At 69.9% G+C, this 115,343-nt stretch carries 80 protein-coding genes (1 of these 80 running past the window's edge); 43 read left to right on the forward strand and 37 right to left on the reverse strand.

The features are described from left to right. From ACZ6DL_RS11980 to ACZ6DL_RS12005, 6 genes are all read right to left on the reverse strand, one after another. A partial coding sequence (locus tag ACZ6DL_RS11980; protein ID WP_466050537.1) for an MspA family porin occupies positions 1–356 on the reverse strand: 356 nt, incomplete at its 3' end. 65 nt (positions 357–421) lie between these two features. Beyond that, positions 422–1,096, reverse strand: a complete 675-nt coding sequence (locus ACZ6DL_RS11985) for an MspA family porin (protein WP_062975832.1) — start codon at positions 1,094–1,096, stop codon at positions 422–424. A 693-nt stretch (positions 1,097–1,789) separates the two neighbouring features. Beyond that, entirely contained in the window at positions 1,790–2,284 is a 495-nt protein-coding gene (locus ACZ6DL_RS11990; protein WP_181719529.1) for a MogA/MoaB family molybdenum cofactor biosynthesis protein, read from the reverse strand. A 101-nt stretch (positions 2,285–2,385) separates the two neighbouring features. Continuing rightward, complete coding sequence (locus ACZ6DL_RS11995) at positions 2,386–3,759, reverse strand: S1C family serine protease (protein ID WP_466050539.1); 1,374 nt, start codon at positions 3,757–3,759, stop codon at positions 2,386–2,388. Between the two features lie 245 nt (positions 3,760–4,004). Continuing rightward, positions 4,005–5,459 (reverse strand): sensor histidine kinase, encoded by a 1,455-nt coding sequence (locus ACZ6DL_RS12000; RefSeq protein ID WP_466050541.1) that lies wholly within the window; start codon positions 5,457–5,459, stop codon positions 4,005–4,007. A 10-nt stretch (positions 5,460–5,469) separates the two neighbouring features. Next, positions 5,470–6,156 carry a response regulator transcription factor gene (locus tag ACZ6DL_RS12005; RefSeq protein ID WP_062977293.1) on the reverse strand — a complete coding sequence of 229 codons (687 nt, stop codon included), beginning with the start codon at positions 6,154–6,156 and terminating at the stop codon, positions 5,470–5,472. A 357-nt stretch (positions 6,157–6,513) separates the two neighbouring features. Here ACZ6DL_RS12005 and ACZ6DL_RS12010 point away from each other — a divergent pair, with 357 nt between their 5' ends. The 6 genes from ACZ6DL_RS12010 to ACZ6DL_RS12035 all read left to right on the forward strand — a co-directional run bounded on the left by ACZ6DL_RS12010 (position 6,514) and on the right by ACZ6DL_RS12035 (position 12,724). Next, positions 6,514–9,279 (forward strand): sensor histidine kinase, encoded by a 2,766-nt coding sequence (locus ACZ6DL_RS12010; protein WP_466050543.1) that lies wholly within the window; start codon positions 6,514–6,516, stop codon positions 9,277–9,279. After that, on the forward strand, positions 9,276–9,686 hold the full coding sequence (locus ACZ6DL_RS12015) for a roadblock/LC7 domain-containing protein (protein WP_039801134.1): 411 nt from the start codon (positions 9,276–9,278) through the stop codon (positions 9,684–9,686). Before ACZ6DL_RS12010 ends, ACZ6DL_RS12015 begins: the two co-directional genes overlap by 4 nt. A gap of 7 nt (positions 9,687–9,693) precedes the next feature. Next, complete coding sequence (locus tag ACZ6DL_RS12020; RefSeq protein ID WP_040782732.1) at positions 9,694–10,065, forward strand: DUF742 domain-containing protein; 372 nt, start codon at positions 9,694–9,696, stop codon at positions 10,063–10,065. 100 nt (positions 10,066–10,165) lie between these two features. Beyond that, the gene (locus ACZ6DL_RS12025) at positions 10,166–10,723 is read left to right on the forward strand and encodes a GTP-binding protein (protein WP_040870011.1); all 558 of its coding nucleotides are present in this window, start codon (positions 10,166–10,168) and stop codon (positions 10,721–10,723) included. Continuing rightward, the gene (locus tag ACZ6DL_RS12030) at positions 10,716–11,516 is read left to right on the forward strand and encodes an MHYT domain-containing protein (protein ID WP_466050546.1); all 801 of its coding nucleotides are present in this window, start codon (positions 10,716–10,718) and stop codon (positions 11,514–11,516) included. Before ACZ6DL_RS12025 ends, ACZ6DL_RS12030 begins: the two co-directional genes overlap by 8 nt. Positions 11,517–11,674: 158 nt before the next feature. Next, entirely contained in the window at positions 11,675–12,724 is a 1,050-nt protein-coding gene (locus ACZ6DL_RS12035; protein ID WP_466050547.1) for a DUF1906 domain-containing protein, read from the forward strand. A gap of 478 nt (positions 12,725–13,202) precedes the next feature. Here ACZ6DL_RS12035 and rpmF read toward each other — a convergent pair whose 3' ends face one another. Genes rpmF through mrf form a run of 3 tightly spaced genes read right to left on the reverse strand, consistent with a single transcriptional unit; the run spans position 13,203 to position 14,975 of the window. Beyond that, complete coding sequence (rpmF, locus tag ACZ6DL_RS12040; RefSeq protein ID WP_040869869.1) at positions 13,203–13,376, reverse strand: 50S ribosomal protein L32; 174 nt, start codon at positions 13,374–13,376, stop codon at positions 13,203–13,205. Between the two features lies 1 nt (position 13,377). Then, positions 13,378–13,638 carry a type B 50S ribosomal protein L31 gene (locus ACZ6DL_RS12045; protein ID WP_040869871.1) on the reverse strand — a complete coding sequence of 87 codons (261 nt, stop codon included), beginning with the start codon at positions 13,636–13,638 and terminating at the stop codon, positions 13,378–13,380. Further along, positions 13,635–14,975: a ribosome hibernation factor-recruiting GTPase MRF gene (mrf, locus tag ACZ6DL_RS12050; protein WP_466050550.1), complete on the reverse strand. Its 1,341-nt coding sequence runs from the start codon at positions 14,973–14,975 to the stop codon at positions 13,635–13,637. Before mrf ends, ACZ6DL_RS12045 begins: the two co-directional genes overlap by 4 nt. A 101-nt stretch (positions 14,976–15,076) precedes the next feature. Between mrf and rpmB the strand changes: the two genes are divergently transcribed. From rpmB to rpsR, 4 genes are read left to right on the forward strand one after another with little or no spacing between them, the layout of a single operon-like run. Next, complete coding sequence (rpmB, locus tag ACZ6DL_RS12055) at positions 15,077–15,313, forward strand: 50S ribosomal protein L28 (RefSeq protein WP_063052922.1); 237 nt, start codon at positions 15,077–15,079, stop codon at positions 15,311–15,313. A 10-nt stretch (positions 15,314–15,323) separates the two neighbouring features. Further along, positions 15,324–15,494 (forward strand): 50S ribosomal protein L33, encoded by a 171-nt coding sequence (rpmG, locus tag ACZ6DL_RS12060; protein WP_019049259.1) that lies wholly within the window; start codon positions 15,324–15,326, stop codon positions 15,492–15,494. Position 15,495: 1 nt separating this feature from the next. Beyond that, positions 15,496–15,801, forward strand: coding sequence for a 30S ribosomal protein S14 (rpsN, locus tag ACZ6DL_RS12065; RefSeq protein ID WP_040869875.1), 306 nt, complete (start codon positions 15,496–15,498; stop codon positions 15,799–15,801). A 32-nt stretch (positions 15,802–15,833) separates the two neighbouring features. Further along, positions 15,834–16,088 carry a 30S ribosomal protein S18 gene (gene rpsR / locus ACZ6DL_RS12070; protein WP_011211513.1) on the forward strand — a complete coding sequence of 85 codons (255 nt, stop codon included), beginning with the start codon at positions 15,834–15,836 and terminating at the stop codon, positions 16,086–16,088. An 88-nt stretch (positions 16,089–16,176) separates the two neighbouring features. Here the strand turns inward: rpsR and ACZ6DL_RS12075 are convergent, their stop codons facing one another. Beyond that, positions 16,177–16,761: a LysM peptidoglycan-binding domain-containing protein gene (locus ACZ6DL_RS12075; protein ID WP_466050553.1), complete on the reverse strand. Its 585-nt coding sequence runs from the start codon at positions 16,759–16,761 to the stop codon at positions 16,177–16,179. A 211-nt stretch (positions 16,762–16,972) separates the two neighbouring features. On the opposite strand from ACZ6DL_RS12075, the gene ACZ6DL_RS12080 reads away from it, so the two are divergent. Then, positions 16,973–17,434 carry a hypothetical protein gene (locus ACZ6DL_RS12080; protein WP_466050555.1) on the forward strand — a complete coding sequence of 154 codons (462 nt, stop codon included), beginning with the start codon at positions 16,973–16,975 and terminating at the stop codon, positions 17,432–17,434. Positions 17,435–17,610: 176 nt separating this feature from the next. On the opposite strand, the gene purH is transcribed toward ACZ6DL_RS12080, so the two are convergent. The 6 genes from purH to sucC form a co-directional block, all read right to left on the reverse strand. Next, positions 17,611–19,182, reverse strand: a complete 1,572-nt coding sequence (purH, locus tag ACZ6DL_RS12085) for a bifunctional phosphoribosylaminoimidazolecarboxamide formyltransferase/IMP cyclohydrolase (protein ID WP_466050557.1) — start codon at positions 19,180–19,182, stop codon at positions 17,611–17,613. After that, the gene (gene purN, locus ACZ6DL_RS12090; RefSeq protein WP_393233993.1) at positions 19,179–19,835 is read right to left on the reverse strand and encodes a phosphoribosylglycinamide formyltransferase; all 657 of its coding nucleotides are present in this window, start codon (positions 19,833–19,835) and stop codon (positions 19,179–19,181) included. Before purN ends, purH begins: the two co-directional genes overlap by 4 nt. Before the next feature lie 57 nt (positions 19,836–19,892). After that, complete coding sequence (locus ACZ6DL_RS12095; protein WP_466050559.1) at positions 19,893–21,389, reverse strand: cell division protein PerM; 1,497 nt, start codon at positions 21,387–21,389, stop codon at positions 19,893–19,895. An 88-nt stretch (positions 21,390–21,477) separates the two neighbouring features. Then, positions 21,478–22,554, reverse strand: a complete 1,077-nt coding sequence (locus ACZ6DL_RS12100) for a DUF5336 domain-containing protein (protein WP_466050561.1) — start codon at positions 22,552–22,554, stop codon at positions 21,478–21,480. Between the two features lie 436 nt (positions 22,555–22,990). Next, positions 22,991–23,905: a succinate--CoA ligase subunit alpha gene (gene sucD / locus ACZ6DL_RS12105; protein ID WP_357130856.1), complete on the reverse strand. Its 915-nt coding sequence runs from the start codon at positions 23,903–23,905 to the stop codon at positions 22,991–22,993. 25 nt (positions 23,906–23,930) lie between these two features. Further along, the gene (sucC, locus tag ACZ6DL_RS12110) at positions 23,931–25,097 is read right to left on the reverse strand and encodes an ADP-forming succinate--CoA ligase subunit beta (RefSeq protein WP_466050563.1); all 1,167 of its coding nucleotides are present in this window, start codon (positions 25,095–25,097) and stop codon (positions 23,931–23,933) included. A 537-nt stretch (positions 25,098–25,634) separates the two neighbouring features. Between sucC and ACZ6DL_RS12115 the strand changes: the two genes are divergently transcribed. Continuing rightward, positions 25,635–26,885, forward strand: a complete 1,251-nt coding sequence (locus tag ACZ6DL_RS12115; protein WP_466050565.1) for a M23 family metallopeptidase — start codon at positions 25,635–25,637, stop codon at positions 26,883–26,885. Between the two features lie 380 nt (positions 26,886–27,265). On the opposite strand, the gene ACZ6DL_RS12120 is transcribed toward ACZ6DL_RS12115, so the two are convergent. Then, positions 27,266–28,495 (reverse strand): helix-turn-helix domain-containing protein, encoded by a 1,230-nt coding sequence (locus ACZ6DL_RS12120; protein WP_466050566.1) that lies wholly within the window; start codon positions 28,493–28,495, stop codon positions 27,266–27,268. 212 nt (positions 28,496–28,707) lie between these two features. On the opposite strand from ACZ6DL_RS12120, the gene ACZ6DL_RS12125 reads away from it, so the two are divergent. Then, the gene (locus ACZ6DL_RS12125; RefSeq protein WP_466050568.1) at positions 28,708–29,022 is read left to right on the forward strand and encodes a hypothetical protein; all 315 of its coding nucleotides are present in this window, start codon (positions 28,708–28,710) and stop codon (positions 29,020–29,022) included. 475 nt (positions 29,023–29,497) lie between these two features. Here the strand turns inward: ACZ6DL_RS12125 and ACZ6DL_RS12130 are convergent, their stop codons facing one another. Continuing rightward, on the reverse strand, positions 29,498–31,117 hold the full coding sequence (locus tag ACZ6DL_RS12130) for an MFS transporter (RefSeq protein ID WP_466050570.1): 1,620 nt from the start codon (positions 31,115–31,117) through the stop codon (positions 29,498–29,500). 374 nt (positions 31,118–31,491) lie between these two features. Here ACZ6DL_RS12130 and ACZ6DL_RS12135 point away from each other — a divergent pair, with 374 nt between their 5' ends. After that, positions 31,492–32,064 carry a TetR/AcrR family transcriptional regulator gene (locus tag ACZ6DL_RS12135; RefSeq protein ID WP_466050571.1) on the forward strand — a complete coding sequence of 191 codons (573 nt, stop codon included), beginning with the start codon at positions 31,492–31,494 and terminating at the stop codon, positions 32,062–32,064. Between the two features lie 63 nt (positions 32,065–32,127). Here the strand turns inward: ACZ6DL_RS12135 and ACZ6DL_RS12140 are convergent, their stop codons facing one another. Next, positions 32,128–32,553, reverse strand: coding sequence for a hypothetical protein (locus tag ACZ6DL_RS12140; protein ID WP_466050573.1), 426 nt, complete (start codon positions 32,551–32,553; stop codon positions 32,128–32,130). Between the two features lie 63 nt (positions 32,554–32,616). After that, complete coding sequence (gene pcrA, locus ACZ6DL_RS12145) at positions 32,617–35,202, reverse strand: DNA helicase PcrA (protein WP_393233549.1); 2,586 nt, start codon at positions 35,200–35,202, stop codon at positions 32,617–32,619. 385 nt (positions 35,203–35,587) lie between these two features. On the opposite strand from pcrA, the gene ACZ6DL_RS12150 reads away from it, so the two are divergent. Then, positions 35,588–35,881 (forward strand): chorismate mutase, encoded by a 294-nt coding sequence (locus ACZ6DL_RS12150; RefSeq protein ID WP_062977356.1) that lies wholly within the window; start codon positions 35,588–35,590, stop codon positions 35,879–35,881. Between the two features lie 113 nt (positions 35,882–35,994). Here ACZ6DL_RS12150 and ACZ6DL_RS12155 read toward each other — a convergent pair whose 3' ends face one another. After that, positions 35,995–37,176, reverse strand: a complete 1,182-nt coding sequence (locus tag ACZ6DL_RS12155) for a hypothetical protein (RefSeq protein ID WP_466050575.1) — start codon at positions 37,174–37,176, stop codon at positions 35,995–35,997. Positions 37,177–37,432: 256 nt separating this feature from the next. Next, positions 37,433–38,890: an NAD-dependent succinate-semialdehyde dehydrogenase gene (locus tag ACZ6DL_RS12160; protein WP_466050577.1), complete on the reverse strand. Its 1,458-nt coding sequence runs from the start codon at positions 38,888–38,890 to the stop codon at positions 37,433–37,435. Between the two features lie 115 nt (positions 38,891–39,005). Here ACZ6DL_RS12160 and pgi point away from each other — a divergent pair, with 115 nt between their 5' ends. Next, a complete protein-coding gene (gene pgi, locus ACZ6DL_RS12165) occupies positions 39,006–40,643 on the forward strand; it encodes a glucose-6-phosphate isomerase (protein WP_466050579.1) in 1,638 nt (545 codons plus the stop codon). Between the two features lie 13 nt (positions 40,644–40,656). On the opposite strand, the gene ACZ6DL_RS12170 is transcribed toward pgi, so the two are convergent. The 4 genes from ACZ6DL_RS12170 to ACZ6DL_RS12185 all read right to left on the reverse strand — a co-directional run bounded on the left by ACZ6DL_RS12170 (position 40,657) and on the right by ACZ6DL_RS12185 (position 43,353). Next, the gene (locus tag ACZ6DL_RS12170) at positions 40,657–41,205 is read right to left on the reverse strand and encodes a potassium channel family protein (protein WP_466050581.1); all 549 of its coding nucleotides are present in this window, start codon (positions 41,203–41,205) and stop codon (positions 40,657–40,659) included. Next, entirely contained in the window at positions 41,202–41,546 is a 345-nt protein-coding gene (locus ACZ6DL_RS12175; RefSeq protein WP_466050583.1) for a hypothetical protein, read from the reverse strand. Before ACZ6DL_RS12175 ends, ACZ6DL_RS12170 begins: the two co-directional genes overlap by 4 nt. A gap of 50 nt (positions 41,547–41,596) precedes the next feature. Continuing rightward, on the reverse strand, positions 41,597–42,364 hold the full coding sequence (locus ACZ6DL_RS12180; RefSeq protein WP_466050585.1) for a nucleoside/nucleotide kinase family protein: 768 nt from the start codon (positions 42,362–42,364) through the stop codon (positions 41,597–41,599). A 62-nt stretch (positions 42,365–42,426) separates the two neighbouring features. Further along, positions 42,427–43,353, reverse strand: coding sequence for a LysR family transcriptional regulator (locus ACZ6DL_RS12185; RefSeq protein ID WP_466050587.1), 927 nt, complete (start codon positions 43,351–43,353; stop codon positions 42,427–42,429). A gap of 71 nt (positions 43,354–43,424) precedes the next feature. Between ACZ6DL_RS12185 and ACZ6DL_RS12190 the strand changes: the two genes are divergently transcribed. Further along, on the forward strand, positions 43,425–43,826 hold the full coding sequence (locus ACZ6DL_RS12190; RefSeq protein ID WP_466050589.1) for a nuclear transport factor 2 family protein: 402 nt from the start codon (positions 43,425–43,427) through the stop codon (positions 43,824–43,826). Positions 43,827–44,067: 241 nt separating this feature from the next. Here the strand turns inward: ACZ6DL_RS12190 and ACZ6DL_RS12195 are convergent, their stop codons facing one another. Beyond that, a complete protein-coding gene (locus ACZ6DL_RS12195) occupies positions 44,068–45,687 on the reverse strand; it encodes an acyl-CoA dehydrogenase family protein (protein ID WP_466050591.1) in 1,620 nt (539 codons plus the stop codon). Continuing rightward, positions 45,674–46,324, reverse strand: a complete 651-nt coding sequence (locus ACZ6DL_RS12200) for a TetR/AcrR family transcriptional regulator (RefSeq protein ID WP_466050593.1) — start codon at positions 46,322–46,324, stop codon at positions 45,674–45,676. The genes ACZ6DL_RS12195 and ACZ6DL_RS12200 overlap by 14 nt, the downstream gene beginning before the upstream one ends. Positions 46,325–46,377: 53 nt before the next feature. On the opposite strand from ACZ6DL_RS12200, the gene ACZ6DL_RS12205 reads away from it, so the two are divergent. From ACZ6DL_RS12205 to ACZ6DL_RS12215, 3 genes are all read left to right on the forward strand, one after another. Then, positions 46,378–47,151: a crotonase/enoyl-CoA hydratase family protein gene (locus tag ACZ6DL_RS12205; protein WP_466050595.1), complete on the forward strand. Its 774-nt coding sequence runs from the start codon at positions 46,378–46,380 to the stop codon at positions 47,149–47,151. A gap of 5 nt (positions 47,152–47,156) precedes the next feature. Beyond that, positions 47,157–48,398: a hypothetical protein gene (locus ACZ6DL_RS12210; RefSeq protein ID WP_466051289.1), complete on the forward strand. Its 1,242-nt coding sequence runs from the start codon at positions 47,157–47,159 to the stop codon at positions 48,396–48,398. A 387-nt stretch (positions 48,399–48,785) separates the two neighbouring features. Beyond that, the gene (locus tag ACZ6DL_RS12215; protein WP_466050597.1) at positions 48,786–49,577 is read left to right on the forward strand and encodes an MspA family porin; all 792 of its coding nucleotides are present in this window, start codon (positions 48,786–48,788) and stop codon (positions 49,575–49,577) included. Between the two features lie 87 nt (positions 49,578–49,664). Here ACZ6DL_RS12215 and ACZ6DL_RS12220 read toward each other — a convergent pair whose 3' ends face one another. Next, positions 49,665–50,339: a pyridoxamine 5'-phosphate oxidase family protein gene (locus ACZ6DL_RS12220; protein ID WP_466050599.1), complete on the reverse strand. Its 675-nt coding sequence runs from the start codon at positions 50,337–50,339 to the stop codon at positions 49,665–49,667. Positions 50,340–50,421: 82 nt separating this feature from the next. Between ACZ6DL_RS12220 and pdxR the strand changes: the two genes are divergently transcribed. The 4 genes from pdxR to ACZ6DL_RS12240 are packed head-to-tail and all read left to right on the forward strand — an operon-like array spanning position 50,422 to position 55,015. Further along, complete coding sequence (gene pdxR / locus ACZ6DL_RS12225; protein WP_466050601.1) at positions 50,422–51,792, forward strand: MocR-like pyridoxine biosynthesis transcription factor PdxR; 1,371 nt, start codon at positions 50,422–50,424, stop codon at positions 51,790–51,792. 10 nt (positions 51,793–51,802) lie between these two features. Further along, positions 51,803–52,048 (forward strand): DUF2630 family protein, encoded by a 246-nt coding sequence (locus tag ACZ6DL_RS12230; RefSeq protein WP_040870021.1) that lies wholly within the window; start codon positions 51,803–51,805, stop codon positions 52,046–52,048. Between the two features lie 8 nt (positions 52,049–52,056). Continuing rightward, positions 52,057–53,493, forward strand: coding sequence for a dihydrolipoyl dehydrogenase family protein (locus ACZ6DL_RS12235; RefSeq protein WP_466050604.1), 1,437 nt, complete (start codon positions 52,057–52,059; stop codon positions 53,491–53,493). Between the two features lie 13 nt (positions 53,494–53,506). Continuing rightward, positions 53,507–55,015 carry a carboxylesterase/lipase family protein gene (locus ACZ6DL_RS12240; RefSeq protein WP_466050606.1) on the forward strand — a complete coding sequence of 503 codons (1,509 nt, stop codon included), beginning with the start codon at positions 53,507–53,509 and terminating at the stop codon, positions 55,013–55,015. A gap of 9 nt (positions 55,016–55,024) precedes the next feature. Here the strand turns inward: ACZ6DL_RS12240 and ACZ6DL_RS12245 are convergent, their stop codons facing one another. Both ACZ6DL_RS12245 and cobF read right to left on the reverse strand, forming a co-directional pair. Beyond that, a complete protein-coding gene (locus tag ACZ6DL_RS12245) occupies positions 55,025–55,894 on the reverse strand; it encodes an Fpg/Nei family DNA glycosylase (protein ID WP_466050607.1) in 870 nt (289 codons plus the stop codon). Between the two features lie 54 nt (positions 55,895–55,948). After that, entirely contained in the window at positions 55,949–56,692 is a 744-nt protein-coding gene (gene cobF, locus ACZ6DL_RS12250; RefSeq protein WP_062976713.1) for a precorrin-6A synthase (deacetylating), read from the reverse strand. Between the two features lie 108 nt (positions 56,693–56,800). Here cobF and ACZ6DL_RS12255 point away from each other — a divergent pair, with 108 nt between their 5' ends. The 7 genes from ACZ6DL_RS12255 to ACZ6DL_RS12285 all read left to right on the forward strand — a co-directional run bounded on the left by ACZ6DL_RS12255 (position 56,801) and on the right by ACZ6DL_RS12285 (position 62,588). Then, entirely contained in the window at positions 56,801–57,628 is an 828-nt protein-coding gene (locus ACZ6DL_RS12255) for a thymidylate synthase (RefSeq protein WP_466050610.1), read from the forward strand. Continuing rightward, entirely contained in the window at positions 57,625–58,131 is a 507-nt protein-coding gene (locus ACZ6DL_RS12260) for a dihydrofolate reductase (RefSeq protein ID WP_466050612.1), read from the forward strand. Before ACZ6DL_RS12255 ends, ACZ6DL_RS12260 begins: the two co-directional genes overlap by 4 nt. A gap of 198 nt (positions 58,132–58,329) precedes the next feature. After that, positions 58,330–58,656 carry a cupin domain-containing protein gene (locus ACZ6DL_RS12265; RefSeq protein WP_040869925.1) on the forward strand — a complete coding sequence of 109 codons (327 nt, stop codon included), beginning with the start codon at positions 58,330–58,332 and terminating at the stop codon, positions 58,654–58,656. A gap of 55 nt (positions 58,657–58,711) precedes the next feature. Then, positions 58,712–59,764, forward strand: a complete 1,053-nt coding sequence (locus tag ACZ6DL_RS12270; RefSeq protein WP_466050614.1) for a Dyp-type peroxidase — start codon at positions 58,712–58,714, stop codon at positions 59,762–59,764. Continuing rightward, positions 59,761–60,561: a family 1 encapsulin nanocompartment shell protein gene (locus ACZ6DL_RS12275; RefSeq protein WP_466050616.1), complete on the forward strand. Its 801-nt coding sequence runs from the start codon at positions 59,761–59,763 to the stop codon at positions 60,559–60,561. Before ACZ6DL_RS12270 ends, ACZ6DL_RS12275 begins: the two co-directional genes overlap by 4 nt. Before the next feature lie 101 nt (positions 60,562–60,662). Continuing rightward, a complete protein-coding gene (locus ACZ6DL_RS12280; RefSeq protein WP_040869942.1) occupies positions 60,663–61,193 on the forward strand; it encodes a hypothetical protein in 531 nt (176 codons plus the stop codon). Positions 61,194–61,262: 69 nt separating this feature from the next. After that, on the forward strand, positions 61,263–62,588 hold the full coding sequence (locus ACZ6DL_RS12285; RefSeq protein ID WP_466051291.1) for a TerD family protein: 1,326 nt from the start codon (positions 61,263–61,265) through the stop codon (positions 62,586–62,588). Positions 62,589–62,591: 3 nt separating this feature from the next. Here the strand turns inward: ACZ6DL_RS12285 and ACZ6DL_RS12290 are convergent, their stop codons facing one another. After that, positions 62,592–63,266, reverse strand: a complete 675-nt coding sequence (locus ACZ6DL_RS12290) for a TetR/AcrR family transcriptional regulator (RefSeq protein ID WP_466050618.1) — start codon at positions 63,264–63,266, stop codon at positions 62,592–62,594. Between the two features lie 194 nt (positions 63,267–63,460). Between ACZ6DL_RS12290 and ACZ6DL_RS12295 the strand changes: the two genes are divergently transcribed. From ACZ6DL_RS12295 to ACZ6DL_RS12325, 7 genes are all read left to right on the forward strand, one after another. Beyond that, on the forward strand, positions 63,461–64,996 hold the full coding sequence (locus ACZ6DL_RS12295; protein ID WP_466050620.1) for an amino acid permease: 1,536 nt from the start codon (positions 63,461–63,463) through the stop codon (positions 64,994–64,996). Positions 64,997–65,080: 84 nt separating this feature from the next. Then, positions 65,081–65,833, forward strand: coding sequence for a DUF1989 domain-containing protein (locus ACZ6DL_RS12300; RefSeq protein WP_466050622.1), 753 nt, complete (start codon positions 65,081–65,083; stop codon positions 65,831–65,833). Further along, the gene (locus ACZ6DL_RS12305; protein ID WP_466050624.1) at positions 65,830–66,444 is read left to right on the forward strand and encodes an urea amidolyase associated protein UAAP2; all 615 of its coding nucleotides are present in this window, start codon (positions 65,830–65,832) and stop codon (positions 66,442–66,444) included. The genes ACZ6DL_RS12300 and ACZ6DL_RS12305 overlap by 4 nt, the downstream gene beginning before the upstream one ends. Next, positions 66,441–68,513 (forward strand): 5-oxoprolinase/urea amidolyase family protein, encoded by a 2,073-nt coding sequence (locus ACZ6DL_RS12310; protein ID WP_466050626.1) that lies wholly within the window; start codon positions 66,441–66,443, stop codon positions 68,511–68,513. The genes ACZ6DL_RS12305 and ACZ6DL_RS12310 overlap by 4 nt, the downstream gene beginning before the upstream one ends. Positions 68,514–68,534: 21 nt before the next feature. After that, a complete protein-coding gene (locus ACZ6DL_RS12315) occupies positions 68,535–69,485 on the forward strand; it encodes a helix-turn-helix transcriptional regulator (RefSeq protein ID WP_466050628.1) in 951 nt (316 codons plus the stop codon). 87 nt (positions 69,486–69,572) lie between these two features. After that, on the forward strand, positions 69,573–69,650 hold the full coding sequence (locus ACZ6DL_RS12320) for a CGNR zinc finger domain-containing protein (RefSeq protein WP_466051293.1): 78 nt from the start codon (positions 69,573–69,575) through the stop codon (positions 69,648–69,650). Between the two features lie 109 nt (positions 69,651–69,759). Further along, positions 69,760–70,536, forward strand: coding sequence for an SDR family oxidoreductase (locus ACZ6DL_RS12325; RefSeq protein WP_466050630.1), 777 nt, complete (start codon positions 69,760–69,762; stop codon positions 70,534–70,536). 13 nt (positions 70,537–70,549) lie between these two features. On the opposite strand, the gene ACZ6DL_RS12330 is transcribed toward ACZ6DL_RS12325, so the two are convergent. Further along, positions 70,550–71,560 carry an NAD(P)-dependent alcohol dehydrogenase gene (locus tag ACZ6DL_RS12330; protein WP_466050632.1) on the reverse strand — a complete coding sequence of 337 codons (1,011 nt, stop codon included), beginning with the start codon at positions 71,558–71,560 and terminating at the stop codon, positions 70,550–70,552. 90 nt (positions 71,561–71,650) lie between these two features. Between ACZ6DL_RS12330 and ACZ6DL_RS12335 the strand changes: the two genes are divergently transcribed. Next, positions 71,651–72,304 (forward strand): TetR/AcrR family transcriptional regulator C-terminal domain-containing protein, encoded by a 654-nt coding sequence (locus tag ACZ6DL_RS12335; RefSeq protein WP_466050634.1) that lies wholly within the window; start codon positions 71,651–71,653, stop codon positions 72,302–72,304. A 3-nt stretch (positions 72,305–72,307) separates the two neighbouring features. Here the strand turns inward: ACZ6DL_RS12335 and ACZ6DL_RS12340 are convergent, their stop codons facing one another. After that, the gene (locus tag ACZ6DL_RS12340; protein WP_466050636.1) at positions 72,308–72,781 is read right to left on the reverse strand and encodes a MarR family winged helix-turn-helix transcriptional regulator; all 474 of its coding nucleotides are present in this window, start codon (positions 72,779–72,781) and stop codon (positions 72,308–72,310) included. A gap of 107 nt (positions 72,782–72,888) precedes the next feature. On the opposite strand from ACZ6DL_RS12340, the gene ACZ6DL_RS12345 reads away from it, so the two are divergent. Continuing rightward, positions 72,889–74,025 carry a GDSL-type esterase/lipase family protein gene (locus tag ACZ6DL_RS12345; protein ID WP_466050638.1) on the forward strand — a complete coding sequence of 379 codons (1,137 nt, stop codon included), beginning with the start codon at positions 72,889–72,891 and terminating at the stop codon, positions 74,023–74,025. 16 nt (positions 74,026–74,041) lie between these two features. Here ACZ6DL_RS12345 and ACZ6DL_RS12350 read toward each other — a convergent pair whose 3' ends face one another. Next, a complete protein-coding gene (locus tag ACZ6DL_RS12350) occupies positions 74,042–74,653 on the reverse strand; it encodes a TetR/AcrR family transcriptional regulator (RefSeq protein ID WP_466050640.1) in 612 nt (203 codons plus the stop codon). A gap of 71 nt (positions 74,654–74,724) precedes the next feature. Here ACZ6DL_RS12350 and ACZ6DL_RS12355 point away from each other — a divergent pair, with 71 nt between their 5' ends. The 3 genes from ACZ6DL_RS12355 to ACZ6DL_RS12365 are packed head-to-tail and all read left to right on the forward strand — an operon-like array spanning position 74,725 to position 76,067. Continuing rightward, positions 74,725–75,282: a peroxiredoxin-like family protein gene (locus tag ACZ6DL_RS12355; RefSeq protein WP_466050642.1), complete on the forward strand. Its 558-nt coding sequence runs from the start codon at positions 74,725–74,727 to the stop codon at positions 75,280–75,282. After that, a complete protein-coding gene (locus ACZ6DL_RS12360; protein WP_466050644.1) occupies positions 75,279–75,800 on the forward strand; it encodes an anthrone oxygenase family protein in 522 nt (173 codons plus the stop codon). The genes ACZ6DL_RS12355 and ACZ6DL_RS12360 overlap by 4 nt, the downstream gene beginning before the upstream one ends. 54 nt (positions 75,801–75,854) lie before the next feature. Beyond that, positions 75,855–76,067: a helix-turn-helix domain-containing protein gene (locus ACZ6DL_RS12365; protein WP_466051295.1), complete on the forward strand. Its 213-nt coding sequence runs from the start codon at positions 75,855–75,857 to the stop codon at positions 76,065–76,067. Between the two features lie 4 nt (positions 76,068–76,071). Here the strand turns inward: ACZ6DL_RS12365 and ACZ6DL_RS12370 are convergent, their stop codons facing one another. Together ACZ6DL_RS12370 and ACZ6DL_RS12375 are read right to left on the reverse strand one after the other, a co-directional pair. Next, positions 76,072–77,682, reverse strand: coding sequence for an MFS transporter (locus ACZ6DL_RS12370; RefSeq protein ID WP_466050646.1), 1,611 nt, complete (start codon positions 77,680–77,682; stop codon positions 76,072–76,074). 202 nt (positions 77,683–77,884) lie between these two features. Beyond that, positions 77,885–115,343 carry the 3' portion of a non-ribosomal peptide synthase/polyketide synthase gene (locus ACZ6DL_RS12375; RefSeq protein ID WP_466050648.1) on the reverse strand. 6,260 nt of this gene lie beyond the right edge of the window, so 37,459 of the gene's 43,719 nt are visible here — the last part of the coding sequence; the start codon falls outside the window, past its right edge; the stop codon is at positions 77,885–77,887.

The following is a 115,343-nucleotide window of genomic DNA, read 5'->3' on the forward strand; positions in this document are numbered from 1 at the left end:
ACATTGCCGTCCACACCACCGGTGGCACCGCCACCAGCGATGTTGACCTGGCAACCGACGGTGTAGCCCGGGAAGATCTTGCCGCCTGCCGAGCCGGAGAGCTCGACCTGCGCGCTACCGGAGACCCACGCGTTGCGGTGCAGCGGCGTCGCGCCCATGGACGGGCTGATGTTCGCCGACTCGCCGACCAGGCGAATGGTCACGACGGTGCCGTCCGACAGCGTCTTGGTCAACTCCCCGCCCGGCAGCGGGACGAAGGTGTCGGCGTTCGCCGCACCCGTGGAGAACAGGCCCATGGCGATGGTGGCAGCGGCGCCGACGCCGGCCATCCGCGCCAGGTTCTTACGGTTGATCATGGTTGGTATCCCTCGAGGGTTGAGTCCGCTTCAGCGGGAGGATGGTTCGTTGGAGTCGACAGACGTCAGCCGATGCTGAACGGCATCCCGTAGAGGGTGGTCTTCGAGTAGTGATCGCCGATGATCTCGACGACCGTGTACGAACGCGCCTGCGCGTAACCCGCGCAGCCCTGGATCTGGATCTCGGCATCCTGGTACTCGACGGAGTACACCCCGGGCTTGAGGATGTCCTTGTAATCGATCTGAACGAACTTGACCTCACCGGGTCCGAGGTTGACACCGATCGAACCGCCCGCGCTCGCGCCGCTGAGGTTCACACTGCCCGACACGCCCGCGGAGATGGCGTCGTCGGCGATGCTGACCTGGCAGCCGACGATGTAACCGGTGCTCAGCTGCGACGCACCGTGCGTCGAGGAGTTGTTGGTTCCGGGGTTTCCGGTCGGACCGTTGTTGGGGCCGATCTCACCCTCCGGCGTCACGGTGACGTCGGCGACCGCGTTGCCCGATACCCAGACCACGCGACCGGCGCCGTTGGCAGCCAGCGACGGCGAAATCAAGGCCCGCTCTCCGTTCCGGGTGATCGTCACGCCCGGCCCCACCTTCTGGCCGTCCGGCAACGGCACGAAGGTATCGGCATCGGCGGCACCGGTCGAAAGCAGGCCCAGGGCAACAGCCGCGGCAGCGCCCACGCCCGCGACGCGGGCACCGCGGCGCAGACCTTTGGTGCGGTTCTCGCTCATACTTCCCCTCATCAGGTTCAAACAGTCAACCTCGACCATCGAGGCTGGACAGTGGTCCTCTCAGGCCCAGCTCAGTGTGTCGCTCCTTTGTTGCCGGTGTGTAACCGGTTGTTATTTCGGCGCAACGGACTTGCTGGTAACGGAACCGAGCCAGGGTTCCGCCGAACGGCTCCATGCGTGCCGGTACCCGCGCCAGCGGGGCCCGATTGCGAGTGGCTCGATGGGGAGATTAAACGTTTTATAACGGCGCTCGCAACGTAACGTTTCGTAAAGTTCAAGGTGACCTGCATCACACTTGCGCACATTTGAATATGGCTTGACGTGCATAAATACCGGATCGCTACAGCCGGGGCGGGATGAGTGGAGCAGATCGCGGCACAGGAGCGCCAGTGTCCGGATACGGGACAGGGCCGTAATGATCGCGCCGGTATTACTTCCGCGCAGAAATGATCACTGGCCGGTTACAGACCAAGGGGGATTGATTACGTAGCTACTACGTAGATAACGGTCAGCCGTGATGCGGGGGGATCTGGGCGCGCAGCCAGTCGTCGGCGGACCGGACGTCGTCGCGCTCGTCGCGCTCGTCCGCGGTGGTCTCGGGCAGAGTGTCGCCGAAGATCTTCGCCAAGCGCGCGGCATCCCTCGCCCGGCGCGCCGCCGGGCGAGGGGTCTCAGGGGGTGTGGGGGCGGTGATTACTCGACCAATCCGGACAGCTCACCGATCACCCGGCTCGCGAGCGGGCCGAGCGTCGCCATGCCGTCCCGGATGGCGGAACGGGTGCCGGGCAGGTTGACCACCAGGGTGCTTCCGGACACGCCTGCCACACCACGGGAAAGCCCGGCGTCCAGCGAACCGGCCACCCGACCGGAGGACCGCAGGGCTTCGCTGATTCCCGGCAACTCGCGGTCGAGCACCTGCGAGGTGGCCTCCGGCGTCACGTCGCGCGGGGACATGCCCGTGCCGCCGACGGAGATCACCAGATCGACGCCGCCGATCACCGCGGTATTGAGTGCGTTGCGGATTTCCACCTCGTCGGCCTGCACCGACACTGACGCGTCCACGAGGAAACCCGCCTCGGTGAGCAGCTCGGTGACCAGCGGACCGAGCGAGTCAATACCTCCATGCGCCGTTCGATCGTCGACGACCACCACCAGAGCACGCCCCGCCACAGGAGCATCGATTTCCATGGTGCTCACCGTAGCGCCTGCGTCCAGCAACTCGGCGGCCGCGCCGAGAACGTCGGCGTCCACATCGATCTCCGGGCCCCGCCCGCCGGGCACCAAGCGCATCACCGGCCGCCGTCCGCGGGCGCGCCGGAGAGGGTCACCTCGACGGTCTTGGGGTTGTTGCCTTGTGCGTCGGTGTAAGTGACCTTCACCTTGTCTCCTGGCTGATGCGAGCGAACCGCGGCGACGAGCGCGTTCCCGGAATCGATCGGGCGGTCGTCGAGCTTCGTCACCACAGCCCCCGGCGGAATGCCCGCGCGTGCCGCGGGACCGTCCGGCGTGACGTCGCGAACCTGCGCGCCGGAAACCTGTTGGGCAGGGTCCTGCTGGCGCGACACCGTGATGCCGACCTGGGCGTAGGTAGCCTTGCCGGTCTTGATCAGTTCGTCGGCGACGCGGCGTGCCTGATCGACGGGGATCGCGAAGCCGAGTCCGATCGACCCGGTCTGGCCGCCCGCCGTCTCGGTGGGCCCGAGCGTCGCGATGGCCGTGTTGATGCCGATGAGCTTGCCGCCGCCGTCCACCAGCGCGCCGCCCGAGTTGCCCGGGTTGATCGCGGCATCCGTCTGGATCGCGTCGATCACGGGGCTGACCGCCGCGGCGGGGTCGCTACCGTCGCCGCTGGTCACCACGGGCCGGTTCAGCGACGACACGATGCCGGTGGTGACCGTGCCCGCCAGCCCCAGCGGCGAGCCGATCGCGACGACTGGCTGGCCGACCTGCAGATTCGCCGAGGTACCAAGCTCGATGGGGGTCAGGCCGCTCTTCCCGGACGCCTTGATGACGGCCAGGTCGGAGACCGGATCGGCGCCGACCAGCGTCGCGGGCGCGCTGCTGCCGTCGGAGAACACCACTTCCATCTTGGCGCTCGGTCCACCGCCCGCGGCCACGTGATTGTTGGTCAGGATCAGGCCGTCGGACGACAGGACGACCCCCGAGCCCTCACCCTCGGCCTTACTGCTGGCCACCTTGATCATCACCACGCTGGGCAGCACCTTCTGAGCGACCGCCTGGGTGGAGCCGGCCGGAGCGTTGACGGCATTGCTCACGTTCGGCCTGGGAGCGTCCAGGGCGTTGGTGGCCGGGGCTCGACCATCGTCGCCGTGTGTGACCAACGCGCCGACCGCACCGCCGACTCCTCCGCTGACCAGCGCGAGCGCGACGGCGCCGACGGCCAGGCCCGCGCGGAACGGACGCCGCGGCGGGGCGGGCGGGGCGCCATAGGCCGGGCCGTGCGGTCGAGTGGGGTCATTCGGCGGACCGAAGGACGCCGGATATCCCGGGAACGGCGCGGCCGGATGTTGCTGCGGCGGGTACTGCGCGGTGGGATGCGGCGCTTCCTGCGGACCGTAACCGGCGGCATGCGCGTCCCCCGGCCCGGACGGGCCCGCGGCCTGCGGACCCGGCTCCCGGCGATCCTTCGAATCCTCGGTCATGGACTCCTCGTTTCTCCTCGCGTCCCGACCAGGGTGGCCACGGCGACTGAGAGCGGACTGAGACCGTGCTTTCAGTTTTCCGAGAGCTGTGCAGTCGGTACTGCGATAGAACCACTGACTACTTCATGTCTCAAATCCTGCGGCAAACCAATCGGAGCAATGTTCGAAATACCCGGCCGACGATGAATATTCCGCACAGCACTCGACATTCTGTCGGAAATGGACTTCCGTCGCCCGGTATTGCGTCAATCGGACACCGGCGCGCCCGGCTCGCCGGGCAACACGATGCGGACAACGGCGCCGCCGCGTTGCGAGGTATCGATCGCGATGGTGCCGCCGTGTTTTGTCACCACCTGCTTGACGATCGCCAGACCGAGCCCGGAACCCGGCATCGATCGCGACGACATGACGCGATAGAAACGCTCGAACACCAGCTCGCGCTCCGCCGCCGGAATACCGGGACCGGCGTCATCGATGGACAGCTCGAGCAGGCCCGGGCCGCTCTCCCGCATGAGGATGCGGACCTGCGCGCCGGCCGGGCTCCACTTGGCCGCGTTGTCCAGCACGTTCAGCACCGCGCGCTCCAAGCCCGCCTCGTGCCCGTAGACGAACCACGGGCGCAGATCGGCGACGAACTCGATTCCGGTGCGTCGGCGGCGGGCGCGTTCGAGTGCGCGTTCCACCACCTCGCCCAGATCCACGCGCTCGTAGACGGTTTCCGGCGCGTCCTCGCGCGCGAGATCCACCAGATCGCCCACCAGGGTGGACAACTCCTCGATCTGGGCCATCACGTCGGCGCGCAGTCCGGCCATGTCCTCGTCCGGGATGCGGGGAGCGCCGGGGCGGCTCGAAGCGATGAGCAACTCCATGTTGGTCCGCAGCGACGTCAGCGGCGTACGCAGCTCGTGTCCGGCGTCGGCGACCAGCCTGCGCTGCCGATCGCGCGACTCGGTCAGCGCGCGCAGCATGGTGTTGAAACTTTCTGTGAGCCTTGCCAGTTCGTCGTCACCGGTGACCGGGATCGGAGTCAGGTCGTCGGTGCGGGCGACTCGCTCGGTGGCCGCCGTCAGCCGCGCGATGGGCCGCAGACCCGTCCGCCCGACCGCCGTGCCCGCCGCGGCGGCCAGCACGACGCCGCAGCCGCCGACCACGAACAGCAGCCAGGCGAGCCGGTCGAGCACCTCCCTGGTTCGGTCCAGCCGCTGGGAGATGACCAGCGTCGCACCCGAGTTGGTGTAGACCGCCAGCACGCGCTGGTTGCCGTCGGTGCGCAACGACGAACTCCGCTCGCCGCGCGCCACGGCCAGCTCCTGGTTCCCGACCGGCGGATCGGTGGATTGCGGGGGAAGCCAGCGCCGGAGGTCGGGATAGATCAGCGCGATGCCGGTGTCGTCGTAGAAGGCCGCGGCGACCATCAGATTCAGGTTGTTGAAGCCGTACGGATTGCTGGCGATCACGGCCGTGGAACGGCTGCGCAGCTGGGCGTCGACGTCGGCGTACAACGCGCGCGCCACCAGCGCGTAGGCCGCGATCGAGGTGACCGCCACCGCGATCGCCACGACGGAGGCGGCCAGCAGCGTCACCCGCCAGCGCAGCGAGACCGACCGAGTCAGCGGCATGGGTGGCCGCATGTCCGCGGGCTCGGGCGGCCGCTGGCCGAGTGCGGCGACGGCGGGACGTCTGGGTGTGTTGCGTGCCATATCCCGCGACCTACGGTGGCGTTTCACGCAGCACATAGCCCACGCCGCGCACCGTGTGAATCAGCCGCGGCTCGCCTTCGGCCTCGGTTTTGCGGCGCAGATAACCGATGTAGACCTCGAGCGCGTTTCCCGAGGTTGGGAAATCATAGCCCCAGACTTCCTCGAGAATGCGGCTACGGGTCAGCACCCGGCGCGGGTTCGCCATCAGCATTTCCAGCAGTGAGAACTCGGTGCGGGTGAGACTGATCGGCCGGGCGCCTCGGGACACCTCGCGGGTCACCGGATCCAGCGACAGATCAGCGAACTTCATTTCCTCCGATGCCTCACCCGGACCCGCTGTCGTCCGCCGCAGCAGCGCGCGCAGCCTGGCCAGCAGCTCTTCCAGTGCGAAAGGCTTCGGCAAATAGTCGTCCGCCCCGGCATCCAGCCCTGCGACCCGCTCCGATACCGAATCTCGCGCGGTGAGAACCAGAATCGGCAAATCATCGCCCGTACTGCGAAGACGGCGGCAGACCTCGAGCCCGTCGAGCCGGGGCATCATGACGTCCAGGACGAGCGCGTCGGGTCGCTGGACGGTTGCCTTCTCCAGCGCGTCCACGCCATCCACCGCGAGATCGACGGAGTAGCCGTTGAACGTCAGCGACCGGCGCAGCGATTCCCGGACCGCCCGATCGTCGTCGACCACTAGAATGCGCATGCCCCCAGTTTGACCGCACCGACTGAGAGGTAACTGAGAGCGCGCTCTCGACACGCCGTGGCGAACACCCGCCAGAACCCCCGGCGCGTCGCCCACGTCAACCCCGGGTGACCAGGCTCTTCCAGGGCCCCGCCGAGAAGTTGACGCGTCCCTTACGCATTCCACCGCGAAACACGTTCTCTATAGCCATATTCGGTAAATTGAAGACCGACTCCCCCGGATTGCCGATGACCCCTCTGCACGGTATGTTCCGTGCGGTAAAAAAGAAGACCTCTAGTTGGTTCTTTGCGGGTTGAATCAATACCGAACAGCCACGCGCGCCCGAGGTCACTGGTGAAGCGGAGGCGACGGAAGCGGATGGAAGCTGCACCGCGGTCCTGGCAATTCAGCCTGTCGAACTGGTCGGTCACCCGCAAGGTTGGCGTGGTGCTGGTGCTTCCGGTGCTGCTGGCCACCGTCTTCGCCGTGCTCCGAATCAACAACGAACTGCGTACCATGGCGCAGTTGGACGCGGCGACCGAACAGGCGATCATCATCCGCCCGATCGTCAAATTCGGTTCGGCCACCGAGCAACTCGGCGTCACCGCGACCGCTACCTGGGGCAATACCGCGGACCCGCAGACCGACGCGGCGCTGACGAAGTTCGACCAGGCCTTGGCCGAGCTGGAAGGCGCCTTGCAGACCACGAAGGTCAGCGGCCGGGTCACCTCCGAACTCGCCTCGGCAATCGCCACCGGCACCACGATGCGCAACAGCCTGCGCAACGGTTCGCCCGCCATGGTCGGCGAGCAGTCCGACGAGATCATGGTCCGCATCGGCAACGCGCTCGCGCTGTCGCCGTCGGTGGACGACCTGGTCATCCAGCGGTACTTCCTCCAGCTGGCGTCGGTGCAGACCGCCCGGCGGGTGCTCACCCAGCAGCGCATGCTGATCGGCTCGCCGGACGCGGGCCGCAACCCGAGCGTGCGGCCGCGCGTGCTGGTCGCGGCGGGCGCCGAGATCACGATGATCTACCAGTACGCGCAGATCCTGCCGGACTACGCGGGCAATATGCGCCCGCTGCTGGACGCGGTGCAGACCCGTCTGGGCACGTTCAGCCAGAACGTCGCCGATCCGGCGTCCAACCCGGCCGTCATCGACTCGCTGCTGGTCAGCTCGGACACCTACGAGAAGACCACCGCGCAGCTGATCGACACCATCGACGCCGCGCTGGCCGCCCGCACCATCGAAGCGCAGGCCGGTGCGCTGCGCGAGACGACGATCGTCATCGGCATGCTGCTCGCGGGCCTGGCGCTGGCCCTCTCGGTGGCGCGCACCCTGGTCGTCCCGGTCCGCCGCCTGCGGCGGGACGCGCTCGAGGTGGCGCACATCAAGCTGCCCGACGAGCTGGCCGTGGTGCGCGCGGGCGGCACCACTCCCGAGATCACCCCGGTCGCGGTGCACACCACCGACGAGATCGGCCAGCTGGCCCGCGCCGTGGACGAGATCCACGAACAGGCGCTCAACCTCGCCGCCGACCAGGCCCGCTTGCGCCTGCAGATCGGGAACATGTTCGAAACCCTGTCCCGCCGCAGCCAATCGCTGGTCGAGCAGCAGCTGGCGCTGATCGAGGACCTCGAGCACGACGAGGACGACACCGACCGGCTGCAGAGCCTCTTCCGCCTCGACCACCTGGCCACCCGCATGCGCCGCAACGGCGACAACCTGCTGGTGCTCGCCGGTACCGCGCTGCGCCGCGGCCAGCTGCACCCGGTGCCGCTGTCGGACATGCTGTGGAGCGCGGTCTCCCAGGTCGAGGACTACCAGCGCGTCGAGATCGGCGCGGTGCCCGACGGCATCGTGGCGGGCGAGCCCGCCGTCGACATCGAGCACCTGCTCGCCGAGTTGATCGACAACGCGCTGCGCTACTCGCCGCCGACCACGCCGGTCACGGTGATGGTTTCGCGCGCGGTGGACGGCGGCTACCTGATCGAGATCACCGACCGCGGCCTCGGCATGTCGCTGGAGGACCTGCAGACGACCAACGACCGGCTCGCCTCCGGTGGTGAGGTGACGGTCGAGACCGCGCGCCGCATGGGTCTGTTCGTCGTCGGACGGCTGGCCAAGCGCCACACCATCACGGTCAGCCTGCGGCGCACGTCCACGATGGCGCAGCAGCCGGGCATCACCGCCAGCGTGCACCTGCCCGGCGCGCTGGTCGCGCCGCCGATGGACGTCACCGACCCGGCGGGCAAGCCGCTCGACCTGACCGCCGAGCATCACCTGCCCCCGCACGTCACGCAGCCCACCGGTGCGCACCCGCGCAACCTGGTTCCGGTGCCGAGCCTGCCGCAGCGCGACACCGCGCGTTTCGGCGTGACGAGTTCCGGCTTGCCGCAGCGTCGTCCGGCCATCCGCGTGGCCGACGCCCCCGACCAGCCCACGGTCTCCACGCCGGTCGGCCGGGCGGTCAACCCGGCGGATCAGCCGCCGACCCAGCCGTGGCCGGTGCTCACGCCGCGCGCGGACGACCGCACCCCGACCGGTCCGTTCGCCCCGGTGACGCCCACCACCGGTGAACACGCCGTCGAACGGGAGCAGAAGCCGGCGCGCACCGATCTGTGGGCCGAGGTGAAGGACGACGAGCCGGCGACCGGCCCCACGCCGACCGTGCCGAGCCAAGCGCCCGCGCCGCAGACCACCGCGCGATCCGGTCTTCCGATCCGGAAGCCTGCCGCACCCGTCGACCCGCCGCAGGAGGTGGCACCGGAACCCGCGACGGTGACCTCCTCCCGGCTACAGCCGGTCGCCGGAGCGTCCCCGACCCCGATCTATCAGCGCATGGTCTCGGAATGGCTGGTCGAGCCCTCGACTTCGCAATCGCCGGAAAGCTCGTGGTCCTCGCCTGGTGACGCGGGCTGGCTGGCCGCCGAGGATGCGAGTCATCCGACCACCACCGCGCGCACCGTCGGCGGACTGCCGATCCGCAGGCCGGGCGCCCAGCTGGTGCCGGGCGGCCTGGCGCCGGTGGAGGACGCGGGCCCGCGTGATCCGGAAGAAATTCGCAACAACCTGACCAGGCATCTCAGTGGGGTCCGCAGCGGGCGGGCCAATGCGCAGTACAACGACGGAGGGCTTGCATGACCAACGCGAACAACAGCACCACAGACGAGAATCTGAACTGGCTGGTCGCCCGCTTCACCCGCGATGTGCCCGGCGTGTCCCATGCGGTGCTGGTATCGGCCGACGGCTTGTTGCAGGCCACCAGTCCGCATCTGCCCAGCGATCGCGCCGAACAGCTCTCCGCCGTCACCGCCGGGCTCGCCAGCCTCTCCATGGGCGCGGCCTCGCTGTTCGACGGCGGCAAGGTGATGCAGTCGATCGTGGAGATGCAGCGCGGCTACCTGCTGGTGATGAGCGTCGGCAACGGCTCGCATCTGGCCGTGCTGGCGAACAAGTCGCATGACATCGGCCGCATCGGCTACGAGATGGCATTGCTCGTCGATCGGGTGGGTTCGGTGGTCACCGCGACCGCGCGCACCGCTGTCTGAGCGTGAGATGTCCAACCCATACGGCCCCGGACCACGCCCGACAACGCGCGTCCGGCCTTACGCCCTGACCTCGGGGCGTACCGAACCCGCGATCGACCTGCCATTGGAGGCGGTCATCGAAACCTTGTCGTACACTGCACATCTCGACTGGCCGACCGGCGATATCCGCACCGAGATACTCCGGCTCGGCACGCACCGCCTGTCGGTCGCGGAGATCGCGGCACATCTGGACCGGCCGCTCGGCATGGTCCGGGTGGTGATCGGCGACCTCGTCGTCGATGGCACCATGCGCGTGCATTCGACCCTGACCGAAGAGGCGAGCTATGACGAGCGCCGTTCCCTGATGGAGAGGACATTGCGTGGACTCCGCGCCCTATAGGAATCTGGGGCCCAGTGGACATCCCGGGCCAAATGCGAATCTCGGACCGGGAAACGCCCCCGGGCCGGACAGCTTCGAGAATCGGGTCGCTTCGACGAAGATCGTCGTCGCGGGCGGCTTCGGCGCGGGCAAGACCACCTTCGTCGGCGCGGTGTCGGAGATCGTTCCGCTGCGCACCGAGGCGATGGTGACCCGATATTCCGACGGCATCGACGATCTCGCCGAGACGCCGGAGAAGGAGACGACCACCGTCGCCATGGACTTCGGCCGGATCATCCTGCCGGGCAACCTGGTGCTCTACCTGTTCGGGACGCCGGGTCAGCGGCGGTTCTGGTTCATGTGGGACGACCTGATCCGTGGCGCGATCGGTGCGGTGGTGCTGATCGACACCCGACGGCTGGAGGACAGCTTCGCCGCGGTCGACTTCTTCGAGGCACGCAAGCTGCCGTTCCTGATCGCGGTCAACCGCTTCCCGGACGCGCCGCGCTTCCCCATCGCGGAGCTGCGCGAGGCGCTGTCGGTGCGCGAGGGCGTGCCGATCGTGGACATCGACGCGCGCAACGCGATGGAGGTGCGTCAAGCGCTCGCCGCGGTCACCGAGTACGCGATCGCTCAGCTGAAAGCCAGCGAGCTGGAAGGGACCGCCCGCCATGCGTGAGGTCGCGGTGCTGGCCGCAGGCGGGGCGTCAGTCGACCAGTTCGCCCTCGGCTACTGGATGATCGCGCTCTCGCTGGGCATCTCGGTGCTCGGTGCGGTGGTCGGTCTCGCCTGCATCGTGCACGGGGCGCGCTCGGTGCAGTTCCGGCTCGTGTGGCTGGTCTCGGCGGCGATCTCGCTCGGCGGCGTCGGGGCGTGGCTGGCCACCTCGGTGGCCATGCTCGGCCTCAAAGTGCCCGGGAGCGCGATGCGGTACGACCCGGGCAGGCTGATCGCCGCCCTGGTGGTGTCCATCGCGGCCGTCTTCGCGGCGCTGCTGATCATCGGGCGCACGCCTCGGCTGACGCTGCTGCTGCCCGGCGGCTTGGTGCTCGGCCTCGGCATCGGTGTCACGCACTACCTCGGCATCGGCTCACTCGAGATCCAGGGATCGGTCGGCGTGACGACCTGGCTGGCCGCCGTCTCCGCCGGGATCGGGGTGATCACCGCGACCGCGACGCTGTGGCTGTTCCAGACGATGCGCTTCCCGCTGGCCCGCGCCGCGACCGTGCTGCTGTTCGGCGTCGGCGTGTCCGCCACGTACTACACGGCGCTGGCGGCGCTGCATTTCGACGTGGACCGGACGGCGAAGGTGCCCGGCGGCGTCGAGCTGTTCGACTTCGTGTTCCCCATGTTCGTCATCGGCTTGCTGGCGTTGACCGTGCCGATCTCCGCGGTGCTGATCGCGCCGGATCGCCGTGAGCTGGCCGGCCCGCCGAAGGTGCGGCGGCCGAAGCTGCAACCCGTCCGCTGACCCGCGGTCGCCGGCAACGGCGAATCACACGGCCCGCGGTTCGGATTCACGGCGCGGAACGGGGCTGTTCGACCGTTTCGCGCTGACCGATCCCCGCGGGCGGTGCGGATTCGGCGATGCCCCGGATTCACCCGCCCGGCCCACTTACAGTGGAGGCCATGCGTTTCGGTCTCGACTACGCCGCGGGACGTCCGGGGGGCGCGGCGATTCGGGCGGCGGGGTACGACTTCGTGGTGCGGTATCTGTCCGAGGGTGGCCCGAGCCTGCCCGGAAAGCTGCTCACCCCGGCCGAGGCGAACGAGCTGCGGACGCACGGCATCTCGATCGTCTCGAATTGGGAGACCACGGCCGCGCGGATGCTGGACGGCTACGGTGCGGGCATCGTGGACGCGCGCGCGGCCCTCGCCCAGGTGCTGCGTTGCGGCGGCCGGGTGGACCGGCCGATCTATTTCTCGGCGGATTTCGACGCTTCGCAGCAGGATCAGTTACGCGTCAACGCCTATCTGGACGGTGTGGCGACCGTGCTCGGCCGTGTGAACGTCGGTATCTACGGCGGGTACTGGGCGGTCAGCCGCGCGCTGGACGCGGGGTACGCGACGTGGGCATGGCAGACCGACGCGTGGTCCGGCACGAACGTGGAGGCCAGACGCGCGATTCATCAGACGCTGCGCCAGGTGACGGTCGGCGGCGTGCGCTGTGACGTGAACGAGGCCGAGACGACCGATTTCGGCCAGTGGGATTTCGTGGGACGGGAGGATCCGGACGTGACGCCGGAGCAAGAGGAAGTGCTGCGCGACATCCAGATTCAGCTGCGCGGGCCCGGCTTGTCGGGCTGGCCGCAACTGGGCGCCGACGCGGACGGCCGGAATCGGACGCTGGTGGACGGATTGGCCGCGGCATTGGCGCGAATCGCCGCATTGGAGCGCGAATCCGCCGCATTGCGAACGCAAGTCGGCGAATTGCGCACCGAGATCAGCGAACTGGAGGCGACGACCGCCGAACTGACCGACCAGGTGGAACGCTGGAGCGGGCGGCACTGGCCGTGGCCACTATCGCTGATCGAGGGCCCCGCGGCGCTGGTCGGTGAGCAGCTCGCGCGCTTGGAGGCCCTGTTACCGGACCTGCCCGGGCTGCCTGGACACGACGGTGGCGTTCGCCGCGCGCCGGGCGGTGACGCCGGACCGGCGGCGTTGACCTCGAAAAACTGAGTCGCACACCGGCGCGACGATCGGAGCCGCGCCGCCCGGTGGGCGAGAGCGATTCGGGAGAGCGGAAACCGGCGAACAGCCCCGGAATTGGCGATGGACGGGTTCTCTTGGAAACCAAGAGAACCCGCCCTCGACGACGAGGGTACCGGTATCGGACTGTCAGCGCACCATTTTCGATGAACTTTTCCCCTGCCGAAAACCAACCGTTGGTCCGGGATTCGTCGCCTGGCTATCTGATCGCAATCGCTTCACGCGCAATAGTGCGACGTGATGCGGGACACATAGTTTGCTAAATATTAGCCAATTCGTCCGGGAGCGGGCGCAGAATTCTCCTCGGGAGGCCTCGACGTGGCCGTTTCCGGACGGTTGACCAGCATCCCGTTCATCCGGAGCCGCGTCGGCATCGGCCGAGCAATCGCCCGTCGACACCAGGCGCTAGGCGGCGAAGGGCTGCACGACAGTATCCGGCGCGTACCGCTCAGAGCTTCTCGACGTCGATCAACCCGCGCCGTACGGCCGCGACCAACCGGCGCGGCACCTTGTGCACGACGCCCGCGACGGTCACCGGCACCAGATCCACGGGCGCGGCCTTCCAATTCGACCGGCGGCTGCGAGTGTTCGACCGCGACATCCTCCGCTTCGGTACCGCCATCTCAGGATTCCTTCCGTGCGCGCTTGCCGTATTTGCGTTCGAACTTCTCCACCCGGCCCTGGGTGTCCAGCACGCGGTGCGCACCGGTCCAGAACGGGTGCGAGTCGGCGGTGACGTCCACCGTCAGCAGCGGATAGGTGTTGCCGTCCGCCCACTCCACGGTGCGCGTGCCGGTGGCCGTGGACCGGGTGAGAAATCGCTTGCCGGTGTTCACGTCCTCGAAGACCACCAAGTGGTAGTCCGGGTGGATCCCTTTCTTCATTTCGCCTCTCCTCTCGGGCTTTTCGCGTCCTCTACGGGTTGTCCCGGTTGGTCGCCGCTCGCGCACGGGTCGGCGTGCCATTCCCCGAACGGGTCCTGCCACTGGGCGACTCGCTCCGGCGCGCGCTCGACCAGCCGCAGTTCGTCGTCCTCCACCAGCGCCCAGTGCAGCGCTTCGCGGATCTCCGCCGGATCGGCGTCGTGCACGAGGATCGACAGCGAGACGTCCCGGTCCCCGAACCGCTCGTCCCAGCGCAGGGCGGCCATCGCGCGGCGCTCCGGATCGGCTTCGGCCAGTTCCTCTTCCGGCAGCGCGGCCAGCCAGCGCCCGGCACCGCCCACCCGCAGGCCGCCACCGGCTGATTCGAGCCACACCACCTCGTCGGGCTGGGTGGCCAGCCAGACGCGCCCGCGGGCGGTGACCACGCCCTCGAGCAACACGTCGAGAGCCTGGTGCAAGCGGGCGGGATGGAAGGGCCGCGCAGCGGCGAACTCCACGAGTTCGACGCCGTAGTCACCGGTCAAGGGCGGTCGGCCACGCAGCAGCGGCGCGTGCGCGTCGAAGATCCTGCCGCGGCGCGAATCGGCGGGGACGCGCGTGAGCAGCGTTTCGGCCAGCGCGGGGGTGATGGACTCCGGCTCGTCCACCCAGGCGATCGGCGCGCCGGGTACCAACCGGGCCAGGACGGCGGCGAACTTGCCGCGGTCGACCGCCATGTCCGCGAGCGGCGCTTCGGGTGTGACGGCGCCCAAGGCGATGACGGCATCGGCGAAATCGACCTGCCCGACCGCGACCTGCGCCACCGTGCGGTCGTCGTCGGCGGCGGCGAGGCCCCGTTCGGCGAGCGTCTCGTCCCCGGTCGCGTCGGCGAGCCAGGCGCCCACGTCCAAGCAGGTGACAACCGCGTCCACCCGCACGTCGCGCCCGGCCGGCCCGTCGACGCGGCCGTGCACGCCGGCGACCACGACATGCTCGATGGCCTGGCACACCGCTTCGGCCTCGAACGCCGGGTCCAGCGCCAGCACGATGCGATCCACCGATTCACGCTGGGAGAGAGTGCGCAACAGCGGAAGCAGATCCATCCGCAGCGTGCACGAGACGCAGCCGTGCGCGAGTTCGAGCACCGCCGAGGTCTCCCGCGTCGCGGTGCGCACCGTGCGGTGCACGATGCCTTCCCGCAGCTGCGTCAGATCGTGGCGGACCACGATGGTGCCCGGAGCCATGCCAAGCACCGCGGCCGCGCGATCGACGCCCGTCGCGGCGAGTCCCGCGAAACCGGCGAGCACCACCACGGGCGTTCTGCGGTCGAACTCGGGTGGGGAATCTGCCGCCGCCACCGGAACTCCTTTCAGTAACGATTTTCATTTGCTGTAAGGCAACGGTACATTGCTGGACAGCCGTTGTCGAAAATGATTGTCATCTACTGGAGGGAGTCCGGATGTCGGCCCACTGCCAGGTCACCGGGCGCAAGCCCGGCTTCGGTAAGTCCGTGTCGCACTCGCACAAGCGGACCAGCCGCCGCTGGAACCCGAACGTCCAGCGCAAGACCTACTACCTGCCCAGCGAAGGCCGGCGCATCACGCTGACCGTCTCCGCCAAGGGCATCAAGACCATCGACCGGGACGGGATCGAGGCCGTGGTGGCCCGGCTCCGGGCCCGCGGCGACAAGATCTGAGGAGCGACCCATGGCGTCGAAATCGACCGACATCCGCCCGATCGTCAAGCTGAAGTCCACGGCGGGCACCGGGTACACCTACGTGACCCGCAAGAATCGCCGCAACGACCCGGACCGTCTGGTACTGCGCAAGTACGACCCGGTGGTGCGCAAGCACGTCGACTTCCGCGAGGAGCGCTGAGATGGCCAAGAAGTCGAAGATCGCGCGCGATCAGCAGCGCAGGACGATCGTGGCGCGCTACGCGGCACGCCGCGCCGAGCTGAAGAATCTCATCCGGAAGCCGGATACGCCGGAGTCCGAACGCGCGGCAGCCCAGGCAGAACTGCGGAGACAGCCGCGCGATGCCAGTCCGGTACGATTGCGCAATCGGGACGCCGCAGACGGACGACCGCGCGGTCATCTCCGGAAGTTCGGACTCTCCCGTGTGCGTGTGCGCGAGATGGCCCACCGGGGCGAATTGCCCGGTGTGCACAAATCGAGCTGGTAGACAACCACTGATCTCGAGAAGGAACTCGTCATATGGCAGTCAAGCGAGCACCGTCGAAGAAGGTCCGCGCCGAGCAGGCCCGCCGTCCGAAGAAGAACCCGCTCATCGCCGCCGGCATCGAGACGGTCGACTACAAAGACGTGAACCTGCTGCGTACGTTCATCTCCGATCGCGGCAAGATCCGAAGCCGCCGGGTCACCGGGCTCACCCCGCAGCAGCAGCGCCAGGTCGCTGTCGCGGTGAAGAACGCCCGTGAGATGGCCCTGCTGCCGTTCACCAGCCGGTAAGCGGACCGCGCGAGACGAGCGAAGCGGAAAGACCCCCGATGCGTGCGCACCGGGGGTCTTTGTCATCGCGGTTACCGGACCGGTGGGATCACGGGATGGTCAGCACCTGGCCGGGGTTGATCGCGTCCGGGTTCGGGATGCCGCTGGCGTCCGCGATCTCCCGGTAGCGGTTTCCGTCGCCGTAGAAACGCTCGGCGATCGCCCACAGGGTGTCGCCCGGCTCGACGGTGTAGGTGCGCGGCTCGGGAGCCGGAGGCGGAGGCGGCACCTCCTCGACGGCCGGAGCCGCGACCTGTTCGGGCTCCGGCGCCTGCTCCGGTTCCGGGGCGGGCAGCGGAGTGTCGGTGTGGGTGCCGGAAGCCCACAGCGCGCCGCCGTCGGCGCCGTACAGCACAACGTTGCGATCGGCCTGTACGACGAGCCGATCGGCCGCCTGGCCGTTGGTCTCGGTCGCCCACGCGGCGCCGTCGCTCTTGTAGAGCACGAAGTTGCCGTCCTCCTGCAGCACGGCCCGCTCGACGCCCTGATCATGAGTTTGGGTGGCCCACACCACATTTCCGCCCGGCTCGGACAGCACTAGATTGCCGTCGTCCTGCAAAGTGAGGGTGTAGGCCCCGCCCTGGAGCGATTGCCCCCGCCCGAGTTCTTCGCCTACGCGCAGCGTGTCGACCACGATACTTCCTTTCCAGAAAAAGCTGGTAGAGCATCCGACATGGACGCGCGCCACCACGTCCCGGCGCGCATCCCCGCAGAACTTACTGCCCCCGAACGGTTTTCGGAGCTGTTACGCGCAGGGTTCGCGGAACGTTCACTGTGGGGTTCGTCCCAGTGCGAACGCACCCGCGGTGCGCTACGCGGCGCAACGCCGGGACTAGGGTGGCGGTATGGATCGGATCCAGGCCGGACGCGCCGCCACCGCTGTCGCCGTAGTACTCGCCTGCCTCGCCGCCGGGGGCTGCGGCGGCTCCGACGACGAGGGGGCATCGCAGAGCACGAGCGCCACGTCGAGCGCCGCGCCGCAGACTCCGATCGAGGATCCTCGCGGGAACCAGGGCAACGAGTTCACCGCCGATCCGGCCATCGTCGGCGCGCACCCGATCCCCTTCCGATCGTGGACTCGCTTGGCGGACAACAAGATAGCGGTGAACTTCGAAACCGGATCGCCGGAGTGCTACGGCGTGGACGCCACGGTCACCGAGACCGCGTCGACGGTCACCGTCGAACTGCGCTCGGGCAGCCGCGCCGAGGCGGTCGGCCGGATGTGCACGATGATCGCGGTATTCGGCACCCTGGAGGTGCCGTTGAAAGAACCGCTCGGCAACCGCACCGTGCTCAGCGCGGCCTAGGACGACGTGCGGCACGGCCGGGGATTCCGCGCCGCACGGATTCGCCTCCGTCTTCCCACACGGGAGGCCAGGTAGCTACCGGCTTGCGCCGATGTTCCACGGCCGCGTCATCTCCGGTGGAACGGAAACGCCGCGCCGGACCTTCGATCCGACGCGGCGTTCCAGGACTACCGACCTCAGTGAGCGAAGTGGCGGGCCCCGGTGAGATAGAGGGTGACGCCGGCCTCGCGCGCGAGGTCGATGGTCTCCTGGTCGCGCACCGAACCACCGGGCTGCACGATTGCGCGGACACCGGCCTGGATGAGGGTCTGCGGACCGTCCGGGAACGGGAAGTACGCGTCGGACGCCGCCACCGAGCCCTTGGCGCGGTCCCCGGCCCGCTGGACCGCGAGGCCGACCGCGTCCACGCGGTTGACCTGGCCCATCCCGACACCGACCGAAGCACCCTCGTGCGCGAGCAGGATCGCGTTGGACTTCACGGCCCGGCAAGCGCGCCAGGCGAACGCCAGATCGGCGAGCGTTTCGGCGTCGGCGGGCTCGCCCGCGGCCAGGGTCCAGTTGGCCGGGTCGTCGCCCGGCGCGTCCAGCACGTCGCGCTGTTGCAGCAGGACGCCGCCACTGATCGGGCGCAGCTCGGCGCCCGCGCGTCGCGGCGGCTCGGCGACGAGGATGCGCACGTTCTTCTTGCGCTGCAACACTTCCACCGCGCCGTCTGCGTAGGACGGCGCGACGATGACCTCGGTGAAGATCTCGGCGACCTGCTCGGCCATCTCCACGGTGACCTCACGGTTGGTGGCGATCACGCCGCCGAACGCGCTGACCGGGTCGCAGGCGTGCGCCTTGCGATGCGCCTCGGCGATGTCGGCGCCGAGGGCGATGCCGCACGGGTTGGCGTGCTTGATGATCGCGACGGCCGGGGCCTCGTGGTCATGGGCGGCGCGCCAGGCCGCGTCGGCGTCGACGTAGTTGTTGTACGACATCTCCTTGCCGTGCAGCTGCCGCGCCTGCGCCAGTCCGAGGCTGCCGTCGCCGTTGGTGTACAGGGCGGCGGACTGATGCGGGTTCTCGCCGTAGCGCAGCACCGCCGACCGCGCCCAGGTGCCGCCGAGCCATTCGGGGAACCGGATCGCCGTGTCTTCGGCCGCGTCGCCCGTGGCCAGCACGTTGGTCATCCAGCTCGCGACGGCCACGTCATAACTCGCGGTGTGCTGGAACGCCTTGGCCGCCAAAGCCGTGCGCTCGGCCAGCGTGAAACCGCCGGACTTCACCGCGGCCAGCACGTCGTCGTAGTCGCCGCTGTCGACGACCACCGCCACCGAGGGGTGGTTCTTGGCCGCGGCGCGCACCATGGACGGCCCGCCGATATCGATCTGCTCCACGCACTCGTCCGGGGTCGCCCCGCTCGCCACGGTCTGGGTGAACGGGTAGAGGTTGACCACCACCAGCTGGAACGCCTCGACGCCGAGCTCGACGAGCTGGTCGACGTGCTCCTGCTTGCGCGAGTCCGCCAGGATGCCCGCGTGCACCCGCGGGTGCAGGGTCTTGACCCGGCCGTCCAGGGTCTCCGGGAACCCGGTCAGGTCCTCGACCTTGGTCACCGGGATGCCCGCGTCCGCGATCTTGCCCGCGGTGGAACCGGTCGAGACCAGCTCGATGCCCGCGGCGTGCAGACCGGTCGCGAGCTCGACGAGACCCGTCTTGTCGTAGACGCTCACCAGCGCCCTGCTGATCGGCTTGCGTTCACTCACCGGAGAACTCGCTCATCTGGGATAACTGCCTTTCGTCCGTCGGAGACAATGCCTCGCGTCGCGACGGCGGCGACGACCTCCGCCAGCAACCGTCGCTCGACAACCTTGATGCGCTCGTGCAGGGCGGCCTCGTCGTCACCCGGCAGCACCGGCACCGCCTCCTGCGCGAGAATCGGCCCGGTGTCCACGCCCTCGTCGACCAGATGCACGGTGCAGCCGGTGACCCGCGCGCCGTAGGCGAGCGCGTCACGCACGCCGTGCGCGCCGGGGAAGGCGGGCAGCAGGGCGGGATGGGTATTGATGATCCGGCCGCCGAACCGGTCCAGGAAGGCGGGACCGAGCAGCTTCATGAAACCCGCCGATACCACCAGATCCGGCTGGTGCGCGGCGACGGTCTCGGTGAGCTCCACATCCCACGCGGCACGGTCCGGAAAGTCCTTCAGCGCCACCCGGAAATGCGGTATGCCCACGGCGTCGGCGTGGGTGGTGGCGGCGCACAGCCGGTCGACGCCGACCGCGACGACCTTCGCCGGGTAGCCGGGTGCGGCCGCGGCGTCCAGCAGGGCACGCAGCAGTGAGCCGGTGCCCGACGCCAGCACGACGACGGTGGCCGGCGTCGCTGCCGGCTTCCACGAGGCATGCGGGGACGTCAGCGCTCTACTCCCTGATCGATCGGATGGCGGATGGATGCGGCACCGCCGGGTTAGAGCCTAACGACCGTCCACCCGGTCACTGTCCGGCAGGTCCGCCTCGACCACTTCGGCGTCGACGATGTCCGATGTGGCGTGGTGGTGATATCGGCCGCCGGACTCGATCGCGGGTGGATCGTCGACGAGTTCGGCGTCCAGCGGCGCTTCCAGCTCCGGCCGGTCGTAGTCGGCGTAGTAGTCGTCGTCCTCGTAGTAGTCGCCGTCGTCCGCTTCGTAATACGCGTCGTAGTCGGCGTCGTCCTCGTCGAGGTAGTCGTCGTACGGATCGGTGTAGTCGCCCGGTGGAACGCCGACCGGCACGAGGAACCACCGCGCGAACGCCAGGCCCGCGTAGCCGGGAACGGCCAGCCAGGCGAACGTGATCAAGGGGAATACCGGCAGATCCAGCCCGACCCGGCCGACCGCGCCGAGTTCGCCGCCCGCCACCGCGCCGGCCAGCGTGAGCGCGAGCGCGGCGAGCCCGGCGGAGGTGAGCGTGGCCCACGGCGCGGTGATCCGGTCGGTGGAGGTGCGCGCGAGGTCGAGCCCGCCGAGCACGCCGACCGCGGCGGGAACCACCAGCAACACCGGCCACCATCCCGCCGCCGGACCGGTCGGCACGGCGGCCAGCAGTGGAAAGGCCGGGATGGGGCCGCCGACGACGGAGAACACCCCGAAGGACGCGGCGCCGATCTGCGCGCTGGAACCGACCAGCACACCGACGGTCTGGATGGCCAGGTTCGGCACGTACGCCAGCGAGAGCAGCGTCAGGCCGAGGACGCCTCCGAAGTTGCCCGCCGACTGATACATCTCGCCCAGCCGGGAAATGTGCGCGAGGAACGAGATCACCACGACCGCCGTCGCACAGCCCAGCAGGCGCAGGACCGAACGCCCCGCGCCGTAGAGACCGGATACCGCCCAATCGGGCAGGCGCAGCAGCGCGAACAGCTGTCGCCGCAGACGGACGGCGATACCGATGGCGGCGGCGAGCAGATACAGCGCCGCGACCCAGGCGAAGGCGGCGAGGGTGTTCGGCGGTTGCAGTGCGATGACACCGGAAGCGTCTTCGGTGACCGCGAGGCAGACGGAGGTGACCAGCAATGGACCGCCCACCGCGGCGCCCACGATCCATCCGAGATCCGCCCTGGTGGACTGCGGTTCCACGGCGCGGGCGCATTCCCGTGCGGCCAGCCAGACCAGCAGCGCGGTCGGCAACAGCGGAAGCAGTCCGAGCGAGGTCTTGCCGATCACCAGCGGAACCTGGTGCACGCCCAGCCAGGAGGCCGCGATCGCGCCGGAGGTGCCGTCCAGATCGCTGCCGGAGGCCAGCAGCGTGACGAAGACGAGGACGACGAGGGTGGTCAGCCCGAAGGCCGAGGGGCGGCCCGCGACCGCGATGAGCACCCTGGACCGCTCGGGGGTGAGGGACAGAAACCCGTCTTCGTCCGCGTCCGGGGGCGGCTGCGACGCACGCGACCCGCCGATCCGGCGGGTCGAGGAGTTTCTGGAGGAGCTCATGGCAATTCAGCGTGGCATCCTCCCCGGCGCGAGCGGGTCAGGCGCGCCGCAGGCACCTGACCGCCGCGCCGGGGGCGCCGCTGAGTTCCTACTTGTTGTTGTTGTCGTCCGACGAGGGACGGAACGCCTGGGTGGCATCCGAGGACGGATCGCCACTCTGCTCGCCGCCGAACGGCTTGTTCTGCTGGCTCGGCTGCGCCTGCTGCTGACCGTAGCCGGGCGTACCGTAGGGCGCCTGCTGACCGGTCTGCTGCTGGCCGCCGAAGTGCTGGGTGACGCTCTCGTCCGGGCGCGGCTGCGCGCCGTACGGCGAACCCGGCTGCTGGGACGCGCCATAGGCCGTGGTCTGCTGGCTCTGCCCGTAGGGCGACTGCGGCTGGCCGTACGACTGACCCTGCTGCGCCTGACCGTAACCCGGCTGACTCTGCTGCTGCCCGTAGGGCGAGGGCTGCCCCGCCTGGGACGGGAACTGCGGCGGCGCGGACTGAGCGCCGTAGCCCGCCTGACCGTACGGGCTGGCTCCGTAACCGGGCTGGCCCTGGCCGTAGGACTGCTGACCCTGTCCGTACGACGGCTGCTGCTGCTGGCCGTAGCCGCCCTGGCCGAATCCGCTCGGCGCGGTGGCCGGGCGCGGCGCGGGGGCCTTGAGGATGCCCGCGTCGAACAGCGCCGCGGCGATCGACACCGCCGCCTGCGCGAAGGCCAGCACGAGCAGGACGTACGCGCCCGCCTTCAGCTCGCTGCCCTCACCGAAGTTGAACGACTGGAACAGCAGCGCGATGAAGCCCGCGGTCGAAGCCGCCGCCGCCGCGCCGATCCAGTTCTGCTTCGGCAGCAGCGACAGCCCGGCGAGCAGACCGCCGAGCAACAGCAGGCCGAGCAGCGGCGTGCCGGACGCCACCTCGAATAAGTTGGCCGTTTCCGGTGCGCTGACCCTGCGGCCGCCGATATCGACGGGCTTGCTGCCGAGGAACGGCAGGAAGCCGAGCAGGAAGTTGATCACGCCGAGCGCGGCTACGCCGACCACCAGGAAGAACGGCAGACCTTTGGCATCGGAACCGGTAGCGCTCGAACCTGAAGTGGCACCACCCGTCGCCGGGCTCTGACTGGATGGCGCTGAGGGCTGGGGTGTGTTGTACCCGGAGCCCCCGGTCGGGTAGGACATGTCGTCGTCTCCTCAATCGAGTCGTACATGGTCTTCACGGCTGGATTACTTCTGACGCTACTGCACTGTCTCGCCCCGGTCACCCTGCCGCGACGGCCGGAATGGGCGAGTCCGCCCGTATCCCGGCAGGTCGCGGCACATGCCCGGCGCGAAGCACCTAGCGAGACCACCTACCGCTCCTTGAAACTGTTGCCCGCGATGGCGCTTTTCACACCACGGGGGTTCTCAATAGCGGGGAATTTCCGGTGACAGGTCGATGAACCATCCATCCGGCTGCCTCGTGTGACAGAGAAGGGGACGACTGAACCCCCGGCACATCGAACAGTTCCGCGCGTGGCGGGTCCGGATGCTCGGCTACTGCCCAGCCAGAGCCCGCCGCCACACATGACGAAGGCCGCCCCCCGAATTCGGAGGCGGCCTTCGTGCGCGGGGGAGATCAGGCGGTGATGCTGGCCTTCTCCAGGATCTCGCGAGCCAGCGCGGCGGTTTCGGACGGCGTCTTGCCGACCTTCACGCCCGCGGCCTCCAGCGCGTCCTTCTTCGCCTGGGCGGTGCCCGACGAGCCGGATACGATGGCGCCCGCGTGGCCCATCGTCTTGCCCTCGGGGGCGGTGAAGCCCGCCACGTAGCCGACGACCGGCTTGGTGACGTTGGCCTTGATGTAGGCCGCGGCCCGCTCCTCGGCGTCGCCGCCGATCTCGCCGATCATCACGATCAGCTTGGTCTCCGGGTCCTTCTCGAACGCCTCGATGGCGTCGATGTGGGTGGTGCCGATGACCGGGTCGCCGCCGATGCCGATGGAGGTCGAGAAGCCGAAGTCACGCAGCTCGTACATCATCTGGTAGGTCAGGGTGCCGGACTTGGAGACCAGGCCGATCGGGCCCTTGCCGGTGATGTTGGCCGGGGTGATGCCGACCAGCGACTCACCGGGGGTGATGATGCCGGGGCAGTTCGGGCCGATGATCCGGGTCTTGGCGCCCTTCTCCACGTTGTAGGCCCACGCGTAGGCGGTGTCCTGCACCGGGATGCCCTCGGTGATGACCACCAGCAGCGGGATCTCCGCGTCGATGGCCTCGATGATGGCGTCCTTGGCGAACTTCGGCGGCACGAACGCGATGGACACGTCGGCGCCGGTCTCCTTGATGGCCTCGGCGACGGTGCCGAACACCGGCAGCTCGACCGCGTTGCCGTCGGAGTCGGTGTGCGCGACGGTGGTGCCCGCCTTGCGCGCGTTCACACCGCCGACGATCTGGGTGCCCGCCTTCAGCATCAGCGCGGTGTGCTTGGTGCCCTCGCCGCCGGTGATGCCCTGGACGATGACCTTGGAATCCTTGTTCAGGAAGATAGACATTCTTTTCGTCCTTACTCGGCCGTCGTTATCGGGCGGCTGCCAGTTCGGCGGCCTTGTCGGCGCCTTCGTCCATTGTCTGCGCCAGCGTCACCAGCGGGTGCGCGGCCTCGACGAGGATCTGGCGACCCTCGTCCACCCGGTTGCCGTCGAGGCGGACCACCAGCGGCTTGTTCGCGTTGTCGCCCAGGATCTCCAGCGCCTTCACGATGCCGTTGGCGACCGCGTCACACGCGGTGATGCCGCCGAACACGTTGACGAACACGCTCTTGACCTGGTCGTCGTTCAGGATGACGTCGAGACCGGCTGCCATCACCTCGGCCGAGGCGCCACCGCCGATGTCCAGGAAGTTGGCCGGCTTCACGCCGCCGTGGCCCTCGCCCGCGTAGGCGACGACGTCGAGGGTCGACATGACCAGACCCGCGCCGTTGCCGATGATGCCGACCTCACCGTCGAGCTTGACGTAGTTGAGGTCGTTCTCCTTGGCCTTGAGCTCGAGCGGGTCGGTCGCGTCCCGGTCGGCGAACGCCTCGTGCTCCGGGTGGCGGAATCCGGCGTTCTCGTCGAGGGTGACCTTGCCGTCCAGCGCGAGGATCTCGTCCTGCGGGGTGCGCACCAGCGGGTTGACCTCCACCAGGGTGGCGTCCTCGGCGACGAACACCTCCCACAGCTTCTGGATGGTCACGGCCGCGGTGTCCAGCACGTCGGCGGGCAGGTGGCCCTGCTCAGCGATCGAACGCGCGAACGCCAGGTCGACGCCCTTGACCGCGTCGACGGGAACCTTCGCCAGCCGCTCCGGCTTGGTGGCGGCGACCTCTTCGATCTCCATGCCGCCCTCGACCGAGCACATGGCCAGGTAGGTCCGGTTGGCGCGGTCCAGCAGGAAGGAGATGTAGTACTCCTCCGCGATGTCCTTGGCCTCGGCCACCAGGATCTTCTTGGTGATGTGGCCCTTGATGTCCAGGCCGATGATGTTCTGCGCGTGCGTCAGCGCGTCATCCGGGGTGGCGGCGTACTTCACGCCACCGGCCTTGCCGCGGCCACCGGCCTTCACCTGGGCCTTGATCATCACCGGCTTGCCGATTTCCGCCGCGATGGCGCGGGCGTCCTCGGCCGTGTCCGTGACGCGGCCCTCGGACGAAGGCACTCCGTGCTTAACGAAGAGCTCCTTCGCCTGATATTCGAAGAGATCCATGTACTCACCGTCTCGTCTGCGTTGTGATGACAACGTCTTTGTTGGCGGCCCGACGTCGGAAGCGGGTCGGGTCGGACTCTAATCAGTCACATGGAGGGCCAATCGGCCACGTTCATCCTAAGTGGCGCAGGTCACGGAGTGGTCCCCAGGGCGGCAAAACCGCTGGCCAACGCTACTCACGAGTAGGTTGCTGGCACCGCGCCAGGTAGAGCGGGCGAACCCGGGAGCGAACCGCGATCTACTACGAATCGTCGTTGAACGACCTCTCCGGAGTGCCCATACAGCAGTGAGATATTCCGTGGGGTTAGGGTGATGAATCTCACATGTTTGTCACGGACCGCGCACACCGCTTGTGGGCACGACATCGTTTCGTTACCGTCATTGCGGTCGATGTCACAACACGGTCACGACTAGGAGGACGGCAAGCTTGACGCAGCACAGCACTCCGCAGACGGAGAGCCGCTCCGCATTCGACCGATCGACGCCGCTGGTCATGCGGCATCCGAGTTCCATCCGCTTCACGATGTGGCACCGCCGATGAACTACAGCTCCACCTTCGCTTCCGATGATCGCTTGCGGTCGGGACATCGTTATCGCCCCGACGACGAGCCCTTCGCTCCGGCGGCCCACCACGCAGGCCCCTCGTTCGACCCGCATCACGCCGGGTACGAGGCAGCGCCGCAGGCGGAATACGACTTCCGCCCCGCCGGTGGCGATTACGGCTTCGCGGCCGAGCCCGCTCACGATTCGGGCTACGACCAGCAGGCCTATGAGAACGCGGCCTACGACAACGCGTGGGACACCAACAGCGCGTGGTCGCAACAGAATTGGACCCAGCAGGACTCCTGGTCCGACGGCGGCGCCTGGAACTCCGGCGACGCGTGGGCCGAGCAGCAGCCCTGGACGCCCGACGAGAAATCCTGGGTGTCCGATACCGGCTGCTGGGCTCCCGAGGAATCCTGGGCGACCGAGACCCCCGAGGCCGAGGCCGACGAGGAGCCGAGCGCACCCGTCCTGCCGACCGTCATCCGCGGGGGCCGCTCCGCGAACAAGCGCGGTGGCGCACATCGGGTAGCGGCGCCGCCCGCAGCTCTCAAGGGTCGGGCCGCCGTCGCCGCCGTCGCCGCGGGCGCGGTCGTCGCGGCCGGGCAGGCCGCGTTCGCCTCGCCCGAACAGCCGTCGCAGGCGGTCGACTACGAAGCCGCCGGGCAGATCCACGAGATCGCGGCGCAGTCGATGAACATGGCCGATCCGACGGCAGCGCCGGACTCCCCCCAGGTGCTGAACGTCTCCTCGCCCGCCCACCTCGACCAGTTCAACGACATCCTGCAAAAGGGCCAGAAGTACGCCGAGGACCTCGCCGCCCAGGAGGCGTCGAAGTTTCGCCCGCTGTTCACCAAGTTCGCCGCGGGCACCTTCACCTCCGGCTTCGGCGCCCGCTGGGGCGTGCAGCATCTGGGCATCGACATCGCGGGCCCGATCGGCACCCCGATCTACGCCGTCGCCGACGGCACCGTGCTCGAAGCCGGTCCCGCGTCGGGCTTCGGCATGTGGGTCCGCCTGCTGCACGACGACGGCACCGTCACCATCTACGGCCACATCGACACCGCCACGGTGTCGCAGGGCCAGCGCGTGCTCGCCGGAGACCAGATCGCCACCATCGGCAACCGCGGCTTCTCCACCGGCCCGCACTGCCACTTCGAGGTCTGGCTGAACGGCGTCGACAAGGTCGACCCGCTGCCCTGGCTGGCGACCCGCGGCATCAGCCTCGGCCCGCAGCGCGACTGAACGGCGCGGCCACGGGACGCGTTCGGCGTGCCGCTTGGTCGGCGACGTCGAACGGCGGCCCAGGCCTGTATCGCCCGCACTGGGCGCTGCGGTCGTGTGGATCCTGCTGTGGCGGAAGAATCTTGATTCAGCGGTCTGCTTCCAGGCGGCCGAAGACGGGTTTACGTCGGCCTCATTGCACGACGTACAACGACGGACACGCAATTCAATGCGTTGCCTGCCGAGCGAATCTGGCAGGTGCTCGCCGATCCGACGCGATGGACGGAATGGAATGCGGGCATCACGGCGGTGCGGCTGGACGGGCCGGTAGTGGTGGGCACTAGCGGTAAAGAGTTATCTGTTCGATTGAACCGGGTAGTGCGTCGTGCAGCGAGGCGCTGTCATGTTGCCGTGCTGGCGAACAGTTCCGGCGCGGCCTTTCGCACCTTACGCAGAACTTTCGACGCCCGGTCCGAGGACACGGCGGACAGAACCGGTAGCGCGGACCGCCAGAGCTTCGCTGCGTCCTCGTGCCGTCCGAGACGCCAACGAATCAGTCCCGTTTCGGCGGCGGAAAGAGCGTGAATCCTGGTATGCGTCTCGGGGCTCCACATCGAATGCGACAAGTACAGGTACCGCTCGGCTTCAGCGTGATCACCCAGGGCGGCGAACGCTTTCGACGTCTGCCTGGCCACGCTCGCTTTGTTCGGGCACCAGAGCGCCGCCCACCGGGGTAACTCGGTGGTGATTTCCGTGGTGGTTATCCATGGTTCCGCCTCCCGCAAGGTATTGCGCGCTGCTAGATGCTGCCCCGTTTCGGCGTAGCAGCGCGCGAGACCGACCAGGAACAAAGACATGGTGTCCGGACTTACTTTGTCTCGCGCCGCTGCCGCTCCACGTTCGGCAAGCTCGACGGCATGCTGCGGCTGTCGCACATCGGTGGCGTGTAACCCGAGAATGCGGAAACAGAAACCGTCCTGTCCCGGGACACCGGACTCCTGCGCGAGCCGCAGCGCCGAGAGGAAATACCGCTGCGCGATTCCGTCCTCCCCCGCGTCGTGCGCTTTGAAACCCGCCAGGTATGCCAGCTCGGCGGCGGAGCTGAACGCGGCGGAGCGGACCGTCGAATCGGCGAACCGGGAACGCAGCAGTGACGCGACATCGGTGCTCAGGAATTCGGCGACAGCGGTCCGGCCGATACCGCCGCCCTTGACTTCGTCCAAGCGCAAGAAAGCGTCCGTGATCCCTTGGACGGCGCGCACTTCCGGCATGCCGACGTGCGCCGAGTCATCGACTCGCACCAAGCGGGCCATGTCCGATTGCGACACCAGCGCGGTCGCCGAAAGCGCCGCGCTGTAGGCGGACGTGCGCAGGAACGACCGCCGGTCGACATCCGCTCGGCCCAACATACCGACCAGTGTGACAGGGTCGCATGTCACTTCGCCGCACGCGCGCGTGTAGGCCGCCACCACATCTGCCGAGGCGACGCGCGTCCCCGTCTCGACATGCCCCAAGTAGCTGCGCGAGAACGGTATTCGCGCCGCCAGATCGGCCAGTGAGAGCCCCGCCGCCTGCCTGGCGGCTCGCAAACGTTCCCCGATGTCAGGAGGCAACCCCCCGTCCGTCCCCATGGGTGAATCGTAGGCGGATCGGTAGACGTGCTGTAGCCGTTTTACCAGTCCAGAGCGATGTTTTCCGCGCGACGCTTGCAGCCGCACCCACCCGGCGGGCGCGTCTGCTCCCGTCTGGAACGGACGCACCGCGAGCCGTGAGCGGCCCCCGGTGAATCACACCCCGCCGGGTGGTGCGCCCAGAGGACGAGCGAGAGCAGGGGTGAAACGCGATGGGGTTCAATTGGTGGCGAGACGCCGAGCCGGATGACATGTCGGCGCAAGCGATCATCGACCGGGTAGCCGCCGAGTGGCGTGCCGAGCGCGAACGCGAACGGATTCGCGCCGAGCGGCCCGACCCCGGTCTGTGGCCTACCGGCTGGCCGCATGAAGCTCCCGAGCACCCGCTGAGCGTTTCCGAAGCGCACCAGACGATGCAGCGGCACAGGGAATGCCGCGCGGACCAGTGCCCGCGTAAGGCGGCCGCCCGGCAGACGCTCATCGACGCCGGGCGCATGAAGCCGGACACCTCACGGGAGGAGCGCTGAACGCGTTGCCGCCGCGGGTCCGGTGCGGGCCGGCCCGGTCGCACTGGACGCGCCTTCGAACAGGCAGGAACTACTCGGTTCACAGGACTCACCACCGCCGTCGCCTCGGACACCCGGACGGCGACGTGACCCCGATCAGTTCCGCACGTGGACCGGCACGTTGGTCCAGCCCGCGACGCTGGTTTGCGTCGCCTTCCGCAAACCCGCTCTCATCCAGCCGATGGTGGAGGGCAACGACGCGCAGATTCACGATCGTGCGGCTGGCCGTGTCGCACTACCTCGTCGCAGGCGACGACAAGGCGGCCTTCCTCGCCCAGCTCCGTCATGCGACGGGGATCGACGCGTCCCACCGGCAGGCACGGGCCGGTCGATGAGGTCGCCCGCGCCTCGCGGCGCTGTTGCGAAGCCGGTGGTGGGCTGTTGGGAAAGCCAGGTGCCGGCCGACGATTCGGGTTCGCCTGCCTGTCCGCCCCTTTCAGGGCTTGGGCTTGCGCTTCCAGACGAGGAGCATGGAGTCGCCGGCGGGTTTCCATGGCAGGAAGATGGCAACGGCACCCGCGACGATCAGCGACGCCGAAACCGTCACGTAGGACGCGAGTTGGAACCCCTCCATAGACGCGGCTTTCATCGCGTAGATCAGGTCGGCCTTCTGCTGGGCGAAGGCGGGGTTGGTGGGACGCTTGGCCATTTCGAGTACAGCGATGACGCTTTCGCGGGCGAAGCTCTTCTCGTTCGGGGTCATCAGGAAGTCGGGGATGGCATCGATGCGCGGTCCGACCTCGGTTGTGTACACCGACGCCACGATCGATCCGAGCACCGCGACGCCGAGAGTTCCGCCCGCCTCGCGGGTGGTGTCGTTGACCGCCGAACCGGCTCCCGCCTCATCGAGGGCCACCGAGGACATGATCGATTCGGTCGCCGGGCCCTGCACGATCGCCAGCCCTAGACCCATCAGCACCATCGAGACGAGCACAGGACCCACATACGGTGTCTCCACTTTCACCTGACCGGCGATGAACATTCCGACACTCATCACCACCAGCCCGAGGACGATGACCGCCGTGGTGCCGACCTTCTGGGCGATCAGCGTGGCCAATGGGGCGCCGACGGCGATGGCCACGGCGAACGGTAGCGAGTGCAACCCGAATTGCAGCGGCGACAGCTCCATCACTCCCTGGAAGTATTGGGTGATCATGAACAAGAACCCGAACATGGAGAAGTAGCCGACCGCGATCGCCACCGCGGGCAGGGAGAATCGCCGGATTCGGAACAGGTTCATGTTCAGTACGGGCGAGGCAGTGCGCATCTCCCACCGGATGAACACCGCGAAGCAGACCACGGCGAAAACGAAGCAGGTCAGGCTGATCGGGGAAAGCCAGCCCTGATGCGGCGCGGCGATGATGGTCCACACCAAGGTGGTGACGCTCACGAGCGAGAGGGCGATGCCGATCACATCGAGCCTGCCGGTGTGTGCCGCCTTCGACTCCGGAAGCAGTATGCGGGCGAGAAGCAGGACGATCGTGGCGACGGGAACGTTGACCCAGAAGACCGAGTGCCAGGAGAAGTGCTCGAGTAGCCAGCCGCCCGCGGTGGGCCCGATCGCGATGGCGAAGCCTGCCATCGCCGTCCACGCCGCGATGGCGACGGTCCGTTCCCTGACGTCGGTGAAGATATTGATGATCAACGCCAGCGTCGCGGGGAATACAGCGGCGGCGAACACTCCCATAGCGGCGCGGGCCGCAATCACCTGCCCCAGGTCGGTCGCCAACGCGCCACCCAGAGACATGACGGCGACGCCGGCCAGTCCGAGCATCATCACCATGCGGCGGCCGTAGCGATCTCCGAGGTGGCCGAACGCCAGCAGCAAGCCCGCGAAGGCGAGCGTGTACGCATCGACCACCCACTGCAGTCCGCTGAAACCGGCGTGTAACTGCACCCCCAGGGACGGCAACGCGACGTTGACGACGGTGTTGTCGAGCACCACGAGCAATTCCGCGATGCAGATGACGACAAGGGCCGGCCACCGCCCCCGCGTGCTCGGGGTTGCGGTGTGCGCAGCCCGCGCGGCCGGCTCGGCGACAGATGAGTGGGGCATGGGAAATCGACTCCTCGTCATTGCGATGCGGGCCAGGCGGAAAGTGGCTGCCGACCCCGACCGGGCACGGCGATAGCCACCGCGGACCGGCAGCCATGGGGGTGTCGGCGGGCAGCTCGATTCCGCCTCAGCACCGCCTTTGTGGGACGCCGACATCAGGCCCCCGGGGTGGGGTTCGGACCGGTTCCCTCCGACAAATTGATGTTACTTCGCGTAACGCTAACGGCAGCGTAATAGAACGTCTGGTCTATCGCAAGCGAGGGATCGCGCATTCTTCGAAGAGATCTACAGACGAGACTTCATCCAGAAGACTGAATGGTCTACTGTTCGGTGCGTCGCTAGGCTGGATGGCCTGTACTGAGGGGAAGAGGCTCATGGCTGCGGATGCGCGACGGCGCTTGATCGAGAGCGCGATCGAGCTGATCAGACGCCGAGGGGTGGCCGGCACCGGGGTGGCCGATCTGCTCGAGCACAGCGGCACCGCACGACAATCGATCTACAAGCATTTTTCCGGCGGAAAGACGGAGTTGATCGAGGAGTCCGTCCGGACCGCGGGCGCCTGGATCGAGCAGATGATCGAGCAGATGGCCGAGACGCTGTCGTCACAGGAAATGCTGCGGGCCTTCGTCGAGTATTGGAAATGGGTGCTGGTGACCAGCGACTACCAGTCCGGGTGCCCGGTCGCCGCCGCGGCATACGGGGGAAGCGAAGCACCGGCCGCCCGAGAATTATCCAGCCAGGCATTCCGGCGCTGGGAACACCACCTGGCCGAGAAAGCCATCGCGCAGGGCGTACCAGCCCGGACAGCCCAGAGCCTGGCGACCACGACAATCGCGGCGATCGAGGGCGCGGTCATGATGTCGATCGCAGATCGCAGCATCGCACCCCTCAACCGCACCTACGACCAGCTCCGCGAACTGCTCGGAATCCATCTCGAGGCACCCTGACTACGCCGCCCATCAAGACAACGGACGCGGACGGTCAGCTATGACATCAACGTATGTGGACGCCTAGGGTGCGGCCGTGATCGCGAGACCGAGCAACGCGATGACCTTGGCGACCTCCAGGCCGATGTACCAGTAGTGCGCGTGCGAGCGCGGCAGATCCTCGCCCGCCAGCACGCGATCGGCGCGGCGGGACAGCGGCGGGCGTACCACGAGGATCTGGACGCCCAGCAACACCACGGCCACGCCCAGCCACAACCAGGTCGGCTTGCCGGGGCCCGCGATCAGTGCGGCGACCACCAGCAGCACGGCGAGCACGGCCTCCGCGGCGTTCAGCGCACGGAACACCAAGCGGCCGATGCCGAGTCCCAGCGGCAGCGTGACCCCGGGTGCACGGAACTTCAGCGGCGCTTCCAGGAACGAGATGGCCAGCACCATGCCGAGCCACAACATGGGCAGAAACCACAGGATGTGCTGCGCGACCGTGTCCATATCGCGGACCTTACCGGCGGAACGCGTCCGCGCGGCAGGGCCCGAAGGCCCGACCCCGGTAGCTCAGAGCTTGACCAGCGTCCGGCTGTACTGCGGGATCAACCTGATCTTGCCCGCGGTGCCGAAGTCGATGGTCACCGTGGCCAGCGGCCCGAAGCCCTCCGCGGCGATCACCCGGCCGAGACCGTATTTGTCGTCGCTGACCCGATCGCCCACGGCGAGCACCAAGTTCGTGTTGTTGCGGGTCGCGCCACCGGGAGCGGGTCTGCGCGGGCCGCGATCGCGCAAGCCGGGCCGTGGCTCCGACCACCCGTCGCCGCGCGTCCAATCCCGTTCCAGCCCGTCGTCGTCACCGCCGCGACGCCGCAAACCCCTCGTTCCGGGCGATCCGGCGGGCTCGAGCCTGCGCCAGTCGATGAGGTGGCCGGGGATCTCTTGCAGGAAACGCGATTCCGGGTTCGACACCGGCTGCCCCCAGCCGGACCGCACCACCGCCCGCGTCAGGTACAGGCGCTGCCGGGCCCTGGTGATGCCCACGTAGGCGAGGCGGCGTTCCTCGGCCAGCTCGGTCGGATCGCCGAGCGCCCGCATGTGCGGGAACTGCCCATCCTCCCAACCGGTCACGAACACCACGGGGAATTCCAGGCCTTTCGCGGTGTGCAGCGTCATCATCGTGACCACGCCGGAGCCCTCGTCCGGGATCTGGTCGGTGTCGGCCACCAGCGAGACCCGCTCGAGGAACGCGGCGAGCGAACCGGGATCCGGCTCCCCTTCGCCCACCTCGGGCAGCAGCCCTTCCTGCCGGGCCGCCTCCGCGTTGTTCTGCGCCTCCGAGCTGAATTCCCGCGCGACGCTGACCAGCTCGTTGAGGTTGTCCAGCCGGGCGCCGTCCTGGGGGTCGTCGGAGGCCTCCAGTTCGGCGCGATAACCGGTGCGCTCCAGCACCGCTTCGACGACGTTGCCGACATCGGGGAAGTCGGACTCCGCGCGTTCGCCCGCGGCCCGGATGTCGTCGAGCAGCTCCAAAAAGCCCGCGATGGCTCGCTGCGCCCGCGTGTTCAGCAGCGCCACCTTGCCTTCGGCGGCGTCGCGCAGCGCGGCCGCGAAACCGATGCCGCGCTGTTCGGCATGGACCGCCACGCAGGCTTCGGCGCGGTCGCCGATGCCGCGGCGCGGTGTGTTCAGGATGCGGCGCATGCTCACCGCGTCCTCCGGGTTCTCCAGCACCCGCAGGTAGGCGACGATGTCGCGCACCTCTTTGCGCTCGTAGAAGCGGACGCCGCCGACCACCTTGTAGGGCAGGCCCATCCGGATGAAGATCTCTTCCAGCGCGCGGGAGTTGTTGTTGGTGCGGTAGAACACGGCGACGTCGCCGTAGTTGGCCTCGCCCTGGTCGACCAGCCGGTCGATCTCGCGCGCGACGAACGACGCCTCGTCGTGTTCGTTGTCGGCGACGTAGCCGGTGATCAGATCGCCCTCGCCGGAATCGGTCCACAGCTTCTTCTCGCGCCGGTTCTCGTTGCGCGAGATCACCGCGTTGGCGGCGGAGAGGATGTGCTGTGTGGAGCGGTAGTTCTGCTCCAGCAGAATGGTTTCGGCGTCGGGGAAGTCGCGCTCGAACTCCTCGATATTGCGGATCGTCGCGCCGCGGAAGGCGTAGATGGACTGGTCGGCGTCGCCGACGACGCACAGTTCGCTCGGCGGGACCCGGTCCTCGGCGCCGTCTTCCACGTGGTGGCCGACCAGCTCGCGGACCAGGACGTACTGCGCGTGGTTGGTGTCCTGGTACTCGTCCACCAGCACGTGCCGGAACCGGCGGCGGTAGTACTCGGCGACCTGCGGGTGATTCTGGAGCAATGCCACCGTCTCACCGATGAGGTCGTCGAAGTCCAGCGCGTTCGCCGAGCGCAGCCTGCGCTGGTACTCGGTGTAGACCCGCGCGACCAGGCCGGGCAACTCGGTGTCGTCGGATTCCGCGTCGGCGGTGGCGCGGGCCGGATCGATGAGTTCGTTCTTCAGATTGGAGATCGCCGTCGCCAGCAGGCGCGCGGAGTACTTCTTGGTGTCGATGTCGAGGTCGCGGCTGATCATGGTGAGCAGGCGCCGCGAATCGTCCGCGTCGTAGATCGAGAAGTTGGAGTTCAGCCCGGACAGCAGCGCCGCCTGGGTGCGCAGGATGCGGACGCAACTGGAGTGGAACGTCGACACCCACATGGCGTTCGCCCGCGGGCCGACCAGTCCGGTCACCCGCTCCCGCATCTCCGCGGCGGCTTTGTTGGTGAACGTGATGGCCAGCACCTGGCCCGGCGTGACGCCACGGGCGGCCAGCAGGTAGGCGATGCGCCGGGTGAGCACCGCCGTCTTGCCCGAACCCGCGCCCGCCACGATGAGCAGCGGGGATCCGGTGTGCACGACCGCCGCGCGCTGCGGCGGATTCAAGCCGTCGAGCAGCCGCTCGGCCTCCTCGGCGCGCCGCTGTTCCCGCTCGGCGCGCTGCCGCTCGCGCTCCGCGTCGGTCGGCGGCGCCGCGCCGACGGCGGCGGGCTGCGACCCCTCCGCCGCGTTACCGCCGGCGAACTGCGGTTTCGATGCCGGATCCGGGTGCACGATCCGACCGGCCTGCGTCTTGGGAGCCACCGTGATGTCCATCGTCCATCCACGCTACCGGCGGCCACCGACACAGATGAAGCCCCGGGTGAGATCGGTATCGGTCCGGCGCCGGATGGCTGAACGGCGAGTGAACTCCCGCTGGTGGGAAGGGCGGGTGAAACAACCTGCGAATCTCGCGCGATTCCCAAACGTATATGTTTTGCATACCCCCCAGCCCGTGGCACACTGGCGACATGCTCAGCGCTTTCGCCAGACATCCGATTCGGCTGCCAGCCGAACGCCGGGATCGCGGAGCCTGTACCTGAGCACACCTTTCTGGGGGGACAATACGAGGCCCCACCAGGTCTGTTTCACGGTGAAAGAACCGATCGGTAACGAGCCGCGAGCACGCGCCGATCCACGTTCTGACACGAGGAGATGAATGATGAGCACCCCTGCCACGACGACCGGGTCCGAATCGGCGCTGCCGCAGACCGAGGCCGAGATCGACAAGCTCCGCAAGGAGATCGATCGTCTCGACGCCGAGATCCTGGCTGCGATCAAGCGCCGGACGGAGATCTCCCGGATCATCGGCCGGACGCGCATGGCGTCGGGCGGGCCGCGCCTTGTGCACAGTCGCGAGATGAAGGTGCTGGAGCGTTTCAGCGAGCTCGGCCAGGAAGGCCACACCCTCGCCATGCTGCTGCTTCGCCTCGGCCGCGGTCGTCTCGGCCACTGAACTGACACGCGGCGCGCTCGCCGGACCGTCGCTTCCCCTGGCCGCCCCGGGTGTACATGCACCCCGGGGCGGTCTCCTCATGTCCGCCCCGTGCCCGCACACGTCCACCGACGTTATCCGGGGGCGGCGGCCGGTCCCTCACCTGCGGTGGAATCGCTCAGGACCCGCAGGTCGTCCCTCAGCTCGGCTTCCAGCGGTTCGGCATGCGAGCGGATAGTGGGATGCACATGGCGAAGATGCTCCAAGTCCTGACTCGTCCGTTCGATCGCGGCCGCTCGTTCCGCGGGGGTGCCCTCCGCCGCGATCGTGCGATTGCTCAGAACACGCCAATCCAACCCGGATTGGTCCAGCGCCTGTCGCAATGCCGCACCGGGTGGCTGGTGCAATCCGATGAAATCTATGTCCGCGGTGGTGAGGTCGAACATCTGGGCTTCGATGAAATGGTTGGCGCGGAAGTCTGCTCCGAGATAGTCGCGGCCGATCGGAGCGATGCCGTTCATTCCGGCGCCATAGGAGTATTCCGACGGGTTGTCCACGGGGGAGGGTATCGCCAGGTCCCTCTCCACCAGCGAGTCACCGAACGTGATGGTCGTTCGTGACCGGACCTCCGGCTTCAGATAGATCTGATTGTCGCCGTAGTTCAGCTCCGACAACGGATCGATAAGGCCCGGTTGTGATGGGCGCACTCCGTCCACGGCGACGTAGCCGTAGACGGGTGGGTTGTCGTGGACGTGCGGACCGAACCACTCTTCTTCGGCATGGGCGCGATCGCCGACGGGGTTGCGAGCGCCCCTGATTCGCCCTTCCCCGAGGATGGCCACGAGTTCCTCGTCGCGGACCCGGATAGCGAGGGGTTTCCCGTCGAGCGCTTCCTTCAGCTCTCGCCGCATCTGCTCACGTAATTCGGCGCTGTCCCGGCCGAGAGAAGCCGCTGATTTTTCGATTCTCCTGTCGATGAGGGCGTATTGCTCCAGCCGGGACAGCCGACGGTGGGCCATGAAGTCGGACCATTCATCGTCGGTCGGTCCCTTCTCGCCGAAACGTCGACTCAATTCGGCGTCGAGTCGCTGTCCGGCCTGGTCCAACGACGCTCGGTCCGGCGGCGGGGGGCACAAATCCCGCCTGGTGTCGGCATCGCCGCCTGCCGAGGACCATCGACGCCGGACCGCGAGAGCATTGTCGGCGTCGCCGTGCGTGTGCACCTCGGCGACTCGCCGGGAAGCGCGGGCCGCGCCTGTTTTCATATCGGCGACGCCCACGACTTCCCTCCTGGTCAGCCGTTTCAAATCGTCCACGGCCTGCAAGAAGACTCTGATAATGCCGTTGCTCAATCGGGCATCACCGGCGCCCGCACCTTCTCATGATCAGCCCTTCGACCCTCATCGAAACCCGAGTCGAGGCTAATGTCGATGATCGACGCAGTCGCCCCCCTAAAGCATGGGGGTGAGGGCAGTCGCGCTCAGCGCGGAACTGGCCAGGTGCGCGCGTGCCCCGCGAACTCTCGGGTGCGCGAGCGATCGCCTTCCGGAATGCGGAACCCGCGCCACTCTCTCACGTGAGCGCGATGTACTTGGTGGACAGGTACTCCTCGATTCCCTCCGTGCCGCCCTCCCTGCCGAAGCCGGACTCCTTGACGCCGCCGAAGGGAGCAGCGGGGTCGGAGATGACGCCGCGGTTGACGCCGACCATGCCGGATTCCAGACCCTCGGCAATCCGCAGGGCACGGTCGAGGTCGCGGGTGTAGACGTAGCTGACCAGTCCGAATTCCGTGTCGTTGGCGGCGTCCAGCCCCTGCTCCTCGGTGTCGAAACCGACGATCGGGGCGACCGGGCCGAACACCTCCTCGCGCAGGATCCTGGCCTGCGGCGGGACGTCGCGCAGGACCGTCGCCGGATAGAACCAGCCGGGGCCGCCGGGCGCCTTGCCGCCGATCAGCACCCGCGCGCCCTTCTCCACGGCGTCGTCCACCAACTCGCCGACCGTACGCAGTTGCTCCTCGTTGATCAGCGGGCCCAGCGTGGTGTCCGGATCGGCGCCCGGCCCGAGCCGAACGCTGCTCTCCATCGCCTCGACCAACTTGGTGGTGAACTCCTCGAGCACGCTGTTGTGCACGTGGAAACGGTTGGCGGCGGTGCACGCCTCGCCGCCGTTGCGCAGTTTCGCCAGCATCGCGCCCTGTACGGCGGCATCGATGTCGGCGTCGTCGAACACCACGAACGGCGCGTTCCCCCCGAGTTCCATCGAGGTGCGCAGCAGCCGGTTCGCGGATTTCTCCACCAGCTTCTTGCCCACCTCGGTGGAGCCGGTGAAGGTGAGCTTGCGCAGCCGGGCATCGTCGAGCAGCGGCTGGGTCACCGCGCCGGAGTGGCTGGAGGTGAGCACGGACAGGACGCCGTCGGGCACTCCCGCCTCGCTGCACAGCTTCGCCAGCAGCAGCATGGTCAGCGGCGTCGCCGAAGCGGGCTTGACGATCATCGTGCAGCCCGCGGCCAGCGCGGGGCCGATCTTGCGCGTGCCCATGGCGAGCGGGAAGTTCCACGGGGTGATCGCCAGGCAAGGGCCTACCGGCTGCTTGTGCACCACGATCCGGCCGGTGCCGGAAGGAGCGTGCAGGTAGCGCCCGTGCACCCGGGCGGCTTCCTCGCTGAACCAGCGGAAGAACTCGGCGCCGTAGCGCACCTCGTTGCGGCTCTCCGGCAGCGCCTTGCCCATTTCCAGGGTCATCAGCAGGGCGAACTCCTCCGCGCGGGCGGTGATCTGTTCGAACACCTCGCGCAGGAGCTCCCCGCGCTCGCGGGCGGGCGTGGCCGCCCATTCGTCCTGGGCCGCGACGGCCGCGTCGAGGGCGCGCAGCGCGTCCTCCGGCGTCGCGTCGGCGACGTGCGTCAGCACCTCACCGGTCGCCGGATTGTGCACCGGGAAGGTGCCCGCGCCGGTGGCGTCGACGGGCCGCCCTGCGATCCACAACTGCTTCGGTACGGATTCGAGAAGTTCACGTTCGGACACCATGACGCCAGCCTAAGCCTCACGACGGAAGCGCAAACGCCGAACGCGCGCCGGTCCGGCCGACTCTCCACGCAGGCACCCGTGCGCGCGGCGGTGCCTGCTTGTACTCTCGGCGAACGTGAGCAGCGACATCACCGCGACGGCGGCATGGCGGAAACTGCACGATCACCACGGCACCGTCGCCGGACGACACCTCAGGGAGTTCTTCGCCGACGATCCGGCCCGCGGCAGCGAGCTGACCGTCCAGGTGGCGGACCTGCACATCGACTACAGCAAGCACCGCGTGAACCGGGAAACCCTGCATCTGCTGGTCGAATTGGCGCGCGAGGCGGGCGTGCTCGAGCGGCGCGACGCGATGTACCGGGGTGCGCACATCAACACCTCCGAGGACCGCGCGGTCGGCCACATCGCGCTGCGGCTGCCCGAAGGCGAGACGATGATCATCGACGGCGCCGACGCGGGCGCCGAGGTGCACCGGGTGCTGCGGCGGATGGGCGAGTTCACCGACGCGCTGCGCTCCGGCGCGTGGCGCGGGGCGACCGGCGAGCGCATCACGACGGTGGTCAACATCGGCATCGGCGGGTCGGACCTGGGGCCGGTCATGGTGCATCAGGCGCTGCGTCATTACGAGGACGCCGGTATCGGCGCCCGCTTCGTCTCGAACGTCGATCCCGCCGATCTGGTCGCGAAACTGGACGGGCTCGATCCGGCCACCACGCTGTTCATCGTCGCGTCCAAGACCTTCTCCACTCTGGAGACGCTCACGAACGCGACCGCGGCCCGGCGCTGGCTGGTCGCCGCGCTCGGGGCGGACGCCGTGGCCAAGCACTTCGTCGCGGTGTCCACCAATGCCGAACGTGTCGCGAAATTCGGTATCGACACCGAGAACATGTTCGGGTTCTGGGATTGGGTCGGCGGCCGGTACTCGGTGGCCTCGGCGATCGGCCTTTCGGTGATGGCGACCATCGGCAAGGAGCGCTTCGCGGAATTCCTCGCGGGTATGCACGCCGTGGACCGGCATTTCGCCGAGGCGCCGCTGGAGGCGAACGCTCCGGTACTACTCGGCCTGCTCGGCGTCTGGTATTCGAATTTCTTCGGGGCGGAATCCCATGCCGTGCTGCCCTATTCGAATGATCTGGCCCGCTTCCCCGCGTACTTGCAGCAATTGACCATGGAATCCAACGGAAAGTCGGTCCGTGCCGACGGCACACCGGTCACGACCTCCACCGGCGAGATCTTCTGGGGCGAACCGGGCACCAACGGGCAGCACGCCTTCTATCAACTGCTGCACCAGGGCACCCGGCTCATTCCCGCGGATTTCATCGGATTCGCGCAGCCCACCGACGATCTGGCCACCATCGACGGCACCGGCAGCATGCACGACATCCTGATGAGCAATTTGTTCGCGCAGACCAAGGTGCTCGCGTTCGGCAAGACCGCCGAGGAGATCGCGGCCGAGGGAACAGATCCCGAGATCGTGCCGCACAAGGTGATGCCCGGCAACCGCCCGTCCACCACCATTCTCGCGCCGCGGCTCACCCCGTCGGTCGTCGGTCAGCTCATCGCGCTCTACGAGCACCAGGTCTTCGTGGAGGGCACCATCTGGGGCATCGACAGTTTCGACCAGTGGGGTGTGGAACTGGGCAAGCAGCAGGCGCTCGCCTTGGCTCCGCTGCTCACCGCGGCCGAAGACCCTCGGCCGCAAGACGATTCGTCGACGGATTCGCTCATTCGCTGGTATCGCGCGCACCGCTGAGTTCGTCCGCGCGCTAGGCGGCCCCGCCGGGCGGGGGTTCGCGTCGCGCCTCGTCGAGTCGCTGAACGATGCGCGAGGTGGAGATCGCGATCAAGGTACCGATGACGCCCAGGTCGAAGACCACTTGGACCATCGTCGCCACTTTCGCCGCGGGCCCGACCGCGTGCACGTCGCCGTAGCCGACGGTCCCGAGGGTGACGATCGTGTAGTAGAGCGAGTCGGTTCGAGTGCGCAGGCCGTCGAACTGGCCGGGCGCGTGCTGTTCGAGCACGTAGTAGTACACGGCGAAGAACGTCACCACGACGCAGACCACGAGCAGTACGTCGTTGATCCGTCCGGCCGTCGTGGGCGGATCGCGAAGGTATCGCCGGATGCGCCACCGCGCCAGCCAGATCAGGCCGGCGACTCCGAAGACGAAGGCGACGAGCCCGAGCACCCCGGCAGGGCGGCCGAGCGGCCGGCTCTCCAGCGGCAGAAAGTAATAGAACAGCAGAGCGCACACCACGGCCAGCGCATTGAACAGGGCACCCGAGACTCTTCCCCCTGCGCGATTCTCCGTCATTGATTCATCATCGGGCCAGGTAGAGCGCGTGAGCCGCTGCACGCGCCGATGTCACCGCACCGGATGCGGCCGAGGGGCGTCGAGCGCGCCGTCTTCGTGCTGCGCGAGGCCTTCGACATCGGCTCCGACGAGATCGCCGCCGCCGTGGACAAGACCCGGCGGCGGTCCGGCAGATCGCGCGCCGCGCCCGCGAGCACGTGGATGCCCGCCGCCCTCGCTCGGTGGTCTCGGCGACTGGAGGTGCTCGCTCCCGATGTCGTCGTGGTCAGCGACGGCGGCGGCGTCGAGCAGGCCGCGCTGGGGCCGGTCATCGGCGCCGAGAGGGTGGTCCGCTTCGTCACGGTCGGCCTGCGCGAGCTCGACGCCACGCTCACCATCGGCCGAAGCATGGTCAACCGAATCCCGCCGGCGGGACAGCCACCGCGTAGTTTCCCGCATCCACGCGCAGCACGAGGTCGGCGCGCTGCTCGGTGGCCGCGACGAGATCCGCGTTGCGCAAGTCGCTGTCGCGCACCTTGTCGTGCGCTGCGGCGGGCGTGCGACCACCGCGAATGTGTCTGTGCAGCAGGCGATCCTCGATCACGTCGCGCGCCGCGTCCAGGTACCAGCACTCGTCGAGGAGTGCCCGGACCGCCGACCATCGGCGCGTGCCGAAGTCGTCGAGCAGCAGATAGTTGCCCTCGGTGAGGACGATGGACTGCCGGTCGAACACCACGCCGCCGGGCACCGGGGCGTCGACGGACCGGTCGAACGTGGGCCATGCCACCGGCTCGCCCACCGGTGTGGTCCGCAGGCGTCGCAGCCCCGCTACGTAACCATCGACATCGAAGGTGTCCGGCTCCCCTTTGCGGGCAAGACTTCCCGTCGCCCGGAGGATGTCGTTGCCCAGGTGAAACCCGTCCATGGGTGCGATCTCGGCGACCATGCCGCCCGCCTCGCGGTTGATCGCGTCGCGCAGCGCGATCGACAAGGTGGATTTCCCCGCGCCCGGCGGCCCCGCGATCCCCAGCAGATACCGTCCCCGCCCCGCACGCTCCCGCACCCGCCGGACCAACCAGCTCAACGGTCTCTCGACGAACTCCCCTGCCACCGCCGCCACATTACCGGCGCTGCTGAGCCCGTACCGCCGTCGGCCGCTGCCCGCCCGCCAGGCGTCCACATTCGTCCACTGTATGAACTTCGGAAGGCCGCGCTGTTCCTCGCGGATAGCGAAACCGGTGATCACGCACCATCGCGAAGGCGCTGGCGCACCTGGGCCGACAGTTCGGCCGCCTGGTCGCGCAGCGCCTCGGCGAACATCCCGCGGGGTTCGGCGGGGCCGCGATCGCCGCGATGGGCGAGGACGGTGCGCCGGACCGCGGCGGGATGATCGATCCGCAGCAGCGCGATGGTCGGCGGCAGCACGGGGACGGCGATGCCGGGGACCACCGTGACGCCCAGTCCGGCCGCGACGAGGCCTAGTTTGGCGAACCAGTCGCGGGCGACGAACGCGATCTCCGGCTCCCGGCCCGGGTCGCGCCACGCACCGAGGAGAGTGGCGGACGGCTCCTGGCTGCCGGCGATCCATCGTTCGTCGCGCAGCAGGTCGGGCGTCGCGCTGGTGGCGCAGGCGAGCGGATGCGTGGACGCGACGGCGACGAGCAACGGATCGTCCACCAGTGGCTCGATCTCGACGCCGGAGGGCACGGTGTCCGGCGAGGTCACCACGGCGAGGTCGATGCGTCCGCGCGCGACAGCGGTGAGCAGTCTGGGACTGATCCCCTCGCGCAGTGAGATCCGCAACTGCCGGTCGCGGGCGGCGGTGGCGGCGATCGCACGGGGCACCAAGGCGGCCATGGCGGTCGAGAACGCCCCGAGGCGCAGGCGGGCCGCCGGGCGCGACGCGAGATGACGGATGTCGTGCCGGGCCTGCTCCACCTCGGCGAGAATCACGTCCGCGTGGCGCAGGACGACGTGCCCCGCCGCGGTCGGCCGCACGCCGCGGGCGTGCCGCTCGAACAGCGCGCGACCCGCCGCCCGCTCCATGAGCGCGATCTGCCGGGACACCGCGGACTGCGTATAGCCGAGGTTCTCCGCGGCGGTCGAGAACGAGCCGCAGGCGGCTGCCTCTCGCACCACGCGCAGGCCGGACACGGTGAATTCATCCATGCGCATTGCTCATACCAGATATGCGAGACAATCGCTTGTCGCATATGTCTGCTGACCCTAGCGTCGTGGTCATGACCGCGATCGAGAACAAGAAGCTGCTCGCGGACATCTTCGAGCAGATGTCCCTGGGCAATACCCGCGCGCTGAGCGACGCCATGGCCGACGATTTCCGCTGGGTGTTCCCCGGCGACTGGTCCTGGAGCGGCACTTGGGAACCGAAAAGCGCGGTACTGGAACGACTCCTGCGTCCACTGATGGCTCAGTTCACCGGGTACCGCATCGCCGCCGAGACGATCATCGCCGAGGGCGACCACGTCGTCGTGCGAGCCCGCGCCGAGGGCGTGACCACGCGCGGGGAGAGCTACGACCAAACCTACTGCTTCGTCTTCCGGGTCGCCGACGGCAAATTGCGCGATGTGTTCGAGTATTGCGATACCGCGTTGGTCGAACGGGTGCTGACCCGGCCCGCCTGATACCGGCACCGGTCCGCGGGAGCGGGCGGCCGTGCACCGTTCACCGATGCTGTGGACGACGACGGTGCCCCGAACTCTTCGTATCCGAGTCCGATCGCGGTCATCAGGGCAGACGATCCCGGTCCGGCCGGGAGACCGGTCGATACGGTCCGCACAGATCACCTCCGTACCGCGGCGGCCCGAGTCCCGGCTCCGACCCTGGAGCCACCGGGAACCCGAACCGGTCCCCAGTGGCACAGGCTCAGACGAACGCGCGCTCGATGATCGCGCCCGTGTCTACGCCGGTGGGCAGCGTGCCGAACGCGATGCCCCAGTCGTCGCCGAGCCGGGTGGCGCAGAAGGCGTCGGCCACGGCGGGGTGGCCGTGGCGAACGAGCTGAGCGCCCTGTAGTACGAGCGCCATCAACTCGACGACGCGCCTTGCGCGGTATTCGATGTCGTCGAGATCCGACAATTCCTTGCCGACCCGGGCGATCGCGTCGTCCAGGCGCGGGTTCTCGCCCTTGGCGCGCGACACTTCGTCGAAGTACGCCTCGACCGTCTCCGGCTGGCGCCCCATGGCGCGCAACGCGTCCAGCGCGGCGACATTGCCCGACCCCTCCCAGATGGACATCAGCGGCGCCTCCCGGTACAGCCGCGGCATGCCGGATTCCTCGGCGTACCCGTTGCCGCCCAGGCATTCCAGCGCCTCGGCCGCGTGCGCGGGCGCACGCTTGCACACCCAGTACTTGGTGACCGCCAGCGCGATGCGCCGCAGCGCCGCCTCGGCCGGATCCCGGCCCGCCCGGTCGGTGGCCCCGGCCAGCCGCATCATCACGGTGGTCGCGGCGTCGGACTCGATCACCAGATCGGCCAGCACATTGCGCATCGCGGGCTGGTCGATCAGCGCGGCCCCGAACGCCTTGCGGTGCCTGGCGTGGTGCACCGCGTAAACGGCGCCCGCGCGCATGCCGGTGGCCGAGCCGATCACGCAGTCCAGCCTGGTCATGTTCACCATCTCGATGATGGTCTTGACGCCCGCGCCCTCCGCGCCGACCAGCAGGCCGACGGCGTTCTCGTATTCGATCTCCGACGAGGCGTTGGACTTGTTGCCCAGCTTGTCCTTGAGCCGCTGGATGCGGATGGGGTTGCGGGTGCCGTCCGGCAGCACCCGGGGCAGCAGGAAGCAGGACAGGCCGCCGGGAGCCTGCGCCAGGGTGAGGAACATGTCCGACATCGGCGCGGAGGTGAACCACTTGTGCCCGACGATCCGGTAGCTGCCGTCCGGCTGCGGCGTCGCGGTGGTGGTGTTGGCGCGGACGTCCGAGCCGCCCTGCTTCTCGGTCATCGACATGCCCGCGATGAGCCCGGCCTTGGCGGACGGTTCACGCAGCCCGAAGTCGTAGACGCGGGAGCCGAGCAGCGGTTCGAAGCGCGCCGAGAGTTCCGGGTTGTGCCGCAGGGCGGGGACCACCGCGTAGGTCATGGAGATCGGGCACATGTGGCCCGCGTCGGCGACGCCCCAGGTGTAGAACTTCGCCGCACGCGCCGTGTGCGCACCCGGGCGGTCGTCCAGCCACGGTGCCCCGTGCAGGCCGTGCTCGACGGCGACGCGCATCAGGTCGTGCCAGTGCGGGTGGAACTCGACCTCGTCGACGCGGTTGCCGTAGCGATCGTGGGTGCGCAGCACCGGCGGGTATTCGTTGGCCAGCCTGCCCCACTCCTGCGCCTGCGCGCCCCCCGCGAGCGCGCCCAGTTCCCGCACCTCCGCTTCGGCCAAGCCCGCGCCTTCCCGGTGCAGGCCCTCGAGCAGCGCCGGATTGCGTGAGGCGTCGAAGGGCACGATGTCGGGCACCTGGTTGAAGACTTCATGCGTCTGCATCTGAAACTCCTGATTCCAGCCGGGCGGCGAGCGCGCCCGGGTCGTCGCGCACGCCGAGCGCGCGGATCGCGAAAGCGGTGAGTTCGGGGACGACGGATTCGCCGTGTGGCGCGTCGGCGAGCGGGCCCACCAGCACCTCGCCGATCGCGCCGACCAACGCGGCCGCGCTGATCCTCGGGTCCTGCGGGGGCAGTTCACCCCGCGAGATACCTTCGGCCACCGCCGATTCGAAGGTCTCGGCGAACGCGCGCCGGAAGCGCAGGCGTTCGCTGTCCACGGCGGCGTCGACCGGCTCGGCGAGCAGCACGTAGGCCAGGTTCGGGTTCTTCAGCGCGCGGCCCGCGAAGGTCTCCACCGCCGCGGTCACCCGCTCGACGGCCGTTCCGCGCGAACCCGCCTCGGCCACGGCGGCGACCTCGCGGGCGACCACTTTCCGGAACACCGCCCGCACCAAGGCGGACTTGCCGTCGAAGTTCTTGTAAACGGTGCCGGTGGCCACGCCCGCCTCGGCCGCGACCGCCGCCATGGACAGCGCGGCATAGCCGCCGCGGGACAGCACCATGGTCGCGGCGTGCACGATCAGCCCCGCCTGGGCGTCCAGGCGGGCCTGCACGGCGGGGGTTCTGCGGTAGGCCACCCAAGAAGTGAAGCACGAATTCATTTCTTCACGCAAGGGTGCTTTTACGGCGTATGGTCGAGCGCGTGACCGTACTCGTCGAACGCAACGGCCCTGTGACCACCGTGATCCTGCACCGGCCCGAAGCGCGCAACGCTGTGGACGGGCCGACCGCCGCGGCGCTGGCCGACGCCTTCCGGGAATTCGACGCCGACCCCGATGCGGCGGTCGCGGTGCTGTGGGGCGACGGCGGCACGTTCTGCGCGGGCGCCGACCTCAAGGCACTCGGCACCGAGCGCTCCAACCGCGCCGCCGAGGACGGTGACGGCCCGATGGGCCCGACCCGGATGCGACTGTCCAAGCCGGTGATCGCGGCGGTCTCCGGCTTCGCGGTGGCCGGTGGCCTGGAACTCGCCCTGTGGTGCGACCTGCGGGTCGCCGAGCAGGACAGCACCTTCGGCGTCTTCTGCCGCCGCTGGGGCGTCCCGCTGATCGACGGCGGCACCATCCGGCTGCCGCGGATCGTGGGCGCGGGCCGCGCCATGGATCTGGTGCTCACCGGACGCGCGGTCGACGCGGACGAGGCGCTGCGGATGGGATTGGTGAACCGCGTGGTGCCCACCGGCGAAGCCCGCCGCGCCGCGGAGGCCTTGGCCGCGGAACTGGCCGCGCTGCCGCAGACCTGCCTGCGCTCGGACCGGATGTCGCTGCTCGAGCAGGAGGGGATGACCGAGGAGTCGGCCCTGCGCAACGAGTTCCGCCACGGCCTGACGGCACTGGCCGGCGGGGCCCTGGACGGGGCCGCGCGCTTCGCGTCGGGTGCTGGCCGGCACGGCGCTCGCGCTTGAGCCCGATGGGCCGCCTGAGCGTCGTCGACGAGATCTTTCTGCGCAGCCACCGCGGGCTCGGCACGCCGATCGCGCTGCAAGGGCTGTGGCGGACGGCCGACCGAGTGGACCCGGCGCTGCTGGAACGGGTGCACGCGGCCCTGCGCTCGGGACCGTTGGGTCGCAGGGTGATCGGCTCGCGCGTGCCGGGCGCTCGCCGGGCCTGGCGCCCGAACGTGCGCGCGTACCCGATCGACCGCCCCGAAGGCATCCTCCCGGTCGCCGAACTGCTCGACTGGGCCGACGCGCAGGGCGGCGGCCTCGATCCGGAATATGGCCCCGGATGGCGGCTTTCGACCGCGAGTCTGGACGACGGCGGTTCGGCCGTCTCGCTCACCTGCTCGCACGCACTGGCCGACGGGCGCGCGCTGGTGCTCGCGGTGGACGACGCGCTGGGCGGCGCTCGGGTGCCTCCGGCGGATCTGTCCGCGCGGGAATCGGATTGGGCCGACGCCCGGCGCCAGTGGTCGATCGTCCTGCGCGGCACAGCGGCCGCGCTGCGGTACGGGATACCGCGGCAACCCGCCGTGCCGCGCCGGGACGAGCAGCCGCGCCAGGCGGGCAACGCGACGCACAGCGCGGTCCTGCAATGCCCGGCCGCCGAGTGGGACCGCGTGGCGGCGCGCGACGGCGGCACGGCGAACAGCCTGTTCATCCACCTCGTCGCGACCGTGCTCCGGGACAGCGGATTTCCCGGCGACACGATCGAAGCCAGCCTGCCCGTCGACACCCGCGACGAACCCCGGGTCGACAACGATCTCGCCATGACGCGCATCGCGATCACCCGCGCCGACACCCCGGCGACGATCCGCGCACTGGCCCGTTCCGCCTACGCGCACCGCATGTCCGCACCGAGCGGCATGCCCGAAGAACTCCTCCAGGTGATTCCGGACCGCTGGGCCTACGCGCTGTCCGAGGGCGCGGGCGAACGGGACATCCTGTGCTCCAACATCGGAACGCTCCCCGCCTCGCTGCTCCGACTCGGCCCGCACCGCTGCACCGGCGTCGCCGCTCGCGCCATCCATCCCGGCCTGGCCGCCGCGCGACTGCCACGCACCCGTCTCTCGGGCTACCTCTGCCGAATCGGCGACGACTACGTGCTGAGCCTGGTCGGCCTTGACCCGGCGCGGATCGCGTCGGCCGGCGCGTTGCGTGAGCTGGCGCTGCGCGCGGCGAACTGCGCGGGCCTGCACGCCGACGCGTGGTGATTCCGCAGGGCGACGCGCCGAGCCGCGGTCATCCGCACGGGCGCGCCCGCCGAGCCGCAGGCGTATCCACGGGCGCGCACCCGGCTCGCGGGTCTCGCGGCGAATTCGACGACACGCGTGATATTTCGGCGAACAGCGGGGAGTTTCGGCGACCTGGTATGAAATCGGATGGTTTCGCTCGCCGGTCACCGGCGGTTCGCGCGAATGCCGACGACGACCGCGATCGGTCGGGTCGGCCGACTCGCCGTGTCGGTGTGATCACCGCCGTCGGCCGCACCGCCCGATAAAGTCTGCGGCGTAGGCCGACTGGGGGTCGCGACGACCCATTTGCCGTGCAGTCCTTTCGCGCATGAAGTTCCGATTCCATCGATACTCGACTGGAGCATGATGAACCGAAAGCATTCGCGTACTCTCGCCGCGATCGTAGCGGTGGTTGTGGCCGCCACCGGCGCTTTCGCTGTTTCCGATTCCGTGGCGGGCGCCGCGCCAGGAGAGATCGACGCCGGCGGACTACATCTGATCGCATCGGCGAACGCCAACAATGTCGTGCCCGCGGGCGGTGATATCGCGCCGGGAGTTCCGTTCGTGCACGCGGTGAAGGTGTCCGGCGACTTCTCGGTGGCTCTCGACGGCCCCGCGGCGCTGCGCGAGGGAGAAATCGTCGTCGGATATCTGGTCGGCTGCGCGGTCGACATCTCCAACGGCATCTCGATCGGTATCTCACCGAGTATCGGCGCCGGCGTCGGGATCGCGCCCTCCTTCGGCCTGGAGGGCTCCCTCACCTTCGATGCGCCCTCCGTGGAGATGAACATGCCCGATCACCAGATGAACAACATGCACGATCACCAGATGAACATGCCCTCCCTGCAATTGATCACACCGCCGAGCGTCAGCGTCGGCGCCGCCGTAGCCATCCAGCCCAGCTTCGACGTCGAGGCGGGCCTCGCCGTCGAACTCGCGGTGAATCTGGCCCCCGGTTCGGTCACGGCGGCGGTGATCGGCGCGGCGGAAATCGACGGGGAGTCCGAATTCCCTTACACCTTCGCACACACCAATACCCCGTTGAATATCAGCGGCTGCCTTTCGCCGGCGTCGGCCATGCCGTTCGTCACCGTACGGGCCGATTCGAAAAGGGCCACAGCGCAAACGACGGGTTACGGCGCAGCGTTCTGGTTCTGACCGGCGCACCGCGCCGATCCGTCCAGCAGCGCGCAGACCCCGGTCGCACTGCGAAAACGCGAGTGGCCGTGCGGGCTACGCGCCGGATCAGCCGACCGCGCGCTCCAGGACATCCGAGGGAACCCGAACGCCGGGGTCCAGGTCCGCGGAGGCGATCGGGGTGTCCCAGGTCTGGCGCAGCGGGAGGACACCCGCCCACACGCCCCCGTTGTCGATGTCCGACGGGTCGTCCTTCGGGCCGCCGGCACGGACCTTCACCGACGCCTCGGTGAGGTCGAAGGCGAGCACTTTCGTGGCGGCGAGCTCCTTCTTGCTCGGGGGCCGCACGCGAGACCACGCGCCGGGCGCCGCGTGTTCGACGATCACGCGCAGCCCGTGCAGGCGCTCGTCGCGATCGGTCACCTCGCGGGCCCGTCCGAGCACGACCGCGGAGCGGTAGTTCATCGAGAAATGCATGGCCGAACGCGCGTAGACCACGCCGTCGACCAAGGTCACCGCCACCGAGATGTCGGCGGCGAGGGCCGCGCGCATGTTTCCCGCGCCGGTCGAGCCGTGCAGGTAGAGCGTGTCGCCGTCGCGGCCGTAGGCGGTCGGCAGCACGACCGGCGTGCCGCCGAGCAGTACACCGAGGTGGCAGATCAGCCCGGCGTCGAGTACCGCGTCCAAGTCGGCGCGATCGGTCCTGGCGCGGTCGGTCAACCGGGTCGGCGTGCTGCGTGGCGTGGGCGAGAGCGGCGTGCGCGGGGCGGCTGTTTCGGTCATGGACTCAGCATCGGGCTGCGAATGGCATCATCAAAGTGCCAATCCGAATGATTTTCAGCAGTCCACTTCGAGGGAGCGAACCGTGCTGGAGGACCTTCCCCTCGATCTCGACCGCGACCTGGCACAGCCGCTGGCGGTGCAGATCGCCGAACAACTGCGCCGCGCCGCGACCGGCGGACCGCTGCGCGGCGGCGATCGGCTGCCGTCCACCCGCGCGCTGGCCGGGCGGCTCGGCGTCAGCCGGACCGTGGTCGCCGCCGCCTACGACCAATTGCACGCCGAAGGCTGGATCAGCGGCAGGCGCGGCTCCGGCACCTACCTGACGACCGCACCGGCCGCCGCGCCCGCGCGCACCGATTCCGTCCACGATCCGGACGCCGCGCCGCGGCTGTTCGATCTCGCCCCGGGGGCGCCGTGCGTCGACGCCATCGACCCGGCCGCATGGCGACGGGCCTGGCGCGCCGCCGCGGATCACGTCCCGCTCGTGCGCAAGGACCGCGCGGGCGAGCCGGAGTTCCGCACGGCGGTCACCGAGCATCTGCTGCGCCACCGCGGGATCGGCGCGGGCAGCGACACCGTGCTGCTCGCCACCGCCGGGACCAGCTCCGCCGTGAGCGAATTGGCCGCGGCGCTGCTGCGGCCGGGCGATGCTGTCGCCATGGAGGATCCGGGCTATCAGCGCGCCGCGGGGGCCTTCGCCGCGGCAGGCCTCGAGGTCGTCCCGGTCCCCGTGGACGCGCACGGCCTGCGCGTGGACCTGCTGCCCGACCGGATCAAGGCGGTGTATTGCACTCCGGCGCATCAATTTCCGCTCGGTGCGCGGATGCCCGCGGCGCGGCGGGTCGAGCTCGTCGAGCACGCGCGCGCGGCCGGGATCTTCGTCATCGAAGACGATTACGACGGCGAATTGCGTTACGACACCGCGCCGCTGCCGCTGCTGGCCACCATGGCTCCCGACGTGGTCGTCCACTTGGGCACGACGAGCAAGATCCTCTCCCCCAGCCTCGGTGTCGGCTGGTTGCTCGCCACTCCGGAGATCGCCGGGGCGGTGCTCGCCCACCGGGAGCGCACCGGCACCGGTCCGAGCCCGGCGGGGCAGCGCGTGCTGGTCGCCTTCGCCGCGCACGGCGATCTGGCCAGGCACCTGCGCAGGCTGCGCCGCGCGCTGCCACCGCGCCGGGCACTGGTGGTGACCGCGTTGCGCCGCCGCGGCGTCGGCGTGCTCGGCGACGACGCGGGCTCGCACGTCGTCGTGCCGGTGGAGTCGGCCGATGCCGAGCGTCGCGTGATGGCCGCGGGGAAGGCGCGTGGCGTCGCGCTCGACGGTCTGTCCAGGTATTACCTCGGAGCCCGCCGTGATCACTTCGGCGTAGCGCTCGGTTACACCGCGCTGCCCTTGCCCCAGCTCACCGCGGCCGCACCGATCGCCGCGGAATGTCTCGCCCGGCCGTAGCATGGTCCGCATGAGCGAACAGGACGTCTTGGGGCGTATCAAGGAACTGGTCGACCAGGAGCACCAGCTGCGCTCGCAGGCCACTCGCGGCGAATTGGACCCGAAGACCGAGCGCCAGCGCTTGGCCGAACTCGAAGTGATGCTCGATCAGGCCTGGGACCTGCTTCGCCATCGCCGGGCGCGGATCGAGCAGGGCGAGTCTCCCGACGGGGTCCGGCCCAATACGGTCTCGCAGGTCGAGGGCTACCTGCAGTAGGCCCGGCGATGTCGAGCACAGCGACCGACTACGACGTCATCGTGATCGGTGGCGGGCCCGCCGGTGAGAACGCCGCCGCCTACGCCGTCGCGCGCAGCGACCGCACGGCAGCCATCGTGGAGCGGGAACTCGTCGGCGGCGAATGCTCCTACTGGGCCTGCGTTCCGAGTAAAGCGCTGTTGCGGCCGGGCCATGTCCTGGCGGCCGCGCGGGCGATGCCGGGCGTCTCGGCCACCGGCCTGGACGTCGAGGCGGTGCTGCGGCGGCGCGACGCCTTCGTGCACGACCATGACGATTCCAGCCAGGTCGACTGGGCCCGGAGCAACCGCATCGACGTCGTGCGCGGCACCGGCCGCCTGGCCGGCGCGCGCACGGTCGAGGTCGGCGGGCGGCAGTTGCGCGCCCGGCATGCCGTGGTGCTGGCCACCGGCACCAGGGCGAACGTTCCCGACGTGCCCGGCCTGCGCGCCGCGCTGCCGTGGACCTCCCGCGACGTCACCAACCTGCACGAGGTGCCGCGCCGAGTCGCCGTCGTCGGCGGCGGCGTGGTGGCCGCCGAGGCGGCGACCTGGCTGGCCGCGCTCGGCGCCGAGGTCACCCTGCTGGTGCGCGGCTCGGCGCTGCTGGCCGCGGCCGAGCCGTTCGCGCGCGATCTGGTCGCGGGGGCGCTGTCGGAGGCCGGGGTGCGAGTGCGGTTCGGCACTCAACCCGCCGCGGTCGAGCGCCCGGCCTCGAAGGACACCGGTGAAGGGTGGATCCACGGCGGTCCGGCCACGGTCCGGTTGCGCGGTCCCGAAGGCGAGTCGGCGCTCGAGGTGGACGAGATCGTGGTGGCGGCCGGGCGCGCACCCGCCACCGAGGGCCTGGGCCTGGACGCGGTGGGGCTGCCCGATGGATACGTCGCGGTGGACGACCACCTCACCGCCAGCGAGGTCGACGGCGAGTGGCTGTATGTGGTGGGCGACCTCAACCACCGCGCCGCGCTCACGCATATGGGCAAATACCAGGGCCGGGTGTGCGGCGACGTGATCGCGGCACGAGCGGAGGGCAGACCGCTGGACGACCCGCGATTCGTCGCGAGCTCCGATCACGGCAAGGTGCCGCAGGTGGTGTTCACCGCGCCGGAGGTCGCCTCCGTCGGCTTGACCGAAGCCGCGGCCCGTGACGCCGGGCACACGGTCGAGACCGTCGAACTGGACATCGCGGTGGCCGGATCGGCGCTGTCGCGCGACGACTACGCCGGTCACGCGAAGCTGGTGATCGACGGCGCCACCGACACGCTGCTCGGGGCCACGTTCGTCGGCCCCGAGGTGGGCGAACAATTGCACGCGGCGACGATCGCGGTGGTGGGCCGGGTGCCGCTGTCCACCCTCTGGCACGCCGTGCCTGCCTTCCCCGCGGTGAGCGAGTTCTGGCTGCGCCTGTTGGAGGCACGGCGCCCGTAGCTACCATTTGCAGATGGTGGCAACAACGGATATCGCGACCGCCGACGGAATCGTCCGCGGCCGCCGTGGCCGCCGCGTACTGCGCTGGCGGTCCATTCCCTATGCGGCTCCTCCGATCGGGGACCTGCGATTTCGCGCTCCACAGCCGGTCGAACCGTGGTCCGGCGTCCGGGCGGCGACGGAATTCACCTCCGCGGCGATGCAGCACCGTTCCGGGGCGCGGATCGGGCCGCGCGCCTACCAGGTGACCAGCGAGGACGCGCTGACACTGAATGTCACCACGCCCGCTACGCGGGCGGCGAGCCCGCGTCCGGTGCTGGTCTTCATCCACGGCGGCGGCTACCTCATCGGCACCTCCGCGCTCGGGTTGTATTCCGGCGCGCGGCTGGCGCTGCGCGGCGACGTGGTGGTGGTCTCGCTGAACTACCGGTTGGGTGCGTTCGGCTATGTCGACTTCAGCGAATTCGGCACCGCGGAGCATCCCTTCGACTCGAACCTCGGATTGCGTGATCAGCTCGCCGCGCTGGAGTGGGTGCGCACCAATATCGCGGCGTTCGGCGGCGACCCCGGCAACGTGACGATCTTCGGCGAATCGGCCGGCGCGCACGCCGTGCTCGGTCTGCTGGCCACCCCGGCGGCCAAGGGATTGTTCCATCGGGCCATTTCGCAGAGCCCGCCCGCCGACTGGACGATCACTCCCGAGGAGTCCCGCGGCTTCGCGCGCCGCTGTGTCGCCGCGCTGGGCGCCACGCCGGACACCGCGCACACCGTGCTGCGCACCGCGGGCGCCAACGACATCCGCCGTGCCGTCGATCGCACCATCGGCGCGGTGGTGCGGGAACAACCGGGCGCCTTTCCCGTGTGCCCGGTGGTGGACGGCGAGTTCCTCCCGCTGTCCCCGGTCGACGCGATCGCCGATGGCTCCGCGCACCAGGTGCCGCTGATCATCGGCACGAACCGCGACGAGGGCACGCTCTTCGCTCGGTTCGCCGACGAACTGCCCACCACCGCCGACCGGCTGCGCACCGCGCTCGGGCGAGACGCCGAGGCCGAATCGCGGATCGCGGCGGCGTATCCCGGTTACCCCCAGCCGAAGGCCACGATCCAGGCGGGCGGCGACTACACCTTCTGGCGTCCTTCGCTGACCGTCATGGAAGGGCACAGCAGGCACGCGCCGACCTACGCCTACCGCTACGACTTCGCCCCGCGCGCGCTGCACCTGGCCGGGCTCGGCGCCACGCACGCGACCGACCTCATCGCGGTCTTCGGCATCGGCGACACTCCGGTCGGCCGGGCCTTCACCGCCGCGGGCGGGCGGCGCGGACTGCGAGCGGTCACCGATCAGTTCCAGGACAACTGGCTGGCTTTCGCCCGCACCGGAGCCCCGCTGCCGTCCTGGCCCGCTTACACGGAGACTCGCAGGTCCACGTTGATCATCGACTACCCCACGCGTGTGGAACACGACCCGGACCGGGCGAAACGACTCGCTTGGCAGGGCGTGCGGGTCCCCACGCTGACCTGAGCCGGGCCGCTACTTCAGCAGGCGCGACATCCGCCGGTCCGCGAGGATCTTGCCGCCGGTCTGACAGGTGGGGCAGTACTGGAAGGACCGCTCGGCGTAGGAGACCTCGCGGACGGTGTCGCCGCAGACCGGGCACGGCTGCCCGGTCCTGGCGTGCACCCGCATGCCGGAACGCTTCTCGCCTTTGAGACGGGCGGCGTCCTGGCCGACCGAGCGCCGCACCGCGTCGGTGAGCACCGCGCGCATGGCGGTGTAGAGCTCGGCCACCTTGTCGGCGGGCAGGGTCTTCGTGTTCGCGAACGGCGAGATCCGCGCGGTGTGCAGGATCTCGTCGGAGTAGGCGTTGCCCACGCCCGCCAGCAGCGCCTGGTCCACGATCGCGGTCTTGATCCGTTGCGAGGTGCCGTGCAGGATGTCGGCGAACTGGGCCTCGGTCACCTCCAGCGCGTCGGGGCCGAGCCGGGCGATGCCGGGCACCGCCTTCGGGTCCGCCGCGACGTACGCCGCGAGCCGCTTCTTCGTGCCCGCTTCGGTCAGGTCGAAGGCGGGCGTCGCTCCTTCGGGGGTGAAGAAATGCACCCGCAGCGCCAGCGGACTCTTGCCGCCCGGCTTGGGCGGCGTCGGGCTCGGTTCGTCGATCCAGCGCAGCCATCCACCGCGCGACAGGTGGGTGACGAGCCACAGCCCGTCGCACTCCATCCCGAGGAATTTGCCCCAGCGCCCCGCGCCGGTGACGTCGCGACCGGACAGCGCGGTGATCGGCGGCTCGAACGTCTTGACGGCGCTGAGGGCGGCCACGTCGACGCGGCCGATCACGGCGCCGACCGCATGCTCCCGGAGGAACTGAGCCAACGCCTCCACTTCCGGTAGCTCTGGCACGCGGTCCAGACTACCGAGCCCCACCGACAATCGGCCGGTTCTCGCGCGGGCGGCTCACCCGCCGCGACGCAGCAGGTAGATGTCCATGATCCAGCCCTTGCGCTCGCGCAGCTCGGCGCGGCGGCGGACGATCTCGTCCCGCACCGCGGGCAGCGGTCCCTCGATCAGGGTCTCGTCCGGCATACCGAGGTAGGCGCCCCACCAGATGTGCACGTCCGCGTCCGGAATCGCGGTGAACGAGCAGTCGCCGTCCAGCATCACCAGCGCGTTCTCGGCGCCGAGGCCCTCCTCGCGCAGGCGGCGGCCGGTGGTGATGCGCACCGGTTCGCCGATGCCGTGCAGCACGACGCGATGCCGCGCGGCCAGCGCCTGCGCGCTGGTGATGCCGGGAATCACCTCGTAGTCGAAGCGCACCACGCCGCGGGCGAGCACCCGCTCGACCATCCGCAGCGTGCTGTCGTACAGCGCGGGATCACCCCAGACCAGGATGCCGCCGACGCCGTCGGACGCGGCGAACGCCGATTCCAGCAGCGCCGACCGGCGATCGTGCCAGTCGTCGACCACGTCCAGGTAGTCGGCGGGCGTCCGGTCGCGCGGCGGATCGGCGATCGGGACGATCCGGTAGGTCCGGTCGGTGTGCGCGTCCAGGATCGCCGTCCGCACGTCGACCAGTTCCCGCTTCGCCTCGCCCTTACCGATCACGAAGAACGTCTCGACCTGCCGCATCGCCTTGATCGCCTGCACGGTGACCTGGTCGGGATCACCGGCGCCGATGCCGATCACGTAGAGCTTGCGCATGGGCTCGAGCTTGCCAGGCGGGCGGAAGACCCCGGTCGCCAGGCGCGGCCGAGGACGCGCCCGATCGGCTCGCCGCGCGCGCGACGGCGAAGACTAGAGTTGCCGAACGTGGCTCACGACGCGCTCGATCCGGCTTCCGCCCCCGACACCCAGTACGAGGACCTGCTGCGGCTGGTGCTGGCGTCCGGCTCGAAGAAGGCCGACCGCACCGGTACCGGAACGCGCAGCATCTTCGGCCACCAGTTGCGCTACGACCTGGCGGCGGGCTTCCCGCTGGTCACCACGAAGAAGGTGCACCTGAAGTCGATCGTCTACGAGTTGCTGTGGTTCCTGCGCGGCGACTCCAACGTCGGCTGGCTGCGCGACCACGGCGTCTCCATCTGGGACGAATGGGCCGACGCCGACGGCGAGCTCGGCCCGGTCTACGGCGTGCAGTGGCGGTCGTGGCCGACCCCCGACGGCACCCACGTCGACCAGATCGCCCGAGTGCTGCAAACCCTGCGCACCGACCCGGACTCCCGGCGCATCATCGTCTCGGCCTGGAACGTCGCCGACCTGGACAAGATGGCGCTGGCGCCCTGCCACGCGTTCTTCCAGTTCCACGTGGCCGACGGCAGACTGTCCTGCCAGCTCTACCAGCGCAGCGCCGATCTGTTCCTCGGCGTGCCGTTCAACATCGCCAGCTACGCGCTGCTGACCCACATGGTCGCCCAGCAGACCGAGCTGGCTCCCGGTGACTTCATCTGGACCGGCGGGGACTGCCACATCTACGACAACCACCTCGACCAGGTCACCGAGCAGCTCAGCCGCGACCCGCGCCCGTTCCCCACGCTGCGGCTGCATCCCGCCCCGACGCTGTTCGACTACCGCTACGAGGACGTGGAAGTAGTGGGCTACGACCCTCATCCGGCCATCAAGGCTCCGGTGGCGGTGTGAGCGAAAGCCGCACGATCGGGCTCATCTGGGCGCAGACCCTGGACGGGGTGATCGGGTTCCGCAACACCATTCCCTGGCGGCTGCCCGAGGACATGGCGCACTTCAAGGACGTGACCTGGGGTCATCCCGTGGTGATGGGCCGCCGGACCTGGGACTCGCTGCCGCCGCGGTTCCGGCCGCTGGCCGGGCGGCGCAACATCGTGGTGACCAGGCAGCCCGACTGGTCGGCTGAAGGCGCCGAGCGCATGTCGTCGGTGCCCGAGGCGCTGGCCGCCTGCGCCCCGGACGCGGTGTGGGTCGCGGGCGGCGGTGAGATCTACCGCGCCGCGCTGGAGTTCGCGACCGACCTGCGCGTCACCGAGATCGACACCACGGTCGAGGGCGACGCTTTCGCGCCGTCGATCGGACCGGAGTGGCGGCCCGACGTCCCGGAGCCCTGGCGCACCTCTGCCACCGGTCTGCGCTTCCGCATCCGGCACTACACCCGGCAGCGGCCCGCCTAGCGGAGAACCCGGTGGGCGCCACGCCGCGTGCGGCCGTGAACGCCGACGTCAGGACCGGGGCCGGTGAAACCCGGCCCGCTCCGCGGCCGACTCGGGCATACTCCTCGATATGCGGCGGCCGGACGCGTGTCCGGCCGAACGCCTCGAGCCGTTGCCACCAGCCCGGCATCGGCTGTGGTGATCTGCGAAAGGCGGTCCATGGAAAAGAAATCGCTGACTGCGGTAGCGCGCCAGCAACTGAAGCTGGCGACCATCGCCACGAGCGGGCGCAGTTCCCAGACACTCTATGGCGGCCATACGCATTCGCTGCGCCAGACGGTGGTCGGCCTGAAGGCCGGGCACAGCTTGGCCGAGCACGACAATACGGGCGAAGCCACCTTGCTGGTGCTCAGCGGCACACTGGTTCTGCTCAGCGGCGCCAACGAATGGAAAGGCTCGGAAGGCGATCTGATCGTGGTGCCCAAGGCGCGCCACAGCGTCAAGGCGATCGATGACGTCGCGTTCCTGCTGACCGTAGCGATGTAGCCACCCGCGCGGGTCCGCACCGCGGCCGGACCGGCCGGGCATTAGGGTGTCGATCATGGGTGAGCCGCAGCCGATCCTCGAACCGCTCACGCCGTCCGCGATCTTTCTGGTCGCCACGATCGACGAGGGCGGCGAAGCGGCGGTCCGCGACCTGCTCGCCGACATCACCGGCTTGCGCCGCTCGGTGGGCTTCCGCCTGCCGGGCGCGAACCTGACCTGCGTCACGTCGATCGGCTCCGACGCGTGGGATCGCCTCTTCGCCGGGCCGAAACCCGCTGAGCTGCATCCGTTCCCCGGCTACGTCGGCGCACGCCACACCGCGCCCGCGACACCGGGCGACCTGCTGTTCCACATCAAGTCCGAAGTGCAGGACGCCTGTTTCGAACTGGCCATGGCCATCGGCGACCGGCTGGCGGGCGCGGGCACGATCGTGGACGAGACCGTCGGCTTCCGCTACTTCGAGCAGCGCGACCTGCTCGGTTTCGTGGACGGCACCGAGAACCCGGAGGGCCGCGCGGCCGCCGCGGCCGCGCTGGTGGGCGACGAGGACCCACGATTCGCCGGCGGCAGCTATGTGATCGTGCAGAAGTACACCCACCCCCTGGCGGACTGGCGCGCGCTGTCGGTCGAAGAGCAGGAGCGCGTGATCGGCCGCACCAAGCTGGACGACTTCGAACTCCCCGACGAGATCAAGCCGGCCGACTCGCACGTCGAGGTGAACACGCTGATCGATCCGGACGGCACCGAACGCCAGATCCTGCGCGGCAACATGCCCTTCGGCAGCGTGCGCGAGGGGGTGTTCGGCACCTACTACATCGCGTACGCGGCCACGCCGAGCGTCACCGAGCGCATGCTCACCCGCATGTTCCTCGGCACCGGCGAGGCCGCCTACGACCGCATCCTGGATTTCTCCGTCGCCCTCACCGGCACCTCGTTCTTCGCACCCACCGTCGATTTCCTCGACGATCTGCCACCGGCGCCACGGGAGACGGCGGAAACCGCGGTGCCGGTGGGCACAGCCGGTTCGGCAGAACTGTCCGGCACCGCCGTGCCCTCGGGCGACGGCGCCCTCGGTATCGGCTCGTTGAAAAGGAGCACCCGGTCATGAACAACCTCCATCGCGAACTAGCGCCGATCACCGCCGAGGCGTGGGCGGCCATCGAGGAGGAGGCGACGCGTACCTTCAAACGGCACATCGCGGGCCGGCGCGTCGTCGACCTTTCCGGCCCGCACGGCATCGACTACTCCGCGGTGGGCACCGGGCACACCACACCGATCGACTCCCCCGGCTCCGGGGTGTTCGCCCGCCAGCGAGTGGTCGCGCCGCTGGTCGAACTGCGCGTGCCGTTCACGCTCTCCCGCGAGGAACTCGACAACGTGGAGCGCGGCGCACAGGACGCCGACCTGGATCCGGTGAAGGACGCCGCGAAGAAGATCGCGTTCGCCGAGGACCGGGCGATCTTCGAGGGATATCCGGCCGCGCACATCACCGGCATCCGCGCGAGTGCGTCCAACGAGCCGATCACGCTGCCCAGCGACACCCGGCTGGTCCCCGAGGCGATCGCGCAAGCGTTGAGCGCGCTGCGGCTGGCGGGCGTCGACGGACCGTACTCGGTACTGCTCAGCGCCGAGCTGTTCACGGCGGTCAGCGAGACCTCCGATCACGGCCACATGATCCGCACGCACATCGAGCGCCTGATCCCGGAAGGCGAGATCATCTGGGCGCCCGCCATCGACGGCGCGATCGTGCTCACCACCCGCGGCGGCGACTTCGATCTGCGCATCGGGCAGGACCTGTCCGTCGGCTACCTGTCGCACGACAGCACCTCGGTCCAGCTGTACTTCCAGCAGAGCCTGACGTTCCTGGTGTACACCGCGGAGGCCGCGGTCCCGCTCACCGTCTGAGCACCGCCCGCGCATCGGCCACATCTGGGAAACCGCCAGGTGTGCGCCGGTGCGCGACGCGGTAGCGTGAGCCGGAAATGCGCCCGAGGCAGGTAGGTGAGATGACAACGGTGCGGGCAGGTGTGGTCCCGACCCAGCGCGCCGCGCTCTACAGCGTGTTCGGCATCCTGGCGACCGTCACGATCTGCGGCTCGTTCGTCGCCGCGTTCGGGGTGAACCGGGTGTTCACCGGACTGCTGGCCGGAGCCGTCGTCGGTATCGCGGTGCTGGCCGCGTTGTTCACCAGGGACGCCATCGTGCTCACCGACCACGCCATCTACCGGCGCAAGCCGTGGACGGTCTCCAGCATCTCGTGGGACCGGGTGGTGGCAGGGCGCTTCACCCTCGACGAGCGCTCTCGCTGGTCGCTGGCGCTGGATCTGTCCGGTGGCGACGAGCCGCACGGCGAGCTGGTGCTGCTGTCCATCCCGCCGGTGGTGCGTCCCGTCGCGGGCGCTTACGACCTGCGCAAACGCGATCAGGTCACGGAGATCAGGGCGATTCTGCGGCGCAAGCGCATTCCGGTCACCGTGCTCCCGCAGATCGCGGGCGCGCTACAGGAGCACTGGCAGATCGCGCCGCCGACCCACTGAGACGCGACGGCTGAGCGCGCCGATGCGAGACGCCGTGCGCCGGTTTCGGTTACGTTGACAGACGTGTCCATGCCGAAGGGCGCCAACGTGCCCGTGCCGAGTTCCACCGTCCGGATCGAGGTGGGCTGGGCGGCCGGGGCGGACGCCGACGCCTCCGCCCTGCTCGTGGCATCCGCCAAGGTGCGATCCGACCTCGATTTCGTGTTCTACAACCAGCCCGCTCACCCGTCCGGGGCGGTCCGCCACGAGGGCAAGCGGCCGGGACCGATCGTGCTGGACGTGCTGTCCGCGGACTTGGCGCGGGTGGAGCCGCAGGTCGACGGCATCGTGATCGCGGCGTCCACCGAGGGCGGCGCGGTCGGGCGGCTCGAGGGGTTGTTCGTGCGCGTCGTGGAGGTGGGCAGCGAAGCGGAGGTGGCCAGCTTCGACAGTATCGGCGCGACGAGCGAGACCGCGGTGGTGCTCGGCGAGCTGTACCGGCGCGACGGCGGGTGGAAGTTCCGCGCGGTGGGCCAGGGGTATGCCTCCGGTCTGGCCGGACTCGCCACCGATTACGGGATCTGCGTGGACGAGGCACCCGCGCCGCCACACGAATACCTGCCTCCGCCACCGCCGCCCGCACCTTCGCACGAGTTCACGCCACCACCACCGTCCGGGACGGTACCGCCGGAGCCGAGCCTGCTCGTGGCGCATCCACCCGGATCCGGCTCCACCGAACCGGATCAGGCCACGCCGCTCGGCACGCCGATACCGCCGGGCGAGTACCCGTCCTACGGTCGGAACCCGGCCGCACCAGCGCATTTCCACCTGACGAAGGCCTCTCCCTCGGTGTCGTTGACCGCCCACGGCGCGACCGCGGGCATCATGCGGGTCAACCTGAATTGGGCCTCGCCGCAGGGCGCGAGCGACGCGGTGGATCTGGATCTGTGCTGCTTCTGGGAACTGGCCGATGGGCGCAAGGGCGATATCCGTTCGGTCGGCGATTCGGGGTCGCTGGAGCGGCCGCCGTTCATCCGGTTGGACGCGGACGACCGGTCCGGGGCGAGCGCGGCCGGGGAGAACCTGGAGATCGATCTCGGTCACGGAGCCGACTTCCGTCGAATCCTGCTTTTCGCCACCCTTTACGACGGCGCGGCCGACTTCCGCGGTATCGGGGCTACCGCGACGCTGTACCCGGCGGCCGCGCCGCCGATCGAGCTGAGCGTCGACGGTTGCACGGACGGCTCCCGGGACGTGGTGCTGGCGCTCATCGAGAACACCGGCACGGAGCTGGTGGTGCGCAGGGAGGGCCGCTTCGTCCCGCCGCCGCCGAACCGTCCGCGCTGGGGTGTTACCGAGGTCGACAAGGCCTACGCCTGGGGACTGGACTGGGTGCGGGGCACCGGGAAGTCCTGAGATTCAGGCAGCGGGCGCCGCGAGCCGGTCCAGCAGCACGACCGCCTCGGCCCGTATCGCGTCGAGATCGCCGGACCAGCCGAGTGTGCGCAGCACCGCCCCCGGGATGGTCCGCTCCGCGTACCTGGGCGCGACGCCCTCGTCGGAGCGCATGCCGATCACCGTCTCCACCAACCGGAACGGCAGCGACTCGGTGCCCGGCGCGCTCGGCGCAGCGCACTCGGACAGCACCTGCGCGGCGAAAGCCTCGTAGTGGCCGCGCAATTCGTCGCGGCGCAGGCGGAACGCGGCGAAGCGCTCGGTGCGCAACTCCGGAAGCAGGTACAGCGCACCCAGGTTCCAGCGCGAGGCGCACAGTTGCCGCACATCGAACAGCGCCAGCGCGTACAGCCGGACCGGCACCGGCTCGGGCGCCGCGCGCAGCCGCTCGGCCAATTCGATCGGCGCCGCGACGGTTCCGGCGAGCAACGCGTCGAGGATGTCGTCCTTGGCCGCGAAATGGTGGTACAGCGAAGCCTGGCGGATGCCGACCGCGTCGGCGATCGCGCGGGTGGAGGTGTTGGCGTAACCGTTGGTGGTGAACAGTTCGCCTGCGGCGTCGAGGATCTCGGCGCGCGGCGTCGATCCGCGTCGGCGCCGCTGTTCGACGCGCGGCCGTCCTGGACCGAGGTTTGCCACCGGCCCATTCTGGCAGGTCGGCGCGGGGACGCTCCGGTGCGGGCCGGGGTACGCACGAGCCGGGAACAGCGCCCGGTGCGTAACCCAGAAGTTACCGGAGGTCGCCGAAGCGATACACACAGGTCACCGAAAGCGCGATCGCGGCCGCAAAACTGTCGTCTGATAGTTATTGGCCGCTCGCCGAAGGACTGCCCATGGCCACCACGCTCGCCCCGCCCCCGCCGCCCGATCTCACCGGTGACGGCGCCGACCTCGCCCGGTTCGGCTACCAGCCCGTCCTGCACCGCAAACTCGGGCGCTACGCCTCGTTCGCGGCAGGCTTCTCCTTCGTCTCGATCCTCACCACGATCTTCCAGTTCTTCGGCTTCGGCTATTCGTTCGGCGGAGCCGCCTTCTTCTGGACCTGGCCGATCGTGTTCGCCGGACAGTTCCTCGTCGCGCTCAACTTCGCCGAACTGGCCGCGCGCTACCCGATCTCGGGGTGTATCTACCAATGGTCCCGACGGCTCGGCGGCGAACTCGTCGGCTGGTTCGCGGGCTGGATGATGATCATCGCGCAGATCGTCACCGCCGCGGCGGCGGCGATAGCCCTCCAGGTGGTACTGCCATCGATCTGGAGTGGATTCCAGTTCGTCGGCACCGACACCGCGCTCACCTCGCCCTCCGGCGCGACCAACGCCGTACTGCTGGGCAGCATCCTGCTCGTGGTGACCACACTGATCAACGTTCTCGGCATCGACCTGATGGCCCGGATCAATTCGATCGGCGTCACCGTCGAGATCGTCGGCGTCCTCGCGATCATCGCGTTGTTCTTCACCACCGCCGAGCGCGGACCGGGTGTGGTGCTGCACACCGATCAGGCCGCGCCGGGTCCCTACTGGGCCGCGTTCCTGGTGTCCGGGCTCATGGCGGCTTATGTCATGGTCGGGTTCGATTCCGCGGGAGAGCTTTCCGAGGAGACCAAGAACCCGCGCCGGGTCGCGCCGCGCACCATTCTCACCGCGCTGTCGGTCTCTGCGCTGGGCGGCGGGCTGATGCTGCTGGGTGCGCTGATGGCCGCACCCAGCCTGTCCGACGGCGCGCTGTCGTCGGAGGGCCTGGCCTACGTGCTCACCGCCAAGCTGGACAGCCCGGCGGGCAAGGTGCTGCTGGGCTGCGTGGCGGTCGCGATCACCGTGTGCACCCTGGCGATTCAGACCGCGGGCTCGCGGCTGATGTTCTCCATGGCGCGGGACGGGAAGCTGCCGTTCGCCGCCAGGCTCGCCGCGGTGCATCCGCGGTACGGCACGCCGGTGCTGCCCGCCGTCGTGATCGGCGCGCTCGGCATCGGCCTGCTGGCGCTCAATCTCGGCAACGCCGCGATCTTCGCGACGCTGGCGAGCGTCTGCATCGTGACGCTGTATCTGGCCTACCTGCTGGTGACGGTGCCGCTGCTGATCCGCCGGTGCACCGGTCTGCCCGACGCGGGCACCGACGCGCGACTGTTCGGCCTGGGCCGGTTCGGTATTCCGATCAACGCGCTCGCGGTGGTCTGGGGCATCGCGATGGTCGTGAATCTCGCCTGGCCTCGCGCGGAGGTCTACGCCCCGGACGGGGGCAGCTGGTGGATGCTCTGGGCCGCACCGCTTTTCGTGCTGCTGGTGCTCGCCGTCGGCGTATTGGTGCATCGCTTCGTGGTCGGTTGGTCGCGCGGTCTCGCGAGCGCCGAGCCCGCGCCGCAACCGGCCTGAACGCCCCGGTGCGGCGGTGCGCTGCCGGGCACCGCCGCAACCCGGTCGCCGTTTCGAACAACCGATCTCCGAGAGGAATTCATCGTGACAACCACTGCGGACACCTCCGGCGCGCGAGCGCACGCACGGGCGCAGGCCGCGGCGGCGACGATCGCGGAGCCCGCGCTGCCCGCGGGCGTCTCCGCCGCCGAGCTCACCTTCGCGCAGCGAATTCCGCCGGGCGGCTACACGAACATTGCCCTCGGACGTGGCACCCGGGTGCGCCTGTCCGATCCGGACGGCGCGGCCTGCGCGCACCTGCTGCTGGTGCGCACCGACGCGCCGTGGGAGCGCCTGAACGTCGCCGACACGGTCAAGGTGCCGTGGCAGGCGTATCTGGGCGGCGGTCACCCCCTGCTGTCGGACCAGGGCCGCGTGCTGGCGACCGTGCTCGACGACACCTCCGGCCACCACGACGCACTCTGCGGGCCGACCGCGCAAGCACGCCACCTGCTGCGACTCGCGGGCGCCAAACACGGGCTGGTGCCGCGCGACATCGGGCCGACGGTCTCGTTCTTCCGCGGCGTGCGGGTGGAGCACGACGGCGCGCTCACCGCCACCGGCAGTGCGGGCGCGGGCTCCTCCGTGGATCTGCTCACGCACCTGCCGGTCACCGTGCTGGTGGCCAACTCCGCGCACCCGCTGGACGACCGGCTCGCGACGGACCTCGACTTCGTCGCCTGGGCCGCGCCGGAAGACCTCGCCACACCCGCCAACGACGACCCGGAATACCTACGGGCGGTGCAGAACACCGAACAAGCCTGGACGGCCGCCCTGACCCTGGAGGCAACCGCATGACCACGGCCCGCGCCATCGTGCTCGACGAGACCGTCCCCGCCCGCGCGCCGTGGTCGGCCGTTGTCCACGCGGGCGAGCACCTGGAGATCATCGATCTGCACGGCAACCAGGCGGTGGACTGCCTGCTGTACTCGGCGGCCGATCACGCCGACCGCTACAGCGCGCAGGCCACGGTCGCCGCCCAGCGCAATATCTTCCTCACCACCGGCAGCGCACTACGCACCGACGCGGGCACCACGCTGATGACCGTCGTGGCCGACGACGTCGGCAACCACGACACCATCGCGGGCGCCTGCTCACAGGAATCGAACACGCTGCGCTACGGCAGGCACACCCGCCACCAGCACGCTTGCGTGGAGAACTTCCTCACCGAGGCCTTACGCTGGGGGCTGGGCAAACGCGACCTGGTGTCGAATATCAACTGGTTCATGAACGTTCCGGTCGAGGCGGACGGCACGCTGGGCATCGTGGACGGACTGTCCGCGCCCGGCAAACGGGTCACGCTGCGCGCCGAGATCGACACGCTGGTGCTGGTGTCGAATTGCCCGCAGATCAACAACCCCTGCAACGGGTTCGACCCGACCCCGGTGCGCATGGTGGTGTCGCGATGACCGTCGCCGAGCTACCGGTGGCCGGGTCGGCGCAGGCGGAGACCTCGCGACCCGGCGTGCACGTGATTCGCCCCGGCATGCTCACCACCGTGCAGGACTGGCCGGGCCGGATCGGGTACTGGCACGTCGGCGTGCCGCCGTCGGGGCCGATGGACGATCTGTCGTTCCGGCTGGGGAACCGGGCACTCGGCAACGACGAGGGCGCCGCCGGACTGGAATGCACCCTCGGCGGCCCCGCGCTGCGGTTCGGCGCACCGGCCTCGGTCTGCGTCACCGGCGCCCCGGCGAAGGTGACCGTGGACGGCGTCGCCGTGCCGCAGTGGCGGACTCTACGGGTGCCCGCGGGCGGCGTACTGGACGTCGGCGCGGTGCGCGGACCGGGCATGCGCTGCTACGTGCTGATCGCGGGCGGCATCGACGTACCCGAATACCTCCGCAGCGCGGCCACGTTCACGCTCGGCCGCTTCGGCGGCGGCACCGGCGGCGCGCTGCGCGCCGGTGACTCGCTGCCACTGGGCGCGCACCACGGCCGGGTCACGGCGGGCGTGGCGATGGACGAACAACCCGTGCTCACGCGGCGCTGGGAACTCGCGGTCACCGAGGGCCCGCACGGTGCGCCGGAGTTCTTCACCCGTGCCGACTTCGAGAGCATCGTCGGCACCGACTACGAGGTGCACTTCAACTCCGACCGCACCGGCGTCCGGCTGATCGGGCCGAAGCCGGAATGGGCCCGCACCGACGGCGGAGAGGCGGGACTGCATCCGTCGAACATCCACGACACCCCGTACTCGGTCGGCGCGCTGGACTTCACGGGCGACACTCCCATCCTGTTGGGTCCGGACGGGCCGAGTCTCGGTGGTTTCGTCTGCCCGGTCACCGTCGTGGCGGCCGACCGCTGGAAGCTGGGTCAGCTGTCGCCCGGCGACAGCGTGCGGTTCGTGCCGGTGCGCGGTGACCACGCGGCCCCTATCCGGGAGCTCGGGCGCGCGCGCCGGGCCGCGTGGCCCACCGTGCTGTCGGCGGGCGGCGACGGCGACGACGGGGTGTTGCGCCGCGCCGAGGTCGATGACGAGACCGCGGTGACCTACCGCCGCGCGGGTGACGACGGCGTGCTCGTCGAATACGGCGCCATGGCATTGGATCTCGGCCTGCGCGCCCGCGTGCACGCCCTGCACCAGCACCTGCTCGCCGCGGGCGTGCGCGGGGTGACCGAGTTGACCCCCGGCATCCGTTCGTTGCAGATCCGGGTCGATCCACACGTCCTGTCCGTGCGCGCGCTGCTCGGCCTGCTCGCCGAGACAGAGGCGCGGTTGCCCGCCGCCGACCAGCTGGTCGTGCCGAGCCGGGTCGTCCATCTGCCGCTGTCCTGGGACGATCCGTCCACGCGCGAGGCGATCACCCGCTACATGCACGGCGTGCGCTCCGACGCGCCCTGGTGCCCGTGGAACATCGAGTTCATTCGCCGCATGAACGGCTTGGCTTCCGTCTCCGACGTCTACGACACCGTGTTCGGGGCCGAGTACCTGGTGCTCGGCCTCGGCGACGTCTACCTCGGCGCGCCGGTCGCCACACCCACCGACCCCCGGCATCGGCTGGTCACCACGAAATACAATCCCGCCCGCACCTGGACGCCGGAGAACGCGGTCGGCATCGGCGGCGCCTACCTGTGCGTCTACGGAATGGAGGGGCCGGGCGGCTATCAGTTCGTCGGGCGCACCACGCAGGTGTGGAACCACCGATCCGGTGCGGCGCCCGCGGTTTCCCCTGGCGCGGACCGCACCGCGTCAGGAGACGAAACTCCCTGGTTGTTGCGCTATTTCGATCGCATTCGCTGGTATCCGGTCGAAGCGGAAGAACTCCTCGACCTGCGCGCCGATTTCGCCGCGGGCAATGCGCGGGTGCGCGCCGAAGACGGCGAGTTCCGTCTGGCGGACTACCGGGCGTTCCTGGCCGAGAACGCAGCGTCCATCGAGGAGTTCCGCGCGAAGCAGGCGGAGGCCTTCAGCGCCGAACGGAGTTCCTGGCGCTCGACGGGAGAGTTGACGGATTCAGGACAGAAGCTGCCCTAGCTGTCGGGCAGACTTCTCCCCATGTTGGAAACGTCGGCCCGCCTGCTGCGTCTGCTGTCGCTGCTGCAATCTCCTCGCGACTGGACCGGCGCCGAACTGGCCGAACGACTCGACGTGGACGTGCGCACCATCCGCCGGGATATCGACAAGCTCCGCACGCTGGGCTACCCGGTGGACGCGACGCCCGGGGTTGCGGGTTACCGGCTCGGCGCGGGCGCGAAGCTGCCGCCGCTGCTGCTGGACGACGACGAGGCGGTGGCCGTGGCGCTCGGCCTGCGCACCGCGGCGGGCGGCACCATCGCGGGCATCGAGGACAGTTCGCTGCGCGCCCTCGCCAAACTCGAGCAGGTGCTGCCCGCACGGCTGCGCTATCGCGTGAGCATGCTCCAAGCGGCGACGGTCACCGTGCCCGCGGGCGGCCCGACGGTCGACCCGGACGTTCTCACCGCCGTCGCGGCCGCCATCCGCGACAACCACCGCCTGCGCTTCGACTACCGCACCCACGACGGCGCCACCTCCGTGCGCGCCACCGAGCCGCATCGCCTGGTGCACACGGGCAGGCGGTGGTATCTCGTCGGCTGGGACGTCGATCGCGCGGATTGGCGCACCTACCGCGTGGACCGCCTGCTCCCCCGCATTCCTACCGGCCCCCGCTTCACCCCGCGCGAGGCGCCGGACGCCGACCTGACCGGTTACCTCTCCCGTGGCGTCACGACCGCGCCGTACCGTTACGCCGCCCGCGTCACCCTGCGGGTCGCGGCGGAAGTGGCCGCCGAGCGAATCGCCCCGACGGTGGGAGTGATCGAGGCGGTGGACGCCGAAAGCTGCGTGCTCCGCACCGGGTCCGATTCGCTGGACGAACTCGCGATCTACGTCGCGGGCTTCGGCTTTCCCTTCCGGGTGCACGAACCGCCGGAACTCGTCGCACACCTGCGCGAACTCGCCGCCCGCCTCGGCGCGGCGGCCGGCTGACCCGGATCAGGCCGGGACGGCCGCGACGGCTTCGATCTCGCAGACCGCGCCGGGCACCGCGAAAGCCGCCACCAGCCCCCGCTCTTCGTGGACGCCTCGCGTCCCGGCCGCCGGCGCTGGTGCTCGATGGACCGCTGCGGCGACCTCGGCAAAGTCCGGCGCTAGGTACCGGGGAGTGATCCGGGCCACCGATGTCACAGCTCGCGCCCGCACGTCGTCGTCTCGGTGAAGCGATTGGAACGCCCTATCGACACCGACGAGATCGGAGACAGTCATGACCGCGAAGATCCTGGTCACCGGCGGCACCGGAACCCTGGGCCGCGAGGTGCTGCCGCTGCTGCTCGAGCGGGACGCCGACGTGCGCGTGCTGAGCCGCACCGAACATCGCCCGGACGGCGGCGGGCGCTTCGTCACCGGAGATCTGCTGCGCGACAGAGGCATCGGCGCCGCGGTGGCGGGCGTCGACACCATCCTGCACCTGGCGGGCGACGCCAAGAGCGACGAGGTGGCCACCGCGAACCTGTTGCGGGCCGCTGCCGCCGCGGGCGTCGGGCACATCGTCTACATCTCGGTCACCGCCGCCGAACTGCTTCCGCTGACCTACTTCCGCGCGAAGTTCGCCGCCGAACAGGCCGTCGCCGAATCGGGTATCCCTTGGACCACTTTGCGCGCCGCTCAGTTCCACGATTTCGTGCCCCAACTGGTGGACACGATGCTGAAATCGCCGGTGCTGCCGGTCCTGGGCGGGGTGCGCCTCCAGCCGGTGCACGTGCGTGAGGTGGCGGCCCGGCTGGCGGAGCTGACGGTCGGCGCACCCGCCGGCCGGGTGCCGGATCTGGTCGGACCCGAAGTACTGGGTATGCGCGAGCTGGTCCGCGACTACCTGACGGTGCTCGGCAAGCGGCGTGCGCTGCTGACCATGCCGGTGCCCGGCAAAGCGGGCCGGGTCTATCGCGCGGGCGCGAACCTGGTCACCGATGGCGCCGACGTCGGCAAGCTGACCTGGGCGGACTACCTCGCCGAGCGCCGGGGCGCGGTCCTGGCCGGATGACCCGGCCACTGGATCACACGACGATCACCGTCTTGCCCCGGGCATGTCCGCCTGCGACATGGCCCACCGCCTCGGCGGCCGCGGCGAGCGGAAAGCGCCGCTCGATCACCGAGCGCAGCTTCCCCGCCGCGGCCAGCTCCGCCAGGAACTCGAGATCGGCCCGGCGCGGGCGCATCAGCAACGGGCTCATCGTCTGACCGACCACCAGGCCGGTCAGCGCCACCTTGGCCACCCAGACCACCGGGCCGATCCAATTTCCACCGGGCGAACCCGCCGAGGAGACGAAGACGCCCTTCGGCGCGAGCACCCGGCGGTACGCGGTCAGCGGCCGGTTGCCCACCAGATCCAGCAGGACGTCGTATCGATCGGTGTCCCGCGTGAAATCCGCGGTGGTGTAGTCGATCACCCGATCCGCGCCGAGCGCGCGCACCGTCTCGACGTGGCGCGTGCTGCACACGGCCGTCACCTCGGCGCCGAGCGCCTTGGCGATCTGCACGGCGCTCGTTCCGACACCGCCGGACGCGCCGTTGACCAGCACCCGCTGCCCGGCACGCAGTCCGCCGACGTCCCGCAGGCCTTGGAGCGCGGTCATGCCCCCATCCGGCAGTGCCGCGGCCTCCGCCACGGTCAGCCCGGCGGGAATCCTCGTGAGCCGCTCGACCGGCACGCGCACGTATTCGGCGAAGGCGCCCGCGTCGACCGAACCGAAGACCGAGTCTCCACACGCCACTTCGGTTACTCCCGCGCCGACCTCCACCACGTCGCCCGCCAGATCGTGCCCGATCACCGGGTCTTTCGGGCGCCGCAGCCCGAAACCCAGCCGGATCGCATACGGCTTGCCGGTGAGCAGATGCACGTCACCGCGGCACACCGCCGCCGCCCGCATCCGAACCAGCACTTCGCCCTCGCCCGGGACGGGTCGCGCCACCACCTCCGTCCGGAGCACCTCGCTGGAGCCGTAGCGCGGCGCGACGATCGCGGTCATCGTCGCGCGCTCGCGGGTGGACTGCTGACCATCGGACATGGCGTTCCTCGTCTGCACCGGGCACTTACAGCGTAAGTGCGACACCGCCGACGGTACGCTTACACCGTAAGTGCGTCAAGGAGGGACCCCATGCCCGAGGCTCGCGCACCGCTCACCAGGCAAGCGGTGCTGCACGCCGCCGTCCGGCTCGCCGACGAGCACGGCTCGGCCGCGCTGTCCATGCGACGGCTGGCACAGACGCTCGGCGTCGAGGCGATGTCGCTGTACAACCACGTGCGCAACAAGGACGACCTGCTCGACGGCATCGCCGATCTGGTGGTCGCCGAGATGGCGCCGCCTGCCATCGGCGGCGATTGGAAGGCCGCCCTGCGCGCTCGCTCGATGTCCGCCCACGAGGTGCTGCTGCGTCATCCGTGGGCGACCGGACTGATCGGCACCAGGATCAACGTCGGGCCCGCCATGCTGCGCTACATCGACGCCACCGTCGGCTGCCTGCGCGCGGCGGGCTTCTCCCTGCCCCAAGCCGACCGCGCCTGGAACGCGCTGGACAGTCATCTCTACGGCTTCACCTTGCAGGAGCTGAACTTTCCACTGGAACCGTCGGATTACGCCTCCGCCGCACAGCACTTCCTGCCGCTCATCCCGGCCGACGAATTCCCCCACATGAACGCGCTCGCCCAGCTGGTGATCGACGGAAAGCACTCGGGCATCGCCGATTTCGGCTTCGGCCTGGAACTGATCCTGGACGGCCTCGAACGCCTGCTCGCCGCGAACGCGCGGTGATGCTCAGTCCATCCGGAACGTGGCCTCGGGATTCGAGACGTCCCGGATGACGCGCAGCGCCTCGGACAACGCCGCCAGCTGCGCGGGTGTCAGCAACCCGACGAACCAGCGGTCGACGGCGGCCAGATAGTCCGGCAGCACCTGCGCGAGCCGCGCCGCGCCCGCCTCGGTGAGCACCGCGTAGGCACTGCGCCGATCCCCCGGGTCCAGCTCGCGCTCCACCAGCTCGCCGCGCGCCAGGCGATCGACAAGCCGGGTGACGCCACTGGTGGACAGCGCGGTCTGCACCGCCAGCTCCGACATGCGCAGCCTGCGCCCCGGCGAACGACTCAGCCGCATCAGGGCGTTCAGATCCAGTCCGGACAAGCCGTGCGCGTTCCACACCGTCTCCAGCTTGGCAAGCACGCCGCTGTGCGCCTCGAACAGCAGACCCATCGTCGTCAGGCGCGGGTCGTCGAACAGCTCGTTCAGGTCCATGGGCGAAACCTACCCGACTGTTTCTCCGCGGATAGTTGACAAGAGGAATAAGTGGCCGTAGAAATATGCATACGCATTATTCCTCGCAGCAACTAATGGAGGTTCTCATGTCGTCCACCGCTTGGATCGCCGGATTCCGCACCGCCGTGATCGATCCGGACGAGCCGATCAAGTTCGCGGACTCGTATGCGTTCACCGACCAGACGGTGCGCCAAGTGCTGCACCTGGCGGGCGGCGGTGCGCGAGTGCGGGTCGGGTTGACCAACCGTTACGGGAAGACGCCGCTGACGATCGGGGCGGCGCGAGTCGCCCTGCGCAAGACGGGCAGCGAGATCGTCGCCGAGACCGACACCGCGCTGCGGTTCGGCGGCGCCGAGCAAGTAGTGGTGCCGGTGGGCGGCGAAGTGTTCAGCGATCCGGTGGATCTCGCCGTCTCGGCGGGCACGGATCTGACATTGAGCCTCTACCTGCCCGGACCGACCGGCCTGGCGACCTTCTCGCACCAACCAGGGGAAACCGCCTACATCGCGGACGGCGACGCCGTCTCCGAAAGCGCGCTCGCGGCCGCCGAGGAATTCCCCGGACGGTTCTACGTGGTCGGCGTCGACGTGCTCGCGCCCGCCGAAACGCCGGTGGCCGTGGCGTTCGGCGATTCCTGGTTCGAAGGCGTCGGCACCACACCGGGCGCCGATCGCCGGTCGGTGGACGTCCTCAACACACGCCTGAACCGAGGCTGGGTGGTCAACCAGGGCATCGCGGGAAACCGGCTGCTGCTCGACCGAGTGGGCGAGGCGGGCCTGGCGCGCTTCGACCGCGACGCGCTCGGCGTGCCCGGCGTGACCAGCGTGCTGATCAACTTCGGCATCAACGACCTCGGTCTCGGCGGCATGACCGGGCAGCCCCCCGCCACCGCGGACGAACTGATCGCGGGCTTCACCGCCCTGGCGCGGCGGGCGCACGCGGCGGGGCTCACCGTCCACGCCGCCACGATCGGCCCCTACGCCGGCGTCATCTACGAAGGCCTGCACGTGGCCGAGGCGCAGCCGGCCCGCAGGCGCGTGAACGAATGGCTGCGCGGCACCGATGTCTTCGATTCGGTGTTCGACGTAGCGCGCGCGGTCGAGGATCCGGCGCGGCCCGACTTCATCCGCCCCGAATTCGACAGCGGCGACGGCATGCACCTCAATGACGCCGGGGCGCGGGCGATGGCCGAAACCGTGGACGTGGCGGCACTTTTCGGCTGAGGCGGTGCGCCACCCGCTAAGGCTCCAGGCCGCGCAGCACGATCTCGACGCCGCCTCGGAATTCGTCGTCGGCCGACATGCCCTTGGCCTGGCCCGCGGTCTGCGCCAGATGCGGATAATCCGCGGCGGGGAGCTCGGCCATCACGATCGTGCCCCGCCCCGGCAACGGCGCGTAGTGCTTGTTCTGGAGGTAGCCGATCAGGAAGGCGACCAGCGTGCGCTGGGCGATGACGCGGGCGCTTCCGGTGAATCCGCCCTCGGTGAGCACGGCGAGCATCGCTTCCATCACGCGCAGCGATTCGACCGACGACTGCCGATGCCGCAGCACGATCGGCACGGCGGCCGGATGGGCCGAGAACCCGTCACGGATATGTTCGAGCAGCACCGTCACCCGCTCTTTCCAGCCGCTTCCGGCGGGGAGCGACGTGTCGATCGACGCGAAGACGTGGTCGGCCACCAGCACCTCGAGCGCATCGCGGTCGCGCACATAGCGGTACAGGGCCATGGTGGCCATGCCCAGTTCCCGGGCCACCGCGCGCATGGTCAGTGCGGACAGCCCGTCGCGATCGAGCACGGCGAGCGCCGCCGCCGCGAGATCGGCGGTGGTCAGCGAGCGAGGACGGGGCACGGATTGACAGCGTACAAGCTACGCGCATACTGGTCGTAGGCGTACGAAGTACACCTACGAGAGGAGCCCCCATGTCGCTGCCGACCACCGTCTCCGGTCGCACCCTGGTCACCATCTCCGGCGCTCGAGTCGGGATACCGGATCCCGATGACCTGATCCACCTCCAGTTCCGCCGCTTCGCCGGATGCCCGGTGTGCAACCTGCACCTGCGTTCGATCGTCAACCGCCGCGACGAGATCGCCGCCGCCGGCATCCGCGAAGTGGTCGTCTTCCATTCCGGCGCGGAGGAATTGCGCAAGTACACCGCCGAGTTGCCGCTGGACGTGATCGCCGACCCGGACCGCGAGCTCTACCGCGAATTCGGCGTCGAGACCTCACCCCGCGCGCTGCTCGACCCGCGCGGCTGGCCCGCGATCCTGCGCGGCGTCGCCCACGACACTTACGCGACCCTGCGCCGCAGGCAGGTCGCCCCGCCCGCGAAACCCGATGGCGGCAGTCTCGGACTGCCCGCCGATTTCCTGATCGCTCCCGACGGTCGCGTGCTCGCCGCGAAGCACGGCACGCACGTCTACGACCAATGGTCGGTGGACGAACTGCTGGCGCTCGTCCCGGCGGGGCGTGAAGCGTGAGGATCGCCGCAAGACCGTCGTCGGCGCGGGCATTCGCACTGCTCTGCGGCGGATTGCTCGCCGGTGCGTTCGGCTATGGCGCGGTCAACGTCCTCTACGCGTTCCGCGAGGTCCCCCTTGATGTGCGCTTCACCTTCCACACCGCCCTGATGAGCGTGAACGGCGTGGTGCTGCAGTCGCTGATGGGCCTGACCATCCTGAGCACGCTGGTGCTCGCCGCCCGTGCCACCGACCGGTCACGCCTGCTCGCCGGTATCGCGAGCGTGCTCGCTGCCGCCGCGTTCCTCCTCACCCGCCTCGGCAACGTCCCGATCAACCAGAAGATCAAAGTGTGGGCGGTCAGCGGCCCGCCCGGCGACTACGCGGATATCCTCGGCCGCTGGGAAGCGTTCCACTTCGCCCGCACGGCCTGCGCGCTGGTGTCCTTCCTCCTCGTCGTCCTGACCACCCTGCGCCCGGCGAAAGAAGCACGCCGAACGCGTTCTGCTCGACTGACCACCGTCACCGGAGACCACTGAAACCGCTGCGCGAGTAGCCACGGTCGAGAGGTCCTCTCGCACTTCGCCGCGCCCCTGTGCCACTCGCGACGATTCGAGAATTGGCGCACCTTCGCACGAATCAACGCCGCGCTGCCGATGCTCGGTGCGGGAGAGCCGATCTCCCGGGTGGCGCACGCGGTCGGCTACGGCACCGTGAGCGAGTTCATCACCGCGTTTCGACGCGATATCGGCACCGCTCCCGCCGCGTACTTCGGCGGGAGCGGTGCCGATCCGGTGCGGATCTGACGGATCAGGCCGGTTCCGTCAACCGGGCCGGACGAGCCCGCTTGCCGCGCAGGTGATCCACGCCGAAAGCGAGCACAGAGGCGACCACCGCGATGCATCCGATCGCGGCGCCGAGGCCGACCATCGAGTTGAGCCCGTCGATCGACGCGGAGGTCGCGATGTGTGACAGGTCCGACGCGATCGGCTGGAACTGCGCGGGCAGCCCGTCGGCCACCGAACGACCGGCGCCGGAGCCCGCCGCCTCCAGGAACTGCTCACGCAGCGCCGACGGGACGGCTCCGGGCAGGGCGTCGAGCCCGTCGGCAGCGGAACCGCGCGCCGAGTGGTTGAACATGGCGCCCAGCCCGGCCACGCCGACCGCGAGGCCGACCTGCCGAAGGGTGCCGAAGGTCGCGCTGGCCATGCCCGCGTTCTCGTCGGAGGCGAAGGTGAGTGAGGCCGCCTGGTTGACGGCCGTGATCGCGCCGAGTCCGAGTCCGCCGATCACCATTCCGGGCAGGAAATGCGTCCACGAGTCGTCGGAACCGAAGTCGCCGATCAGCCAAGTGCCCAACGCGACCATGCCCATCGTGACCGGCAGCGATACCGCGAACGGGACCCGCTTCGCGAAGACCATCGCCAGCGGCGCGCTGATCAGCGCGGCCACGCTCACAGGCAGCAACCGCAGGCCCATCTGCAAGGGCGTGTACCCGAGCGTGTTGATCAGGAACACCGCCAGGTAGTTGCTCGCGGCCATCAGCGTCGCCATGTGTCCGATCGAGACGATGGCCGTGCCGGTGAATCCGCGCTTGCGCACCATGGACACGTCGAGCAGCGGGTGCTCGGCCTTGAACTGCCACGCCGCGAACCCCACCAGCAACACCGCTGCGGCGGCGCCGAGCCCGAGCACCGTGGCCGAGGTCCAGCCCAGCGAGTTGCCGCGGGTCAGCGCGAATACACCCGTCACCAGGCCACCGGTGAGCAGCAGCGACCCCGGCCAGTCGGCCCTGCGCCCTTCCATCCGCGCCGACTCGGGCATCCGCAGCACGGCGAGCACGCCGATGAAGATGCCGATCGGGACGTTGATGGTGAAGATCGAGCGCCAGCCGAACTGGGTGACCAGCGCGCCGCCGAGCACCGGGCCCGCGACGGTCGCACTCGCCATGACGGCGCCGTAGATGCCGATGGCCTTCGCGCGCCTGCCCGCGTCGGGGTAGGCCACCGCGAGCAGCGGCAACGCCGTCGCGAAGATCATCGCCGAGCCGACGCTCTGCACCGCGCGCAGGAGGTTCAACTGAAGTATGGTGCCTGCCAGCGCCAATGCCAGCGACGACGCGGTGAACACTGTCATGCCCGCGAGGAAAAGCCGCTTCCGGCCGAACCGGTCGCCGAGCGTGGCGAAGGTCAGCAACAGTCCCGCCATCGGGATGGCGTAAGCGTCGATGACCCATTGCAGTCCGTCGATGGACGTGTCGAAGTCGGTGCGGATATCGGCGAGCGCGGCGGAGACCACGGTCAGGTCGAGCATCATCATGAAGATGGCCCCGCTGACCATGAACAGCACCAGCCCGGCGCGCAGCGGACTTGCGGACGAGTCGTCCGGCTTGCGGCCGGATGAGGTTGCGATCGTGGACATGTCTTCCTTATGAAGTTCGCGCACCACCCGCGGGACCGCGTGCGGGCGAGTCCATTACGGACCGAGAAGGACGGGAAACGCGACCTGAGCCGCGCCCCCGACACTATCTACGCCCCCAACCTCCGTAAATGACGTATCAAGACAAACAATTTCGCGCAGCGGCCAACCTGGGCGTCGACGAGTGGCACATAGCCGTCGCGTCCTACTCCGCGATCACGATGGTGATCTCGGCACCGGCCGCGTCGGTCGATTCGTCCGGGCCCGCGAACCAGTGGGTGACCTCGCCGTCGGTGAGGTCGGTGTCGAGGTCGCCGGTCGGGACGACGGACAGGGCGCCCGCGGTGGCGGAGGTCAGGAACTCCAGGACCGCGGGGCGGCCGGAGAGCGCGGTGGTGTACGTGGTCGACTCGAAGTCGATCTCGTGTTCCTCGCGCAACCGTTCGGCTTCGTCGAGCGCGTCGGACTGGGTGATCGCGACCGCCCCGTCCGCCGTGGCGACGACGAAGGCCGGGTGTTCCTCGCCGAGCGGGCGGACCCGGTCGGCGTAGGAGACCGGATGCGCGGCCGCCTCGGCGATGTCCTGGCGCACCTGGGCGTCGGCGAGCGCCACCCAGCGGATGTCGCTGTCGGCCACCGGTTCCGCGGTGAGTCCGAATCCGGCGCCCGCCGCGGTCAGCTGCTCGGCGGTGAGATCGCCCGCGAACAGGCATGCCGCACCGGCCTTCTGGACCGCCCAGGCCGCGACCACCGCGTCCACCGAACGCGGCAGCGTCACCGCGACGACGTCGCCCGGTCCGGCACCGCGATCGATGAGCACCCGGGCCAGCTGGGAGGAGCGCCGATCCAGCACGTGGTAGGCGACCTCGTCGTCGCCGGCCAGCAGCGCGGGCGCTTCGGGGTCCTCTTCCACGACCTCGGCGAGCACCTTGGCCACCGTGCGCGCCCCGACCCGGCCGACCGGCTCCGGCGTGGACGCCGTTGCGGTGATGCCGGATTCGGCCAGCAGCCGCGCCCGTTCGCCTTCGTCCAGGATGTCGATGTCGCCGACCAGCGCGTCCGGATCACCGAGTAGCGCCTCCAGCACCCGCACCAGCCGCTCGGCGAGGGTCTCGACCTCTTCGGCGGTGAACCGGCTGCCCAGGTACTTCAGCGTCAGCTCGATGGTGGACTCCGCGATCACCAGCAGCGTCATCGGGTAGTGCGTGGCGTCGTTGACGCCGACACCGGTCACCGACATGCCGTCGATCGAGCTGGCGGCCGAGATCGCCTCCTTGTCCATCGGATACGACTCGAACACCAGCAGCGTGTCGAACAGCGACCCGGTGCCAGCCACCCGCTGGATGTCGGTGAGCCCCACGTAGTGGTGCTCGAGCAGACCGGCCTGGTCGCCCTGCAGCCGGGCCAGCAGTTCGCCGATGGTCTGGCGGTCATCGATGCGCAGCCGCACCGGCAGCGTGTTGATGAACAGACCCACCATCGACTCGACACCGGGCAACTCGGCCGGGCGGCCGGACACCGTCGCGCCGAACACCACGTCGCCGCGTCCGGTGAGACGTCCGAGCAGGATGCCCCAGGCGGCCTGCACCAGCGTGTTCACCGTGACACCGAGTTCGGCGGCGTGCTTGGTGATCCGGCGGGTGCGGTCGGCGTCGAGTTCGGTGACCACCTTGCCGATCTCGTAGTTCTCCGCGGCGCGCGGCTGCGGAGCGAGCTGGGTGGGTTCGTTGACGCCCTCCAGCGCCGCCGACCAGGCGCGCAGCGAGGCGTCCCGGTCACGCCCGGCCAGCCAGCCGAGGAAGTTGCGGTAGGAGGCCACCCGAGGCAAGGCGGTCTGGTCGCCGCGCACCGCGTACAGCACCAGCAGGTCCCGCATCAGCAGCGGCATCGACCAGCCGTCCAGCAGGATGTGGTGGGTGGTGATGGCCAGGTGCCATTGCGCGGAGTCGCTGCGCAGCAGCGTGAACCGGATCAGCGGCGGGACGGCCATGTCGAAGTGCGTCGCCTGCTCGGCCGCGACCTGCCTGCGCAGCTCCGCGGTCCGCTCGTCGGCGGGCAGATCGGTGAGATCCACTTCGCGCCATGGCGCCTCGACCCGATCCAGCACCACCTGCACGGCCTGTCCGTCGTTGTCGGTGACGAACGCGGTGCGCAGGTTCGGGTACCGGTCGACGATGCCCTGAGCCGCAGCCCGCAGCCGTGCCACGTCCAGCGCGCCGCCCAGGTCCACCACGGCCTGCATGGTGTACACGTCCACGGTGGATTGGGTCATCATCGCGTGGAACAGCAGACCCGACTGAAGCGGCGAGAGCGGCCACACCTCGGTCAGCGCCGGGTAGGTCCGTTCCCACTGCTCGATGTCCTGCTGACCCACCCGCACCAGCGGCATGTCCGACGGCGTGTAGCCACCCGCGTCCGGCCGGCGGGCATGCGTGGCCAGCGCGGTGAGCGCCTCGACCCACAGCTCGGCGAACTCCCGCACCCGTTCCCGGGTCAGCAGGCCGGTCGGGAAGGCGAACGACGCGCCCAGGCTGGGCCCCTCGTCGGAGTCGGTGACGATCGCGTTGATATCGATCGTCGCGTTGGCGGGCATGTCGAGGTCCATGTCGACATCCAGCTGACCCAGGTCGGCCACCGGCACCCAGCCGATCTCGGCGAGTTGCTCGGGGATCTCCCCGGCCGACATCCGGCCCAGGTAGTTGAAGCTGATCTGCCCGGACGATCCCAGACCCGCCGCGGTCTCCGGATTCAGCTGCCGCAGCAGGCCGTAGCCGAGGCCCTTGTCGGGCACCGCGAGCAACTGCTCCTTGATCGACTTCACGATCTCGCCGAGCGCGGCGCCACCGGCGAACGCGTCGGTGAGGTCGGCGCCGGACAGATCGAGCCGGACCGGGTAGGCCGAGGTGAACCAGCCGACGGTGCGCGACAGGTCCGCGCCCGGCACCACGTCCTCCTCGCGGCCGTGGCCCTCGAGCTTGATCAGCGCCGCATCCGAACCATCACCGCGCCAGCGGGCGACGGCCATGGCAAGCGCCGAGAGCAGCCCGTCGTTCACACCGCCCCGGTACAGACCCGGGATCGCGGTGAGCACCGCGTCGGTGACCTCGGCGGGCACGGTGACCTCGACCCGCTCGACGGTGGCGAACGTGTCCACCGCCGGGTCGAACGGACGCTCGCCCAGCAGCGGGTCCGGGGTGGCCGAGACCTGCTGCCAGAACGGCAGTTCCGCGACCCGCTCCGGCGAGCTCGCCGCCTCGACCAGGCTGTGCGCCCAGCGCCGCATCGAGGTGCCGTTGGCGGGCAGCGTCACCGACTGACCGGCGACCAGCTGCGACCAGGCGACCGCCAGATCCGGGATCAGGATGCGCCAGGACACGCCGTCGACCACGAAGTGGTGCGCGACGATGAGCAGCACATCGCGCCGCTCGCCTTCGAAGGCGAACCAGACGAACTGCGCCATCGCGGCATTCGCCGGATCGAGCCCGCCCATCGCCCCGTCGAGCGCTTCGGTGGCGACCCGCGCCAGCTCCGCCTCGTCGGCGTCGGCGGCCAGATCCACGCGGTGCACCAGCGCGTCGACGTCCACCGCGCCGTGCGGCAGCGCCTCGAACGTCCAGTCCGTGCCGGTCCGGCGCAGCCGCGACCGGAGCACGTCGTGGTGGTCGAACACGGCCGCGATGGTGGCGACCAGGGTCTCCCGGTCGATGCCGTCGGGCAGCCGCAGCGCCATGGTCTGCGAGAACCGCTGGTACGACGAGCCGCTCGCGAGGATCTGCCGCATGATCGGGGTCAGCGGGATCTCGCCGACACCGCCGCCGGGCAGCTCCTCCAGTTTCACCTGCTCGGTGCCCGCGCCGAGCGCGGCGATCTCGGCCAGCGAGGCCACGGTGCGCCGCTCGAACACGTCACGCGGGGTGAACTGCACACCGCGCGCCTTCGCCCGGGAGACCAGCTGAATGGACAGGATGCTGTCGCCGCCGAGCGCGAAGAACGAGTCGTCCAAGCCGATCTGCTCGACGCCGAGCACCTCGGCGAACACCTCGGCGATGACGGCCTCGACCTCGCTGGCCGGCGCGCGGAATTCGCGCGGGGCCAGCTCCGGCTCGGGCAGCGCCTTGCGGTCCAGCTTGCCGACCGGGGTCAGCGGGATCTCGTCGATCACCACGATCGCCGTCGGCACCATGTGCGGCGGCAGGGTGTGCGAGGCGTACTCGCTCAACCGGGCAGTGTCGATCTCGCGACCGGGCGCGGCCAGCACGTAGGACACCAGAATCGTCGCGCCCGCCTCGGTCTTGCGGCCGATCGTGATCGCGTACTCGACGTCTTCGTGGCTCGCCAGCACGGTGTCGATCTCGCCGAGCTCGATGCGGAAGCCGCGGATCTTCACCTGGAAGTCCGAGCGGCCCACGTAGTCCAGCTCCCAGCGCACCGACGGCAGCGCGGCGTTGCCCGCCCGCTCACCGGGTTCGGCGAACCAGCGCACCACGTCACCGGTGCGGTACATCCGCGCGCCCTCGTCGCTCCACGGGTTGGCGACGAACCGTTCCGCGGTGAGGTCGGGGCGGTTGTGGTAGCCGCGCGCCAGCGCGCCACCGGCCAGGTACAGCTCGCCCGCGACGCCGGGGGGAACCGGGTTGAGCCGGTTGTCCAGCACCAGCGCGGACATGCCGCGCACCGGACGGCCGATGGTGATGTGCCTGCCCGGGGTGAGCTGGGCGTAGGACGAGATGATCGTCGTCTCGGTCGGGCCGTAGGCGTTGAAGTACTTGCGGCCCGGCCACCACTTGGCCAGCAGTTCCGGCGTGGTGACGTCACCGCCGACCGACGCCACCTCGAGCGCCTCCATGCCTTCCGGATCGACCGTGCCCAGCACCGCCGGGGTGATGATCGTGTGGCTCACCCGCTCGGTGCGCAGCAGCTCCGCCAGATCCGGACCGCCGATGATGGTCGACGGCACGACGACCAGCGTCGCGCCGGTGTAGGCGGCGCACAGCCATTCGAGCACCGACGGGTCGAAGCTCGGCGAGCAGATGTGCAGGAACCGGTGGTGCGATTCCAGCTGGTACAGATCCGCCGCGACACCGACCAGTCCACCCATGCCCGCGTGGGTCACGGTGACGCCCTTGGGCATACCGGTCGAACCGGAGGTGTAGATGACGTACGCCGGGTGGCGCATGGCCAGCGAGGAGATCCGGTCGGCGTCGGTGACCTGTTCGGCGGACTGATCTTCGATCAGCTCATCGAGAGCCGGGTCGTCGATCCGCAGCCACTCCACGTCGCGCGGCAGCCGGTCGACGTACTCGCTCGCGGTGATGCCGATGACGGCGCCGGAGTCGTTGACCATGTGCCGCATGCGGTCTTCGGGGTAGGTCGGGTCCACCGGCACGTGCGCGCCGCCGGCCTTCGCCACCGCCCAGAACGCGGCGACCATCTCGTAGGAGCGCGGGAACGACAGCGCCACGATGCGCTCCGGTCCCACACCGCGCGAGATGAGCACCCGCGCCAGGCGCGAGGAGTACTCGTCCAGTTCGCGGTAGGTGATCGAGCGGCCCTGGTAGCGCACCGCGATCTGCTCCGGGTCCAGCCGCGCGCCGTACTGCAGCAGGTCGGGCAGCAGGCCGGTGGCCATGACATCCTCGCCCTGCACGTGCGTGAGCAGGTGGAACTCGGCCGTGTCCAGCAGCGGCAGATCACCGATCGGGGTCTCGCGATCAGTGGTGATCGCGGTGAGCAGCCTGGTGAAGCGCTCGGCGAACACCCGTACCGTCTCGTCGTCGAACAGGTCGCGCGCGAAGGAGAACTCCGCGTACATGCCCGCGTCGTCGGGGTTCTCCCCCGCCTCGCGGATGGTCAGCGACAGGTCGAACTTGGCGGTGTCGACGTCGAAATCGACCGCGCCCACGTGCAGTCCGGGCAGCTCGAAGCTGCTCTCGGGCAGGTTCTCGAACGACAGCGCCACCTGGAACAGCGGGTGCCGGGCGGTGGAACGCTCGGGATTGAGCAGTTCCACCAGCCGCTCGAAGGGCAGGTCCGCGTGCGCGAACGCCTGGAGATCGGCGTCCTTGGTGCGGGTCAGGAACTGGTCGAAGGTGAGGTCACCGTCCACGTGCGAGCGCAGCACCAGGGTATTGACGAACATGCCGATCACGTCGTCGAGTTCGGCTTCGCCACGGCCCGCGATGGGCGTGCCGACGGCGATGTCGTCGGTGCCGGACATCCGCGCGAGGAACAGCGCGAGCGCGGCGTGCACGACCATGAACAGCGTCGCGTTCTGCTGTCTGGCGATCTCGGTGAGCATGCGGTGCAGCTCGCCGGAGATCGGGAACACCACGCGTCCACCGGCGAACGACTGCGTCGTCGGACGCGGCCGGTCGGCGGGCAGGTTGAGCTCGTCGGGCAGCCCGGCCAGCGCGGTGCGCCAGTATTCGGCCTGCTGCGAGATCAGGCTGTCGGGGTCGGTCTCGGAGCCGAGCACGTCGCGCTGCCACAGGCTGAAGTCGGCGTACTGCACCGGCAGCGGCGCCCAGCCCGGTTCCACCCCGGCCGAGCGGGCCGCGTAGGCCAGCATCACGTCGCGGGTCAGCGGACCCATCGACCAGCCGTCCGCGCTGATGTGGTGCGCGACGAACACGAGAACGTACGACGTGTCGGATTCCGCGTCCGTGACGCGGAACAGCTTGGCCCGCAACGGAACCTCGGTGGTCACGTCGAATCCGGCGGAGATCACCTCGATGATCCGGTGCCGGATGTCCCCGGGCGAGACCGCTTCCGGCGTCAGGTTCGGCACGGCCCGTTCGGCGGGCACGATCACCTGATGCGCGGTGCCGTCCTGTTCGGGGTAGACGGTGCGCAGCGTCTCGTGCCTGCTCACCACATCCCCGACCGCCAGTTGCAGCGCTTCGACGTCCAGTTCGCCGGTGAGCCGCACGGCCACCGGGATGTTGTTCACCGCCGAGGCGGTGTCGAACTGGTTGAGGAACCACATGCGCTGCTGCGCCAGCGACAGCGGAATCCGCTCCGGACGCGGACCGGCCACCAGCTCGCGACGGCCACCGGCGCCCGCGTGCTGCTCGGCCTTGGCGGCGAGTCCGGCCACGGTGGAGGCCTCGAACAACACGCGCACCGGGACACGAGCGTCCAACGCCGCACCGATACGCGCCGCGACCTGCGTCGCCAGCAACGAGTTACCACCCAGGGCGAAGAAATCGTCATCGGCACCGACACGCTCGACGCCCAGCACCTCGGCATACACCGACGCCACGATCTCCTCGATCGGAGTCGACGGTGCACGGAAGGCCTGAACCTCGAACTCCGGCTCCGGCAACGCCTTGCGATCCAGCTTGCCGTTGACGTTCAACGGCAAAGCATCCAGCACCACGAACGCCGAGGGCACCATGTACGACGGCAATCCGGCCGACAGTTCCGACTTCACCTGAGCCACATCGACACCGGCTTCGGCTTCGCTGCCCACCAGGTAGGCCACCAGCCGGTCACCGGTCTTCGGATCCGACTTCGCGACCACCGCCGCCTGCGCGACCTCCGGCAACGCCAACAACGCCGCCTCGATCTCACCCAACTCGATACGGAAACCACGAATCTTCACCTGGAAATCCGTACGACCCATGTACTCGAGTTCACCGCGACCGTTCCAGGCGACCAGGTCACCCGTGCGATACATCCGGGTTCCCGACTCGAACGGGTTGGCCACGAACCGGTCCGCCGTGAGATCGGCGCGACCGAAGTAACCACGCGCCAACTGCGCACCCGCGAGGTACAACTCACCGGAGACGCCGTCGGGCACGGGCCGCAAGCGGCCGTCGAGGACGTAGACCCGGCTGTTCCATTCGGGCGCACCGATCGACACGGAGGTCTCGTCGGCGAGGGTGACGCGGTGGCTGGTGATGGACACCGCCGCCTCGGTCGGACCGTAGAGGTTGAACAGTTCCGTGCGCGGGTTCTCCCGCAGGAACCGCTGCGCCACCGAACCCGGCAGAGCCTCACCGATCGCCAGCACCCGCCACAGCGAGTTCGGCATACCGGCCGTCAGCAGCGCGTCCAGCATCGACGGCACCACATGCAACGTGGTGACCCACTCGCGTGCCATCAACTCGTTCAGATACGCCGGGTCGCGATGACCATCCGGTGAAGCGATCACCAGGCGACCACCGCACACCGCGGCCGACCAGAACTCCCACACCGACAAGTCGAACGTCGCCGCCGTCTTCAACAAAATCGCATCAGCCGCATCGAGACCGAACTCGACACTCTTCCACTGCAACTGATTCGCGATAGCGCCGTGCGGAACAGCCACACCCTTCGGGCGACCCGTCGAACCAGACGTGAAAATCACATACGCCGTGTTCTCCGGACGCAACGGCGCGACCCGATCAGCATCCGTGATCGGGGTGGCATCCACACCCGACAAATCCAGCTCATCGATGCGCACCACATCGGCCACATCGGTGCTGAATTCGGCGTCGGCATTGGTCAACACACAGACCGGTGCCGCCGTCTCCAGGATGTAACTCGTCCGCTCAGCAGCCTGATCCGGATCCACCGGCACATACGCACCACCGGACTTCGCCACCGCGTACATCGCCACGATCAAATCGACCGACCGGCGCAACGCCAGAGCAACCCTCGACTCCGGACCAACACCCAGCGAGATCAGATGCCGCGCAACGCGGTTCACCCGAGCGTCGAGCGCGCCGTAGGTGATCGACTCGCCGTCCTCGGTGACGAGCGCGACTTCCTTCGGCCCGGCCGCCACCGTGGCGTCCAGCAGGGACACCAGCGTGGCCGAGGTGTCCACCGCCTGCTCGGTCGCGTTGCGCGCGGTGAGCAGCTGGGTCCGCTCGGTGGCGTCGAGCAGTTCGAGGTCGCCGACCGGAGTGCGCGGGGCGGCGACGATCTCGCCGAGCAGGCGCGCGAACCGGTCCACGAAGCCCTGCACCGTCGCGCGATCGAACATGTCGGTCGCGTAGGTGAAGAACCCGGTGATGCCCTCGGGAGCGCCCGCGTCGTCGTAGCGGTCGGTCGCGATGAGGTGCAGGTCGAACTGGGACAGCTCGGTGTCGATGTCCAGGCCGGACACGCTCAGGCCGGGCAGTTCCAGCGCGGACTGCGCCAGGTTCTGGAACGACAGACCCACCTGGAACAGCGGGTGCCGGGCGGTCGAACGCACCGGGTTGAGCACCTCGACCAGGCGCTCGAACGGCACGTCGGCGTTGGCGAACGCCTGGATGTCGGTCTCGCGCTGACGGGCCAGCAGGTCGGTGAACGCCTCGCCCGCCTCGACCCGGGTGCGGAACACCAGGGTGTTGACGAACATGCCGATCAGGTCGTCGAGCGCGGCTTCGCCACGACCCGCCATCGGCGTGCCGATCGCGATGTCGTCGGTGCCCGACAAGCGGGCCAGCAGCACGGCCAGCGCGGTGTGCACGACCATGAACAGCGTCGCGCCCTCCGTACGGGCCAGCTCGATGAGCGCCTGGTGGGTCTGCGCGTCCACCCGCAGCTCGACCTTGCCGCCCGCGAAGGACTGCACCGCCGGACGCGGTCGGTCCGAAGGCAGGTCCAGCTGATCGGGCAGCTCGGCCAGCGCCTCGCGCCAGTAGGCGACCTGCTTGGCGGCCAGCGATTCCGGATCGTCCTCGTCACCGAGCAGTTCACGCTGCCAGATGCTGTAGTCCGCGTACTGAACCTCCAGCGGCGCCCAGTTCGGCGCCTCGCCCGCCGCGCGCGCGGCGTAGGCGATCATCAGGTCCCTGGTCAGCGGGCCGACCGAGGAGCCGTCACCGGAGATGTGGTGCACCACCATGGCCAGCACGTAGTCCACCGAACCGTCCGGCCCGGCCTGCGTGCCCTCTCCGGCGATCTGGAACAGCGCGACCTTCATCGGCACCTCGGTGGTGACGTCGAAGATCGTCGAGGTCAGCGCCACCACGGCGGACTCGATCTGCGACGGCGCGACCACCCGCACCTCCAGGCGCGGCACGGCCTGGGCGGGCGGCAGGATGACCTGCACCGGGCCCGCCTCGGTCTGCGGGTAGACCGTCCGCAGGATCTCGTGGCGGCTCACCAGGTCCGCGATGGCGGCACGCAGCGCGGCCACGTCCAGCGCGCCCGACAGCCGCACCGCGATCGGCACGTTGTAGGCCGCCGAGGCGGTGTCGAACCGGTTGAGGAACCACATGCGCTGCTGCGCCAGCGACAGCGGAATATGCTCCGGCCGCGGGCCCGCGGTCAGTGCGCGGCGACCGCCCATGTCGGCGTGCTGCTCCACCCGCACCGCCAGCGCGGCCACGGTGGACGCCTCGAACAGCAGACGCACCGGCACCCGGGTGTCGAGCGCCTCGCCCAGCCGGGCGGCGACCTGCGTGGCCAGCAGCGAGTTGCCGCCCCAGGCGAAGAAGTCGTCGTCCAGGCCGAGCCGCTTGGACTCACCGTCGCGATCGGAGATCCGCAGCACTTCGGCAAAGGTGTTCGCCACGATCTGCTCGATCGGCGTGACCGGCGCGCGGAACACCGCCTTCTCGAAGGTGGGCCGCGGCAGCGCCTTGCGGTCCAGTTTGCCGTTGGCGTTGAGCGGCAACGCGTCCAGCTCGATCAGCATCGACGGCACCATGTACGACGGCAGCTCGGCCGACAGCGCGGAGTGCAGCGCGCGCTTGTCCAGCGCGCCCGTCCGGGGCACCACATAGGCGACCAGCCGGTCGCCGATGCTCGGATCGTTGTGCGCGACGACGGCCGCCGCGCTCACCGCGTCCTGCCGCAGCAGCGCGGCCTCGATCTCGCCGAGTTCGATGCGGAAACCGCGGATCTTCACCTGGAAGTCGGTGCGACCCCGGTAGTCCAGCTCGCCGGTGGCGTTCCAGGCCACCAGGTCGCCGGTGCGGTACATCCGGTCGCCCGACGCGCCGAACGGGTCGGCGACGAACCGGTCGGCGGTCAGATCGGGACGGCCGAAGTAGCCGCGCGCCAGCTGCGCACCGGCCAGATACAGCTCACCCGAGACCCCGACCGGCACCGGCCGCAGGCGGGAGTCGAGCACGTAGACCCGGCTGTTCCACTCCGGCGCGCCGATCGACACCGACGCCTCGTCGGCATCGGTGACCAGGTGGCTGGTAATCGACACCGCCGCCTCGGTCGGACCGTAGAGGTTGTGCAGTTCGGCGGCGTTGTGCCTGCGCAACCGCTGGGCGGTGGCGGCGGGCAGCGCCTCACCGATGGCCAGCACCCGGCGCAGCGAGTCCGACAGGCGGCCACCGGATTCGGTGAGCAACGCGTCCAGCATGGACGGCACCACATGCAGGGTAGTGACGCCGGTGGCGCGCATCAGCCCGTTCAGGTAGGCCGGATCGCGGTGCCCGTCGGCGGCCGAGATCACCAGGCGGCCACCGGAAACCGCGGCCGACCAGAACTCCCAGACCGAGAGGTCGAAGGTCGCCGCCGTCTTCAGCAGCACCGCGTCCTCGGCGCCCAGCTCGAAGACGGATGTCTCCCACTGCAACTGGTTGACGATCGCGGCGTGCGGGACCGCGACGCCCTTCGGCTGGCCGGTCGAACCCGAGGTGAAGATCACGTACGCGGTGTTCGCCGGGGTCAGCGCACCGGTGCGCTCGTCGGCGGTCACCGGAGCGGCCGTGTACTCGGTGAGGTCGAGCGTGTCGATCGGCACGACGTCGGCCGCGGCGGTGTGGAAGCCGTCCCGGCCGGTGGTCAGCACGCAGACCGGCGCGGCGGTGCCGAGGATGTAATCGGTCCGCTCCGCGGGCTGGTCGGGGTCGATCGGCACGTACGCGGCACCGGCCTTCGCGACCGCGTACATCGCGACAACCAGATCGGTGGAGCGGCGGATGGCCAGCGCGACGCGGTCCTCCGGGCCGACGCCACGGCCGATCAGGTACCGGGCCAGGCGGTTGACCCGCGCGTCCAGCCCGGCGTAGGTCAGCTCCCTGCGGCCGGTCGGCTCGTCGGCGACCAGCGCCACGGCCGCGGGCGTCGCCGCCACCGTGGCGTCCAGCAGCGAGACCAGCGTCGCGGTGCGCGTGGAGCCCGCCGAACGCGCCGCGAGCAGAGCGTCGAGATCGTATTCGGTGGCGTTCCAGGCCGTGAGGATGCGCTCGCTCTCCTCGGACGCGAGCAGATCGATCTCGCCCACCCGCACGGTGGCGTCGGTCAGCACGGCGTCGAGCACCCGCAGGAACCGGTCGGCGAAGCCCTGCACCGTGTTCTCGTCGAACAGGTCGGTGGCGTAACCGAATTCGGTGATGATCTCGGCGGGCGTCCCGTCCTCGGCGTACCGGTCGTAGAGCGTGACGTGCAGGTCGGTCTTGGCCAGCTGCGAGTCGAAGTTGACCGCGCTCACGGTGAGCCCGGGCAGCTCGAAGGTGGTCTCGGCCAGGTTCTGGAACGACAGGCCCACCTGGAACAGCGGGTTGCGCGCGGTGGAGCGCACCGGGTTGAGCACCTCGACGAGACGCTCGAACGGCACGTCGGCGTTGGCGAACGCCTCCAGGTCGCGTTCCTTCACGTCGCCGAGCAGATCGGCGAAGCGCTCGGCCGGCCGCACCCGGGTGCGGAACACCAGGGTGTTGACGAACATGCCGATCAGGTCGTCGAGTTCGCGTTCGCCACGACCGGCGATCGGGGTGCCGACGGCGATGTCGTCGGTGCCCGACAGCCGCGACAGCAGCACCGCCAGCGCCGCGTGCACCACCATGAACAGCGACGCGTTGTGCGCGCGCGCCAGCTCGTGCAGGCGAGCGTGCCGCTGCGGGTCTATCTCGAAGCGGATCGCCTTGCCCTGGAACGACTGCGCGGGCGGGCGCGGCCGGTCGGCGGGCAGCTCCAGCTGATCGGGCAGGTCGGCCAGCGCCGTGGTCCAGTACGCCACCTGACGGGCGGCCAGCGATTCCGGATCGTCCTCGGATCCGAGCACCGCGCGCTGCCACAGCGCGTAGTCGGCGTACTGCACCGGAAGCGGCTGCCACTGCGGCGCCTCGCCCTGCACGCGGGCCACGTAGGCGGCCATCACGTCACGGGCCAGCGGGCCCATCGACGAACCGTCGGCCGCGACGTGGTGCACGGTGAACGCCAGTACATGGTCATTGTCCGCGATACGGAACAGCGCCACCGCCAACGGCACCTCGACGGTGACATCGAAGGTGGTCAGCGCGAAGCCGATGACCGCGCCGAGCAGATCCTCCTCGGCCACGTCGATCGGGGTGAGCGCCGCCGCCGACCGGTCCGCCGGGCGGATCACCTGGTGCGGCCCGTCCGCCGAGCGCGGGTAGGTGGTGCGCAGCACCTCGTGGCGGGCGAACACGTCACCGATGGCCTGCTCCAGCGCGGCCACCTCCAGCGTGCCGGACAGCCGGACGGCCAGCGGGATGTTGTCCACCGCCGAGGTGGCCGTGTCGAACTGGTTGAGGAACCAGTACCGCTGCTGAGCGGGCGACAGCGGGATGCGCGCCGGGCGTTCGCCCGCCTCCAGGCGCGGCCGGTCCCGGCCGGACCCGGCGTTGTGCTCCACCCGGGTAGCCAGCGCCTGGACGGTGGACGCCTCGAACAGATCGCGCACCGCGAGCTTGGTGTCCAGCGCGGCGCCCAGCCGCGCGGTCACCTGGGTGGCCAGCAGCGAGTTGCCGCCGAGTTCGAAGAAGTCGTCGTCCAGGCCGACCCGCGCGACGCCGAGCACGTCGGCGAAGGTGCCCGCCACGATCTCCTCGATCGGGGTGGACGGGGCGCGGAACACCTTGGCCTCGAACACCGGCGCGGGAAGCGCCTTGCGATCCAGCTTGCCGGAGGCGTTCAGCGGGAACTCATCCAGCACGACGAACGCCGAGGGCACCATGTAGGCGGGCAGCTCGCCGCCGAGTTCCGCGCGCACGCCCTCGATGTCCACCGAACGACCGGCGGTCGCGATGACGTACGCGACCAGCTGGTCGCCGAGCCGATCGTCCGAGCGCACCACGACGACGGCCTGGGCAATCGATTCCAGGGCCGTGAGCGCCGACTCGATCTCGCCGAGCTCGATGCGCAGACCGCGCAGCTTCACCTGGAAGTCGGTGCGGCCCAGGTACTCCAGCTCGCCCTTGTCGGTCCAGGTCACCAGGTCGCCGGTGCGGTACATCCGCTCGGACTCGCCGAACGGGTTGGCCACGAAGCGGTCGGAGGTCAGATCCGGACGCGCGACATAGCCGCGGGCCAGTTGCACGCCCGCGAGGTACAGCTCACCCGCGACGCCCACCGGCACCGGGTGCAGCCGCGAATCCAGCACGTACACCTGCGTGTTGAACACCGGGGCGCCGATCGGCACCGACACCGTGTCGGCCTCGGTCACCTCGTGGAAGGTGACGTCGACCGCGGCCTCGGTCGGTCCGTACAGGTTGTGCAACCGCGCGCCGGTGAGTTCCTGCATCCGCTGCGCGGTGGCGGCGGGCAGCGCCTCACCGGAGGCGAAGACATTGCGCAGGCTGGTGCATTCATCGGCGCGTTCCTCGGCCACGAACACCGACAGCATCGACGGCACGAAGTGCGCCGTGGTGACCTGCTCGCCGGTGATGACCTGCACGAGGTAGCCAGGGTCGCGATGACCGTCGGGCTTTGCCACCACGAGGCGGGCGCCGACCTGCAGGGGCCAGAAGAATTCCCATACCGACACGTCGAAGGTGGCCGGGGTCTTCTGCAACACCACGTCGGTGTCATCCAGGCCGTACTCGTCCTGCATCCACACCAGGCGGTTGACGATCGCGGCGTGTGAGACCGCGACACCCTTCGGGCGGCCGGTCGAACCGGAGGTGAAGATCACGTACGCGGTGTTCGACGGACGCAACGGCGCGCGGCGATCGGCGTCGATCAGCGGCTCGTCGGAGTACCCCGCCAGCGAGACCACATCGATCTCGACAGCCGGGGTCGTGCCCGCGTCGAAACCGTCGCGCGAGGTGGTGAGCACACACACCGGCTGCGCGGTGTCGAGCACGTAGCGGGTGCGGTCGGCCGGGTGGTCCGGGTCCAGCGGCACATACGCGCCACCGGCGACGCTCACCGCGTACATGCCGACCACCAGGTCGACCGAGCGGCGCATGCCCAGCGCGACCATCGAATCCGGGCCGACACCCAGCGAGATCAAGTGCCGAGCCAAGCGGTTCACCCGGCCGGCGAACTCGGCGTAGGACAGAGTCGTCCCCTCGAACGTCACCGCCGGCGCGTCCGGGGTCCGCGCCAGCTGCGCGGCGAACATCGACACCAGCGTGGCCGCCGGGTCCACCGGATGCGCCGTGTCGTTCCACCGCTCCAGCACCTCGGTGCGCTCGACGCTGTCGAGCAGCTCGACGTCGCCGATGGTCACCGACGCGTCCGCGGCGATCGCGGTCAGCATCCGCACCAGCCGCGACGCGACACCGGCGATGGTGTCGGCGTCGAACATGTCGGTCGCGTAGGCGAATTCAGCGGTCATGCCGTCGGCGGCGCCCGCGGCGTCGAACCGGTCGGCCAGGTTGAGGTGCAGGTCGAACTTCGCGGTCACCACGTCCAGCGGAACACCGGCCACTTCCAGGCCGGGCAGCTCGAAGGTGGCCTCCCCGGTGTTCTGGAACGACAGCATCACCTGGAACAGCGGGTGGCGTGCCTGCGAGCGCGCCGGGTTCAGGATCTCCACCAGCCGCTCGAACGGCAGGTCCGCGTGCGCGAACGCCGCGAGGTCGGTGTCCTTGGTGCGCGCCAGCAGTTCGGTGAACGGTTTCGCGGGATCGACCGCGCTGCGCAGCACCAGGGTGTTGACGAACATGCCGATCGCGTCGTCGAGCACCGCTTCACCGCGGCCCGCGACCGCGGTGCCGATGGCGATGTCGTCGCTGCCGGACAACCGGGCCAGCAGGGCGGCGAACGCCGCGTGCACCACCATGAACAGGCTGGCGCCGTTCGCGCGGGCCAGCGCGTTCAGCTCGCGCAACAGCTGCGCGTCGAGCGAGAACTCGTACACGCCACCGCGGTTGGACGCCACCGCGGGACGCGAGCGGTCCGACGGCAGGTCCAGCTGATCCGGCAGTCCGGCCAGGGTGTCGGACCAGAACGCGACCTGCTGGGCGATCAGCGACGCGGGATCGGCTTCGGCGCCCAGCGTCTCGCGCTGCCACAGCGCGTAGTCGGCGTACTGCACCGGCAGCGGAGCCCAGGCGGGCGCCTCGCCGCGCGAACGCGCGGAGTAGGCCACCATCACGTCGCGCGCCAGCGGACGCACCGACCAGCCGTCGCCGGAGATGTGGTGCACCACGAACACCAGCACGTGGGTGTCGGGCTGCGAGCCGTCCATCGAGCCCGCGATGCGGAACAGCGCGGCGCGCACCGGGACCTCGGCGGTGACGTCGAAGCCGGTCAGCACCAGTTCGCTGATCCGGTCGGAGATCTCGGCCTCGGACACCTCGATCGGGGCGAGATCGATGGCGTTGTGCCCGGCGGGCAGCACCACCTGCACGCCCTGGCCGTCGGCGGTCTCCGGGTAGACGGTGCGCAGCACCTCGTGCCGGTCGACCACGTCGGCGACGGCCTGGCGCAGCGCCTCGGTGTCCAGCGTTCCGGTGAGCCGGACCGCGAGCGGGATGTTGTTCACCGCGGTCTGGTTGTCGAAGCGGTTCAGGAACCACATCCGCTGCTGCGCCAGCGACAGCGGGATCTTGGACGGGCGCGGGCCCGCCACCAGTTCGCGGCGGCGGCCGGTGCCCTGATGGGTCTCCACCCGCGCGGCCAGCGCGGCCACGGTCGGCGCCTCGAACAGCGTGCGGACCGGGATCCGGGTGTCCAGCGCGGCGCCGAGACGCGCCACCACCTGGGTGGCGATCAGCGAGTTGCCGCCCAGCTCGAAGAAGTCGTCGTCCAGGCCGACCGCACGTTCGGCGGCCTGCGTCAGGCCGAGCACCTCGGCGAAGACATCGGCGACGATCTCCTCCACCGGAGTCGACGGTGCGCGGAATTCCCGTGCCTCGAAGACGGGCTCGGGCAGCGCGCGCCGATCCAGCTTGCCGTTCGGGTTCAGCGGCATGGCGTCGAGCACGACGATCGCGGCGGGCACCATGTACGACGGCAGGTGCGCGGACAGGTGCGCGCGCAGCGCCTCGACATCCACCGTGGCGCCGTTCGCGGGCACCACATAGCCCACCAGCTGATCGCCGGTGCGCGCGTCGGAGCGCACCAGCGCGACCGACTGCGCGACCGATTCGTGGGCGGTCAGCGCGGTCTCGATCTCGCCGAGCTCGATGCGCAGACCGCGCAGCTTCACCTGGAAGTCGGTGCGGCCCAGGTACACGATGGCGCCGGTGGCGTCCCGCGTGACCAGGTCGCCGGTGCGGTACATCCGCGCGCCGGGCTCCCCGTACGGGTTGGCCACGAACCGGTCGGCGGTCAGATCCGCGCGACCGAAGTAACCGCGCGCCAGCTGATCACCCGCGAGGTACAGCTCGCCCGCGACGTTCGGCGGCACCGGCCGCAGGCGCGCGTCCAGCACGTACGCCTGTGCGTTCCACACCGGAAGGCCGATCGGCACAGCGCCGTCCACCTCGTCGGCGACCGGCCCGTGAGTGGCGTGCACCGTGAACTCGGTGGGGCCGTACAGGTTGTACAGCGCCGCGTCGCTCACGCGGCGGATGGCGACGACCGCGTCGGCTGTGAACGCCTCACCGGCGACGAACAGCGTCCGCAACGAGGCGAGCCCGTCCGCGTCGGCCGGGTCGATACCAGCCGCGAAGACGCTCAGCATGGACGGCACGAACGAGGTCATGGTGACCCGCTCGGCCGCGATCACCTCGGCGAGGTACTGCGGGTCGCGGTGCCCGTCCGGGCTCGCAACCACGATGCGCCCGCCGGTGCTCAGCGGGCCGAACAGCTCCCACACCGACACGTCGAAGGTGGCGGGGGTCTTGAACAGCACCACGTCGTCGGCGCCGATGCCGTATTCGCCCGTGATCCAGCGGATCTGGTTGACGACCGCCGAATGCGGCACGGCGACGCCCTTCGGACGTCCGGTCGAACCCGAGGTGAAGATCACGTACGCCGGGTGCTGCGGGCGCAGCGGCGCGATGCGCTCGGCGTCGGTGACGGGTGCGTCCGGGTAGCCGGACAGGTCCAGCTCGTCGATGTTCAGCGTCGCGCGGCCCGCGCCGTCGAACGCGTCGCGGGCGGTGGTCAGCACGCAGACCGGGTCGGCCGAGTCGAGCACGTAGTGCACGCGGTCGGCGGGCTGGTCCAGGTCCAGCGGCACGTAGCCGCCGCCCGCGGCGTGCACCGCGTAGGCGGCCACGACCAGGTCCACCGAGCGGCGCATGCCCAGGGCGACCAGCGTCTCCGGGCCGACGCCCGCCTCGATGAGGCGGCGCGCGAGCCGCCGCACACGGGCGGCGAATTCGGCGTAGGTCAGAACCGTTCCGGTGGCCGGGTCGACCACGGCGACCGCGTCCGGCGTGGCCGCGGCCTGCGCGGCGAACTCCTCGACCAGCGTGGTCGCCGGGCCGAGGTCGCGGGCGGTGTCGTTCCAGCCGCGCAGCGCCTGCGCGGTCTCCTGCTCGTCCAGTAGCGCGATGTCGCCGATCGGCCGGTCCGGTTCGGCGGCGACGGCCTTCAGCAACCGGCCGAAGCGGCGGCCGAACTCGGCCATGGTGGCCGGGTCGAACAGGTCGGTGGCGTAGATCAGCTCGGCGGCGATACCCGCGCCGGTGCCGTTCGCGGTTTCGGCCTCGCGTTCGGACAGCACCAATTGCAGGTCGAACTTGGCGACGTCGATCGGCAGGTCGACACCGCTCACCGTCAGACCGGGCAGCTCCAGGCTGTTCTGGCCGGTGTTCTGGAACGACAGCATCACCTGGAACAGCGGGTGGCGCGCCTGCGAACGCGCCGGGTTCAGGATCTCCACCAGCCGCTCGAACGGCAGGTCGGCGTGCCCGAACGCAGCGATGTCGGTGGCGCGCACCGAACGCAGCAGCTCGGTGAACGTCGCACCGGACGCGATCGGGGTCCGCAGCACCAGGGTGTTGACGAACATGCCGATCAGGTCGTCGAGCGCGCGCTCGCCACGACCCGCGACCGGCGTGCCGATCGCGATGTCGTCCTCGCCGGACAGCCGCGACAGCAGCACGGCCAGCGCGGTGTGCGCGACCATGAACAGCGTCGCGCCCCTGGTACGGGCGAGTTCGGTCAGCTGGGCGTGGGTCTGGGCGTCGATCTCGAAGACGTGCGTGGCGCCGCGACCGGAGGCGATCGCGGGGCGCGGCCGGTCGGCGGGCAGGTCCAGCTGCTCGGGCAGGCCGCGCAGGGTGTCCGACCAGAACGAGATCTGCTCGGAGATCACCGAATGCGGGTCGTCCTCGGCGCCGAGCACCTGGCGCTGCCACAGCGCGAAGTCGGCGTACTGCACCTCCAGCGGACGCCAGGCGGGCTCGCCGCCGTCGACGCGGGCGCCGTAGGCGGTCATCACGTCGCGGGTCAGCGGGCCCATGGAGAAACCGTCGGCCGAGATGTGGTGCACCACCAGGGCGAGCACGTGCTCGGTGGGGCTGATCTCGAACAGCCGGGCGCGGAACGGCACCTCGGCGGTGACGTCGAAGGCCGTGCCGATCAGCCGCGCGAGCTGCTCGGGCAGTTCGGCTTCGGTGACGTCGACCGGGGTCAGGTCGGGGATGACCTTCGCGGTGGCCACGGTCTGCTGGTGCGCCGCGCCGTCCACCTCGGGGTAGAAGGTGCGCAGCGACTCGTGGCGGGCCAGTACGTCGGCGACGGCGATCTGCAACGCCTGCCGGTCGAGCAGGCCGGACAGCCGTACCGCGGCCGGGATGTTGTCCACCGCCGAGTCGGGGTCGAAGCGGTTGAGGAACCACATGCGCTGCTGAGCCAGCGACAGCGGAACCAGCTCCGGTCGCTGCTGCGGCGCCAGCGGCGCACGGCCGCCCACGCCCGCCTTGGTCTCCGCGCGGGCCGCCAGCGCGACCACGGTGGACGCCTCGAACAGTTCGCGCACGCCGAGGTCGGTGTCCAGCGCGGCCGACAGCCTCGCGGCGACCTGGGTAGCCGACAGCGAGTTGCCGCCGAGGGCGAAGAAGTCGTCGTCCAGGCCGACCCGCTCCAAGCCGAGCACATCGGCGAAGGTCGCGGCGACGATCTCCTCGACCGGCGTGGTGGGGGCGCGGAACACCGCGGCCTCGAACACCGGCGCGGGCAAGGCCTTGCGGTCGAGCTTGCCGGAGGCGTTGAGCGGGAACTCGTCGAGCACGATCACGACCGACGGCACCATGTACGCGGGCAACTGCCGCGCCAGGTCCTCGCGGACCAGGTCGGTGTCCAGCGCGGCGTCCGGAGCGGGGATGACGTACGCGACGAGCTGGTCGCCCGCGTGCGCGTCCGAGCGCACCACGACGACCGCCTGTGCGACTTCCTCGAGGCCGGTCAGCGCCTGCTCGATCTCACCCAGCTCGATACGCAGACCACGCAACTTCACCTGGAAGTCGGTGCGGCCCAGGTACTCCAGTTCACCGTGCTCGGTCCAGGCCACCAGGTCACCCGTGCGGTACATCCGCGCACCGGGCTCACCGTACGGGTTGGCGACGAAACGGTCACTCGTCAGATCCGGACGCGCGACGTAACCACGCGCGAGCTGAACACCCGCGAGATACAACTCACCGGCGACCCCCACCGGGACCGGACGCAGGCGCGCGTCCAGCACGAACACCTGCGTGTTGAACACCGGCGCACCGATCGGCACCGTGTCCGTGTCGGCGTCGACGACCTCGTGGAAAGTGACGTCGACCGCGGCTTCGGTCGGACCGTAGAGGTTGTGCAGCGAGGCACCGGTCAGCTCGCGCAGGCGATGCGCGGGCTTGGGCGGCAACGCCTCACCCGAAGCGAACACCAGTCGCAGCGAATCGCACTGCACGGCGGCGGCATCGGCAACGAATACCGCGAGCATCGACGGCACGAAGTGGGTGACGGTCACCTTTTCGGCGCTGATAACCTCGGCCAGGTACGCCGGATCGCGATGCCCGTCCGGCTTGGCGACCACGAGGCGAGAGCCGATCTGCAACGGCCAGAAGAACTCCCACACCGACACATCGAAGGTGGCAGGCGTCTTCTGCAACACGACATCAGCCGCAGTGAGCTGATAGGCAGTCTGCATCCACACCAGGCGGTTCACGATCGCGGCATGCGAGACAGCAACGCCCTTCGGACGCCCCGTCGAACCCGACGTGAAAATCACGTAGGCGGTGTTCGAAGGACGCAGCGGCGCACGGCGATCCGCGTCGGTGACCGGAGCCTCCGACAGCCCCTTCAGGTCGAGCAGATCGATGCGCACCTGCGCGGTGTCGATGTCCAGATCGCTGCCGGAGGTCAGCACGCACACCGGGTCGGCGGTGCCGAGGATGTATTCGGTGCGCTCGGCCGGGTGATCCGGGTCCAGCGGCACGTACGAGCCACCGGCCACGGCGACGGCGTACATGCCGACCACCAGATCGATCGAGCGCCGCATGCCAAGCGCCACATACGATTCCGCGCCGACGCCGCGCGCGATCAGCCAGCGCGCCAGCTGGTTCACCCGCCAGGAGAACTCGGCGTAGGACAGACTTGTCCCCTCGAACGTGACCGCCGTCGCGTCCGGAGTGCGTTCGACCTGGTCGTAGAACATCGACACCAACGTCGCGCCGGTATCCACCGGATGCGCGGTGTCGTTCCACCCCGACACCACCAGCTCGCGTTCGGCGGCATCCAGCAGCTCGATGTCGCCGACCACCGCGTCGGGCGCGGCGGTGATAGCGGTGAGCACCCGGATCAGGCGGTCGGCGATGCGGCGCACCGTCTGCTCGTCGAACAGGTCGCGCAGGTAGCCCGCGCGCACACGCAGCCGCGAATCCAGTTGCGCGATCAGGGTCAGCGGGTAGTGCGTGGCGTCGGCCGCGTCCAGGCCGACCACCGCCATGCCGTCGATGTCCGCCGCTTGCGCCTGCAAGCCCGCCGCGTCCACCGGGTAGGACTCGAACACCACGAGCGTGTCGAACAGTCCGCCGATGCCCGCGACCGCCTGGATGTCGGCCAGGCCCACGTAGTGGTGGTCGAGCAGGTCGGCCTGCTCGCCCTGGGTGCGGACCAGCAGATCGCGCACGGACTCCGACGAGTCGAAGCGCACCCGCACCGGCACGGTGTTGATGAACAGACCGACCATCGCCTCCACGCCGGACAGCTGCGCGGGACGCCCGGAGACGGTGGTGCCGAACAGCACGTCGTCGCGGCTGGTCATGCGGCCGACGAGCATGCCCCACGCCGTCTGCAGCACGGTGTTCGGGGTGACGCCGAGCGAGCCGGCCAGCGCGGTCAGCCGCGCGGTGGTCGCCTCGTCCAGCTCGAAGAAGTACTCGCCGGACAGCGAGGTGATCTCGCGACCGGCGTCCGGCCGCGCCAGCAGGGTCGGCTCGCCGACACCGCGCAGCGCGTGCGCCCACGCGGCCAGCGACGCCGCATGGTCCTGCTGCCGGGTCCAGTCCAGGAAGTGCCGGTAGGAGCGCACGGCGGGCAGCGCGGCGGTATCCGCGTGCACGGCATAGAGCATCAGCAGATCCCGCATGAGCAGCGGCATCGACCAGCCGTCGAGCAGGATGTGGTGGTTGGACACCACGAACTGCCAGCGGTCGGGCGCGACCTGGATCAGCGTGAAGCGGATCAGCGGCGGTGCGGCCAGGTCGAACCGCCGCATGCGGTCGGCCTCGATCAGGTCGTCGGCCGAACCGGATTCGATCCGGTCGTGCTCGGCCCACGCGACGCGCACGCTGTCCAGCACGATCTGCACCGGGTTGCCGTTGTGGTCGCTGACGAACGCGGTGCGCAGGTTCTCGTAGCGGTCCACCAAGGCCTGTGCGGCAGCGCGCAACCGGGCGGCGTCCACTCGGCCGGTGAGCGTCAGCACCGCCTGGGCGGTGTACACGTCCACCGAGCTCGCCGCGAGGCGGGCGTGGAACAGCAGACCGGCCTGCAGCGCCGACAGCGGCCAGACGTCGGCCAGTGTCGGGAAGCGCCGCTCCCAGGTGTCGATATCCCTTTGCGTGCTGCGCACCAACGTGAAGTCCGACGGAGTGTGCCCGCCCGCGCCCGACGAATTGGCATGGCGCGCCACCGCTTCCAGCGCGGCGGTCCACAGCTCGCCGAACTCGCGCACGTCGGCGGCCGACAGCAGGGTCGCCGGGTAGCCGATGTTGGCGGTCAGCTTGTCGCCGACCACGATCGCGTTGACGTCCAGCGGCGCCATCGCGGGCATGTCCGCGTCGTAGGCTCCGCCCAGCGCGCCGAGTTCCGGTGCGGGGATCCAGCCGAAGCCGCGCAGCGACTCCGGCACGTCACCCTCGGAGATCCGGCCGAGGTAGTTGAAGCTCACCTGGCCGGGCAGTTCGCGCGGCAGCTCGGCGGCGGTCTCGGCGTTCAGGTAGCGCAGCAAGCCGTAGCCGATGCCCTTGTCCGGCACCGAGAGCAACTGCTCCTTGACCGCCTTGACGGCCGCGCCCAGCGCGGGCCCGCCGGTGAACGCGGCGTCGACATCGATGCCCGCCAGATCGAACCGGACCGGGTAGATCGCGGTGAACCAGCCGACGGTGCGCGACAGATCCGCGCCCGGCACCACGTCTTCCTCGCGGCCGTGACCCTCGAGGCGGATCAGCAGCGAGTCCTCGCCCCGTGCGGCCACTCGCCGCGCCCGCCACTTCGCGGTGGCCAGCGCCAGCGCGGTGAGCAGGCCGTCGTTCACGCCGCCGTGGAACAGCGCCGGAACGGTGGTGAGCAGGGCCTTGGTGACCTCGGCGGACACCTCGACCTGATGCTTCTCGATGACGCCGGAAGTGTCGAGGGCCGGGTCCATCGGACGTTCGGTCAGCAGCGGATCGGCCGCGGCGACCACCGAACGCCAGTAGTCCAGCTCGGCCACCCGCTCGGGGCTGGCGGCCTCGCGTTCCAGCGCATGCGCCCAGGCACGCATCGAGGTGGCCGGAGCGACCAGCTCGGGCGTCTGCCCCGCGGTGCGCTGCCCCCACGCCGTCACGAAGTCCGGCACCAGGATGCGCCAGGAGACGCCGTCCACCACCAGGTGGTGGGCGACGACGATCAGGCGTCCGGCGCGTTCGGCGGAATCGGGTTCCAGCCAGACGAACCGGATGACCACGCCCGCGGCGGGATCGAGCCGGTCCAGCGACTCGTCCAGTGCGGCCGAGGCGATCGCGACCAACTCGGCGTCGGTGGCGTTCGCGGCGAACTCGGTGCGGTCGATCAGCGCGTCCACCTCGACGGTGCCGGGCGCGGCGGTCTCGACGACCCAGTCGTCGCCGTCGCGGCGCAGGCTCGCGCGCAGCATGTCGTGCCGATCGATGACCGCGCCGACCGTCGCGGCGATGCCCGCCCGGTCGATGCCGACCGGCAGTTCCAGCGCCAGCGTCTGGTTGAACCGCCCGAACGAGCCGCGCCGCTCCGCCATGAACCGCACCACCGGCGTCAACGGCATCGCGCCGATGCCGCCGCCGGGCGGCTCGGCCAGGGTGGTGGCCGACGCCTCGGCCGCCTCGGTGGTCTCGGCGACGGACGCCAGCCCGGCCACGGTGCGCTGCTCGAAGACGTGCCGCGGGGTGAACACCACGCCGCGCGCCTTGGCCCGCGAGACCAGCTGGATGGAGACGATGCTGTCGCCGCCGAGCGCGAAGAAGGAGTCGTCCACGCCGACCCGCTCCACGCCGAGCACCTCGGCGAACACCTCGGCGATGGTCTGCTCGACCGGAGTGCGGGCCGCTCGGAACACGACCTCGGTGGCGAACACCGGTTCCGGCAGCGCCTTGCGGTCCAGTTTGCCCACCGGGGTGAGCGGCACGTGGTCGATCACCATGATCGACGAGGGCACCATGTAGGCGGGCAGGCGATCCTCGACGTGCGCGGTCAGCGCGGCCACGTCGATCGAGTGTCCCTGCGCGGCAACGACGTACGACACCAGCGACACCGCGCCCGCGGCGCTCCTGTGGCCGACGGTGACCGCGAAGTCGACGGTCTCGTGCGAGGCCAGCGCGGCGTCGATCTCGCCGAGCTCGATGCGGAAACCGCGCACCTTCACCTGGAAGTCGGAGCGGCCGACGTATTCGACGACGAGCGATTCGACTCCCCCAGCGGGCGCGGAGCCCGCGGAGTGCCCGACCCGGGCCCACCGGACCACGTCACCGGTGCGGTACATCCGCGCGCCCGGCACGTAGGGGTTGGCGACGAACCGCTCCGCCGACAGGCCCGGCCGCGCGTGGTAGCCACGCGCCAGCTGGACGCCCGACAGATACAGCTCACCCGCGACACCCACCGGAACGGGCCGCAGCTGGGCGTCCAGGATCAGCGACTGCATGCCGCGGGTCGGGCCACCGATGGTGACCCGGTCGCCCGGCGCGAGCGCGTCGCTGATGTTGGTCATGATCGTGGTCTCGGTCGGGCCGTAGCCGTTGTGGAAGCGGCGGCCCGAACCGTCGGGCGCGCCACCCCACTTGACGACCAGATCGGCGGGCACGGCTTCACCACCGGCCACGATCACCCGCATGCCGGCCAGCGCGGCCGAATCCAGCGAGGCGAGCACCGACGGGGTGATGAACGCGTGGGTGACCCGCTCGGCGCGGATCAGCTCGGACAGCTCCTCGCCGCCGTAGACGCCGGGCGGGCAGACCACCAGGGCGCCGCCGCGGCCGATCGCCAGCAGGAATTCCAGGATCGAGGCGTCGAAGCTGGGCGAGGCGAAATGCAGTGCGCGCGTGTCGGAATCGACGTCGTAGCGGGCGTTCTGCTCGTCGCGGAAGTTGGCCAGACCGGCGTGGGTGACCACGACGCCCTTGGGCACACCGGTGGAACCGGAGGTGTAGATGACGTACGCGGGGTGCTCCGGCCGCACCGGGCGCACCCGGTCGGCGTCGGTGACCGCGGCGTCGTCGAATCCGTCGAGCTCCAGTTCGTCGAGCACCAGCCATTCGACCGACTCGGGCAGCTCGGCGCGCACCGACGCCACGGTGAGACCGATCGGGGAGCCCGAATCGGTGACCATGTGCGCGATGCGGTCGGCCGGGTAGGCGGGGTCGATCGGCACGAACGCGCCGCCGGACTTGGACACCGCCCATTCGGCGAAGTACGACTCGTCCGAGCGCGGCACGGCGACCGCCACCAGGTCCTCGGTGCCGATGCCACGCTCGATCAGCAAGCGGGCCAGGCGGTTGGACCGCGCGTCCAGCTCGCCGTAGGACACACTTCTCCCCTGGAACACCACGGCGGGCGCCTCGGGATCGATGGCGGCGGCCTCGGCGATCAGGTCCGGCAGCGTCCGCGCGGGCGTGGCGGGCGCGCCGGTACGCGCGACCAGGTCGGCCCGCTCGGCCGCGTCGAGCACGTCGATCGCGCCGACGGTGACCGACGCGTCGGCCGCCACCGCCGCGAGCACGCGTTCCCAGCGGTCCACGATGGCCGCCGCGGTGGACTCGTCGAACAGCTCGGTGGCGTAGGTGAGCGCCAAAGCCATGGCGCCGGAACCGGTGTCACCGCGCTCGGCGAGGGTGAATTGCAGGTCGAAGCGCGCGACGTTCTCTTCCAGGTCCAGCGCGGACACCGAAAGGCCGGGCAGCTCCAGGGTGGTGCGCTCCAGGTTCTGGAACGCCAGCATCACCTGGAACAGCGGGTTGCGGGCCTGCGAGCGCTCCGGCGCGAGCAGTTCCACCAGCCGCTCGAACGGCACGTCGGCGTTGCCGTAGGCGTCCAGGTCGGTGCGGCGCACGCGGCCGAGCAGATCGGCGAACGACTCTCCGGGCTCGATGCCGGTCCGCAGCACGAGGGTGTTGACGAACATGCCGACCAGATCGTCGAGCGCGGCCTCGCCACGGCCCGCGATCGGGGTGCCGACCGCGACGTCGTCGCTGCCGGACAGGCGCGACAGCAGCACCGCCAGCGCACCGTGCATCACCATGAACAGCGACGCGCCGCGCTGCCGCGCGACCTCCTCCAGCGCGGCGACCAGGTCGCCGGACAGCTCGCGATGCAGCGTCGCGCCGCGGTGCGAGGCGACGGCCGGACGCGGGCGGTCGGTCGGCAGGGCCAGCTCGTCGGGGACGTCGTCGAGCGCGCGCCGCCAGTACGCGACCTGCTTGGCCAGCAGCGAGTCCGGATCCTCCTCGGAACCGAGGATCTCGCGCTGCCACACCGCGAAGTCGGCGTACTGCACCGCCAGCGGAGCCCAGCCGGGTGCGCTGCCGGTGCTGCGCGCGGTGTAGGCGGCCATCACGTCACGGGTCAGCGGGCCCATCGAGAAGCCGTCGGCGGCGATGTGGTGCACCACCACCACGAGTACGTGCTCGTCCGGCCCGGCCGCGTACAGCCGGGTGCGCAGCGGAACCTCTTCGGCCACGTCGAATCCGGTGGTGACGAACTCGGTCACCGTCTCGATCAGCCGCTCCTGCCGCACCGGCACGGGGTGCAGATCCAGGACGATGTCCTCGGCGGGCACGATCACCTGGACCGGGGTGCCGCCGTGCTCGGGGTAGCGGGTGCGCAGCGATTCGTGCCTGCGCACCACGTCGGCGACCGCCAAGTGCAGCGCCTCGACGTCCAGCGCGCCGGTGAGCCGGATGGCGATCGGCAGGTTGTAGGCCGCCGAGGCGGTGTCGTACTTGTTCAGGAACCACATGCGCTGCTGCGCGAACGACAGCGGCACCAGCTCGCCCGCCGCGCGCTCGCGCGCGACCAGCCGCTCCCGGGCTGCGCCGTCGGCGTGCGATTCCACCCGCGCGGCGAGCGCTTCCACGGTGGAGGCCTCGAACAGCGTGCGCACGGCGACGGTCGCGCCGAGCGCGGCGCCGATGCGCGCGACCACCCTGGTCGCGATCAGCGAGTTGCCACCCAGATCGAAGAAGTCGTCGTCGACGCCGACCCGCTCCAGGCCGAGCACGTCGGCGAACACCGCGGCCACGGTTTCCTGCACCGGGGTGACCGGCGCGCGGAAGGCGCGCGAGGTCGCCGTCGGGGCGGGCAGCGCACGGCGGTCCAGCTTCCCGTTGACGGTCAGCGGGATCCACTCCAGCCGCACCACGGCCGAGGGCACCATGTAGGCGGGCAGCTGCTCGGCCGCGCCGTCGCGCACCGCGTCGAGCACCGGCTCGGCGCCGGGCTCGGACACCACGTAGGCGACGATCCGCTGATCGCCGGGTTGGTCCTCGCGCACGATGACCGCGGCCTGCGCGATACCGGGCTGGGCCAGGATCGCCGATTCGATCTCGCCGAGCTCGATGCGGAAGCCGCGCACCTTCACCTGGTCGTCGGCGCGGCCCAGGTACTCCAGCTCGCCGAACCGGTTCCAGCGCGCCAGGTCGCCGGAGCGGTACAGTCGCCCGCCCGGCGCGTCGCCCATCGGGTCGGCGACGAAGCGGGTGGCCGACAGGTCGGGACGGCCGAGGTAGCCGCGAGCCAGCTGCGGGCCCGCCACGTACATCTCGCCCGCGACGCCGACCGGCACCGGACGCAGCCGGTTGTCGAGCACGTACACCCGCAGACCGGCGATGGCGCGGCCGACCACGCTGCCGGAGGCGGCGGCGATGGTCGCGGCGTCCAGCGCACGGTAGGACACGTGCACCGTGGTCTCGGTGATGCCGTACATGTTGACCAGCAGCGGCCCGGCAGCGGACGCACCGGTGCCGTCGCCGTGGCGCGCCACCCAGTCCGACAGCCTGCGCAGTTCCAGCGCCTCGCCGCCGAACACCACGTAGCGCAGCGCCAGCGGCGCCGCGTCCGGCGCGGCGTTCCGGTCGGCCTCGGCCAGCTGGTAGAACGCGGACGGGGTCTGGTTGAGCACCGTGACGCGTTCGGCGCGCAGCAGTTCCAGGAACTGCTCCGGCGAGCGCGAGGTGTAGTAGTCGACCACCACGAGGGTGCCGCCGAACAGCAGCGGACCCCACAGCTCCCACACCGAGAAGTCGAACGCGTAGCTGTGGAACAGCGTCCAGGTGTCCTCGGGCCCGAAACCGAAGTCACGGTCGGTGTTCGCGAACAAACGCACCACATTGCGGTGCGCGACCGCGACGCCCTTCGGGCGGCCGGTCGAGCCGGAGGTGTAGATCACGTACGCGACGTTGTCGGGGGTGAGCGCGGAGTTGCGGTCGGCGTCGGTGATCGGCGCGTCGTCGGCGTCCTCGATATTGCCGGTCTCCACCGCGAACCCGTCCAGTACGACGGCGGGCAGCCCGGCGGGCACCTGGACCTGCACCGTGGAGTCGAGCACCACGCTGGTGGGCCGGGAATCGGCGAGCACGTAGGCGATGCGCTCGGCCGGGTAGGTCGGGTCGACCGGGACGTAACCCGCGCCGGTCTTCACCACGGCCAGTAGCGCGACCACAAGGTCCAGCGACCGCGGCAGGATCACCGCGACCAGGGCCTCCGGTCCCGCGCCGTCGCTGATCAGCCTGCGCGCCAGCACATTCGCGCGCCGGTCCAGCTCGGCGTAGGTCAGCGTCTCCACGCCGAAGCGGGCCGCGATCCGGTTCGGGTGCGCGGCGACGGCCGCGTCGAACAACCCGACCAGCGTGATGTCCGGATCGGCGAACGCGCCCGCGACGCTCTGGGCGCCGGAGGACACCCAGCGCTGCGACACGTCCAGCCGCTCGCCCTCGCCGAGCAGATCGATATCGCCGATGGCGACCCGCGGATCCTCGGCCACACCGCGCAGGATGCGCACGAAACGGTCGGCGAACGCGGCCACCGTCTCCGGGTCGAACAGTTCGGTGGCGTAGTTCCACGACAGCGTCAGCCCGCCCTCGGCGGACTCGCCGACGGTGAGCTGCACGTCGAATTTCGATGTCCCCGGGTCGAACTCGACGGCGGCGACGTCGAGGCCGCCGGGCAGCGCGACGGTGCCGAGATCGGCCGCCGAAGCGGCCTCGAAGGTCAGCGCGACCTGGAACAGCGGGTGGTGCGCCTGCGAGCGCACCGGGCTGAGCACATCGACCAGCCGCTCGAACGGCACGTCGGCGTTGGCGAAGGCGGCCAGATCGGTGCGGCGCACCTGGTCGAGCAACTCGTCGAAGCGAGCGCCCGGATCGACTTCGCTGCGCAGCACGAGCGTGTTGACGAACATGCCGACGACGTCGTCGAGCGCGCGTTCACCGCGGCCCGCGATCGGGGTGCCGATCGCGACATCGGTGCTGCCCGACAGCCGGCCCGCCCACACCGCCAGCGCGGCGTGCACCACCATGAACAGCGTCACGCCACGGGCGCGCGCCAGCTCCGACAGCGCTTCGTGCACTTGCGCGTCGACGGAGAAATCGTGCGTGCCACCGGCATTGGAGGCGCTCTCCGGCCGCGGCCGGTCGGCGGGCAGCTCGATCTGGTCGGGCAGGTCGCGCAGCTGTTCGGTCCAGTAGCCGATCTGCCGGGCCGCGACGGAATCCGCGTCGTCCTCGGCGCCGAGCACGTCACGCTGCCACAGCGCGTAGTCGGCGTACTGCACCTCGAGCGGGGCCCAGGACGGCACCTCGCCGCGGGCGCGCTCGGTGTAGGCGAGCACGACATCGCGCAGCAGCGGCCGCAGCGAGAAGCCGTCCGCGCTGATGTGGTGCATGACCAGCACCGCCACGTGGTCGGTCGCCGACAACGCGAGCAGGCTCGCCCGGAACCCGATCTCGGCGGTCACGTCGAAACCGGCGCTCGCCAGCTCGACGATCCGCGCGGGCAGCTCGTCCGCCCCGACGGGTTCGGCGACCAGGTCGAACGCGACCTCGCTCACCGGCAGGACACGCTGGTAGCCGGTGCCCTCCACCTCGGGGTAGATCGTGCGCAGCGCCTCGTGCCGCGCGAGCACGTCGCCGATGGCCGCGCCGAGCGCGGCGATGTCCAGCTCGCCGGTCAGCCGCAGCGCGACCGGGATGTTGTTCACCGCTGTGCGGTTGTCGAACCGGTTGAGGAACCACATCCGCTGCTGGGCGAGCGAGAGCGGCACCAGCTCGGGGCGCTCCCGCGCGACCAGCGGCGTCCGGCCGCCCTCTCCGGCGGCCGATTCCACCTTCGCCGCCAGCGCGACCACGGTCGACGCCTCGAACAGCGCGCGCACGGGAACCTGGGTGTTGAGCGCCTCGCCGAGCCGCGCCGCCACCTGCGTGGCGACCAGCGAGTTGCCGCCCAGTTCGAAGAAGTCGTCGTCCAGGCCGACCCGCTCCACGCCGAGCACCTCGGCGAAGGTCTCGGCCACGATCTCCTGCACCGGCGTGGCGGGCGCGCGGAACACCTTGGCCTCGAAGACCGGGTCCGGCAGCGCCTTGCGGTCCAGCTTGCCGGAGGCGTTCAGCGGGAACTCGTCGAGCACCACGTAGGCCGCGGGCACCATGTACCCGGGCAGCCGCGCGCCGAGTTCGGCCTTGACCGACTCGACGTCGACCACCCGGTCCGGATCGGTCACCAGGTACGCGACCAGCTGGTCGCCGGTCCGCTCATCGGCGCGCACCACGACCACCGCCTGCGCCACCGACTCCAGTGCCGTCAGCGCAGCCTCGATCTCGCCGAGCTCGATGCGCAGACCGCGCACCTTCACCTGGAAGTCGGTGCGGCCCAGGTACTCCAGTTCACCGTCTTCGGTCCAGGCCACCAGGTCGCCGGTGCGGTACATCCGCTCGGCCTCGCCGAACGGGTTGGCCACGAAACGCTCGGTGGTCAGGTCGGGGCGGCCGACATAGCCGTGCGCCAGCTGCGCGCCCGCGAGGTACAGCTCACCGGGCACGCCGACCGGAACCGGCCGCAGCCGCGAATCCAGCACGTACACCTGCGTGTTGAACACCGGGGCGCCGATCGGCACCGACACCGTGTCGGCCTCGGTCACCTCGTGGAAGGTGACGTCGACCGCGGCCTCGGTCGGTCCGTACAGGTTGTGCAACCGCGCGCCGGTCAGCTCGCGCAACCGCTGCGCGGTCACCGCGGGCAGCGCCTCACCGGAGGCGAACACGTTACGCAGGCTGACACATTCGGCCGCGCGTTCCTCGGCCACGAACACCGACAGCATCGACGGCACGAAGTGCACCGTGGTGACCTGCTCGTCGACGATCAGCCGCGCCAGGTACGCGGGATCGCGATGGCCGTCCGGCTTCGCCACCACCAACCGGGCGCCGACCTGCAACGGCCAGAAGAACTCCCACACCGACACGTCGAAGGTCGCGGGCGTCTTCTGCAACACCACGTCGTAGGCCGCCAACCCGTATTCGGCGTGCATCCACACCAGGCGGTTGACGATCGCGGCGTGTGAGACCGCCACACCCTTCGGGCGGCCGGTCGAACCGGAGGTGAAGATCACGTACGCGGTGTTGGCCGGACGCAGCGGCTTGTGCCGGTCGGCGTCGGTCAGCGGGCCGTCGGCGAACTCCGACAGGTCGAGCTGATCGATGCGCACCTGCCTGGAGACGGTGGTCTCCAGGTCGGAGCCGGAGGTCAGCACGCACACCGGGCGCGCGGTCTCGAGGATGTAGTCGATGCGCTCGGCCGGATGGTCCGGGTCCAGCGGCACGTACGCGCCGCCCGCGGCGTTCACCGCGTACATGCCGACCACCAGGTCGATCGAGCGGCGCATGCCGAGGGCCACATACGATTCCGGCCCGACGCCGTTGACCTTGAGCCAGCGCGCCAACCGGTGCACCCGGCGGGCGAACTCGGCGTAGGACAGACTCGTCCCCTCGAACGTGACCGCGGGACTGTCCGGCGTGCGCGCGACCTGCGCCTCGAACAGCGAGACCAGCGTCGCGGCGGCGTCGCCGACCGGCGAGGTGAGTGCGGCGTCGACCGGGAACTCGGTGGCGTTCCACCGCTCGATCACCAAGGAGCGCTCGGCGTCGTCCAGCAGATCGATGTCTCCGACGGTGACCGACGGCTCGGCCGCGACCCCGCGCAGCACCCGCACGAAACGCTCGGCGAAGGTGCCGGCGAACACGCCGTCGAACAGATCGGTGGCGTAGACGAGTTCGGCGTCCATCGCCGCCTCGCCGCCGGGGACCTCGCTGAGCGTGAGCTGGAGGTCGAACTTCGCCGTCGGCTGGTCGATGCCCAGCTCGGAGACGGTGAGCCCAGGCAGCTCCAGCGCGGTGCGGCCGAGGTTCTGGAACGACAGCATCACCTGGAACAGCGGGTGGCGCGCCTGCGAGCGGGCCGGGTTGAGCACCTCGACCAGCCGCTCGAACGGCACGTCGGCGTGCGCGAACGCCTGCAGGTCGCGCTCGCGGACCCGGGCGAGCAGATCGGCGAACGACTCGGCGGTGTCCACCTGAGCGCGCAGCACCAGGGTGTTGACGAACATGCCGACCAGATCGTCGAGCGCCTGCTCACCGCGACCGGCGACCGGGATGCCGACGGCGATGTCGTCGGAGCCGCTCAACCGTGCGAGCAGGGCGGCGAAGGCGCTGTGCACCACCATGAACAGCGTGCCGCCGTGCGTCTGCGCGACCCGGTTCAGGTCCTCGATGAGATCGCCCGGCACACGGAACCGGTAGGTACCCGCGCCGTAGGAGGCGACGGCGGGCCGCGGACGACCGGCCAGGCGCAGTTCGTCGGGCAGACCGGCCAGCGCGTCGCGCCAGTAGTCGAGCTGCTCGGAGATCAGCGACGTCGGGTCGTCCTCGGAGCCCAGCGTGTCTCGCTGCCACAGCGCGAAGTCCACGTACTGGACCGCCAGCGGCGGCCAGCCCGGCTGGGCCGCGGAGGTACGCGCCACGTAGGCGGTCATCAGGTCGCGCACCAGCGGCCGCATGGAGAAGCCGTCGGCCGCGATGTGGTGCACCACGACGACCAGGACGTAGTCGTCCGGACCGAGCCGGTAGGCGCGCAGGCGCACCGGCGCCTGGCTGGTCACGTCGAAGCCGCGCTCGACGAATTCGTAGAGCACGCCGAGCAACTGCCCCTCGGCCACCTCGACCACGTCCAGCTCGGGGATGGCCTTGGCGGCGTTCAGCACCCGCTGGTAGGCCACGCCGTCACGCGACGGGTAGATCGTGCGCAGCGATTCGTGCCGCGCGACCACGTCGGCGATCGCGCCGCGCAGCGCGTCCAGATCCAGCGCGCCTTCCAGCCGCACCGCGGCCGGGATGTTGTTCGCGGCGGAGTCGGCGTCGAAGCGGTTGAGGAACCACATGCGCTGCTGCGCGAGCGACAGCGGCGGGTGCTCGGGACGCACCTGTGCCGTGAGCGCCTGGCGCGCACCGCTTCCGGCGTGCGACTCGACCCGGGCGGCCAGCGTGGCCACGGTCGGAGCCTCGAACAGCACGCGCACGCCGACCTCGGTGTTCAGCGCCGCGCTGAGGCGGGCGACCACCTGGGTGGCCACCAGCGAGTTGCCGCCGAGTTCGAAGAAGTCGTCGTCCACGCCCACGCGCGGCACGCCGAGCAGGTCGGCGAAGATCTCCGCGACGATCTCCTCGATCGGCGTCGACGGCGCGCGGAAGATCCTGGCCTCGAACACCGGGGCGGGCAGCGCCCTGCGATCCAGCTTGCCGGAGGCGTTGACCGGGAAGGCGTCCAGCACGACCAGCGCGGCCGGGATCATGTAGCCCGGCAGCGCCGTGGCGAGCGCGGCCTTCACCTCGTCGATGTCGACGGCCACATACGGTTCGCAAACCAGGTAGCCCACCAGCTGATCGCCGGCGTGCGCGTCGGAGCGCAGCACGACCACCGACTGCGCGACCCCGGGCTGCGCCAGCAGCGCGGCCTCGATCTCGCCCAGCTCGATGCGCAGGCCGCGCAGCTTCACCTGGAAGTCGGTGCGGCCCAAGTAGTCCAGTTCGCCACCGGGGGTCCAGGCCACCAGGTCGCCGGTGCGGTACATCCGGTCGCCCGGGGCGCCGTAGGGGTTGGCCACGAACCGGTCGGCGGTCAGGTCGGAGCGACCCAGGTAGCCGAGCGCCAGCTGCTCACCCGCGAGATACAGCTCACCCGCGACCCCCGGCGCGACCGGGTGCAGGCGGCTGTCGAGCACGAAGACGCGGGTGTTCCACACCGGGCGTCCGATCGGCACCGACACCGTGTCGGCTTCGGTCGCCTCGTGGTACGTCACGTCGACGGCGGCCTCGGTCGGGCCGTACAGGTTGTGCAGCCGGGCGCCGGTCAGCTCGCGCAAACGCTGCGCGGTCTGCGCGGGCAGCGCCTCACCGGAGGCGAAGACCTGCCGCAGCCGCGGCACGGGCAGCCCGTCGCCGTTCTCGTTGCCCAGCGTGGAGACGAAGACCGAGAGCATCGACGGCACGAAATGCGCCGTGGTGATCTGCTCGTCGGCGATGATCCGGGACAGGTACACCGGGTCGCGATGTCCGTCCGGCTTCGCGACGACCAGCCTGGCCCCGGTCTGCAGCGGCCAGAAGAACTCCCACACCGACACGTCGAAGGTGGCGGGCGTCTTCTGCAGCACCGCGTCCTCGCGGCCGATCGGGTACTCGTGCTGCATCCACAGCAGCCGGTTGACGATCGCGGCGTGGCTGACCGCCACACCCTTCGGACGACCGGTGGAACCGGAGGTGAAGATCACGTACGCGGTGTTCTCCGGCCGCAGCGGGCGGGTGCGTTCGGCGTCGGTGATCGGCGCGCCGCTGGTCGCGGCGAAACCGGGCACGCCCTCGATGCCCTCCACCGACAGCGCGGTGACCTCCGGCTGCGGGTCCAGGCCGAAGCCGTCCGCCGAGCGGTAGAGGATCATCCGCGGACGCGCGGTCTCGACGATGTAGTTGACCCGGTCGGCGGGCTGATCCGGGTCCAGCGGCAGGTAGGCCGCACCGGTCTGCACCACCGCGTACATCGCGACGACCAGTTCGGTGGAACGCCGCAGTGCCAGCGCCACCAGCGATTCCGGGCCGACGCCCGCGCCGATCAGCTGCCGGGCGATGCGGTTGGCCCGTTCCTGGAACTGGCGGTAGGTCAGCCGCTCGCCTTCGAAGTCCAGCGCGATCGCGTCGGGCGTGGCCGCCGCCTGCGCGTCGAACAGCGAGACCAGCGTCGCGTGCTGGTCCACCGGGTGCCCGGTGTCGTTCCAATCGACCAGCACCCGCGCGCGTTCCTCGGACGCGAGCAGATCGATGTCGCCGATCGGCGCGTCCGGGTCGGCGGTCACGGCCGCGAGGATGCGGTCCAGGCGGCGGGCGAACGCCGCGACGGTCGGCTCGTCGAAAAGGTCCAGCGCGTAGGAGAACTCGGCCGACATGCCCGCCGAGTCGCCCTGTTCGTCCTGGGTCTCCGAGAGCGTCAGCTGCAGGTCGAACTTGGCCAGCCGGGCGTCGTAGTCGATGCCGTTGACCGAGAGGCCGGGCAGCTCCAGATTTGCCTGCCGGGTGTTCTGGAAGGTCAGCATCACCTGGAACAGCGGGTGACGCGCCTGCGAACGGGCCGGGTTGAGCACCTCGACCAGCCGCTCGAACGGCACGTCGGCGTGCGCGAACGCGTGCAGGTCGGTCTCGCGGGCGTGGGCGAGCAGATCGGCGAAGCTCGTCGCGCCGTCCACCTCGGTGCGCAGCACGAGGGTGTTGACGAACATGCCGATCAGGTCGTCCAGCGCGGCCTCGCCGCGACCGGCGACCGGGGTGCCGATCGCGATGTCGCTGGTGCCGCTGGCCCGGGCCAGCAACACCGCCAGCGCGCTGTGCAGGACCATGAACAGCGACGCGTTGTGCCTGCGGCCCAGCTCGATCAGGGCGCGCTGGGTCTCGCCGGAGATCACGAACGGGTAGGTGCCGCCGCGGTAGGAGGCGACGGCCGGGCGCGGCCGGTCCGAGGGCAGCACCAGTTCGTCGGGCAGATCGGCGAGTTCGCGCGTCCAGTAGCGGATCTGGTTGGAGATCAGTGAACTCGGGTCGTCCTCGGAACCGAGCACCTCGCGCTGCCACAGCGCGTAGTCGGCGTACTGCACCGGCAGCGCCGACCAGGCCGGCGCCTCCCACGACGTGCGGGCGGCGTAGGCCACCATGACGTCGCGGGCCAGCGGGCCCATCGACCAGCCGTCGGCCGAGATGTGGTGCACCACCATGCCGAGCACGTACTCGGTCTCGCTGATCTCGAACAGCCGGGCGTGCAACGGCACTTCGTTGGTCACGTCGAACGCCATCGAGGCCAGCTCGACCAGGTGATCGATCAGATTGTGCTCGGTCACCGGCACCGGGGTCAGGTCCGGCACGATCTGCGCGGCGTCCAGCACCACCTGCACCGGTCCGGACTTGGTCTCCGGGAACACCGTTCGCAGCGACTCGTGCCGGTCGATCACGTCGATGACCGCCACCTGCAACGCGGCGATGTCCAGATCACCGGACAGCCGGATCGCGACCGGGATGTTGTTGACCGCCGAGGAGGTGTCGAACCGGTTCAGGAACCACATGCGCTGCTGAGCCAGCGACAACGGCACCTGCTCCGGACGGTTCCTGGCGACCAGCGCCTTGCGCGCGCCGTCACCGGCGTGCGACTCCACCCGCGCGGCCAGCGCCGCGACGGTGGACGCCTCGAACAGCATGCGCACGGGCACCCTGGTGTCGAGCGCGATGCCGAGGCGGGAGGCGACCTGGGTGGCGATCAGCGAGTTGCCGCCGAGCTCGAAGAAGTCGTCGTCCACGCCGACGCGGGAGATGCCGAGCACCTCACCGAAGATCTGCGCGACGATC

It is taken from the genome of Nocardia sp. NPDC041819 (genome assembly GCF_055590505.1).

Coding starts and splice junctions, on each gene's coding strand:
- ACZ6DL_RS12045 (WP_040869871.1), bottom strand. CDS start 13,638: ATGAAGAAAGGGATCCACCCGGACTACCACTTGGTGGTCTTCGAGGAC.
- ACZ6DL_RS12370 (WP_466050646.1), bottom strand. CDS start 77,682: ATGTCCACGATCGCAACCTCATCCGGCCGCAAGCCGGACGACTCGTCC.
- ACZ6DL_RS12125 (WP_466050568.1), top strand. CDS start 28,708: ATGGGGTTCAATTGGTGGCGAGACGCCGAGCCGGATGACATGTCGGCG.
- pcrA (WP_393233549.1), bottom strand. CDS start 35,202: ATGGACATCACGGTGGCTCCCAAGACGCAGGCCGGTCGGATCGTGCAC.
- ACZ6DL_RS12135 (WP_466050571.1), top strand. CDS start 31,492: ATGGCTGCGGATGCGCGACGGCGCTTGATCGAGAGCGCGATCGAGCTG.
- ACZ6DL_RS12030 (WP_466050546.1), top strand. CDS start 10,716: ATGCGTGAGGTCGCGGTGCTGGCCGCAGGCGGGGCGTCAGTCGACCAG.
- ACZ6DL_RS12015 (WP_039801134.1), top strand. CDS start 9,276: ATGACCAACGCGAACAACAGCACCACAGACGAGAATCTGAACTGGCTG.
- ACZ6DL_RS12355 (WP_466050642.1), top strand. CDS start 74,725: ATGTCGCTGCCGACCACCGTCTCCGGTCGCACCCTGGTCACCATCTCC.
- ACZ6DL_RS12115 (WP_466050565.1), top strand. CDS start 25,635: ATGAACTACAGCTCCACCTTCGCTTCCGATGATCGCTTGCGGTCGGGA.
- sucD (WP_357130856.1), bottom strand. CDS start 23,905: ATGTCTATCTTCCTGAACAAGGATTCCAAGGTCATCGTCCAGGGCATC.
- rpsR (WP_011211513.1), top strand. CDS start 15,834: ATGGCAGTCAAGCGAGCACCGTCGAAGAAGGTCCGCGCCGAGCAGGCC.
- ACZ6DL_RS12325 (WP_466050630.1), top strand. CDS start 69,760: ATGACCGCGAAGATCCTGGTCACCGGCGGCACCGGAACCCTGGGCCGC.
- rpmF (WP_040869869.1), bottom strand. CDS start 13,376: ATGGCGGTACCGAAGCGGAGGATGTCGCGGTCGAACACTCGCAGCCGC.
- ACZ6DL_RS12215 (WP_466050597.1), top strand. CDS start 48,786: ATGAACCGAAAGCATTCGCGTACTCTCGCCGCGATCGTAGCGGTGGTT.
- rpmG (WP_019049259.1), top strand. CDS start 15,324: ATGGCGTCGAAATCGACCGACATCCGCCCGATCGTCAAGCTGAAGTCC.
- ACZ6DL_RS12100 (WP_466050561.1), bottom strand. CDS start 22,554: ATGTCCTACCCGACCGGGGGCTCCGGGTACAACACACCCCAGCCCTCA.
- ACZ6DL_RS12220 (WP_466050599.1), bottom strand. CDS start 50,339: ATGACCGAAACAGCCGCCCCGCGCACGCCGCTCTCGCCCACGCCACGC.
- rpmB (WP_063052922.1), top strand. CDS start 15,077: ATGTCGGCCCACTGCCAGGTCACCGGGCGCAAGCCCGGCTTCGGTAAG.
- ACZ6DL_RS12210 (WP_466051289.1), top strand. CDS start 47,157: ATGGGCCGCCTGAGCGTCGTCGACGAGATCTTTCTGCGCAGCCACCGC.
- ACZ6DL_RS12330 (WP_466050632.1), bottom strand. CDS start 71,560: ATGTCCGATGGTCAGCAGTCCACCCGCGAGCGCGCGACGATGACCGCG.
- ACZ6DL_RS12335 (WP_466050634.1), top strand. CDS start 71,651: ATGCCCGAGGCTCGCGCACCGCTCACCAGGCAAGCGGTGCTGCACGCC.
- ACZ6DL_RS12005 (WP_062977293.1), bottom strand. CDS start 6,156: ATGCGCATTCTAGTGGTCGACGACGATCGGGCGGTCCGGGAATCGCTG.
- ACZ6DL_RS12285 (WP_466051291.1), top strand. CDS start 61,263: ATGCCGAAGGGCGCCAACGTGCCCGTGCCGAGTTCCACCGTCCGGATC.
- ACZ6DL_RS12340 (WP_466050636.1), bottom strand. CDS start 72,781: ATGGACCTGAACGAGCTGTTCGACGACCCGCGCCTGACGACGATGGGT.
- ACZ6DL_RS12150 (WP_062977356.1), top strand. CDS start 35,588: ATGAGCACCCCTGCCACGACGACCGGGTCCGAATCGGCGCTGCCGCAG.
- ACZ6DL_RS12160 (WP_466050577.1), bottom strand. CDS start 38,890: ATGGTGTCCGAACGTGAACTTCTCGAATCCGTACCGAAGCAGTTGTGG.
- ACZ6DL_RS12295 (WP_466050620.1), top strand. CDS start 63,461: ATGGCCACCACGCTCGCCCCGCCCCCGCCGCCCGATCTCACCGGTGAC.
- ACZ6DL_RS12315 (WP_466050628.1), top strand. CDS start 68,535: ATGTTGGAAACGTCGGCCCGCCTGCTGCGTCTGCTGTCGCTGCTGCAA.
- ACZ6DL_RS12035 (WP_466050547.1), top strand. CDS start 11,675: ATGCGTTTCGGTCTCGACTACGCCGCGGGACGTCCGGGGGGCGCGGCG.
- ACZ6DL_RS12275 (WP_466050616.1), top strand. CDS start 59,761: ATGAACAACCTCCATCGCGAACTAGCGCCGATCACCGCCGAGGCGTGG.
- ACZ6DL_RS12190 (WP_466050589.1), top strand. CDS start 43,425: ATGACCGCGATCGAGAACAAGAAGCTGCTCGCGGACATCTTCGAGCAG.
- ACZ6DL_RS12240 (WP_466050606.1), top strand. CDS start 53,507: ATGGTGGCAACAACGGATATCGCGACCGCCGACGGAATCGTCCGCGGC.
- ACZ6DL_RS11985 (WP_062975832.1), bottom strand. CDS start 1,096: ATGAGCGAGAACCGCACCAAAGGTCTGCGCCGCGGTGCCCGCGTCGCG.
- ACZ6DL_RS12080 (WP_466050555.1), top strand. CDS start 16,973: ATGGATCGGATCCAGGCCGGACGCGCCGCCACCGCTGTCGCCGTAGTA.
- ACZ6DL_RS12230 (WP_040870021.1), top strand. CDS start 51,803: ATGAGCGAACAGGACGTCTTGGGGCGTATCAAGGAACTGGTCGACCAG.
- ACZ6DL_RS12195 (WP_466050591.1), bottom strand. CDS start 45,687: ATGCAGACGCATGAAGTCTTCAACCAGGTGCCCGACATCGTGCCCTTC.
- ACZ6DL_RS12205 (WP_466050595.1), top strand. CDS start 46,378: ATGGTCGAGCGCGTGACCGTACTCGTCGAACGCAACGGCCCTGTGACC.
- ACZ6DL_RS12235 (WP_466050604.1), top strand. CDS start 52,057: ATGTCGAGCACAGCGACCGACTACGACGTCATCGTGATCGGTGGCGGG.
- ACZ6DL_RS12020 (WP_040782732.1), top strand. CDS start 9,694: ATGTCCAACCCATACGGCCCCGGACCACGCCCGACAACGCGCGTCCGG.
- rpsN (WP_040869875.1), top strand. CDS start 15,496: ATGGCCAAGAAGTCGAAGATCGCGCGCGATCAGCAGCGCAGGACGATC.
- ACZ6DL_RS12345 (WP_466050638.1), top strand. CDS start 72,889: ATGTCGTCCACCGCTTGGATCGCCGGATTCCGCACCGCCGTGATCGAT.
- ACZ6DL_RS12280 (WP_040869942.1), top strand. CDS start 60,663: ATGACAACGGTGCGGGCAGGTGTGGTCCCGACCCAGCGCGCCGCGCTC.
- ACZ6DL_RS12010 (WP_466050543.1), top strand. CDS start 6,514: ATGGAAGCTGCACCGCGGTCCTGGCAATTCAGCCTGTCGAACTGGTCG.
- ACZ6DL_RS12170 (WP_466050581.1), bottom strand. CDS start 41,205: ATGACGGAGAATCGCGCAGGGGGAAGAGTCTCGGGTGCCCTGTTCAAT.
- ACZ6DL_RS11995 (WP_466050539.1), bottom strand. CDS start 3,759: ATGACCGAGGATTCGAAGGATCGCCGGGAGCCGGGTCCGCAGGCCGCG.
- ACZ6DL_RS12140 (WP_466050573.1), bottom strand. CDS start 32,553: ATGGACACGGTCGCGCAGCACATCCTGTGGTTTCTGCCCATGTTGTGG.
- ACZ6DL_RS12120 (WP_466050566.1), bottom strand. CDS start 28,495: ATGGGGACGGACGGGGGGTTGCCTCCTGACATCGGGGAACGTTTGCGA.
- ACZ6DL_RS12095 (WP_466050559.1), bottom strand. CDS start 21,389: ATGAGCTCCTCCAGAAACTCCTCGACCCGCCGGATCGGCGGGTCGCGT.
- ACZ6DL_RS12305 (WP_466050624.1), top strand. CDS start 65,830: ATGACCACGGCCCGCGCCATCGTGCTCGACGAGACCGTCCCCGCCCGC.
- ACZ6DL_RS12185 (WP_466050587.1), bottom strand. CDS start 43,353: ATGGATGAATTCACCGTGTCCGGCCTGCGCGTGGTGCGAGAGGCAGCC.
- ACZ6DL_RS12265 (WP_040869925.1), top strand. CDS start 58,330: ATGGAAAAGAAATCGCTGACTGCGGTAGCGCGCCAGCAACTGAAGCTG.
- ACZ6DL_RS11990 (WP_181719529.1), bottom strand. CDS start 2,284: ATGGAAATCGATGCTCCTGTGGCGGGGCGTGCTCTGGTGGTGGTCGTC.
- ACZ6DL_RS12000 (WP_466050541.1), bottom strand. CDS start 5,459: ATGGCACGCAACACACCCAGACGTCCCGCCGTCGCCGCACTCGGCCAG.
- sucC (WP_466050563.1), bottom strand. CDS start 25,097: ATGGATCTCTTCGAATATCAGGCGAAGGAGCTCTTCGTTAAGCACGGA.
- ACZ6DL_RS12270 (WP_466050614.1), top strand. CDS start 58,712: ATGGGTGAGCCGCAGCCGATCCTCGAACCGCTCACGCCGTCCGCGATC.
- cobF (WP_062976713.1), bottom strand. CDS start 56,692: ATGCGCAAGCTCTACGTGATCGGCATCGGCGCCGGTGATCCCGACCAG.
- ACZ6DL_RS12310 (WP_466050626.1), top strand. CDS start 66,441: ATGACCGTCGCCGAGCTACCGGTGGCCGGGTCGGCGCAGGCGGAGACC.
- ACZ6DL_RS12130 (WP_466050570.1), bottom strand. CDS start 31,117: ATGCCCCACTCATCTGTCGCCGAGCCGGCCGCGCGGGCTGCGCACACC.